Origin of the sequence: Serratia grimesii NBRC 13537, from assembly GCF_001590905.1 — a bacterium.
In the GTDB taxonomy this organism is placed as follows: Bacteria; Pseudomonadota; Gammaproteobacteria; order Enterobacterales; family Enterobacteriaceae; genus Serratia; species Serratia grimesii.
Genome location: NZ_BCTT01000019.1, coordinates 1 through 115343, shown reverse-complemented (window position 1 = coordinate 115343; position 115343 = coordinate 1). Strand labels below are relative to the sequence as shown.

Here is a 115343-nt window from a genome sequence, read left to right as displayed (position 1 = left end):
CTTCAACACCGCAGCGCGAGTATTCGGGTGCGACAGGTGAGTGCCGGTAATAGCCAGAGCACGTGATGATGCGATGTAGGATTCGTCGATATCGTCCGGTGTCAGTGCCATATCGGCACAGTTTTCACGGTAGAAAATCAGCGGAAAGGTTTCCTGATCCTTGATGCCGAGGATCACCAAGCCGGTCAGGCGCTGTGGGTCAGTGATCAGGCTTTGGGTATCGGCACCGACGCGTTGCAGTTCTTCGCGCAGGAAACGGCCCATATGCTCGTCGCCGACGCGGGCCAGCATGCTGGACTTCAGACCCTGGATGGCGGTGCCATAGGCCACGTTGCCGGAAGATCCGCCGAGATATTTGGAGAATGTGCTGGCATCTTCCAGGCGTGCGCCGATCTGTTGTGCATAGAAATCGACGGCGATACGCCCGAGACAAATGACATCAAGCTGTTTTTCTTGTGTAGCCATACCCGTTTCCTTCTGTATTAAGCCAAACCCCGACTACGAAGCATATTTTGAAGTATGAGGAATAAAAGTTTCAATTTCAAGAATGAATGAAATTTACACCCCGAAAATGTGATGCATTTAAAACACCTTAAAGATCGAGGTTAAAGGGGCGGGAAACTGCGTCCTGCTTGCCGGGAAAGCGCCAGCCAACGGCAGAGATATATCTTGTGTGACAGCCAGACAGTATCAAGGGTTGCGGTGAGTTCAGCCACGATGGAGCGGTAGTTGCAATGCAGGAAAGGATGGCTAAGTCAGTGAATTCTAAAGGCATGGATGAAACGGGGTTTTCATCATAATGCGATCTTTATCGCAAAATGAAATGTTTCTTCTGTAATGTGATTTTATGAAAAATATATTTGTTTATAATCGCTTCACGTTTCACATAGTCGGTTTAAGTTGAGCAACACGCTTGAAGACGACAGGCATTACACACTTTCTATGGTTCGGCATGCGGGTGGTGTCGGAGCGGGCGTGACTAATCTAAAAGGGTGAGTAAATGGGCAAGATTCGGTTAACCATGGCACAGGCACTCGTCAGGTTCCTCGACAACCAGTATCTGCTGGTCGATGGCGTGGAAACCAAATTCGTTAAAGGTATCTTTGCGATTTTTGGCCACGGCAACGTACTCGGTCTTGGGCAAGCGCTGGAACAAGACAGCGGTGACTTGATCGTGCACCAGGGGCGAAACGAGCAGGGCATGGCTCACGCAGCGACTGGGTTCGCCAAGCAGAAACTGCGTCAGCAGATCTACGCCTGTACCTCTTCTGTCGGTCCGGGCGCTGCCAATATGATCACCGCCGCTGCAACGGCTACCGCCAACCGTATTCCCTTATTACTGCTACCAGGTGATGTTTACGCTTCGCGACAGCCAGACCCGGTGTTGCAGCAGATTGAACAAACCTACGATCTCAGCATTAGCACCAACGATGCTTTCCGTGCGGTGAGCAAATACTGGGATCGCATTGTACGGCCAGAACAACTTATGAGCGCCTGTATCAATGCAATGCGCGTGCTGACCGATCCGGCAGAAACCGGTGCGGTGACGCTGAGTTTGCCGCAAGACGTGCAGGGCGAAGCCTACGACTACCCTGACTATTTCTTCCAGAAGCGAGTGCACAGGCTTGATCGCCGACCGGCAACGGAAGGTATGCTGGCGGATGCCCTGGCGTTGCTAACGACCAAACGCCAACCGCTACTGGTGTGCGGCGGTGGGGTGAAATACTCACAGGCTGGTCAGGCGCTACGCGAGTTTGCCGAACGCTTCCAGATTCCGTTTGTGGAGACTCAGGCCGGTAAGGGGACTGTACCGTCTAATCATCCATTTAACCTGGGCGGCATTGGCGAAACCGGCTGCCTGGCTGCCAATACCCTTGCCCGACAGGCCGATCTGGTGATTGGCGTGGGCACCCGTTATACCGACTTCACCACCTCGTCAAAATGGCTGTTCCAAAATGCCGACGTCGACTTTCTCAATATTAATGTCAGTGCCTTTGATGCTGGCAAGCTCGACGGTGTGCAGGTTCTTGCCGATGCCCGCGAAGCGCTGTCCGCGTTGGGCACGCTGTTGGCACAATCTGATTACCGTGCTGGTTGGGGCGAGGCGATTAGCGAAGCGCGCAGCGCGCAGCAACAAGAAACAGCCCGCGTTTATGCGGTGGAATATACCGGCGAAGGTTTTGTGCCGGAAATTGACGACCACCTCGATCGCGAGAGCGTGTTTGCCGAGTTCATCGAAAAGACCGACTCGCTACTGACTCAAAGCCGGGTTCTGGGTGTACTGAATCAGCACTTGCCGCAGGACAGCGTGATCGTGGCCGCCGCCGGCAGCTTGCCGGGCGATTTACAACGCGTGTGGCAGAACCATGGTGAACATGGCTACCACGTGGAGTATGGCTATTCGTGCATGGGTTACGAGGTTAATGCCGCACTGGGGGTCAAACTGGCCGAGCCGCAGCGTGAGGTGTACGCCATGGTGGGCGATGGCGCCTTCATGATGCTGCATTCCGAGCTGGTTACGTCGATTCAGGAAGGATGCAAAATCAACGTAGTGCTGTTCGACAACATGACCAACGGGTGCATTAACAATCTGCAGATGGAACATGGCATGGATAGCTATACCACCGAGTTCCGCTTCCGTAACCCGCAGGGTGGCAAACTTGACGGCAAGTTGGTACCGGTCAACTTCGCGATGCTGGCTGCAGCTTACGGTTGTAAAACCTACAGCGTAACGACCGAGCAACAATTGATCGAGGCATTAGCCGATGCCCGTCGGCAAACCGTTTCTACCCTGCTGGATATTAAAGTGCTGCCAAAAACCATGGTGCACAAGTATCTCAGCTGGTGGCGCGTGGGCGGAGCCCAGGTTGCCGACAATGAAAAAATTGTCGCTGTGGCTCGCAAGCTGCAAGAGAACATCGACAAGGCCCGCGACTACTGATTAACGCATTGCTTGATTACCCAGACCTTGCGTCTGCCGCAACTATTTGAAGAGGATAACGAAAATGACACTGAACATTGGGGTTATTGGTACCGGTGCAATCGGTCGGGATCACATTCGTCGCTGCAGCAAGGTGTTGCAGGGCAGCCGCATCGTGGCGGTCAACGATATTAACCGTGACAACGCCGCCAAGGTCGTGAGCGACCTGAAACTGGACGCCAAGGTGTATGACAATGGCCATGACTTGGTCAAAGCGTCGGACGTGCAGGCGGTGCTGGTCACTTCCTGGGGCCCGAGCCACGAAGAGTTTGTGCTGGCAGCGATTGCTGCTGGAAAGCCAGTGTTCTGTGAGAAGCCGTTAGCAGTCACGGCTCAAGGATGTAAAAACATCGTTGAGGCTGAAGCAAAGCACGGCAAACGTCTGGTGCAAGTGGGCTTTATGCGCCCTTACGATCAAGGCTACCGAGCGCTGAAGCAAGTGCTGACCAGTGGGCAAATTGGTGAACCACTGATGCTGCATTGTGCACACCGCAACCCGACTGTCGGTGAAGCTTACACCACAGATATGGCGATCACTGACACCTTGATCCACGAGATTGACGTATTGCGTTGGCTGCTGGATGACGACTATGTGTCGGTACAGGTGATATTCCCACGTAAAAGCGCCAAGGCGTTCCCGCATCTGAAAGATCCGCAAATTGTGCTGTTTGAAACCGCGAAGGGTACACGTATTGATGTCGAAATCTTCGTTAACTGCCAATACGGGTATGACATCCAGTGTGAAGTCGTAGGTGAAAGTGGTATCGCCAAACTGCCAGAACCGTCATCAGTGCAGATGCGCAGCGGTGCCAAGCTGTCTACCGAGATTCTAACTGACTGGAAAGACCGCTTCATTGATGCTTACGACGTTGAGTTACAAGGCTTTATCAACGACGTACTGGCAGGTTCGCTGACAGGTCCTTCCGCTTGGGATGGTTATGCTGCGGCGGTGACGGCTGATGCCTGTGTGGCTGCGCAGCTCAGCGGTGAGATTGTCCCTGTGACCTTGCCACCACGTCCGTCGTTCTACAACAAATAGTGTTCTGACCACCCGTATCCACGTTTAACGAGGAATGACCATGAAGATCGCTTTTGATGTTGATGTCATCAGAGACCTGGGCATCACGAAAATGGTTCAGCAGGTGGCGGACTGGGGCTATCAGTATATTGAGCAGTCACCTCACCCGCAGATCAATCCGTTCTATAAGCATCCGAAAGCTGGGCGTGAGGTCATGACGGAATACAAAAACGTCCTGAAGGCCACCGGCGTGGAGATTTCCTCGTTTATTGTCGTTTATCGCTGGTCTGGCCCAGGTGAGGATCGTCGTCAGGCGGCAGTCAAAAATTGGCGCCGGATGATCGAAATCGCGGTAGAAATGGGCGTGCAGGTAATCAATACCGAACTGGCGGGCAATCCTAATGAGCCGGAAATCTGTGAAGAGTTGTGGTATCGCTCAATGGAAGAGCTGTTGCCGATTATCGAGCGGGAAGGTATTCGCATGGAGATCCAGTCACATCCATGGGACTTCTGCGAACTGAGCAACGAAACCGCGGATATCGTCAAGTCGCTGCGTAGCGATCACGTTAAATATCTCTACAGCGTGCCTCATACCTTTTACTACGACAAAGGTCAGGGTGACGTGGCTGGCATGCTGCAATATGCCGGTGACGATCTCTCGCATGTGCTTATCGCCGACACCATGAACCATACCAAACACTGTCGCTATATCGTCAATCCGCCTGGTGTTGATGCTGCGGTGCATCAGCATATGGGTATCGGCGAAGGAGAAGTGGACTTCGAGACTTTGTTCCAGACCTTGCGTGATATGGAGTTTGCTAATCGCAACTTTAAGGTCGGCGGCGAGTCGATTATCTGCACCTCACTGTTTGGTTACCCGGAAAGAATGAAAACCCAGGCTGTAGCGACCCGAGAGCGCATCGAAAAAGAGCTGTTGGGTAAATAATTTCCCGGCTGCGCGGGTGAAAATCGCCTACAGACCGGCTCTATACCCTGCGGCTTGAAAGACGACGGTATATTACTGAGGCTGAAAATGAATAAAGACAACGTAAAACTGGCCATCGCCCCGATCGGCTGGACCAATGACGACATGCCAGAGTTAGGCAAAGAAAACACTTTCCAGCAGTGCGTCAGTGAAATGGCACTGGCCGGGTTCACCGGCAGCGAGGTCGGCAGCAAGTACCCACGAGATCCGGCAGTGCTGAAGCCGATGTTGGACATTCGCGGCATTCAAATCTGCAATGCCTGGTTTAGCACATTTTTTGCCGATGGCCTGAAAGAAAAAACCATCGATGAATTTATTAACCATATGAATTTCCTGCATGCGATGGGAGCAAAAGTGATTGGCTGCTCCGAGCAGAGCAAGAGTATTCAGGGCACCACCAAAGGGGTGTTTGAAGAGAAGCCATATTTCAACGATGAAGAGTGGCAGCGGGTGGCCGATGGTTACAATGAGTTGGCAAAAATTGCTGCCGATAAAGGTATGCAGGTCTGCCTGCACCACCATATGGGTACCGGCATTCAGACTACCGCAGAGATCGATCGCTACATGAGTATGGTGAACGACGACGTCTACCTGCTGTTTGATACCGGGCATGCTTACTATTCGGAAGGCAGCCAGCAGGCGATGATGGCAATACTGGAAAAATACCTGCCGCGTATTAACCACGTACATCTGAAGGACGTGCGTGATGAGATTGTTGCAGAAGTGAAGGCCAATAAACTGAGCTTCCTTGACGGTGTGAAGAAAGGCACCTTCACCGTGCCGGGTGATGGGGTAATCGACTTCCTACCGGTATTTAAATTACTGGATGAGCGGGGCTACAAAGGCTGGATGGTGGTCGAGGCTGAGCAAGATCCGGCCCTGGCTAACCCGTTTGAATATGCGGTGAAAGCACGTCGTTATATCAAAGAGACCGCCGGTATTTAACCTGACTGAGAACGTCAAGGGGCGCTTGAGCAATCAAGGCGCCCTTTTTTATTGGTATCAGGTCAGTGTTTTCCAGGTGGTAACTTGTCCATCAGGCCAAGGAGTGGCGGCGTAAACGCCACGGGCGATCGCTCGCGCCAACGTGTCCGCTGCCAGTGCGCCAATTTGCAGCACCGCCAGCTCTCGGCTCCCTTCGACTTTGCGCTGCCCGGTGGATAAGGCAAACACTACGTCGCCGTCGAACGGGCTATGCAGTGGGCGGATGGCGCGCGCCATGCCGTCCTGTGCCATGATCGCCACGCGTTTCAGTTCTACCCGAGTTAAGGCCAGATCGGTGGCGATACAGGCCAGGGTGGTGTTCTTCCTGCCGCCCGTCGGCTCTTCGGGCATCCAGTCTTCGCCCTGGCCGTGCAGTTGTGCCAGTGCCGCGGCTCCGCCGTTGCCAAATTCGCCGTTGATTTCATAAGGTGTGGCCCAGAAGGCGTGGGTGCCGGGGGCCACCACAGAACCCAGACTGTTGACCGCCACTAGTGCACCGACGGTAGCGCCATTCGTTGCCAGGATTGACGCTGAACCCAGGCCGCCTTTTAGCTTGCCCATACCGGTCATTGCGCCATAGCCTGCACCCACCGTGCCGAGCGGGAAGTCGAGGCCTGCTTTGCTTGCGGCCTCTATCCCCAGTTGACGATAAGGTGGATTAAGCTGCCAGTTTTTATCACCTGCGTTGCTTAAATCATATAGGCAGGCCGTGGGCACTATCGGAGACACCGGCACACCGGGCGCCGGGCGAAGGGCATAACCTCTGCCTTGTTGCCCCAGCCAGGCTGCCACACCATCCGCCGCCGCCAAACCATATACGGAACCGCCGCTAAGTACTAAAGCATCAATGGTCTGCACCAGGTTATCTTCCCCAAGCGCATCGGTTTCCCGGGTTGCAGGGCCACCACCGCGCACGTCAACCGCGGCGATCGTGGGGTGATCGGGCAGGATCACTGTGGTGCCGGTGCGTACACGGCTGTCTTGGGCGATGCCGACCCGTAAGCCAGGCACGTCGGTAATCAGGTTACGGGTGCCGGTGCGTACGGCAGGAGAGGTTGGCATTGCAGCCCCCAAGAGTGCGGTAGGAGAAAGGATGCCAATAGCACCCGTTACGCAGGCCAGCGTTTGTACAAAGGTGCGGCGGCTGACGGTTAAGGGGCGGTTAACCGCCCCTGATCTACTTTTGGCATCACTCATGATGATGTGTTTTTCCGCTGTTCACTGCGAAAGCGCGCCATATGATAGGAATCGACCAGCTCGCCGTCGCGTATAGCATAGGCGCGGCTGGTGCCCTCAATTTCAAAACCGAATTTGCGGTAGAGCGCAATGGCAGCCTGATTGTCGGTAAACACCGTCAGTTCGATGCGTTCGATGGCCGCCCAATTGTCGCAAAGGTCGATCATCGCCTTCATCAGGCTGCTGCCGACACCCTTGCCGTGGTGGTGGTCATCAACGCCAATGCCAAAGGTTGCCACGTGACGGCGCCGTACGCGCTGGTTCAGCAGTAGGCCCAACTGACCGACGACCTGCCCGTCGATACAGGCCACCAAATTGTGAGTGCCCGGTTCGAGGTTGGCGAGGCGCTTGTGCCACTGCTCAATTGACGGTAGCGGAAGTTGTAGTGTGTCACGGTAAGCCTTCGGCTGAGAGTAAAGCTGATACAGGGCCTGTGCATCTGTTGTTTCCACGTGACGAACTACGATTTCACTCATTACGCTGCTCCTTTGGCTTACCGGTTGAATAACCTCTGAATTTATCCGTTTATTGTGTCGAGTCAATATTATTACGTGTTGGTTAAAAAAACGCTTTACAGGTGCGAATGATAATGATTATTATTGCGATGCGTTCCGGGGAGAGTATCAACCTTTGATATCCTCACTGCGAAGGCACGACATTGCTCACATTGCTTCCAAGTATTACTTAGCCAGCTCGGGTGCTGGCTTTTTTTTTGCCTGTTTTCAGCCCTGCATGCCTTCAACAAATCCATTGCCAATTGCTTCACTACTCCATCTAATTTTTTGAACAGAGGGATGAGTTTTTTACGCTTTCTTATTCTGCTGCCAGGACTAGACTGTAAAAAACATTGAGGAGAGTTGAATATGATTTATTTACGTAAGGCAGAAGATCGTGGTCATGCCAATCATGGTTGGCTGGATAGCTGGCACACCTTCTCATTTGCTAACTATTATGATGCTGACTTTATGGGGTTCTCGGCGCTGCGGGTGATCAACGAAGACATGATCGATGCAGGGCAGGGTTTTGGTACTCACCCGCATAAAGACATGGAAATCCTGACCTACGTGCTGAGCGGCACAGTAGAGCATCAGGACAGCATGGGTAATAAAGAGCAGATCCAGGCTGGTGAATTCCAGATCATGAGTGCGGGTACCGGGGTGCGTCACTCTGAGTACAACGGTAACAACGATCGTCCGTTGCACCTGTACCAGATCTGGATCATCCCTGATCAGGTCGGGCTGGAACCACGCTATGAACAACGCATGTTTGATGCGCCGCAGGGCCGTCAGCTGGTGTTGTCACCGGATGCGCGTGAAGGTTCGCTGAAGGTGTTCCAGGATATGACACTGTCCCGCTGGGCGTTGAATAAAGACGAACAGGCGGAATGCCCAATTGAAGCAGGGCGTCGTGTCTGGATCCAGGTGGTACGTGGCAAGGTTGTGGTTAATGGTCAGCAGGCTGGTACCAGCGATGCTTTCGCGGTGTGGGACGAAACGGCACTGTCGATTCATGCCGATGAAGACAGCGAAATCCTGTTGTTCGATCTGCCACCAGTCTGATTAAGTGGTAAATATCAAGGGCTCACAAGGTGAGCCCTTTTTGCGTTCGGCTTCCCAGTAACCAACAATATCGGCCCCGGTTTTTTTTTGCTAAAATGAGCGCCCATTCACGGTTAGCCAGTTCATTGATAATGAAGAAAAAACGGCCGGTACTTCAAGATGTCGCGGACAAGGTTGGCGTTACCAAGATGACGGTGAGCCGTTATCTGCGTAATCCCGATCAGGTTTCTGTCGCCTTGCAGCAAAAAATTGCCGTCGCGCTTGATGAGCTGGGCTACATCCCCAACCGTGCGCCGGATATCCTTTCCAACTCAACCAGCCGTGCTATTGGCGTATTGTTGCCGTCGTTGACCAACCAGGTGTTCGCCGAAGTGCTCCGCGGCATTGAGAGCGTGACTGATGCGCACAATTATCAAACCATGCTGGCGCACTACGGCTATTTGCCGGAACGTGAAGAACAGCGTCTGACCTCGTTGCTGTCTTACAATATTGACGGGTTGATTCTGTCTGAGCGGCACCATACACCACGTACCATGAAAATGATTGAGGTCGCAGGGATCCCGGTCGTCGAACTGATGGACTGCGTTTCACCTTGCATCGATCTGGCCGTAGGCTTCAATAACTTTGAAGCGGCACGCCAGATGACCCAGCAAATCATCGCACACGGCCATCGTCACGTGGTGTATTTCGGCGCACGTCAGGATGAACGTACCATTATCAAACAGCAGGGCTATGAGCAGGCAATGCGCGAATCCGGTCTGGAGCCATACAGCGTCATGACTGCGCGTTCGTCGTCTTATTCTGCCGGTGGTGAGCTATTGCGCCAGGCGCAGCGCGATTATCCGCAGATAGACAGTATCTTCTGCACCAACGATGACCTGGCGATTGGTGCGACCTTTGAGTGCCAGCGGCAAGGGCTGTCGATCCCCAATGATATGGCAATTGCCGGTTTCCACGGCCACGATATCGGCCAGGTTATGGTGCCGAAGTTGGCGAGCGTATTGACGCCGCGTGAACGTATGGGGCAAATCGGCGCTGAGCGTCTGTTGGCTCGTTTGCGTGGCGAAACGGTCAGTCCACGCATGGTGGACGTCGGTTTCACCGTGATCCCCGGCGGCAGTATCTGAGCGGTTTTAACCCGCTGATTGAACGATTTTAATGATGAAAGCGCGTCGTTTGGCGCGTTTTCACACCCGTCTGTAAGTTTGCCGCCTGTTACCCTCATAAGTTTGATCTCTATCCCAGAACGCGAATTTTAGCCCGTACCCCGGTTCCGGCAATCATGCTGTTACCGGTATCATGATACCGGTAACAATGAGTATGCGGTTGTATTGCTCAAGATAGAACCTTTGACTCAACACCACCTACAGCTCGTCTTCTAACACCGGGAAGAGCCTAAAAATACAACAAACGCGCGCTTTACGACCTATTGTAAAGAGGGTCTGCGATAAAAAGGTTGGAGAAAAATTATGCCATTAGTGATTGTTGCAGGCGGCGTTGCGCTGCTGTTGCTGCTGATGATCCGCTTTAAGCTGAACGGCTTTATCTCTCTGGTACTGGTTGCTTTGGCGGTGGGTATCGCTCAGGGCATGCCGGTCGATAAAGTGATCGGCTCCATCAAGGCCGGCGTTGGCGGCACGTTAGGCAGCCTGGCGCTGATCATGGGCTTCGGCGCCATGCTCGGCAAGCTGCTGGCGGACTGTGGGGGTGCCCAGCGCATTGCCACCACGCTGATCGAGAAGTTTGGTCAAAAATATATTCAATGGGCGGTGGTGCTGACCGGGTTTACCGTCGGTTTTGCTCTGTTCTATGAAGTCGGTTTCGTGTTGCTGTTACCGCTGGTCTTCAGCATTGCGGCTTCGGCACGTGTGCCACTGCTGTATGTCGGCGTGCCGATGGCGGCTGCGTTGTCGGTGACCCACGGTTTCCTGCCGCCGCACCCAGGTCCAACGGCGATCGCCACCATCTTCCATGCGGATATGGGCAAAACGCTGTTGTACGGCACGCTGTTGGCTATTCCAACGGTGATCCTGGCCGGTCCGGTCTATGCCCGCTTCTTGAAAGGCATCGACAAGCCGGTTCCTGAAGGTTTGTATAACCCAAAAATCTTCACCGAAGCAGAAATGCCAAGCTTTGGCATCAGCGTTGCTACCTCTTTGGTACCCGTGATCCTGATGGCGCTGCGTGCGGTAGCCGAAATGGTGCTGCCGAAGGGCCATAGCCTGCTGCGTTTTGCCGAATTCTTCGGCGACCCGGTAATGGCAACACTGATTGCGGTACTGATCGCCATCTTCACCTTTGGTCTGAATCGTGGGCGCACTATGGATGAGGTGATGGGGACCATCACTGACTCCATCAAAATTATCGCCATGATGTTGTTGATCATCGGTGGTGGCGGTGCCTTCAAGCAGGTGCTGGTCGACAGCGGCGTGGAGAAGTACATTGCCGCGCTGATGGAAGGCAGTAATGTATCACCGATTCTGATGGCGTGGTCCATTGCCGCGGCTCTGCGTCTGGCGTTGGGGTCTGCTACCGTGGCAGCAATAACCGCTGGTGGTATTGTCGCACCGCTGATTGCCACCACCGGGGTCAGCCCGGAACTGATGGTGATTGCTGTTGGGTCTGGCAGCGTGATTTTCTCTCACGTCAACGATCCCGGTTTCTGGCTGTTCAAGGAATACTTCAACTTGAGCATCATGGAAACCATCAAATCTTGGTCGGTATTGGAAACCATCATCTCAGTCTGCGGCCTGGTAGGTTGTCTGCTGCTGGCGACGGTCGTCTAACATCTCCGTCGCCTTTAAAGCGGTGACGTTCAAATCTCAATGATGGCAGGGGCGCAGCATGCAGCGCCCCTGCAACCCCAGGGGATTGGTGAGTTGGCCACCTGGCTGTAACGTGAAATTCGTTGGTATTTAGTGAGGTTTTCGGTGCCAGGGTGGTGTCGGAAACTATTTTGAGTTTGGGGCGTATTTGATGACGCTGGTGGCATGAACTGCCGCCATAACGTGTATCTGACTCCATAAGGGCATGACATATGAGTAATCCACAGCACCACGTATTTATTCTGATGGGCGTTTCAGGCAGCGGCAAATCCGCCGTGGCCAGCGCCGTCGCTCATGAAGCCAATGCCGCAATGCTGGACGGCGACTACCTGCACCCGCGTGCCAACATCAACAAAATGGCTGCCGGGCATGCGCTGGACGATAACGATCGCGCCCCATGGCTGGCGGCATTAAATGACGCGATCTTTGCCATGGAGCGTACCAACGACGTTTCCCTGTTGGTGTGTTCCGCGCTGAAAAAAAGCTATCGTGACCGCCTGCGTGAAGGCAACCGCAACCTGCATTTTATCTATCTGAAGGGTGACAAGGCGGTGATTGAGGAGCGTTTGAAGCAGCGTAAGGGCCATTTCTTCAAGCCGCAGATGTTGGTTTCCCAGTTTGCTACGTTAGAAGAGCCTAACGAGCAAGAACAAGACGTGCAGGCGATCGAGATAAACCAACCGCTGGACGGTGTGGTCGCGGATACTCTCGCCTATATTCGGCGTGTTGCAGCCCAGTAAGCCGGGCTGCCATTCTGTACCGGCGCCGAGCAGGCGCCAGTACCCTCACTACAACTTCATATAAGCCCGCACGCCGTCCAGGAACATCTGGGTCGACAACATCACCAAAATCAGCCCCATCAGCCTTTCCAGCGCGCTGACCCCTTTGCTGCCCAACAGGCGTAGGAACAGGTTTGACATCAGCAAGATAGCGGCGGAAATACCCCAGGCAATCAGCAGTGCTACCACCAGATACGAAATATGGTTTGGATACTGGTGCGAAAGCAGCATCAATGACGCCAAAATCGAAGGCCCTGCAACCAGTGGGATTGCCAGCGGCACCAGGAAGGGTTCCTCACCGGCGGAAAGCCCGCTGCTATCGCCCTCTTGTGAGGGAAAAATCATCTTGATGGCGATCAGAAACAAGATGATCCCACCGGAAATGGACACAGTCTCGGTACGCAGGTTGAGGAACGCCAAGATTTTCTCGCCGGCAAACAGGAAAATCAGCATCAGCAGCAGGGCGATCAGCAACTCGCGGATCAGCACCATTCGCCGACGGCGCGGTTCCAGGTGTTTGAGTACCGACATGAAAATGGGCAAATTGCCCAGTGGGTCCATGATTAAAAACAGCAATACCGTGACTGAAATCATCTCTGTCATTACTACCTCTGGATCTGAAAAACGCGTCGGCCATCCCGACCGCTTAATAACCTATACCCTATGGCTTTCAAGTTACAGCCAGGCGACCAGCTTGCGTACCCTCAGTATTGCAGGGGCGCGGCATGCTGAGCCCGTATTATGCGGTGCGGGTATATTCGCACCCTACCGTAACCAAGGTAGATAACAACGCTTTGGCTTGAAAGACGACGGGTATAGACGGGTATATAAGAAGGATTGCTGAGAATCGCTCACCTATCGAATAAATTCACTTTGCGCCTGCGCCGACATTTTGTAAGGTGGAGAGATATTGCACACAACTTATAGCAGTCATCCTCCAAGGCAGGACAGTCATTATGAAAAACGTTGGTTTCATCGGTTGGCGCGGAATGGTCGGCTCCGTACTCATGCAACGCATGACACAAGAGCGCGATTTTGACGCCATTCGCCCGGTCTTTTTCTCTACCTCGCAACACGGTTCAGCGGCGCCGGTATTTGGCGGCCAGCAGGGCACGCTGCAGGATGCTTACGATGTTGATGCGCTGAGTGCGCTCGACATTATTATTACCTGCCAGGGCGGCGATTATACCAACGACATTTACCCGAAGCTGCGTGCAACCGGCTGGCAAGGGTATTGGATCGATGCGGCATCTTCTCTGCGTATGCAAGATGACGCGATTATCATTCTGGATCCGGTCAACCGTGCGCTGATTCAGCAGGGGCTGGATAAAGGCATCAAGACCTTTGTTGGCGGTAACTGCACCGTTAGCCTGATGCTGATGTCTCTGGGCGGCCTGTTTGCCAATGATTTGGTTGAGTGGGCGTCAGTGGCGACTTACCAGGCGGCTTCCGGCGGCGGCGCGCGCCACATGCGTGAACTGTTGACCCAAATGGGTATGCTGCACGCCGACGTGGCGAAGGAGCTACAGGACCCGGCTTCGGCCATTTTGGATATCGAACGTAAAGTCACCGCAGCTACCCGCAGCGGTAAATTGCCAACCGATAATTTCGGTGTGCCGCTGGCCGGTAGCCTGATTCCGTGGATCGACAAGCAACTCGATAATGGCCAGAGCCGCGAAGAGTGGAAAGGTCAGGCGGAAACCAACAAAATCCTGAACAGCGGTAGCGTGATCCCTGTCGACGGTCTGTGTGTGCGTGTTGGTGCGCTGCGCTGCCATAGCCAGGCGTTCACCCTGAAGCTGAAAAAAGACGTTTCACTGCCGGAAATCGAACAGATGCTGGCGACGCACAATGATTGGGTACGCGTGATCCCGAATGACCGTGAACTGACCATGCGTGAACTGACGCCAGCAGCGGTAACCGGGACGTTGAATACGCCAGTCGGTCGTCTGCGCAAGCTGAATATGGGGCCGGAATACCTGTCTGCGTTCACCGTGGGTGACCAGTTGTTGTGGGGCGCGGCTGAACCGCTACGCCGCATGCTGCGCATCCTGCTGTAACCTGAACTGTACTTCCCGGGGGCTGACCTCTTTCAGCCCCCAAAAGCCTTATTTTCTTCCTTTTTCTCTGTTTCGGCGTGCCATGAACTCAGTCGCTGTAAAGGGGAGAAAGCGCACAAGTCATCATCACATCTCCATGCAGGCAGCAGCGCAAAGACGTTGTCAGGCTGGCAGTTTTCTTAATGAAGCGTTTTCCTTGGTAATGGGCAATGTTTTTAACCGACATTAGCTATGCTTAAAGAGCTGGAGGATAAATTTCCACCAGCGCTAAAAATAAGCATAAAAAGCGGAATTCGGACCGGGAAGGTGAGAATTGATCAATAACCGACCGCAATCACGCTTTAGATACCGAATGAATTGCATGATAACCAAAACGGCTATGGATTAAGCGTTATGCCCTGTGGATCTCAAGGTACAGCCTCTTCGCTGTAACCTGAAAGGCGATGGGATGACGCGGCCTCTTATAAATCATGCTCTTAATCTTAGGAAGAAGACTATGCCTGTACTTCCCGATCGTGACGTGATTGATCAGCTTTTCTCCGGCAACTTTGCCGATCCCTTTTCCCTGCTGGGCATGCATGCGGCTGACAACGGCTTGCAAGTACGCGCACTGTTGCCTGATGCCAGTGAAGTCTGGTTGCTGGAACAGCAAACAGGCCGCCGATTGGTACAGCTCAACTGTGACGATGATCGCGGCTTTTTCAGCGCCACGGTCCCACGCCGTAAAACACCGTTTCGCTATCAATTCGAGGTCCGCTGGCACGATCACCAGCAGATCGTCGACGATCCCTACCGTTTTGGCACGCTGTTACAAGATATCGACAGTTGGCTGCTGGCGGAAGGCACCCATTTACGCCCTTATGAACGCTTAGGTGCGCATCTCGCTACGCTTGATGATGTTGAAGGTGTCAGCTTTGCCGTTTGGGCACCGAACGCCCAGCGTGTTTCGGTAGTTGGTGAGTTCAACTTCTGGGATGGCCGTCGCCACCCCATGCGGCTGCGTCGTGAAAACGGCATTTGGGAGCTGTTCCTACCGGGAGTGAGCGCCGGGCAGTTGTACAAGTACGAAATTATTGACTGCTATGGCAATACCCAATTGAAGGCTGACCCTTACGCTTTTGAAGCGCAGATGCGGCCGGATACTGCGTCGCTGGTGACGCCGTTGCCGGAGGTGGTAGAAAATACTCCCGAACGTCGGCGAGCCAATGATTTTGACCGACCGATTTCGATTTATGAGGTGCATCTTGGCTCATGGCGCCGTCACACTGATGATAATTTCTGGCTCAGCTACGGTGAACTGGCAGAACAGTTAATTGGCTATGTTAAAGACATGGGGTTCACCCATATCGAACTGCTGCCGATTAATGAGCACCCGTTTGATGGGAGCTGGGGTTATCAACCGTTAGGCTTGTATGCCCCGACACGGCGCTTTGGCACTCCGGCCGATTTTAAAGATTTTGTTGCGGCGGCACATCGGGCGGGTATCAACGTGATCTTGGATTGGGTACCAGGGCATTTCCCCAGCGATGCCTATGGCCTGGCAAATTTCGACGGTACCGCGTTGTATGAATACGCCGACCCGCGCGAAGGTTTCCATCAGGACTGGAATACCCTGATCTACAACTATGGCCGCAATGAGGTACGTAACTATTTGGCGGGTAATGCACTTTACTGGCTAGAGCGCTATGGTATCGACGCGCTGCGTGTGGATGCGGTGGCTTCAATGATTTACCGCGACTACAGCCGTGCCGAAGGCGAGTGGGTGCCAAATTATTACGGTGGCAACGAGAATCTGGAAGCCATCGCCTTCTTGCGTTATACCAACCACACCGTTGGCAAGGAGCGTCCCGGTGCCGTGACGTTGGCGGAGGAATCCACTGACTATCCAGGTGTGACACTGCCGCCAGAATCTAACGGGTTGGGGTTCCACTACAAATGGAACCTGGGTTGGATGCATGACACGCTTAATTACATGCAATGTGACCCGGTGCACCGTAAGTATCATCACAATCAGATGACCTTTGGCATGTTGTATGCCTATACCGAAAACTTTGTGCTGCCGATTTCTCATGACGAAGTGGTACACGGCAAAAAATCCATTCTCGATCGCATGCCCGGCGATGCCTGGCAAAAGTTTGCTAACCTGCGTGCCTACTATGGTTTTATGTGGGCGCACCCGGGCAAAAAACTCCTGTTTATGGGCTGTGAGTTTGCTCAAGGGCGCGAGTGGAATTTTGATAGCAGTCTCGACTGGCATCTGCTGGAAGGGTTGGATAACTGGCATCATGGTGTGCAGCGGCTGGTACGTGATCTTAACCATTGCTACCAACAACAAGCCCCGTTGTATGAGCGGGATTACCGCCCAGACGGCTTTGAGTGGCTGGTTGTGGATGACCACGATAACTCGGTCTTTGCCTTTGCCCGCTATGACGCACAGGGCAATGAGCTGATCGCCGTCAGCAACTTTACCCCAGTGCCGCGCCATCATTATCGCATCGGTATTTCACGCGCCGGTGAATACCGAGAAATTCTCAATACCGATTCACACCATTATCACGGCAGCAATACCGGCAACCAAGGCCGCGTAGTGTCCGAGCAAACAGGCCATCATGGTCGCGAGCATTCGATTAGCGTGACCGTACCTCCACTGGCGACCATCTACCTGTTGCGGGAGGCGCCATGACTGAACTGACGCCGGGTATCGCCGCGCCTCTCGGGGCGCATTATGACGGTAATGGCATCAACTTTAGCCTGTATTCCTCCCATGCTACGGGAGTTGAACTGTGTCTGTTTGATGAACAGCAACGCGAAATACGTCTGCCGCTGACGACGCGTAGCGGTGATATCTGGCACGGTTATCTGCCGGGAGGCAAACCGGGCCAGCGTTACGGTTACCGGGTACATGGCCCGTTCGATCCTGCACAAGGGTTGCGTTTTAATCCCAATAAACTGCTGTTGGATCCCGCAGCCCGTGCGGTAGAGGGACCCGTGGCGGACGATCCCTATCTGCATGGTGGCTATGACCGACCAGACCAGCATGACAGCGCCGGGTTGATGCCGAAATGCGTGGTGATCGACGAGGTTTACGATTGGCAAGATGATCGTCCTCCAGCCACGCCGTGGGGTAAAACGGTGATCTACGAAGCGCACGTGCGTGGTTTGACCCTACAACACCCAGATATCCCGCAGGTGCTGCGCGGCAGTTTCGCTGCGCTCGGTCATCCGGTGATGATCGCGTATTTCAAGCGCCTTGGTATTACGGCGCTGGAATTGCTGCCGGTGCAGCAGCACAGCTCTGAGCCACGCTTGCAGCGCCTCGGGTTGATTAATTACTGGGGTTATAACGTGTTGGCGCCTTTTGCGCCGGATAACCGGTATGCCAGCCTGCGGGCCGGCATGACACCGCTGCGTGAGTTTCGCGATGCGGTTAAAGCGCTGCATAAGGCCGGTATTGAAGTGATTCTCGATGTGGTGTTCAACCATAGCGCCGAGCTTGATATGGACGGGCCAACGCTGTCGTTACGCGGCATTGATAACCCGGGCTACTACTGGCTGACACCGGATGGCGACTACGTGAACGATACTGGTTGTGGTAACACCCTGCGATTGGATCAGCCGCAGGGTGTGGCTTGGGTGATGGACTGCCTGCGTTTCTGGGTAGGTGAATGCCATGTTGATGGTTTCCGCTTCGATTTGGGTAGCGTACTCGGCCGCACGCCAGCGTTTGATCGCGATGCACCGCTGTTCCAGGCGATGCTGGCGGACGATCTATTGTCGCGCTGCAAACTGATTGCCGAGCCGTGGGATATCGGCCCTGGGGGTTATCAGGTCGGCGAATTTCCCGGGCGCTTCGCCGAGTGGAACGACCATTACCGGGATGATATGCGCCGTTTCTGGTTACAGGGTGATGTTTCGCTGGGTCAGTTTGGCCAACGTTTTGCCGCCTCCAGTGACCTGTTCAACCGACGCGGGCGTGCACCCTACGCCAGCATCAATATGCTGACCGCGCATGACGGATTTACTTTGCAGGATCTGGTCAGTTTTAACCGCAAACACAACCAACTGAACGGTGAAGGTAACCGTGACGGCAGTGATCGTAACTTTAGCAACAACCACGGTGTTGAAGGCCCCATTGCCGACGACACTATTGTGCAACACCGCAGGGCTAGCCAGCGGGCACTCCTTGCCACGCTGTTACTGTCCCAGGGTACGCCGATGCTGCTGGCCGGCGATGAGCATGGACACAGCCAGCAGGGCAACAACAATGCCTATTGTCAGGACAACGCTATCACCTGGCTCGACTGGGCCACGGCGGATGACTCACTCACCGCTTACACCGCCGCATTGATCCACCTGCGCCAACAAATTCCCGCCCTGCAGCATGACCGCTGGTGGCAGGAGGGCGACGGTAACGTGCAGTGGCTGAACGCGCAGGGGCAGTCGCTCGGCGCACAGCAGTGGGAGCAGGGAGATCTGCAGTTGCAAATCTGTCTGTCACAACGCTGGCTGGTGGTGGTGAACGCCACGCCGCAGGCGGTGGAGATGACGTTGCCCGCTGGCGATTGGCAGCTTGTCGCCCCCTTTACTCAGGAAGATTCGCGGGCGGTCTTACCCGCCTGGAACCAGGCTGCGCACTCGATTTGCGTGCTGGTCAAGAAAAAATAAAAGGAGTCAGCTATGGTTAGGTTTGAAAATAAAGACCCCCTGATGTTGGCACGCCAACTGCCGATTAAGTCTGTCGCCCTGATTTTGGCCGGTGGCCGCGGTTCGCGTTTGAAAGATTTAACCTCAACCCGTGCCAAGCCGGCCGTCCACTTTGGCGGTAAATTCCGCATCATTGATTTTGCCCTGTCGAACTGCCTGAACTCGGGGATCCGTCGCATCGGTGTGATCACCCAATACCAGTCCCATACTCTGGTGCAGCATATTCAGCGCGGCTGGTCGTTCCTCAACGAAGAGATGAATGAGTTTGTCGATCTGCTGCCGGCCCAACAACGCCTCAGTACCGAGCATTGGTATAAGGGTACGGCAGACGCGGTGTACCAGAACCTGGATATCATTCGTCGTTACGATGCCGAGTATGTGGTGATCCTGGCGGGCGATCACATCTACAAGATGGATTACTCGCGCATGCTGATCGACCATGTGGAAAAGGGCGCACAATGTACCGTGGCCTGCTTGCCGGTGCCGCGCGATGAGGCCAGCGAGTTTGGTGTGATGGAAGTGGACGAAAACGACCTGATCCTCAAGTTCCTGGAAAAACCGAGCAATCCACCGCCGATGCCGGGTAACCCAGATATGTCGCTGGCCAGTATGGGGATCTACATCTTTAATGCTGACTATCTGTTCCAATTACTGGAGGAGGACATGTCTACGCCGGGCTCCACCCATGACTTCGGCAAAGATTTGATCCCGAAAATCACTGCCCAGAAAGCGGCATGGGCACACCCGTTCACGTTGTCCTGTGTCACCTCCAACCCCGATCTGCCGCCGTACTGGCGCGACGTGGGCACATTGGAAGCTTACTGGCGTGCCAACCTCGATCTGGCTTCCGTGACGCCGGAATTGGATATGTACGATCGCGCCTGGCCAATCCGCACCCATATGGAACCGCTACCGCCAGCCAAGTTCGTACAAGATCGTTCCGGTAGCCACGGTATGACCATGAACTCGCTGGTGTCCGGCGGGTGCATTGTCTCGGGATCTGTGGTGGTGCATTCGGTGCTGTTCCCGCGAGTGCGGGTGAACTCGTTCTGTACCATCGACTCTACCGTATTACTGCCTGACGTGAATGTCGGCCGATCCTGCCGTTTACGGCGTTGCATTATCGATCGCGCTTGCCACATTCCCGAGGGCATGGTGATTGGCGAAAATGCCGATGAGGACAGTAAGCGTTTTTATCGTTCAGAAGGCGGCATTGTGTTGGTCACGCGCGAAATGTTGTCAAAGTTGTGAGTTAAGGTAGTCGGCAGAACGATAGCCTGCCGCCATATAAACGGACTGATGGCTTGCACAACGCGGGATTAACAACAGCGGCAAGCCTGCTTTTCCAGAGTAATTTAGCCGATTCTCAGGAGTGATAATGCAGGTTTTACACGTATGTTCTGAAATGTTCCCTCTGTTGAAAACCGGGGGGCTCGCAGACGTGGTTGGCGCATTACCGACAGCTCAGATCGCCGAAGGTGGCGATGTTCGGGTGTTATTGCCCGCTTTTCCTGACGTGCGCAACGGCATACCGGATTCGGTGCTGGTGGCGGAAATCGATTCTTTCGCCGGCCGGGTTGGCCTGCGTTACGGTACCTACCACGGCGTGGGTATCTATCTGATCGACGCTCCTTGGTTGTACGAGCGGCCAGGCAGCCCGTATCACGACCAATCCATGAATGCCTATTCCGATAACCATCGGCGCTTTGCCCTGTTGGGCTGGATAGCTTGTGAACTGGCCAAAGGGCTGGATCGCTACTGGCGACCGCAAGTGGTGCATGCTCATGATTGGCATGCCGGGTTGGCTTGTGCCTATCTGGCGGCCAACGGCCACCCTGCGCGTTCTATTTTTACCGTGCATAATCTGGCCTATCAGGGGCTGTTTTCCGCCCACCACGTACCGGAAGTGTGGTTGCCACCTTCGTTCTACAATGTTTACGGTCTGGAGTTTTACGGCCAGATGTCATTCTTGAAAGCAGGCTTGTATTACGCCGATCACATCACTGCCGTTAGCCCGACGTACGCGCGTGAAATTACCCGACCGGAGTTCGGCTACGGTATGGAAGGGTTGTTACAAGAACGCCACCGGCAGGGGCGGCTGAGCGGCATTCTCAATGGTGTGGATGACAAGATTTGGGACCCTTCCCACGATCCGCGCCTGACCGCGCGCTATGACGCCGACAATTTGAAAAACAAAGCCAAGAATAAACTTCATCTGCAGAAAGCCATGGGGCTGAAGGTCGATGAGTCGCTGCCAGTGTTTGCGGTTGTGAGCCGCCTCACCAGCCAAAAAGGGCTGGATCTGGTATTGGAAGCGCTGCCCGCGTTGTTGGAGCAAGGTGGCCAATTGGCCCTGTTAGGGGCCGGTGATGCGGTGTTGCAGCAGGCGTTTCTGGCTGCTGCTGCTGACTACCCGGAACAGGTTGGTGTACAGATTGGTTACCATGAGGCCTTTTCACATCGCATTATCGGCGGGGCGGATGTGATCATGGTACCAAGTCGGTTCGAACCCTGCGGGCTAACCCAACTTTATGGCCTGAAATACGGCACGCTTCCACTGGTGCGTCGCACCGGTGGGCTGGCGGACACGGTGGTAGATTGCGCGCTGGAGAATCTGGCCGACGGCAGCGCCAGCGGATTTGTCTTTGATGATTGTGATGCCGCCGCACTGGGCAACGCCATTCGGCGCGCCATGGTGCTGTGGAGTAGGCCTAAGCATTGGCGTCACGTCCAGCGCCACGCAATGAGCGTGGATTTTGGCTGGCAGGTTGCGGCAAAGGAATACCTCTCGCTTTATCAACGCTTGTTGTAAGCGTTATGACATACAGAGACACCCACGATTGCAGGTTGTAGGGGCGTAGCATGCTGCGCCCATGTTTAGTGGGACGCATGTATTCCGGGGCGAATATATGCGCCCCCTTCAGGGGATCGAAAAGCTATGACTTCACCGATTAGTTACACCTCACCCACGGTCAGTGTTGAAGCGCTGAAACACTCTATTGCCTATAAGTTAATGTTTATTGTTGGCAAGGACCCCGCTATCGCTAATCAGCATGATTGGCTGAACGCCGTGCTGTTTGCGGTGCGCGACCGCATGGTGGAACGCTGGCTGCGCTCTAATCGTGCACAACTTTCACAGGATGTGCGTCAGGTGTATTACCTGTCGATGGAGTTCCTGATTGGCCGGACGCTGTCCAATGCCTTGCTGTCGATGGGAATTTATCAGGATATCGACGATGCGCTAAATGAGATGGGGCTGAGCCTCAGTGACCTGTTGGAGGAAGAGAACGATCCAGGTCTGGGTAACGGTGGCTTAGGGCGTCTGGCTGCCTGTTTCCTTGATTCGTTGGCAACGTTAGCGCTGCCGGGGCGTGGCTACGGCATTCGCTATGAATACGGCATGTTCAAACAAAATATCGTCAATGGTCAGCAAATGGAGTCGCCAGACTATTGGTTGGAATACGGTGATCCGTGGGAATTCCCACGCCATAATACCCGCTATAAGGTGCGTTTTGGCGGTCGGATCCAACAAGAGGGTGCCAAGGCGCGGTGGGTGGAAACCGAAGAGGTGGTCGCTACCGCTTATGATCAAGTGATCCCGGGTTTTGATACCGATGCGACCAACACGCTACGGTTGTGGGGCGCCCAAGCCAGTAACGAAATCAATTTGGGTAAATTCAATCAGGGTGATTATTTTGCGGCGGTTGAGGATAAAAACCATTCGGAAAACGTATCACGCGTGCTGTACCCAGATGACTCCACGTATTCGGGGCGTGAACTCCGCCTACGGCAGGAATATTTCCTGGTGTCGGCCACGGTGCAGGATATCCTCAACCGTCACTGGATGATGCATAAGACCTTCGACAATCTGGCGGACAAGATTGCCATTCACCTGAATGACACTCACCCGGTATTGTCGATTCCGGAGCTGATGCACCGGTTGATCGATGAACATAAATTTAGCTGGCTTGACGCTTGGGCGGTGGTGGAGCAGGTGTTCTCCTATACCAACCACACCCTGATGAGCGAAGCATTGGAAACCTGGCCGTTGGATATGATCGGTAGGATCTTACCGCGCCACTTGCAGCTGATTTTCGAGATCAACGATCACTTCCTCAAGCATGTGCAAGAGGTAGCGCCGGGCGACAACGAGTTGCTGGCACGCGTGTCGATCATTGATGAAACCAACGGTCGCCGGGTGCGTATGGCCTGGTTGGCGGTAGTCGCGAGTCACAAGGTTAACGGTGTTTCAGCGCTGCACTCCGAGCTTATGGTGCAATCGCTGTTTGCCGATTTCGCGCATATCTTTCCAGATCGTTTCTGCAATAAAACCAACGGTGTTACGCCACGCCGTTGGTTGGGTCTGGCTAACCTGCCGCTTTCCTCGGTACTCGATGACAGCATTGGCCAGACCTGGCGCACCGATCTCAGCCAGCTGAGCGAGATCAAGGCGAATGTTGATTACCCGAGCTTCCTACAAGCGGTGCAGGCTGCCAAGCGACAGAACAAGGAGCGGCTGGCTGCTTACATTGCGAAAACGCTGAATGTGGTGGTCAATCCGGATGCGTTATTCGATGTACAGATTAAACGTATTCACGAATACAAACGGCAACTGCTTAACGTACTGCACGTGATCACACTGTATAACCGTCTATTGCAAGATCCGGAAACTGAACGGGTGTCGAGGGTTGTGATCTTTGCCGGTAAGGCAGCTTCAGCCTATTACGCAGCCAAGCAGATCATCCGCCTGATCAACGACGCGGCTAAAGTGATCAACAATGATCCGCGAGTGCATACTCAATTGAAAGTGGTGTTTATCCCGAACTACGGCGTCAGTTTGGCGCAGATGATCATCCCGGCGGCGGATCTGTCTGAGCAGATCTCATTGGCGGGCACCGAGGCGTCGGGTACCAGTAACATGAAGTTTGCTCTCAACGGTGCGCTGACTATCGGCACGTTGGATGGTGCCAACGTAGAGATGCTGGAGCACGTGGGTGAAGAGAATATCTTTATCTTCGGTAATACCGCAGAACAGGTAGAGGAACTGCGGCGCAATGGGTATAACCCGCATCAGTACTATGAGCAGGATCCCGAGCTGCATCTGGCGCTGACCCAGGTCGCGACTGGTACGTTCAGCCCTGAGGAGCCAAAGCGTTACAGCAATCTGTTTGATTCACTGGTTAATCTGGGGGATCACTACCAGCTGTTGGCCGATTACCGCAGCTATGTGGATACGCAGGACAAAGTGGATGAGGTGTACCGTAATCAGGATGACTGGACACGGCGAGCGATATTGAATATTGCCAATATGGGGTACTTCTCGTCTGATCGTACCATCCAGGAATACGCAGATGAAATCTGGCACATCAAGCCGATTAAACTGTAATAAAAAAAGGGCCGGATAACCGGCCCTTTTTACGCGTTATCTCAGGACGCCAGAGACAGCGTTTTCGCTTTCGCGTGTTCTGCCAGCCAGGTTTTGACCCGTGCTTGCTGTGCTTCATCCAGCCACATACCCAATTTGGTACGACGCCAGATAGCATCTTCCAATTCCACTACCCACTCTTTGTCGATCAGGTAGCGCAGTTCAGCTTCGTACAAGCCGTGGCCGAACTCTTCACCCAGATCGTTGAGGCTCTTGGCATCGGCCAGAATCAGTTCGCTGTGGCTACCGTAGGTGCGTGCATAGCGGCGTGCCAATGATTCAGGCAACCAGCTGTGTTCACGGCGCAGTTTCGCAGCATAACTGTCGCGATCGCCACCGATATCGCCGCCTGGCAGTGAACCGTTTTTGGTCCATGCCGGACCGCAGCCAGGGTAGTAGTGTGCCAGTTTTTCCATCGCATGCTCTGCCAGCTTGCGATAGGTGGTCAGCTTGCCACCGAACACGGACAGCAATGGTGCTTTACCTTGTTCGTCATGCACGTCCAGGGTGTAATCACGGGTAACTGCCTGTGGTGAGTCTGATTCATCATCGCACAGCGGACGGACACCGGAGTAAGTCCAAACAATATCGTCACGGCCCAACTGCTTCTTAAAGTGGTCGTTGTACACTTTCAGCAGGTAGTTGATTTCGTTATCGTCGATCTTCACGTCTTTCGGATCGCCGTGATACTCCACGTCGGTGGTACCGATGATGGAGAACTCATCGTTCCATGGGATCACAAAGACGATACGGTGGTCTTCATTTTGCAGAATATAGGACTGCGGTTGGTCATGCACACGCGGTACCACAATGTGGCTGCCTTTGATCAGACGGATACCGTAAGGGGATTTCAGCTTCAGGCCATCATCGAAGAAGTGTTTCACCCATGGGCCAGTGGCATTCACCAGGCCTTTGGCACGCCAGGTAAAGGTTTTGCCGCTGTCGACATCAACCGCTTCCACCATCCACAGGCCGTTTTCACGCCATGCGCGGGTCACTTTGGTACGGGTACGGACTTCACCGCCACGTTTTTCGACTTCCTGGGCGTTTAATACCACCAGGCGAGCATCGTCGACCCAGCAGTCGGAATATTCGAAACCGCGCTTCAATTCTGGCTTCAGCACCGATTCTGGTCCAAAGCGCAAACCCTTGCTGCCTGGCAGGCTGGTGCGTTTGCCCAGGTGATCGTACAGGAACAGGCCGATTCGGATCATCCAGGCTGGACGCAGATGAGGCTGGTGCGGCAGGCGGAAGCGCATTGGGAAGGCAATATGCGGTGCCAGTTTCAACAGTACTTCACGTTCGGCCAGCGCTTCGCTTACCAGACGGAATTCGTAATGTTCCAGGTAGCGCAGGCCACCGTGGATCAGTTTGGAACTGGCGGAAGACGTAGCACAGGCCAAGTCTTGCGCTTCCAGTAGCAGAACGGACAGCCCGCGCCCGGCAGCATCCGCCGCGATGCCGGCACCGTTGATGCCGCCACCGATAACGATCAAGTCTTTGGTTTCCACGTCAACTTCCTCCAGATGTTCGAAATAGCTCTTTCATGTTCGTTTTCGCTCATGATTGTAATCAAAAACCAACAAACAAGCCAAGACTTAACCAAACAAAAACATTTAGGCGTGATAGAGGTAACAGTTTGATGATAGTAGTTATACAAAGTGAAGGGGTATGGCAGTCAGGCATTGCAGGGTTCAGCAGGCTGAACCCAGTCTAAAACGGCAGGTCTGGCGGGGATAGCGTAGGGTTAAATGAACGGTAAAAGACTCAGCACAACTCCAGCTGGACATCGTACTGTTCGATGATTTTCATTACGCTTGGCGGCGGCAGTTGATCGGTAAACAGGTAGTCGATCAGGTTCATATTGCCGAGGTTAACCATGGCATTGCGGCCGAATTTGGAGTGGTCGGTAACCAGCATGACGCAGCGTGAGTTTTCGATAATTGCGCGTTTGGTGCGCACTTCGTGATAGTCGAATTCAAGCAGTGAGCCATCCATATCGATGCCGCTGATGCCCAGAATGCCGTAATCGAGACGGAACTGAGAGATAAAATCCAGCGTGGCCTCGCCCATGATGCCACCATCACGGGTGCGTACTTCACCGCCAGCCAAGATCAGACGAAAATCCTCCTTGGCGGTCAGCAGGGTAGCGACGTTCAGATTATTGGTTACTACGCGCAAGTTTTTGTGGTTCATCAGCGCGTGGGCGACCGCTTCTGGCGTAGTGCCAATGTCGATAAACAGCGTAGCGCCGTCAGGGATCTGGCTGGCGACACGCTGGGCGATACGCGCTTTTTGTTCCGACCACATCACCTTGCGATCGTTATAGGCGGCGTTGACTGAACTGGAAGGCAACGCTGCACCACCATGGTGGCGTTGGATTTTGTTTTGATCGGCCAGGTCATTCAAATCACGGCGAATCGTTTGCGGGCTGACGTCAAAATGTTCGACCAGTTCTTCCGTGCTGACATAACCTTGCAGACGTACCAGCTCGATAATTGCGTCATGACGCTGTGTTTGCTTCACGATAATCCCCTATACCCTAAATAATTCGAGCCGTATCGCGGCGGTAAGTCCGTGAATCCCCAGGAGCATAGCGAACTATGTGACTGGGGTGAATGGACGCAACCAACAAAGATGCAGCGTGAAGTATGACGGTTATAAAACGCCTGGCTTGTACCTGGCTGTTATTGTTCGTTGTGCGCCCGATGACGCGTGTCCCAAAATGCCATCAATAACCCTAACACTAAACCGGCCACGTGTGCCGCGTTAGCGATCGACATTCCTAAAATATCGAAATACCCGGCAACCAGCCACAGAACGGAAAACACCATCAGACCGCGCGGTAGCATCAGGCCACGTTCAGGTGCCCGCTCGCCGCTGAGCCAACAATACCCCATCAATGCGTAGACTACGCCGGACAGACCGCCGAACAGGGCTCCACTGAACAGAGATTGTGCCCAACCGCTGAAGAAGGCCGAAACGACGGCGAGTACGAACAGTTTGCCGGCACCGAGGCGTTTTTCCATCGGGCCACCGAGATACCACCACCACATCAGGTTAAAGGTAATATGCAGCAGTGAGAAATGCAGGAAGGCGTGGCTGACCCAGCGCCACAGTTGCAGGTATTGGCTGCTGTCTTGTGGCCAGGAAAGCCAGTACATCACGGTGTCGTCGCCCAGGACTTGCATCAGGATATACACCGCAATGCACAACACCATCACACTCAACGTCAGTGGTCCGGCCTTGCTGTACAGAGTTTGCAGATAGGAATAGCCCTGATAGTGCAGTTCGGTGTTGGTATTCCCAGCCTGCCAACTGGCGGCGCGATAGCGACTATTGAGCGGATCGACCAGGAACTGCTGGAGTTCGTGCTGTACTTGCTCCAGATGGCTGTCGTCAGCCAGCCAGATTTCCGCAGCTTCGCCCGTATTGTGCACCCTAAGCTCAATGTTTTGTGTCGCCATGTAATCGACAAAGGCCTGCGCCAGGCGGGGATTGGATACGGCGATGACTCGAACCATAGGTATTCCGTTTAATGAGATGATTTAGCCGTCGGTTACCCTGGCGGCGTTGACGGCTGATTATACCGTCGAAATCCTGAGCGCAGGCAACGGATCTGCGAAAAACCAGCAAAAACACGCACTAACGACGCGAGAAAGAACCCCGCCGATGGTGGCGGGGAGAATTATGCGGAGGTTTCAACGTCCTGCGGATACTGGCGAGCCCAGGCTTCAAAGCCACCGTCGATGCTGTACACCGCATCAAACCCTTGATGCAGCAGGTATTGTGCTGCACTGCGGCTGCTGTTGCCGTGGTAGCACATCACCATCACCGGCCGATCAAAATCGTTTTGCTGCATAAATGTCTGCAGGCTCGCGTTAGTGAGGTGAAAGGCGCCTGGCGTGTGCCCAGCTTCAAAACTTTGTGGATCGCGGATATCGACCAAGGCGGCGCTATCATCTTTCCAACGGCTGTGCGCCTGCTCAACGTTGATCGCTTCAAACTGTTCCATACTGCTGACTGCCTCGTAATATGAATATGCCGCCATTGTAGTCAATTTCGCGGTAATTAAGACCAGATGAAGATTAGGGTTTATTACACCTGGCGTACTTCAACGTGGTTTCTGACGAACGACGCCTCGGTATGAATCGTCATCTTTTCGTAGTGGTCATTGAGGAGTTCAATTTGCGCCGTCACATTGAATCCTAACTTACGGTACAGTGCTTTGAGATGCGGTTTTTTTGTATCTGCCAGTAGGCCGACTTTATTGAGTCCTTGTAACCTGGATTCTTCAACGACACGGCTAATCAGCGACTTTGCTATCCCACGTCCTCGGCACTCCGGCAGGACAGCCAGGGAATCTATATATATTTCATCGTGCTCTGATTCATTGTCCATTTCAGCTCGCTGTTCTGTTATGGCTGTGAATCGCGACTCATCTTCTCCTTTGAAATACAGGATGCAGCCCAGAATTTTTTCCTTGTCCCGAGCGACGAAGACATTTTTGTAGCCAAAATACACATCATTGCGGCCGAAGTTCATTTCATACTGAAACAGGGCTTCGTTGATATCGTCTTTACCAGACAGGGCCAGTACAGCATCTTTATCCGCCAGTGCGATAAGCCTTACGACTTCTGCTGCATCTGATTTTTTAGCGTTATCTATAACCACATCTTTCACTATCCATTGTTCCTTTCGGTATTCGTCAGGCACCGTAGCCCATCATCTTCAGGAGTTGCTGCGCCTGTTGTACCGCTTCCTGGCGATGGGCCACGCCCAGCTTCTGATACAGATTACGGATATGGGTTTTTATGGTGGTGGCGGCCACGTCCAATTCCCCGGCGATCTGATCGTTGCTGTAGCCAGAATAAATCAGCCCCAAAACCTGCCATTCGCGCTGTGTCAGCGGACTGGTGCGGATGAGTTCCGGCACCTGTGGGTGAGTTAGCAGCTTATCGACGAAGTTCTCGTCAAAGTGTGCGAACTTATGCCGATGATGCTGATTGATGTCACGCAGAATACGTTGGGCGCGATGGTTTTCCAACTCCGGCAGTGTATTGAGCTGAATCAGTTGGCGTAACTGCTGCGCCATCGCTTCTCCCTCAATGACAAAGTGGCTGATAAAGCCGGTGCGACTGGCCAATGACAGAGCTTCCATCAGGACCTTTTGCGCGTCGCTTTTGCGATCCATCTGCCAATAAAGCTGGTTGCTAAGCAGCAGGTTACGGTTCAAATCACTGACCAGTCGCAGGCGGCGGGCATTTTCGTTGAGTTCATCCAGAACCACTTCGGCTTCTTCATACTGACCCAGCATGATTTGGACCCGCGCGATGTTGCGCCACTGGCCCTGCATAAAGTGGTTATCCGCCATACCGGGTTTTTCCGTCTGGCGCAGCCATTGAGCCGCAGCGGTGGTATCGCCGGTCATCTGCCAGTGGATCACGCGTGGTTTGTCCGCGTTGGTGAGCCAGTCACGGTGGTATTGGGTACCGTGCAACAGCACTTCGCAACGTTGCATATGCGCATTGGCGTTATCCAGATCGCCACGCGCCAGTGAACACTTGGCCAGCATAGCGATGCACTGCAACTGTTGCTGCGGCTGATAGTTAGCCAGGATTTTTAGGCCTTCGCGAGCGGCATCCTCCGCTTCATCCAGGCGCGCCCATGACCACAGTATCTGCGAACGAATGCGCAACAGGAACTCATGCATCGGTAACTGTTCCAGATGCTGTTCGCGCACCAATTCAAACGCTTTGTCCTGTGTTTCGTAAGCAGCTTGCAGGAAACCCTGAGCAATCAGGATCTCGCTTTGCTGCAACAACGCCCACAGTGCGTAGTGGTAAGCCTGATGACGCCGAGCCATTTGCTCCGTTTGTTGCATCATCGGCAGCGCACGGGCTAACTCGCCCTTGCAATGATGCACTTCGCCGGTCACCGAGGTCGCAACGATACGGCTGTAATAGCTGGAAAGCGGTAAAAACTTCAGCGCTTCAGTGGCCAAACGTTCGGCCTCTTCCGGCTTACCTGCGTTGATGGCGACCTGTGCACGCAAGGCATCAAATTCAGCATGCAGGGTGCGGTCGACGTCAATTTTTTGTTCGCGCATTGCTTGCTCTGCGCGTTCCAGTAGCGTGTTCACTTCGATGTAGCGGTGCTGGCTTTGCGCTAACCAGGCCTGTAGCAGCGCCAGTTTGGGATTTTGGATCAGACGTTCATAGGGCAGTGCATTCAAACACTCTTCCAGCAGGGCCAATTCACTGTGGTGAAACAGTGACCATGCGTGTTGCAGCAGGATATCGCGCAGCATACTGACATCACTGGCTGCCAGTGCGTGATGAATGGCCTCCGCCGGGTAACCTAACGCCAGCCAACCCTCGGCGGCGGCGCGGTGTAAGCCCGGTAACTCCAACGCCAGCTCCCATTGGCAGCGTTGACGCAGGAAGGTGGCGAACAAAGGATGGAAGCAGAACCATTCACCGCTATCGTCCATGCGATGGATAAACAGCCCTTGGCGTTCAAGCTCTTCTAACCGTTGCTGACCGTTGTCTTCACCGGTCAGACGCACAATCAGCGCATCATTCATTGAGCGCAGTACCGAACAACGCAGCAAGAAGGCACGCGCATCGGCATCGACGTGATCCAGTACTTCGTCCACAAGATAATCTGACAGATGGCTGGCGTTCAGCCCAGCCAGGCGTTTGGCCGATTGCTGTGCGGAAGAGGTGGATTGTCGTGCGGACAGCGCAATCAACTGTAGCGCAGTGGCCCAACCTTCGACTTCATCGCACAGGCGGCTACTGTCTTGCTGTTCCATAGGCGCAACCAGACGGCAGTCGAAGAACTGCTTGGCTTCATGATGGGTGAATGCCAGTTGTTGCGTACCCATTTCCAATAATTGATCGCGCACGCGCAAATTGGCGATGCCGAGAGGTGGCAGAGTGCGGGAAAGCAGGATCAGCGTCAGGTTTTCTGGTTGGTGACGCAGGAAGAAGCGCATGGCTTCATGGATAACGTCATTGGTGATCAGGTGGTAGTCGTCAATCACCAGGTATAAGGGCTGGTGCCAATCGGAAAGTTCGATAAACACTTGGGCGAACAGCGCTGACAAGCTGGCGTACTGATGCTTTTGACTTAGCGCCTCGCTCTTCACACAGTGGCCACCGCTGGCGTGTTGCAAAGCGGCAATCAGATAACTGGCGAAGCGTTCGGGTTGATTATCGCTTTCATCCAGCGAATACCAGCCTAAATCTGACTTACCGGCCGCCCATTGTGCGACCAGCGTCGTTTTCCCGTATCCCGCAGGGCAATTGACCAATGTCAGGCGATAGTTGGCCGTGCTGGCTAATTTAGCCAACAGGCGATCGCGGATCACGGTATTTTGCAGCCGTACCGGACGGCTCAGTTTTGATGGGATCAGCATAGTATTCCAGAGTGAAAATCGCGGTGCCCGCCGCCGAAGGTCTGCCCGATGGCATTCATTTCTTCGCGACGCCTGCCGGGATCAGAGTGGGGTTAATTATTTTATGGCTCGTAATTAATCCCCCTCCTAAGTTCTGACAACGTTAAACGTATTGCAACAAGGTTCAGCATTGGCTTGGAGTTATATTGCTATTGATCACACTTTTTTACGTTTGCAGGCAATTCCCTGTGGAATAGCAGGGTTGTGGCGCGGTTTGGTGATGCAGGTGCAGGAAAGCATTTCCGGGTGTGTGCGACACTACAGACACTGCAATAACTATGCTAACGTTATTGAACAAGTTTTCACCGTATTCTCAGTGCTCGTCGCGTTCGTCGGTGGGCTTTTTTGCATGATGCAAGGGAGTCAAAAAGTGCCTGAGATCACAATTTTAGCTACGCCCCAATCCTCCTCCCCAGCTAATCCCCAGGCGGGATGATGCCTTCACTGTTTCTCCCCGGCACGATAACGGTAATTTGACCCACTTACTGGATAGAGAGTTTTCCTTATGTCACAGCCTACGCTTAAAAAGGATGCTTTTCTGGCGGCACTGACCCGTCAGTGGCAACAGTTTGGCCTCAGTTCTGCACAACAGATGACCCAACACCAATGGTGGGAAGCGGTAAGCCGCGCACTGGCCGAACAGTTGGCGGCACAACCGGCACCGCGGAAAAGCAGTAAGCCACTACGCCATGTGAACTACATTTCGATGGAGTTTCTGATTGGTCGTCTGACGGCCAACAACCTGATTAACCTGGGCTGGTATGACACCGTCGAGCAGGCATTGGCGGAGCAGGATATCAAGCTGGCAGATTTACTGGAGCAGGAAACCGACCCGGCGTTGGGCAATGGTGGGCTGGGGCGTTTAGCGGCCTGTTTCCTGGATTCGATGGCAACGGTGGAACAACCGGCCACCGGTTATGGGCTGAATTACCAATATGGCTTGTTCCGCCAGTCGTTCAGTGGTGGACAGCAACAAGAAGCGCCGGATAACTGGCAACGAGAAAGTTATCCGTGGTTCCGCCACAATGCCGCGTTATCCGTAGATGTAGGCATTGGCGGCAAACTGGAAAAACTGGCCGATGGCCGCGAACTTTGGCGCCCGGCGTTTACCCTGCGCGGTGAGGCCTGGGATCTGCCGGTATTGGGCTTCCGGAATGGCGTGACTCAGCCGCTACGTCTGTGGCAAGCAACCCATCAGCATCCCTTTGATCTAAGTGATTTCAACGACGGCAAATTCCTGCAGGCGGAGAAACAGGGTGTAGATGCGGCCAAACTGACTAAAGTGCTGTACCCGAATGATAATCATCAGGCGGGCAAGCGTCTGCGCCTGATGCAGCAATACTTCCAGTGCGCCTGTTCGGTGGCAGATATTCTGCGTAAGCACCATCTGGCGGGCCGCAAGATTGAAGACCTGCCAAAATTCGAAGTGATCCAGCTTAACGATACCCACCCAACCATCGCCATTCCGGAAATGCTGCGCATTCTACTGGATGAGCACCAATTGGACTGGGATGCGGCCTGGGCGATCACCAGCAAAACGTTCGCCTACACCAACCACACTCTGATGCCTGAAGCGCTGGAATGTTGGGATGAGAAGTTGGTACGCAGCTTGTTGCCACGCCATTTCTCCATCATCAAACAGATCAACGCCAACTTCAAAAAGCTGGTGGAAAAACACTGGCCGGGTGACGACGCGGTATGGGCTAAGCTGGCTGTACACCATAACAAGCAAGTGCGTATGGCGAACCTGTGTGTCGTCAGCGGCTTTGCGGTAAATGGGGTGGCACAGCTGCACTCTGATCTGGTCGTGAAAGATCTGTTCCCGGAATATCACCAACTCTGGCCAAACAAATTCCATAACGTCACCAACGGCATTACGCCACGCCGCTGGCTCAAGCAGTGTAACCCGGCGCTATCAGGGCTGATTGATGAAACGCTGAAGGTGGAATGGGCGAACGATCTTGATGCGCTTAAAGGGTTGGAGAAATACGCTGATGATGCAGCGTTCCGTCAGCGTTATCAGCAAATCAAACGCGATAATAAAGTCGTATTGGCAAATTACGTGCATGACGTAATGGGGTTAACGCTGAACCCTGACGCGATTTTCGACGTGCAGATTAAACGCCTGCATGAATATAAACGCCAGCATCTGAACCTGCTGCACATTCTGTCGCTGTATCGTCAACTGCGTGATAACCCACAGTTGGATATTGTCCCGCGTGTGTTCCTGTTCGGTGCCAAAGCGGCACCAGGGTACTACCTGGCGAAGAACATCATTTACGCGATCAACCAGGCAGCGGAAAAGATCAACAACGATCCGCTGGTGAAAGATCGACTGAAAGTGGCCTTTATTCCTGACTACCGGGTGTCTGTCGCTGAATTGATGATCCCGGCGGCGGATATCTCTGAGCAAATTTCCACCGCTGGCAAAGAAGCCTCGGGTACCGGCAATATGAAGCTGGCGTTGAACGGTGCGCTGACGGTTGGCACGCTGGATGGTGCTAATGTGGAAATCGCCGAGCAAGTAGGTGAAGACAATATCTTTATCTTCGGCAATACCGTGGATCAGGTGAAGGCGTTGCTGGCGAAAGGCTATGATCCGCTCAGCTACCGTAAGAAAGATAAGCATTTAAAAGCGATCCTGGACGAACTGGCGAGTGGTGCATTCAGTCATGGTGACAAGCATGCATTCGACATGATGCTGCACAGCCTGCTGGAAGGTGGTGACCCTTATCTGGTGCTGGCGGACTTTGCTTCTTACTGCAAAGCTCAACAGCAGGTTGATGAACTTTATCGTGACCGTGATGAATGGACGCGACGAACTATTCTTAACACCGCGCGTGTCGGTATGTTCAGTTCGGATCGTTCGATCCGCGACTACCAGCAGCGTATCTGGCAAGCCAAGCGTTAGGGAGAGTGAATGGATCGCAAGGTCATCGATCAGGCGGCTGCTCAGGCGGGTATCGCTGCTGATTATATTAATGCTCATGGTAAACAACAGGCGATTGCCGAGGATACCAAGCGCAGACTGCTGGACGCGATGGGGCGGGATACGGTCCCATTGGAAGCGGTAATGACGCCGCTTCCGACGGTGAAGGTGTTCTATGAAGGGGCGCCAGTGGCCTTACCGCTTGCGGGTAGTGGTGAGTATCTCTGGACGTTACAGCGTGAGGACGGCCGCCAACAACAGGGGCGAGCCAGCGCACGTAAAACATTTACCCTGCCAGGTGAATTACCACCGGGTTATCACCAACTGACGTTGACACAGGACGAACAGCATTGGCAGTGCAGGTTGATTGTGGCGCCTAAACGCTGCTTTGAGCCCGATGCCTTACTGACTGGAAAAAAACTCTGGGGGGCCTGTGTCCAGCTTTATACCTTGCGATCCGATCGTAACTGGGGCATCGGCGACTTCGGCGATTTACGGCAGATGGTTGAGCAAGTGGGGGAACGGGGCGGCGCTTTTGTCGGGTTGAATCCGATCCACGCGTTATATCCCGCTAATCCGGACAGTGCCAGCCCGTACAGCCCGTCATCGCGCCGCTGGCTGAACGTTGTCTATATCGACGTGAACGCGGTGGAGGATTTTCAGCGCAACGACGCCGCACAGAAATGGTGGCTGAAGCCGGCAACGCAAAAAAAGCTGGCCCAAGCGCGTAACAGCAAGCTGGTGGATTACAGCACGGTAACGCAGTTGAAGCTGGCGGCGCTGAAGTTGGCGTTCCCGCTCTTCCAGGCTCGTAAAGCCGGTGACGGACAGCGTCAGGCGTTTGAACAGTTTGTTATTGAGGGCGGTGAAAGCCTGTATCAGCAGGCTGCGTTTGATGCGTTGCATGCCCATCTTGCCGCAGAAGACAGTAGTCTGTGGGGGTGGCCGGCCTGGCCGGAACAATACCAGCAGGGTGATAGCGCGGCAATTAAGCAGTTCTGCCAGCAACAGCAGGATCAGGTAACTTTCTACCTGTGGTTGCAGTGGCTGGCTGCCAGCCAGTTTGCGGAGTGTTTCCGCCAAAGCCAGCAACAGCAAATGCCGATTGGCCTGTACCGCGATTTGGCGGTCGGTGTTGCAGAAGGTGGTGCGGAAACCTGGTGTGAGCGTGAGCTTTACTGCCTGAAGGCCTCGGTCGGGGCGCCACCGGACATTCTGGGGCCACTGGGGCAAAACTGGGGCCTGCCACCGATGGACCCGCACGTAATGGCTGCACGTGGTTACCAACCGTTTATCGATCTGTTGCGCGCCAATATGACCAGTTGCGGCGCGTTGCGTATCGACCACGTGATGGCGCTACTGCGTTTGTGGTGGATTCCTTATGGTGAAACCGCCGTTCACGGTGCCTATGTAAAATATCCGGTGGATGATTTACTGGCGGTATTGGCGCTGGAAAGCCAACGTCATCGCTGCATGGTGATTGGTGAGGACCTCGGCACTGTTCCGGTGGAGATTGTCGGCAAGTTACGCGACAGCGGCGTCTATTCCTATAAAGTGCTGTATTTCGAACGTGACGGTGAGAACCACTTCCGCGCACCGCAGGCTTATCCCGTACAAGCCATGGCGACCATCACCACGCACGATCTGCCAACGTTGCGCGGCTACTGGCAAAGTGATGATCTGCAGCTTGGTAACTCGTTGGGATTGTATCCAGATGCAGAGGTCCTGAAAGCGCTATTTGCCGATCGCGAACGTGCCAAGCAGGGATTGTTGGACGGGCTGCATCACTATGGCTGTGTGCCGCTGAAGGTAGGTAAAAAGGCTGCGTTGTTGAATATGAGCCCATTACTTAATCGGGGCTTACAGCGCTATGTTGCCGACAGCGCCAGTGCATTATTGGGGCTTCAGCCGGAAGATTGGTTGGACATGGCTGACCCGGTTAATATTCCCGGTACCAGCGATCAATACCCTAACTGGCGACGCAAACTGACTCACACCTTGGAGGAGATGTTTGCCGATCAGCAGGTTAACCGACTGCTTAAGGACTTGGACAAGCGGCGGCGTAAGGTATCGGTAGGATAATTGACGTAAAAATGCCGGATTTGGTGAACCGAATCCGGCATTTTTTTATCCACTGTAGGGCATCTTGCCCTGGAACAGGGGATTAATAGTAAGAGTGCTCGCCGCGCTGATGCTCGGTCAAATCGCGCACGCCTTTCAGTTCAGGGAACTTCTGCAGCAGCTCTTTCTCGATGCCTTCCTTCAGGGTCACATCGACCATGGAACAGCCGTTACAACCGCCGCCGAATTGCAGGATAGCCAGGCTGTCGTCGGTGATTTCCATCAGCGTCACGCGGCCGCCATGGCCCGCCAACTGTGGGTTGATCTGTGACTGAAGCACGTATTCAACACGTTCCATCAGCGGTGCATTGTCATCAACCTTGCGCATTTTGGCGTTTGGCGCTTTCAGTGTTAACTGAGAGCCCAATTGGTCGGTGACGAAGTCGATTTCGGCATCGTCCAGATACGGTTTGCTCAGCTCGTCGATATAGGCGGACAGTTTTTCGAACTTCAGCTCGGTGTCTGTCGCTTCAACGGCGTCCGGCGGGCAATAAGAGACACCGCATTCGGCCGTAGGCGTACCCGGATTGATCACGAATACGCGGATTTGGGTGCCTTCCTCTTGGTTTGCCAATAGTTTGGCAAAGTGTTCCTGTGCAGTATCTGTTATACGAATCATGGCATTAGCTCGTTAGTTCAAATAGTTGACTTCTATACTAGGTTATAATACGCCCATTGCCGTGGCACTACAACGTGCGGCAAACGCACCAGATTTGTATTGATGCAACGCCTTGCCGCTGTAATAGCTTAGCAATTTCCGCCACCGTGCTACCCGTCGTGACCACATCATCCAACAAGGCAACATGCCGACCCATTAAAGGTTCATGGCAGCGAAATGCACCGCGTAAATTGCGCCGCCGCACACTGGCGGTTAGATGTTGCTGTGGTGCGGTTTTACGTACCCGGCTCAGGGCTGCGGGGCGATAGTCGCACCCTAACCAGTAGGCCAAAGGCCGTGCCAGCAGATCGCTCTGGTTATAGCCGCGCTGCCAGCAACGTTTTGCCTGTAAGGGTACAGCTAAAATGACATCGGGTCTGTTCAGATATTGCTCTCGATGTGCCTGTTGCCAGTTTAATAATATTAGCCGTGCCAACAGCGGGGCCAGTTCCGGTGTGTGTTGAAACTTGAATTTTCTGATCAGCTGGCGCAACGGGGCTTGATAATCGGTGACGAACACCAGTGCCTGCCAGGGGGGAGGTTGTTGCAGGCAGCGACCACAGGGCAGCGTGGCGTCTCCCGCGGGCAGACCGCAACGTGGGCAGCAAAGCGGTTTTGCGGGTAAATGATGCAGGCAGTAGCTGCAGATGCCGTGGCGATGAAGACGTAATGGTTGTCGGCATAGCCAACAACGGCTTTGGATTGATAGCATAGCCGTCCTCCCTGACGGATGAGAATGAAGGACAATAACTGATGACAGCGTTGTACTGGCAAACTATAGGTGAAGGCGATCGCGATCTTGTGCTGTTGCACGGCTGGGGACTGAATGCACAGGTGTGGAGTTGCATGTTAGAGCGACTGACGCCGCATTTCCGGCTACATCTGGTTGATCTGCCAGGGTATGGCCGTAGCCAAGGTTTTGGGGCTATGTCACTTGAACAGATGGCAGAGACAGTATTAGCAGCTGCACCGGAAAACGCCTGGTGGTTAGGCTGGTCGCTTGGCGGGCTAGTGGCCAGCCAGATTGCGCTCATGCAGCCGCAACGGGTACGTGGGTTGATTACCGTGGCTTCTTCGCCATGCTTTGCGGCTAAGGATGATTGGCCAGGGATTCGTCCTGAAGTGTTAAGTGGTTTTCAACATCAGTTGGGGCAAGATTTTCAGCGTACCGTAGAGCGTTTTTTGGCATTACAAACGTTAGGTACGGAAAGCGCACGGCAGGACGCCCGTCAACTGAAGTCTGTGGTGCTTAACCAGCCGATGCCCAGCGTTGAAGTTCTAAATGGTGGGCTGGAGATGCTGCGTACGACCGATTTCCGCGAGCCACTGGCAGTGCTGACGCTTCCATTGTTGCGAATTTACGGCTATTTGGACGGATTAGTGCCACGTAAGGTCGCTGGTTTGCTTGATGCCATGTGGCCGCACTCACCATCGGCCATTATTGCGAAAGCTGCCCATGCGCCATTTATTTCTCATCCTGATGAGTTCGCAGAAATTATCTGTACCTTTGTGGCTGAAAATGGGATCCGGCCCCAAAACGCACAATAAAGCGCTAAAAAAAGAGCCGCTTAGTGGATAAAAAATAAACCTGTTCAATACTTAGGGGGGTAACTGCGTTGGCTGGAAAATGAAAAAAACGCTCGCGGTTTTTTCACTTTGGCGTTTCGTCTCTGGGAAAACGGCTCTCGTCAGGGAAAGCAACGAGGTCTGAAGATGTCACGGCAGCCGGTGTTATTACGCATTTACTCTGGACGGCTTTCATAATAAATAAATTATCCATTGAGAGGTATTGTAATGAAATCTTTGAAAATGATTATTGCCGCGTTGGTTGTGGGTTCAGTGTCTTTCAGCACCATGGCAGCAACCATGCTGACCAAGGAAGATCTGGACAAGAACCCGGGTAAATACGAGAAAGTGGGTACCGTAACCACCACCGCACAAACCACGTCGCCGATGGATGCGAAAGATGAATTGTCCAAACTGGCTGATGAAAAAGGCGGGCAATATTACGTTATTCTGGCAGGTCGTGAGCACGGCAAGTTCAGCGCTATTGCTGACGTGTACAAAGACAAGAAATAACGATTGATTAAGAAGGGGGCGCCTTTGTGCCGCGCCCCAATCTTCACTTCTTCAGACGATATACTACCGTACTGCACCCCTGGCCCTCTGGGCAGCTTTTGCAACTGCCGCTTAGACAGGCGCTGTTGTCCTGCTCGATACGCTCCACCTTACCCATCGCAATTAAACGTTCCAGCATGGCCTGTACCAGCGGCAATGGGGCCGCCAACTGGCGGCTGAGCTGAAGCGCCTGCACGCTGCCATGCAGTGCCAAGGCATCGCGGATCTGCAGCAGGCCAGCCATCAGTGGCAGTTACCTTTGCTGCTTTGGCAACAGGCTACTGGGGTTGCGTTGCCCAGACGCACGGTTACCCGGCTGCGTGCTCGCCGCAGGCCAAACAAGATCAACAGATTGAACAGCACCACAATGGTGATTGCTGTCAGGCTGTATTGCGGGTGTTGGGCGAAAGTGGCTGTTTGATAAAATAGCGTGGCCAACGAGTAGGCAATATTCAGCCCCCAGAGAATGGAGAAGGTCATCCAACCGCGGCTGGACTCACGGGCGATGGCTCCCATAACCGAGACGCAAGGTACGTACAGCAGCACAAAAATCAGGTAGCTGTAGGCGGAAATCCCGGAACCGAATTTGCTGCTCATTACCCCCATTGAGCCAACGTCCATTTCCCCGTCGCCCTTACTGGCCTCAATCGGGTTGGACAGTACGCTCAGGCTGAACGTGTCTTTCAGACCCTGCCAGGTGGTATCCAGCGCGCCACCCAGTTCGTCTAACAGATTAAAGTTGGCGGCATCAAACTCGGTGTTATTGATACGCTCGGCGGTGTACAGGGTGTTCAATGTGCCAACTACAACTTCTTTTGCCATAGCACCGGTCACCAGACCGACGGTGGCCTGCCAGTTGTCGTTATGGACGCCCATTGGTTGCAGCAGCGGTGTCAGCACTTTGGACACCGACGCCAAAGCGGAATCATTAATGTCATCTACCGGCTTGCCGCTGAACGAAAAGCTATTCAAACCGCCAATGAAGATACTGGCAATCACGATCACTTTACCTGCGCGCAGGACGAAGCCTTTCAGGCGTTGCCAGGTCTGCAATAGCAGGCTCTTCAAGTGCGGGACATGGTAAACCGGCAGCTCCATGACGAAGGGAGAGGCTTCACCGCGCATGATGGTGTATTTGAGCACTAACCCGGTAAGGATCGCGACCACAATGCCGAGCATGTACAGTGAGAACACCACCCCTGCACCGTCCTGACCAAAGAAGGCGGCAGCAAACACTGCGAAGATCGCCAACCGGGCACCGCAGGACATGAAAGGGGCCATCATGATGGTAATCAAACGCTCACGCTGCGCATCCAATGTGCGGGCACCCATGATGGATGGCACGTTGCAGCCGAAGCCGACAATCAGAGGCACGAAAGATTTACCCGGTAGCCCGAGCGCTTGCATCAAGCGATCCATGACAAACGCCGCCCGCGCCATATAGCCGGAGTCTTCAAGGAAAGACAGGAACAGGTACATCATGCCGATTTGCGGCACCAACGGTAGCACCGTGTTGATGCCGCCTCCGACGCCCTGAGCCAGGAAAATGGTTAGCCATTCAGGGAAATGCAGTGTGTAGCCCAACCATTGAATGCCCTGGATAAAGATCGCTGCCGAGCCGATATCGAAAATCGGCTGCAGAGCGCCGCCGAGGTTGATCGCCAGCAGGAACATCAAATACATCACCAGCAGGAATATAGGGACGCCCAGCCAGCGATTAAGGATCACCTTGTCCAATGCCTCGGTCAGGCGGTTCGGCATGGCTTGTTGCGAGTTGCTAACAGCGTCGCACAGGGTGGCAATCGACTGATAACGTGCATCGGCGATCACCAGTGCAGGGTCTTCCTGATGTTGTTGTTGGAGTGCCTGTCGGGCTGCCGGCAGCAGGGCAGCCGCAGGACCGGCTAACGTATGACTGTAGATATCGCCTTCCAGCATTTGCAGGGCCAGCCAACGGCGTTGCTCGCTTGGAAGGGTTTGCGGCATGGCATCGCTCAGTGTTGCCACTTCTTTGAGCAGCAGCGGTGGGTAGTTCACCAGCGCTTTTAATTCGTTGAACTGATGATTGTCGATCATCTGCTTGAGCACACCAATACCGTCGGCTTTGGTGGACACCAGTGGTACGACTGGACAGCCAAGGCGGGCAGACAGTGCGGCGATATCAATCTCAATCTTTTGGCTTCGGGCGATATCCAACATGTTCAGCGCGACAATGCAGGGAATGCCCAGTTCCAACAGCTGCAGTGTCAGGTACAGGTTGCGTTCCAGGTTGGAAGCATCGACCACGTTGATCAGCAGATCGGCATCGCCGCTCAGGATGTAGTGGCAGGCGATCTGCTCATCGAGCGAGGTTTGTTCCGAAATGGTGGTCAGAGAGTAGGTGCCGGGGAGATCGACCAGTTTGACCTGTGACTGTGGTGTAGTGAATAGGCCTTCTTTACGTTCTACCGTCACGCCAGCCCAGTTACCGACCCGCTGGCGCGCCCCGGTAAGCTGGTTGAACAGCGTTGTCTTACCGGAGTTGGGGTTGCCTATTAAGCCAATAGTGAGTTTTTTCATAATTTAGCGTGATATCAGTCAATGGAAATTGGGCCAGGCGATGTGCGTGGCCAAGGCAAGATGGCTCAGGATTGGCCGTCGAGCAGAATCAAGGCCAGGTCTTTTCTACGAAGAACCAGGCTGACGCGGCGAGTTTTGATTTCTATTGGGTCTCCCAGTGGCGCGACACGGACGACCTCAAATGACGACCCCGGCAGCATGCCGAGTGAGAGAAGTTTCTGGCGGTAAGCTGGGCCGATTTCATTAGCGAAACCGGCAATCTTATACGACCGTTTAGGCAGAAGATGCATATAACCTTCTCTGAGCCCGGGTTATTGGGCTGGTGATGATAAAAGAGCGTTCCAAAGAAAATGCCGCAGTAACAACACTAGGCTACCGACGTCTTCAATCCATGAGGTTATGCAGTGAACACGCAAAATAATAATAGTGAGAATAATTATCGTATTCAATACAAAAAATAGGGGTATTGGTAACCAAAGGTTGTGGCGATCACATTTAACGATCGGGATTGCCTGACAGAACTCTTTTTATCACCCGGCTTCGTCGCGTGCAAATGCGAATGGCGAGTTAAATCAGTTACGTAATTGCAGCGTTTTTTTCCACTTTGAAAAAATTAGCGACAGATTCGGTAGCTTTGATCCGACAGCGTCAATATCGGCATTTATTTGGCAACATTTCTCTGGCTGAATACGAGCAGTAACCATTTGTGTTTCGCAGGGAAATGCTGAAATGAGAACATGGTGTTAATAACGGTGTTAACAAATGGCTATTCATTTCTATTTTATGGCGTAACACACCCGAAAACTCTTCCTGCCGGGAAGAACGAAAAAACTGCAGCTTTATTGAGGCGAGTCAAAAAAGGGTGGGGATATTTTAGCGAGAAAGGGCGGAGTTAACTCCGCCCTTGGTACCTTTGGCTGTTCAAGTTTGCTGCATTGCCCTGCGATACCCCGGGGCGAATTTATTCGCCTCGGTTAAGGCGGGTGCAGCATGTAACGTCTTTAGCCTTTTTTGCCGAATGCTGCCGCCAATGCATCACCCATTGCGCTGTTGCCCGCCGGTGTGTTGCCGCCACGCGGTTTGGCTTTATTAGCCGGTGCCCGGGTTGCATTGTCTTTGGTCGGGGTTGTATTGCCGCCACGGCGTGGTGAACCTTCGCCCGGTTGCTCATCCAGACGCATGCTCAGCGCGATACGCTTGCGCTGCAGGTCAACTTCCATCACCTTCACTTTAACAATATCGCCTGCTTTCACCACGGTATGTGGATCTTCGACAAACTTGTCCGCCAGCGAGGAGATATGCACCAGGCCGTCCTGATGAACGCCGATATCCACAAAGGCACCGAAGTTAGTGACGTTAGTGACCGAACCTTCCAGAATCATCCCTGGCTGTAGGTCGTTGAGGGTTTCAACGCCTTCGGCAAAGGTTGCTGTTTTGAATTCAGGACGTGGATCGCGGCCCGGCTTCTCCAGCTCTTTCAGGATGTCGGTGACTGTCGGCACACCGAACTTCTCGTCGGTGAAGTCGCTGGCTTTCAGGCTGCGTACGGCAGCCGGGTTGCCCATCAGATCTTGAAGCGCTTGCTGGGTGGCCGCCAGAATGCGTTCGACCACTGGGTAGGTTTCCGGGTGAACAGTTGAGGCATCCAGCGGGTTATCGCCGTGGTTGATGCGCAGGAAGCCAGCGCACTGCTCAAATGCTTTTGGCCCCAGACGGCTGACCTTCAACAGTTGTTCACGGTTACTGAAGCGGCCATTCTCATCACGCCAGGTGACGATGTTTTGCGCCATCATACGTGTCAGGCCCGCCACTCGGGTCAGCAGTGGCACGGAGGCGGTGTTCAGATCGACACCGACGGCGTTTACACAGTCTTCGACGACCGAATCCAGCTTTTTCGCCAATTGGCTTTGGCTGACATCGTGTTGATACTGGCCGACACCGATGGATTTCGGATCGATTTTTACCAGTTCGGCGAGTGGATCTTGCAGACGTCGGGCGATGGAGACTGCACCACGCAACGAGACGTCAAGGTTAGGGAATTCCAGAGCTGCCAGTTCGGAAGCGGAATATACCGAAGCGCCAGCTTCACTGACGATCACCTTTTGTGCTTTGACCTCACTGAACTGCTGTTGCAATTCGAGGTAGAAACGCTCGGTCTCTCGCGATGCGGTGCCGTTACCGATGGCAACCAGCTCCACTTTATGTTTGATACACAATGCAGCGACGATGGCGGCCGCTTTAGCCGCCTGGCCGGTGTGCGGATAGACGGTGTCGGTAGCGACCAGCTTGCCGGTCGCATCCACAACGGCCACTTTTACTCCGGTACGCAGGCCCGGATCCAGCCCCATAGTTGCGCGCATACCTGCCGGCGCAGCCATCAGCAGATCGTGCATGTTACGGGCGAAGACGTTTATTGCCTCGTCTTCTGCACGTTCGCGCACCGTGCTCATCAGCTCGGTTTCCAGATGCAGCAGTACCTTGATGCGCCAGGTCCAGTTGATCACGGCTTTACGCCAGGCATCCGCCGGTGCGTTATTCAGGCGCAGATCGAGGTGGCTAATGATTATTTGCTCCGCCTGGCTTTCGCGCGGGGCTTCTTCAAACTGTGGGTCGGCATTCAATGCCAGTTGCAGTACACCTTCGTTGCGACCGCGGAACATCGCTAGCGCCCGGTGTGACGGCACCTGAGAAATAGGTTCGTGGTGATCGAAGTAGTCGCGGAACTTGGCGCCAGCCTCTTCCTTGCCTTCCACCACTTTGGAGACCAGATGGGCGTGTTTCCACAGGTAGTTACGTACCTTGGCCAACAAGGCTGCGTCTTCGGCAAAGCGTTCCATCAGGATGTAACGCGCACCGTCGAGGGCGGCTTTCACGTCCGCAACGCCTTTGTCTGCGTCAACGTAACGTTCGCCCAGCTGTTCTGGTTGTTGTTGAGGATCCTGCCACAATGTGTCCGCCAATGGCTCCAGACCGGCTTCTATCGCGATCTGACCACGGGTGCGGCGCTTGGGTTTGTACGGCAGGTAAAGGTCTTCCAGTTCGGTTTTGCTTTGCGTGGCGGTGATCGCCCCCGCCAGCTGTTCGGTCAGTTTGCCCTGCTCGTCGATCGATTTAAGGATGGTCTGACGGCGGTCTTCCAGTTCACGCAGATAACCCAGGCGGGTTTCCAGCTGGCGCAGTTGGGTATCGTCCAAACCCCCGGTGACTTCCTTACGATAGCGTGCAATAAAGGGCACGGTATTACCTTCATCCAGCAGACGGATGGCGGAGTCAACTTGCTCCGGCCGGGCCTGCAGTTCTGTTGCAATAATGCGGCTCAGTGGGTCATTCATAAGTCTGGTATCTGTTGAGAACGGTTAGTAAACAGGGGGACAGTTATACGGATTGATCGGGGAAAATGCCAGTGAAGCGGGCCGTCTCTCGGCAGTCATGACGCGCAAAGCGGCCTGTGCTGCGGCGGTGGACGGCCGCTCGGAAAAAACTGAAATCTTATTTAACGTACTCAATCTCATTCACATACCACAATGCATCACCCACAGGGGTGTTGACGGTGGTGGCGTCACCCACTTCTTTTTTCAATAAGGCACGGGCCATCGGTGAGTCGATGGAGATGTAGTCGCGGCGGCCAAAAATCTCGTCATAGCCAACGATGCGAAAGCGTTTAATTTCACCGCCCTCGTTTTCCACCTCAACCCAAGCGCCAAAGAACACTTTACCTTCTTGCTGCGGCGAGTAATCGACAATTTTCAATTGCTCGAGGCATTTGGTCAGGTAGCGCACCCGGCGATCGATTTCCCGCAGCCGTTTCTTGTTGTACTGATAATCGGCGTTTTCACTTCTGTCGCCGAGGCTGGCCGCCCAGGTCACTTTTTTGGTGACTTCGGGCCGCTCTTCACGCCAGAGAAAGTCCAGTTCCTGTTTTAGCTTGTCATAACCTTCACGGGTTATCAGCTGCGTTCTCATCGTTTTTCCGCCTTCATGAGCATATCAAAGGGAAGAGAGTCATTGCGTTAGCAGAGTGTCGCACAAACTCACGCTGGGCTGTAGGTTGCCGTTGCATAAAGAAATGTGAGTTCAATAATTAGCAGTGTGCAAAATTGCTGGCGCTCGCGTTTCTTATCGCGCTGGCTGAGTTACACTGCGAATCAGACACCGGGCGTGTCCGTTGGGCGAAGATACAGTGATCCTAAATTTAACCAATGAGCATCGGGATTTTGGCGAACCTTCGCGGGCATTTTGATGAAAATTGTTGATAAATGGGCAAAAGAATAAGCTTTGTAACAATTTCGTCTAGAATATATACCATTAAATGCTGTCCGAAATGACAGGGTTTTTTAACAATATTCACGTCAGGCAATAAAGCCTTTGGGAGTAATACAATGCAAGAGAATCATAAGATTCTGGTCGTCGATGATGACATGCGCCTGCGTGCGCTTTTAGAGCGTTATTTAACCGAGCAGGGTTTTCAGGTTCGCAGCGTCGCCAACGCTGAGCAAATGGATCGCTTGCTGACACGTGAATCCTTCCACCTGATGGTGTTGGACCTTATGCTGCCTGGCGAAGATGGTCTTTCCATCTGCCGTCGTCTGCGCAGCCAAAGCAACCCTATGCCGATCATTATGGTGACCGCCAAAGGTGAAGAAGTCGACCGTATCGTCGGTCTGGAAATTGGTGCCGACGATTACATCCCAAAACCGTTCAACCCGCGTGAACTGCTGGCCCGTATCCGTGCGGTTTTACGCCGTCAGGCCAATGAACTGCCGGGCGCCCCTTCACAAGAAGAGGCGGTGATTGCCTTTGGTAAATTCAAACTGAACCTGGGTACCCGCGAAATGTTCCGCGAAGACGAGCCTATGCCGTTGACCAGCGGTGAATTCGCCGTGTTAAAAGCGCTGGTAAGCCACCCGCGCGAACCGCTTTCACGCGACAAGCTGATGAACCTGGCTCGTGGTCGTGAATACAGTGCAATGGAACGCTCCATCGACGTGCAGATTTCTCGTCTGCGCCGCATGGTTGAGGAAGATCCTGCGCATCCACGTTATATCCAGACCGTTTGGGGTCTTGGCTACGTCTTCGTCCCGGACGGCAGCAAGGCATGAGGCGATTGCGCTTTTCACCGCGTAGCTCGTTTGCCCGAACCCTGCTATTGATCGTCACCTTGCTGTTCGTCAGCTTGGTGACGACCTATCTGGTGGTGCTGAACTTTGCCATCCTGCCCAGTCTGCAGCAGTTCAACAAGGTATTGGCGTACGAAGTTCGTATGCTGATGACCGATAAGCTGCAACTGGAGGATGGGACCTTGCTGGAGGTGCCACCGGCCTTCCGTCGTGAAATTTATCGCGAACTGGGAATTTCGCTCTACACCAACTCGGCGGCGGAGGAGAGCGGTCTGCGCTGGGCGCAGCACTATCAATTCCTCAGCCAGCAAATGGCACAGCAACTGGGTGGACCGACCGACGTTCGTGTGGAAGTGAACAAGAACTCGCCGGTAGTGTGGCTGAAGACTTGGTTGCAGCCGGATATTTGGGTGCGTGTCCCGCTGACTGAAATTCACCAGGGCGATTTCTCGCCGCTGTTCCGTTATACCCTGGCAATTATGCTGTTGGCGATAGGTGGCGCTTGGCTGTTTATACGCATTCAGAACCGCCCTCTGGTCGAACTTGAGCATGCCGCTTTGCAAGTCGGCAAGGGGATTATCCCACCCCCGTTACGCGAGTATGGCGCTTCAGAAGTACGCTCGGTCACGCGAGCCTTTAATCAGATGGCATCGGGCGTTAAGCAACTGGCGGATGACCGCACGCTACTGATGGCCGGCGTCAGCCACGATTTGCGTACGCCGCTGACGCGCATTCGTCTGGCTACCGAGATGATGAGCGCCGAAGATGGTTACCTGGCGGAGTCGATCAATAAAGACATTGAAGAGTGCAACGCCATCATTGAGCAGTTTATTGATTATCTGCGCACCGGCCAGGAGATGCAGACCGAGTTAAGCGATCTGAATGGCATTTTGGGTGAAGTGGTCGCGGCCGAGAGTGGCTATGAGCGGGTTATCGAAACCGCCATGGCACCGGGTGAACTGATGATGAATGTGCATCCTCTGTCGATCAAGCGTGCAGCGGCGAACATGGTGGTGAATGCGGCGCGTTACGGCAATGGCTGGATCAAAGTCAGTAGTGGCCGTGAGCTGCAGCGCGGTTGGTTCCAGGTGGAAGACGATGGCCCTGGGATTAAACCGGAAGAGTTGAAACATCTGCTGCAGCCCTTTGTCCGGGGTGACAGCGCACGCAGTACTAGTGGCACGGGCTTGGGCTTGGCTATCGTTCAGCGCATTATAGATGGCCACCATGGTGCGTTGGAAATTGGTACCAGCGAACGTGGCGGGCTGTTGATCAGGGCGTATATTCCGTTACCGATGGAGAAAAAAGAGTCGTCCAACGGGCATCAAACAGCAAAAGACAACGCCTAATCCCTGACAGTGAAGCTGCCCTGTCAGGGTTTTCTGCTCATGACGTAATATTCCGCCGCTTCTTCATGCAAACGCCGACCGGTGCTGGCTTGCCAAGGGTCGATTAGTTCAATCCCGCAATGGATAAAGGCTTGAGTATTACGTGTGGCCAGGGCTGCACCGTAATGCAGGCAGGTGGCGGCGATCTGGGTATCTGGGAAACTGACGCCGAGGTTGGCACCCATTAACTCCGCATGCTGCAGAGCGCAGCCAGTGTCAAAGGGTAAAACCCTGTCCAGAAACTCCTCCTGCAGCATTACGCTGAGATTGGACTGTAACTCAAACCGCTTTTTGCCATGGGGCATGCAGGTTATGCCAGTATATAGCTCCGCTACCACGACAGTGCTCAGATAGAATTGATACGTATCTTGTTGATCCAGCCACCTTAAAACATGGTAATGCGGTGTCGGGCGCAGTAACTCTGAAACTACATTGGTATCGAGAATAATCATGCCTGGTCGTCATCAAAGGTGACAATGCGCGCTGGTGTTTTATCTCTCGGTGGGATGTCCAGTTCAACGCCGCCCAACTCGGCAAAGTGTTGATGTATGCGAGTACCTAAACCATAGCGTGGCGTTTTTTTCACTAAGGCTTGTTTCAAAATCATACGAGCTTCCTCCTCCATGGAATGGCCATTTCTTGCCGCCGAGACGCGCAGCAACTCTTTTACTTCGTCGTCCAGATTCCTGACGGTTATGGTAGCCATTGAAACCTCCTTTGCTATCAATGATTGCAATGCTTATTATCCCTTTGCGTTGATTGAATAACAACCAATAAAAACAAAAAAAGGCGTGGAATCCACGCCTTAGCAGAAGCTGTAAAAAGGGGGATTACAGTTTTGGACCAGCGCTGACCAACGCGGCACCTGCCGGGGTATCGGTGTATTTGTCAAAGTTGGTGACAAAACGCTCGGCCAGATCCTGTGCCTTCTCTTGCCATTGCTCAAGGCTGGCATAAGTGGCGCGTGGATCCAGGATATCCGGGTTAACACCCGGCAGTGAGGTTGGCATCGCCAGATCGAAGATAGGCAGAGTAATGGTTTCCGCCTTATCGATTTCACCGCTGAGGATCGCGTCGATAATGCCGCGGGTATCCTTGATCGAGATGCGTTTGCCGGTGCCGTTCCAGCCGGTGTTCACCAGATAGGCCTGTGCGCCGGCAGCTTGCATGCGTTTCACCAGCACTTCAGCGTACTGCGTTGGGTGCAGTGACAGGAAGGCTGCGCCGAAGCAGGCGGAGAAGGTTGGGGTAGGCTCTGTCACGCCGCGCTCGGTACCGGCCAGTTTGGCGGTAAAGCCAGACAGGAAGTGGTACTGGGTCTGGTTAGCGGTCAGGCGAGATACCGGCGGCAGTACACCGAAAGCGTCTGCGGTCAGGAAGATCACCTTGGTGGCGTGACCCGCTTTGGAAACCGGTTTTACGATATTCTGGATGTGATAGATCGGGTAGGAAACACGGGTGTTCTCGGTTTTCGAACCATCATTGAAATCTATTGTGCCGTCAGCCAGAACAACAACGTTTTCCAGTAGCGCATCGCGTTTGATGGCGTGATAGATATCCGGTTCGGCTTCTTCAGACAGCTTGATGGTTTTCGCGTAGCAGCCGCCTTCGAAGTTAAACACACCGTCGTCATCCCAGCCGTGTTCGTCATCGCCAATCAGTTGGCGTTTCGGATCGGTGGACAGGGTGGTTTTGCCGGTGCCGGACAGGCCGAAGAATACCGCCACGTCGCCTTTCTCGCCCACGTTGGCCGAGCAGTGCATGGAGGCAATGCCTTTCAGCGGCAACAGGTAGTTCATGATGGAGAACATACCCTTTTTCATTTCGCCGCCGTACCAGGTACCGCCAATCAGTTGCATGCGTTCGGTCAGGTTGAAGGCGACAAAGTTTTCCGAGTTCAGGCCCTGTTGCTGCCAGTTCGGGTTAGTGCATTTGGCGCCGTTCATGACAACGAAGTCTGGCTCGAAATCCTGCAGTTCTTCGTCGGTCGGACGGATGAACATGTTTTTAACGAAGTGTGCCTGCCAGGCGACCTCGGTAATAAAGCGGACTTTCAGACGGGAGTCAGCATTGGCACCGCAGAAGGTATCCATCACAAACAGGCGTTTGCCGGAGAGTTGCGTGGTGACCAGTTGTTTCAGGTCTGCCCAAATTTCCGGGCTAAGGGGTTTATTATCGTTTTTACCTTTACCCTGATCGGCCCACCAGACGGTGTCGCGGGTGATGTCGTCACGGACGATGTACTTATCTTTCGGGGAACGGCCGGTAAAAATACCGGTGTCGACGGATACAGCACCCAGCTTGGTTACGACCCCACGCTCAAAACCTTCCAGAGATGGGTCTGTTTCTTCCTTAAACAGCAAGTCATAACTTGGGTTGTGAACGATTTCGCCAACGTTATGAATCCCATAAGCGGCCAGATCTTGAGGGGTTATACCTTTAACACGCATGTCACTACTCCTTGGTCACAGAATTTCTGGCGCCAATTGTAGGGATTCAGCAGCGAGTAACCGCGATAGGTATCAAATATTTAACGTTTTAGTCGGTTTTTCGTTACGTTCTGAGAGATAGCACACGGAAAAAAGCAAACGTGCAAACGAAGTAAGCAGGCAGGCGCTGGGTGCGCCTGCCGACACAAGGTGCTACTTAGTGCAACTTGTCGCTTTCACCGGTGTTACCGGTGTACAGAGCTGCCACGTCCATGGCGTCGAAGACATAGTGATTGCCGCAATAATCGCAGTGCATATCAATATTGCCATCTTGCTCCAGCATTTGAGCGACTTCTTCCGCCGGCAGCGTAATCAGTGCATCAGCACAACGCTGGCGTGAACAGGTGCAACGGAAGACAACGTCTTGCGGTTCATACAGGGTGACTTCTTCCTGATGGTACAGGCGATACAGCACTTCGTTGGCTGGCAGGCCGAACAGCTCTTCGCTTTTAACCGTGTTGGTCAGTTGCACCAGATGATCGAAATCATCGGCATTGCCGTCCTGCGCTGGCAACACTTGCAACAACATGCCGGCAGCGGCCGGTTGGCCTTCGGACTCACCAGTACGGATGAACAGGCGGGTTGGCAGCTGTTCTGACTGACGGAAGTAAGCTTCAAGGCATTCAGCCAGTGTTTCACCTTCCAGTGCCACTACGCCCTGATAGCGTTCACCTTCGGTGGGTGCGATGGTGATCACCATAACGCCATTGCCGATCATCTGATGCAATGTGCTGTCATCAGCGATGTTGCTTTGTACACGTGCTACACCGCGCATTTCCTGACGGTTATTGCCGTTAATCACCGCCAGTTTCAGCGGACCATCACCCTGCAATTGCACAGTGATGTCGCCGTCAAACTTCAAGGTGGCGGTCAACAGGCTGGTAGCGACCAGCAGTTCACCCAGCAGTTTTTTTACCGGTGCCGGGTAGTCATGGTTATTCAGGACCTGCTGATAGGTTTCGCTGACGGTAACCAGCTCACCGCGCACCGCGTAGTTTTCAAACAGGTAACGGTGCAATTGGTCATGGTTAGACATAGTTTTCTCTCATTGCGGTGAGGGTTTATTCCTGCTCACCAAATTTAAATTTAATCAGGTCACGCCGCTCTTTCTTGTCTGGACGTCGGTCCGGATGCGGCATGGTCAACGCATTCATCTTGCGTGCGAGCGCCACTTTTTCTCGGTTGGCGATGCTGGTCTCAGTTTCCTGATACATTTGCTGCGCCTCGTCGGCGCCACGCCGCTGGCTGGTCAACGCCAGTACAATCACCGTGCGTTCTTCGTTACCTTGGCGCAACTTAATCTCGGCGTTGAGCTCAACAATCTTGCTCGGCTTCCCGCGCTGTCCGTTATAGTGCACCTTGCCGCCATCGATCATGTCCCGTGCCAGCGCGCGGGTCTTATAGAAACGTGCCGCCCAAAGCCATTTGTCCAGCCGGACGGCGTCGTCACGTGTTTCTTTACCTTTCATTCACTCCCCCTTGGCCAGCGCCGGAATCAACAGGCGGTAATCGCGCATTGACGGGTAGTGCTGGAAGGTTTTCTCCGCCATGCTGGAGTCCGGGTTTTGTACGCCCAGGCAGTAGCGAATACCGAAGGTACGGGCGGCATCCAAGATAGGTTCACCGTCGTCGACAAACAGCGTACGCTGCGGATCAAAACCGATGTGTTGCTGTACTGCCTGCCACAAACGCTGATCTTCTTTCGGATAACCAAATGTGTGGGTAGAAAGTAATAAATCAAGGTGTCGATCTAAACCGGTATGCTCAATTTTTACCGCCAGGCTATGTGGATGGGCGTTAGTCAGCAAAATTGTCTGATGACCCGCCGCACGTAATGCCTGTAAAAACGGCTCGGTATCTTCACGCAGACGAGCACGATTGCCTACCTCGCTGGTCATACGGTAAATATCCATGTCCAGCCGTTCGCTCCAGTAATCGAAGCAGTACCAGTTCATGGTGTGCTGTACAGCCAGATATTCCTGATGAATAATTTTACGCGCTTCATCGAAGGGAATAGCCCGCTGCTCGCTCAGTGCTTTTGGCACCAGACTAAGCCAAAAGTGGCTGTCGAACTCCAAATCGAGCAGGGTACCGTCCATATCCAGCAGTACGGTATCAATCTCACGCCAGTCAAACTCGGGAACCATGAAAACTCCATAGGCGGACCGTCGGCGGTCCGCAGGATCAGGATAATAGCGTTAGCGTAGCATAAGCAGATGACAGGGCGCAGGCCGGCAAATGTGGCTTAGGGCATTGGCCGCAATGACATCGGGGAGAGTTGCGGGTTAAAGCAACTTTCGTAGTAGCGCTGGATATCGGCGATTCTGTGTTGATTGATGCGACGACGCTGTATGAGCCGCCAGGTGTTGTAACCCAGAATGACGGCGACCGCGAGCAGTAGCAGACTGGTGCCGAGATAACGCCAGAGAGTGATGATATCCGGCTCGCTGTGTAACGCAATGTGGCGAGTGCCGTTGGCATCAACGCTGATATTGGTAATGATACCCTGAGCTTCAAATGGCGTGTGCAGCAGCATACTGGACAGGCGTTGCAACTCATTCCATTGGTCAAGTGCATTGTATTCGTTTAGCGGCACAGCCGGCTGCGGGTGATTCACCAACTGTTTACCTTCATCGCTGCTGATCAAGAAACCGCCGGGTGGTGGGCTGTTGAGTGCAGCAGCGGCTTGTCGTGTTTCGTTGTACACAAACGACGATGCGGCAACCTTGGTCAGGCTTTCCAATGACTCGGCACTTACTGGACGCAGCAGTACGTTCACGCCTTGCAGAGCACCAGATTTGGCGCGTTTTACCAGAGTGGCCCAGTTTTTAACGTTGCCCAGATTCACCAGTGCGTTCTTCAGCCGGATACAGTCATTGTCCGTTTGGCACAGGTCTTGCGTTTTCAACACGATATCGGAAAAGTCATCCAGCAGGATCATGCCGGATTTTTCAATGGCGCTGGCCAACTGTGGGTTAAGCTTTTGTTCTGTACCGTCAGGGTGTAACTGGGTATTGACCGTTGCCAGTAATGCCGAGGCCTTATCGATGACTTCCGACTCAGGCTGTGGCAATGGCGCGGCATTGTTCCAGTAAATACCTGAACAGTCGAAAGGCATAAAGTTGGTGGCACGAGTGCCACTGACCAACGGCGGCACATAACACATGCCGTTGCCCTGAGCTTTCAAGGTGTCACCGATCCGCAATGTTGCACCTTCCAGTGCTTGTACGGTAGTCACTTCAATTTTTTGTGCACCCTGTAACCAGGCCATACTTAGTTTGAGCGGCAGGCTGAGCGGGATATAGGTCAGCAGTAGCAGCAGTACCAAGAGCGAACTGGCCATCAGCACAGCGTTTCTTCCCCATTGCTGTAGCGGGAAGTTTTTGACCTCATCATGCAGCGAAAGGAACCGCCCCTGGCGCAATACCTGGCGGTTAAGATAGATATCCACGTCGGTCGTTTTACCCAAGTCCTGGGTAATGTAAGGCTGCCAGTGCGGCGGATAAATCAGATCGATAATACCGAGCGAGATGTTGCTGATCTGCCCCTGATTGGACTCGCCAAATAATCCCCAGCGTTTGGGCGTGCCCCGCAGGCAGTGTACTTCTTTCAACTCGCGCGCAGATGGCCGGCGGAACAGGTTCCAGCAGCTCCAGGCAATCATCAGTACGGCGACGATAATCATCCAGGGAATGACCACAACCGGGCTAATCAGGCTGAAGAAGAGCAACAACAGGGCCGCTGAAATGATGGCGGCTTCTTTGATGCCATTTGGGCGATTCAGCGCATGTTCTTCCTGGGTTTCCTTGCGGATATTTACCAGCTCGACATGCTCGCTTTCTTCCTTGCGGATCGACGCGTTTTGACTTGGTATTGCCTTCACCACCGGCGGCTGCGGCCGATCGTGAATATGATCTTTTAGTGAATGCCCATTGAGAGAGATCACCAGCGGCAGTGTCTGGGTTTTAATCACTTCGACATGGTTATCGGCGCTGATGTACTGTTCCCAAAACGGGGGGAGATGCACCTCTTCGGCGTCCAGATAATAGCGCCATTTATTGGGTTCATCGCTGGCCAAGCCGTAGCGGGTAATCGCGTGGGTAATCGGGTAGACGTTGTCGCTTTGCGGCGTTAAGGCCAGTTTGGCGGAAGGCAATGTGGTGCTGCCGGGCAACAGCTTGTTGCTCAACTTATTTTGCTGGCTGAGATAGTGCTCAACAGCGGCGCGTTCTTCACCGGTCAGCTTACGGTGTGTGGGTTTGATAAAAGGCAGGGCACGCGTCAGCAGCGGCTGATTGCGAGCCTTAAACCAAAGATACAGGCCGGCAGCAATCAGGCAGGCAAGCACTAAGGCCAATATCAACGCTATTGTGCTCATGCTATCCCCATTCTGTACCCGTGAACCTCACCAACCTGATGAATCGTGGCGCATTATACGCAGTCAAATGACCAAGAGACACCCAGAACAGTAACGGGAGAACGGATTCTCCACCGGGATCTCATTTCTTCATAAAACTCTTCGTTTTAACGTTGTGTCTTACCTGCGTGATGATAGCAACCCGGTTTCTCTATCGATATCGGCATTATCTTATTTTAATGCGCTCTTTTTACTTAAAAGGGATAGAAAGTCGGTGGGTGCTGGCTACGCTTGTTAAAAAAAAGTAAATTACTGCTTGTGCTCGTTGCAGCAAAGGTTCTCATTAACGCACAATGTGATCAAGATCGGATTTGGTCAGCGTTTAAGCGTATGTGAACTGCGCGTCACGCCAATCATTATTCTGGTTATCCGTATCACCACGCCCGGTACTGTGGCGTACAGCCGGATAACTCATTTGAGGCAATCATGGATAAACACCTGCAAAAACCTAAAATTCTGAAAGTGGAAACGGTCGCGCGTTCGCGTTTATTTAACGTTGAGTCGGTCGATCTGGAATTCAGTAACGGTGTGCGGCGGGTGTACGAGCGGATGCGGCCTTCAGAACGTGAGGCCGTGATGATTGTGCCGGTGATTGGTGACGATTTATTGCTGATCCGTGAATATGCAGTGGGCACCGAGTCTTACGAACTGGGTTTCCCCAAAGGGTTGATTGATCCCGGTGAAGGTGTACTGGAAGCGGCCAACCGTGAGCTGATGGAAGAAGTGGGTTTTGGTGCAAAAAACTTTGATTTTCTAAGTAAATTGACCATGGCGCCGTCGTACTTTTCCAGCAAAATGAACATTGTTTTGGCACACGATCTCTATCCGCAGAGCCTGGAAGGGGATGAGCCTGAGCCACTACCGCAGGTGCGTTGGCCAATAGCCGACATGATGGCGCTGTTGGCGGAGCCTGATTTCCGTGAGGCACGCAACGTTTGCGCGCTGTTCCTTACCGAGGCATTCCTACGCGGTTCACGCTAGATGCCAATCGCCAAATAAAAAAAGGGCCAGATTTCTCTGGCCCTTTTTGTTAGAACAACTCGTGACTCTCGCCACCCGGATCCGTCAGCGTTGTGCCGGTATCCCGCGATGGGTAGTCCGTCGGCTGAGTTCCTTCAATAAAGTACTCGGAACGGCTGCCGCCGCCACCGCCTGAAAGCTTACCGCTGCTCTTGTCGATGGTGACGCTGATAATGCCCGGTGGTGGTGTGACCTTCTGCTCTGGGATACCTTCCAGCGCTGTTTTCATAAAGTCATCCCATGCCGGTTGTGCACTCTTCGCACCGCCTTCACCGCCGGATATTTGATCCGGGATCGCGCCGGAAGCTGTTGAACGGCCCAGATCACGCCGATGGTCATCGAAGCCAATCCAGACTGACGTAACGGTGTCTGGACCATAGCCGGAGAACCAGGCATCTTTTGAACTGTTGGTCGTACCGGTTTTACCGCCGATATCATGGCGTTTCAGGTCACGACCTGCACGCCAGGCGGTGCCCATCCAGCCGGGTTCGCCGAAGATGTTGCTGTTCAGCGCATCATGCATCAGGAACGCCAGCGGGGTGCTGATAACGTGCGGCGCATACTGCTGATCGCCGTCTTGCTGCACTTGAGCCGGAGTGACTTGCTCCAGTTGTGGCATTGGCACGTTGCCATTGTTACCTGCCTGCGACGTCGCGACATTTTCAATGTTGTCTTCGGAAAGCACGGCTGAACGATGAGTATCGCCATAAATTACCGGCAAATTGCAGCTGCTGCAGACAATTCGTGGTTTGGTTTCGAACACGGTGTTGCCGTTATCATCTTCAATTTTGGTGATGAAGTACGGATCCACCAGATAACCGCCGTTCGCCAATACTGCGTAACCGCGCACCAACTGCATTGGGGTGAATGAAGCAGAGCCCAGAGCCAGCGATTCGGTATGCACGATGTTCTGTGCCGGGAACCCGAAGCGCTGCAGGTATTCTGCTGCATAGTCGACACCCATCGCACGCATCGCACGTACCATGACCACGTTCTTCGACTGTCCCAACCCCTGACGCAGGCGAATTGGGCCATCGTAGGTTGGTGGGGAGTTCTTCGGACGCCAGTCGGTACCCGCACCTGGATCCCAACGGGTGATCGGCAGGTCATTCAGGATAGTTGCCAGGGTCAGGCCCTTATCCATTGCGGCGGTGTACAGGAACGGTTTGATATTAGAACCGACCTGGCGCAGCGCTTGGGTCACACGGTTAAATTTGCTCTGGTTGAAGTCAAACCCGCCGACCAGCGCTTTTACTGCGCCGTCATTCGGGTTGATTGAAATCAGCGCTGAGTTCACGTCTGGCACTTGTGACAGCCACCAGTTTTCGCCAACCTTCCGTACCCAAACCTGTTGACCGGCTTGCACTACATCGGTGACGCGTTTCGGCGTTGGGCCTTGTTGAGTATCGGACTTGTACGGTCTGGCCCAGCGCATGGTAGACATCGGCAAGGCGATATTACTGCCGTCTGCCATCATTGCCGTCGCTTCTTCGGCGCTGGTTGCTGTGATCACGGCAGGTGATAACGGGCCGTAGTTAGGCAGATTTTTCAGCGAATCGACGATCTGCTTTTGATCCCAGGCTGCTTCACCGACTTTCCACAGCACGTTGGACGGGCCGCGGTAGCCGTGGCGCATGTCATACGCCAGCACGTTATTACGTACGGACTCTTGCGCTGCCAGCTGTAATTTCTTGGTGATGGTGGTGTAGACCTTGTAGCCGTCGGTATAGGCGTTGTCGCCATAACGCTTGATCATCTCCTGGCGTACCATCTCGGAGAGATAGGGGGCAGAGAAGCTGATTTCCGGCGCATGGTAATTGGCCACTAATTCTTCACTGCGTGCCTGATCGAACTGCGCCTGGGTGATGTAGTGCTCATCCAGCATGCGCGACAGCACCACGTTGCGGCGCGCGACGGCGCGATCGTGGGAATAAAGCGGGTTGAAGGTTGACGGTGCTTTTGGCAGGCCGGCGATAGTCGCCATTTCGCTTAAGCTGAGCTGACTGACGTCTTTACCGAAGTAAACCTGAGCCGCAGCACCTACGCCATAGGCGCGATACCCCAGATAGATTTTGTTCAGATACAGCTCAAGAATTTCGTCTTTGCTCAGCATTTGTTCAATGCGAATGGCCAGGAAGGCTTCCTTGATTTTGCGCATCAGGGTGCGTTCCGGGCTTAAGAAGAAGTTTCTCGCCAACTGTTGGGTGATGGTACTCGCCCCCTGTGACGCATGGCCAGAGACCAGCGCAATAGAGGCTGCACGGAAGATACCGACAGGATCGACGCCGTGATGCTCATAGAAACGGCTGTCTTCGGTGGCGATAAACGCATGCACCATGACCGGCGGAATTTGGTTTAGCTTCAGCGGAATACGGCGTTTCTCACCGTATTGGGCGATCAGTTCGCCATCGGCGCTGTAAACCTGCATCGGTATTTGCAGCCGCACATCTTTCAGCGTTGCAACGTCAGGCAACTGTGGCTCGACATATTTGTACAAGCCAAAGATCGAGGCTGCCCCCAACACGATGCAACACACTGCAAGGATTAGTAAATACTTTACGAACTTCACCTGAGATTTCCCATTTTCATGTCATTTGGGCAGTTTATAAACAACCGCGCGGTAGTATAAAGGCAAGCCTGCAACATGGATATGTTCTTTTATCATCTGACGATATGGAGGTCGGGCGAAATATGTTCACTCAAGCATGGCAGGTGGGGCTGGATATACAAAGCAACTGCGTTCGCGCGCTGGCGGCTCAGCGACGTCGTCATGGCTGGCAACTGCGTCACTGGTGGCAACAAACGCTGCCGCAACCGGTGCTGCGTGAAGGTTGTCTGGTAGAGACCGAGGCATTGATTCATGTACTGCGACAATGGCGAATTCAGTTACCAAGACATATTTCCTTACGCATTGCTCTGCCCGCACAACGGGTTTTACAACACCTCTTACCGTTGCCGGATGCCAGGTTAAAAGAGCCTGCGCGCGGCGACTACATCACCAGTCAGGGGCTCAAACAGTTCCCGCTGGACAGCCAAACCCTGGCGCTGGACTACCGCTGTTCACCATCAGACCCTACCGCGTTGCTGCTCACTGCTGCACGTCAGCAAGAATTGCAGCAGTGGCTGCATTGCCTGCAACAGGCCAATCTGCAGCCACAGGTGGTTGATATCACTCCTTGTGCACTGCGCACGATGGCGGCAGCGGCAGGGCTACCGGCCAATGCCGGTCTGCTGCATCGCCTCGACCAAGAATTGCTGTGGTCGGCCCCACGCCGTGCGGCCTATGGCCTTGTGCCGATAGGGTCAGCGGACGGTGTGAGCCTGGCTCTGGCGGCAATGCGTGCGGCCTGCCCATCGCACGATGAACATCAGATTTACTATAGCAGCGTAACAGATGAGCAAACGCCATCGGGGTGCTTGCCTTGGTCGCCGTTCAGTGCCTTCAGCCAACTACGTCCCCCCTTACCCGCATTGCCAGCGGCATTCGTCTTGGCGGGTGGCCTGGCGCTGCGTGGAGAGGACTGCTGATGTATCAGGTGAATCTTATGCCCTGGCGCGTTCAGGTTCAGCGTCGGCGTGGTGCCTTTTGGTTGCGAATGTTGGTGCTGCAATTGGTGCTCATGCTGGCTGTGTTGATGGTGGTTTTTGGTCTGCTAAGTCAGCAACAGGCGCAGCGGCACGAGGCACTGTTGGTGTTGGTCCGCCAGCAAGCGGAACTGACCGACCGTCATCAGCAATTACAACAGGCGATGGCGCGTCTGGCCCGTTTAACCGCGCTGGCGGAACAGTACGATAAGAACCAGGTATATAACCGACGTTATCTGCAGTTATTACAGCAATTCTCAACGCTATTACCCCCGCCATTGTGGCTTATTGCGCTTGAAGCTAATGCGCAAAGCGTCAGTCTGCGGGGGCTTAGCCGCCGTTATGAAGCGGTGGTTCAGTTTGAGCAGCAATTGGCGACAGTGTCATTATTGCAGAGCTACCGTCTGGCCGAAGTGGTGCGGCGGCAGGATGGCCTATTTTCATTTGCGTTGGTCGCGCAATGGAACCGAGATGAATAAGCCGCTGCCACGTTGGATGGCGAGATGGTTAGGCTTGCCGGGGCGTGCGCTGCTGGGGATACAGGGTCTCATGTTTAGTGGACTGGCTCTGCTGTTTGGCCTGTTACTGCAAGGGAAATGGCAGCAGTTGGAACAGACCGTGGCGGAGCATCAATTGCTCACACAACGTATTGAACTGTTATCAGAACAAGTGGCGCGTATGCCAACGCTTAAAGCGGTGAACCAAAATCTACAACAGATCGCACAGCGACCCGCCACCAAGGGGGATTTGATGACGGTATTGCAACGCGTCGGCGCGGGGCTGCAACGCTGGCAGCAACATGAAGGCTCATCGCAGCAAATGCTGAGGCTGCATCTCAATTACGGCAGGTTATTAATACTGCTGGAGAATTTACCTGCCCAATTACGCCTTGCTCAAATGTCCGTCGAAGCGCAGGCGGGAGGTCTCACTACGGATTTTACTTTCCAGGATGCGGTGTTGGCAGAGGCTACGGCGGTAAATATCAATGAATAAACGCAGTGGTTACTGGCTGTTATTACTGCCGTTGGGGTTGATGGCACAGCCGCGAGATCCCTTTAGCCCCTTGCCAATACCTGGTTGTGTGTCAGCGACCGAATCATTGGTGGGTTGGAAATTGAAGGGGACCCTCGGACAAGGAGCGTTACGGCATGCCTGGGTTATCACCCCCACTGGGCAGTGGCTGCGGCTGGCTCCTCACCAAACCTTGCTTGCTGGGCGTTGGCAGGTAGAGCAGGTACAGGCAAAACGATTGACGCTGAAACGGGAAGAGGGTGACGGGGATACAGAGTGCCCTGCTGCTGAGAATACGGCGGTGTTGGTGCTGGGAACCCCTCATAAGGAAGAAAAAGAATGAAAGGATGCCGCTGGTTGGGGATGTTGCTATGGGGCGTAGCCATTACTGGTTCAGCACAGGACCAAGACCCTATTTCATTGGAGTTTCAGGATGCGCCGGTTACCGTCGTGTTGCAGGCGTTGGCAGATTATCGGCAATTGAATGTGGTGACTGCTGTGGGTGTAGAGGGCAATCTGACGCTGAGGCTGGATAACGTACCCTGGCAGCAGGCATTGGCCGTGATCCTGCGTATGGGGAAGTTGTCGATGACTCTAGAGGGCAATGTCATGATGGTGCACCCTGAACTGAATGAACAGGAAAAACAGAGGCAACAACAAGCCTTGGCACAAAAACAGCCACTGCATAGCGTGACTCTGCCGTTGAGCCATGCTGATGCCACCGAGGTTGCCGCAAGCCTGAATGCCCAGGGCCGTATGTTACTGAGTGAGCGCGGTAGCGTGGTGGCGGACAAGCGCACCAATGCGGTATTGGTTCGCGATACTGCATCGGTCGTGGCGTTGTTAACGCAGCGGATTGCGGAAATGGATGCGCCGTTGGCACAGGTCCAACTAGCGGCGCATGTTGTCACCATCAATAGCGAGAGTTTGCGTGAGCTTGGTGTGCGTTGGGGACTGGCACCGGATGAAAGGCCAGCGAAATCGTGGCAGATGAATGGCTTTAATGTAAGTTTGCCGCTGGAACGTAGTGCACTCAGTGCCGGTTTTCACTTGGCTCGGATCGGTGGGCGCCTGCTGGATTTGGAGCTGATGGCGCTGGAACAGGAAAACCGGGTGGAAATCATCGCCAGTCCACGCTTACTGACGGCGAACTTGCAAACGGCCAGCATCAAACAAGGGACGGAAATTCCTTACGAGGTGAGCAGTGGCTCCACCGGCTCGACGTCTATGGAGTTCAAAGAGGCGGTTTTGGGCATGGAAGTCACGCCGAAAATTTTACCCAATGGGCGAATCACCTTGGCATTGCATATCAGTCAGAACATGCCTGGACGCTCGATCAGTCGTGCAGCAGGCGAGACACTGGCAATAGATAAACAGGAGATTAAAACCCAAGTGACGCTAAAGGACGGGGAAACCGTGGTTTTAGGCGGTATTTTTCAACGTCATAGTGCTCAAGGTGCGGACAAAGTGCCGGGGATGGGTGATGTGCCACTACTGGGATCCTTGTTTAAACAAAGCAGCAAACAGCATAAAAGGCGCGAGCTGGTGATATTTATTACTCCGACATTGATTAAGGCCTGAGCGGCAAGGTCCCAGGTTTGGTAGAAATCGCCTAAAGTTGATGAGCAGATGCACTTTTTTATCACCTTGGGGGCATCTGCGTTTGACGCTGCGACCGATTTAGCTTACAAGGGTTACCGAATTGAGCACCGAGGTTTTTTGTTAGCGCCAAGACGCCGTTAAAAACGTATGGTTTCCCTCCTGCGGCGTGGATTGCGATTTATTCGGTTGCCAAACTACCAAGAGTGTTGAGATAATTTTCCGTCTGATCTCGCACTATCGTTCATGAGGTTTCAGTTTAGGTCCCGCCGCTGATTTGATTGGCGGGGCGGGTTAACATTAACGAATTGTCTTAGTAATACCGAAAAACATGGCAGAGAAACGCAATATCTTTCTGGTTGGGCCTATGGGTGCCGGCAAAAGCACTATTGGCCGTCAGTTAGCTCAGCAACTCAATATGGAGTTTTTCGACTCCGATCAAGAAATTGAGCGACGTACCGGAGCTGACGTGGGCTGGGTATTCGACGTGGAAGGTGAAGAAGGTTTCCGCGATCGTGAAGAAAAAGTCATTAATGAACTGACGGAAAAGCAAGGCATCGTGCTGGCTACCGGCGGTGGTTCGGTTAAATCGCGTGAAACGCGTAACCGTCTGTCGGCGCGTGGCGTGGTGGTGTACCTGGAAACCACTATCGAGAAGCAGTTAGCCCGTACTCAGCGCGACAAAAAGCGTCCGCTGTTGCAGGTTGATTCTCCTCCGCGTGAAGTGCTTGAAGCGCTGGCGAAAGAGCGCAATCCGTTATACGAAGAAATTGCAGATGTCACCATCCGCACCGACGATCAAAGCGCCAAAGTGGTTGCCAACCAGATTATCAACATGCTGGAAAGTAACTGATTGCGGTTTCCGTGTTAGCCACGGCAAATGCGGAAAGACTGATTGTGTTCCCCGCGGTAGCGGGGATAAACCACATTGAGAACTGAGCGCGACATGGAGAGAATTACCGTAACGCTTGGGGAGCGCAGCTACCCGATTACCATAGCCGCCGGATTGTTTAACGATCCGGCTTCTTTTATGCCGCTGAAGTCAGGTGAACAGGTCATGCTGGTCACCAACCAAACCCTGGCACCACTCTATCTGGACCACGTCCGGAAGGTGCTGGAGCAGGCTGGCGTCATGGTGGATCAGGTGATTTTACCTGATGGCGAACAGTATAAATCCCTTGCCGTGCTTGAGCAGGTGTTCTCGGCACTGTTGGAAAAGCCGCACGGTCGTGATACCACGCTAATCGCCCTCGGGGGCGGCGTGGTTGGCGATCTTACCGGCTTTGCCGCCGCTTGTTATCAGCGCGGTGTCCGCTTTATCCAGGTTCCTACCACGCTGCTGTCGCAGGTGGACTCTTCTGTTGGCGGCAAAACCGCCGTCAATCATCCGCTCGGTAAAAACATGATCGGCGCGTTCTATCAACCGGCTTCTGTGGTGGTTGATTTGGATTGCCTGAAAACCTTACCGGCGCGTGAACTCTCCTCTGGTCTGGCTGAAGTGATCAAGTACGGGATTATTCTCGATCGCGATTTCTTTGTCTGGCTGGAAAACAATATCGATGCATTGATGGCGTTGGATATGCAGGCGCTCGCCTATTGTATCCGCCGTTGTTGCGAGCTGAAGGCCGAGGTGGTTGCCGCTGATGAACGCGAAAGCGGTCTGCGCGCGTTGCTGAATCTGGGCCATACTTACGGCCATGCGATCGAAGCCGAAATGGGCTATGGTGTATGGTTGCACGGGGAAGCTGTTGCTGCCGGTATGGTGATGGCAGCGGAAACTGCGCACCGTCTCGGTCAGTTCACTACCGACGATATTGAACGTATTAAAGCACTGTTGTTGCGCGCTGGTTTGCCGGTGTGTGGCCCGCAGGAAATGGCGCCGGAATCTTATCTGCCGCATATGATGCGTGATAAGAAGGTACTGGCCGGTGAATTGCGCCTGGTACTGCCGACGGCTATTGGCCAGGCGGAGGTCCGTGGCGGAGTGGGGCATGAAATGGTGCTTGCTTCGATCGCAGCTTGCCTTCCTGAACGGAATGCCTAAGTAAATCGGACGAAGTAACAGTGGCTTAGCCGCCGTTTACATCTATATTAATTAATGTGCAAAGCATGACTGGCGTCACTTTGCCATCATCGGGTTAATCTGCCCGTGCCACAGTAGGTCTACAGTGGTGGGCTTTTGCCTCTAGTTGGAGGGTTTCAGATGGATGAGTTTAAACCGGAAGACGATCTCAGACCTGATAGCAGCGATCGTCGTCCTGCACGTTCGCGTAAACCGGCTCCGGGACCACGTTTTGCTGTTTCGCGTCAGCATTTAATGATTGGTATCGGTATTCTGGTGTTGCTGTTGCTGATTATCGGTATTGGTTCAGCGCTAAAGGCGCCAACCAAGCATGAGGCGGCACAGGAAGGAGCGCAGAATGGCGCAGCCAAGGACATTAACCTGTCTGGTTCGTCGTCACTGACTGCCGGTAATACCGGTGTGCCAGGCGGCACCACTGACACCAATGACAATAACGGCGTGAGCAGCACTTCTCAGCCGCAGACGGTCAACGTTCCACCCATTTCCAGTACGCCGACGGAAGCGCAACCGCAGCCACAGCAGGGCGGCGCGCAACAGCGTGTTGATCTGCCAGGCAATATGTCGGATGCACTGTCAGCGCAGCAGGGCCAGGTTGATGCGGCGACGCAGGGCATGAGCGGCCCGGTGTCCACGCTGCCTACAGCACCAGCTACCCTGATGAACGGGGCTGCGGCGAAAGAAGCCACGCGTCCAGTGCAGGGCACCGCACCACAACAACATAAAGTACCGGCGAAAAACGTCAGTAAGCCAGCGGCTACGGCTACGCAGCATAAAACACCAACCACGGTGTATACGCCAGCGCCAGCATCTTCCAGCAAAGCGGGTGCAGCGAGTGCGAAAGCGGGAACAGTAAGCGGCAATGGCGGCTCACTTCAGTCTGCACCGGCAAGCCATTACACTCTACAACTGAGCAGCGCCTCGCGTTCCGATACGCTTAACGCGTACGCCAAGCAGCAGAAGTTGCAGCATTACCTGGTGTATTCAACCCAGCGTAATGGCAAACCTTGGTATGTACTGGTAAGCGGTAACTACGCCTCTTCAGCAGAAGCGAAGCGCGCAATCGCGACGTTGCCTGCGGATGTTCAGGCGAAAAAACCTTGGGTTCGGCCTGTAGGTCAGGTTCAACAGGATCTGAAAAAGTAACCCGATAGATTTCAAGCTGCAGCCAGGCGGTAAGAGCAGAAATTTCAGGCATTATAAGGGCGCAGCATGCTGCGCCCGTGTTAATCGGCGCGTACATATTCGCCCGTAACAGATGACTGAAGTGGCCTGCGGACAGGTCGAATAACTGTGCGTGGCCAATGATGCTGCGGCTTGAAGGATGAAGGGTATCAATCACTTAAATTTGTGCGCTGATGTGCTGTCTGAAACAGAGTACAATCCGCCGCTCTGAATTGTATAATAAGTAGCTAATTGACGGCATGAAGAAAAACCGCGCTTTTTTAAAATGGGCTGGTGGAAAATACCCGCTGGTGGACGAGATTCGTCGTCATCTACCAGCAGGCGACTGCTTAATCGAGCCCTTCGTGGGTGCGGGTTCAGTCTTCCTGAACACAGAATACGACGCCTATATTCTCGCCGACATCAACAGCGATCTTATTAATCTGTATAACATCGTTAAGCTACGTACGGATGACTTCGTGCGTGATGCCCGCCTTCTTTTCACCGATGAATTCAATAAGTCGGATCAGTTTTACCTGCTGCGCGCAGAGTTTAATACTAGTAGCGATCCTTATCGCCGCGCACTGCTGTTTCTTTATCTGAATCGCCACTGTTACAACGGTTTGTGCCGATATAACCTGCGTGGGGAGTTCAACGTTCCATTCGGACGTTACAAGAAACCGTACTTCCCTGAGGAAGAGTTATATTGGTTCGCTGAAAAATCCCGCAACGCCACTTTTGTCTGTGAGCATTACCGCGATACCATGGCAAAAGCTGAGCGCGGTACAGTGGTGTACTGCGATCCGCCTTATGCGCCATTATCGGCGACGGCGAATTTTACCGCTTACCACACTAACAGCTTCAGCATGGCGGATCAGCAGAGCCTGGCGTTGATGGCGCATCAGCTTTCGGTAGAAAGCCAAGTGCCTGTATTGATTTCCAATCATGATACCGAGTTGACGCGTGACTGGTACCAGCATGCTTCGTTGTTCGTGGTGAAAGCACGCCGTACCATCAGCAGAAATATTCTTGGTCGCAGCAAAGTGAATGAGCTTTTGGCGCTGTATCGCTAAGCCGGGAACTCCCCGGCGTATTTACCCTATGGATTTCGAGTTGCAGCCAACAGTGTTGTAGCTTGAAAAGCGAGGGGTATAACGATTCGAACCCTACGTTTGGAGAGAGCGGATGAAAAAATTTTTGATTGCCCCGTCCATCTTGTCAGCAGACTTCGCCCGCTTGGGTGAAGATACTGCTAATGTGCTGGCCGCAGGCGGTGATGTAGTGCACTTTGACGTGATGGATAACCATTACGTTCCCAATCTAACGATTGGGCCGATGGTTTGTCAGGCGCTGCGTAACTACGGCATTACCGCACCTATTGACGTGCATTTGATGGTGAAACCGGTCGATCGCATTGTGCCGGACTTTGCCGCAGCGGGTGCCACTTACATCTCTTTCCATCCGGAAGCCTCCGAACACGTCGATCGTACGATCCAACTGATTAAAGAGCACGGCTGTAAAGCCGGTCTGGTCTTTAACCCAGCAACGCCGCTGAGTTACCTTGATTACGTGATGGACAAAGTCGACGTGATTCTGCTGATGTCGGTCAACCCTGGTTTTGGCGGTCAGTCGTTTATTCACGGCACACTGGATAAACTGCGTCAGGTGCGCAAATTGATTGACGAAAGCGGCCGAGATATCCGACTGGAAGTGGATGGTGGCGTTAAAGTCGATAATATTGCCGAGATTGCTGCGGCAGGCGCAGACATGTTTGTCGCCGGCTCCGCTATCTTTGGTAAGCCGGACTACCGCCGGGTAATTGATGAAATGCGCAGTGAATTGGCAAAGGTGACGCATGGCTGATTTCGGCGCGATCCGTGCTCTCGCCTTTGATCTCGATGGCACGCTGGTTGACAGCGCGCCAGGGCTTGCAGCCGCTATCGATTTGGCGTTAGCAGAAATGGGTCTGCCGCAGGCTGGTGAAGCACGAGTTGGCACCTGGATTGGTAATGGCGCCGACGTGCTGGTGCAACGTGCACTGCGTTGGGCTGAAGTTGACGCAACACCCGAACATTGCCTGCAACTGCGCGAACGTTTTGATCATTTCTATGCACAAACGGTCGACAGCGGTAGCCGCCTGTTTCCACAGGTAAAGGAAACGCTGGCACGCTTAGCCACACAAGGCTATCCAATGGCATTAGTGACGAATAAACCGACGCCGTTTGTTGCGCCGTTATTGACCTCATTGGGCATTATCGATTATTTCTCGCTGATTATCGGCGGTGACGATGTGGTAGAGAAAAAGCCACACCCTGCACCGCTGTATCTGGTACTCGGCAAGCTTGGCGTCCGCGCCAACGAGCTGCTTTTTGTCGGCGATTCCCGTAACGATATTCAGGCTGCACAGGGTGCAGGCTGTCCAAGTGCTGCGTTGACTTACGGTTATAACTACGGCGAAGAGATTGCCCTGAGCCATCCCGACCGTGTGTTGGAGCGCTTTGCCGACTTGTTGCCCGCTCTTGGGCTGTCATCTTTAGAGAATCAGGAAATTTAAACATGAGTAAGCCCATCGTATTTAGCGGCGCGCAACCGTCCGGTGAACTGACCATTGGCAACTACATGGGTGCGCTGCGTCAGTGGGAGAAAATGCAGGACGATTACGACTGCATCTACTGCATCGTCGATCTGCACGCCATCACCGTACGTCAGGACGCAGACAAGCTGCGCAAGGCTACGCTGGATACGCTGGCGCTGTATCTGGCTTGCGGTATTGATCCGCAAAAGAGCACTATCTTCGTGCAGTCGCATGTACCGGAACACACCCAACTGAGCTGGGTGTTGAATTGCTACACCTATTTCGGCGAACTGAGCCGTATGACCCAGTTCAAGGACAAATCCACCCGTTATGCGGAGAACATCAACGCCGGCCTGTTCAGCTACCCGGTGCTGATGGCTGCGGATATCTTGCTGTATCAAACTAACCAGGTGCCGGTCGGTGAAGACCAAAAGCAACACCTGGAGTTGAGCCGTGATATCGGTCAGCGTTTCAATGCGTTATACGGTGACGTGTTCAAAGTGCCTGAACCCTTCATTCCGAAGTCTGGCGCCCGCGTGATGTCGCTGCAAGAGCCGACCAAGAAGATGTCCAAGTCGGACGATAACCGCAATAACGTTATCGGCCTGTTGGAAGACCCGAAAGCGGTGATGAAGAAGATCAAACGTGCGATGACCGATTCCGAAGAGCCACCGGTAGTCCGTTATGACGTGGCGAACAAGGCAGGGGTATCTAACCTGTTGGATATCCTTTCCGGCGTGACCGGCAAAAGCATCGCTCAGTTGGAAGCCGAGTTTGAAGGCCAGATGTATGGCCACTTGAAAGGCGCTGTCGCTGAAGCGGTATCCGGCATGTTGGGTGAACTGCAGGAGCGTTATCACCGTTTCCGCAACGACGAAGCTTTGTTGCAGCAGGTCATGCGTGACGGTGCGGCTAAAGCGCGTGCACGTGCGCAGGAAACACTGGCGAAGGTTTATCAGGCCGTCGGGTTTGTATCACCGCAGTAACACGTCGATTTATAAAAAAGCGGCCATCGGCCGCTTTTTTTACGTCTGTATCAGGCCATTTGGGCCAGTTGCTGTGGAGCCTCCTGACTGGAGAACCAGTTCAGCTTACTGCGCAGGCTTACCACGCTGCCGACAATGATTAAACTTGGGCTGGCAGCTTGTAAGGCCAGCGTCCCCAGTTGGCTCAATTCCCCTTCGATCACCCGTTGGCGACAGGAAGTTCCGTTCTCAACCAGCGCTACTGGGGTTGTGGCAGGCATGCCATGTTCGATCAGTTGCTGTTGAATGTCTGCCGCCTGAGTCAGACCCATATAAAACACGAGCGTCTGTTGTCCGGCAGCCAGTGTTGACCAGTCCAGTCCGCCGTCACGTTTGGCGTGGCCTGTCACCAACCGTACGCTTTGCGCATGGTCGCGATGAGTAAGAGGGATACCACTGTAAGCCGAGCAGCCAGAGGCAGCAGTAATACCCGGTACCACCGAGAACGGAATATTCGCTTCGGCCAGCGTTTCCAGTTCTTCACCACCACGTCCAAAGATAAACGGGTCACCGCCTTTCAGCCGTACAACACGTTTACCAAGCTGTGCTTGCTCCAGCAGGATCTGATTGATTTGTTCCTGCGGTACGCAGTGGTGACCCGCACGCTTACCAACAAAAATACGTTCGGCATCGCGGCGTACCAGCGTCATGACATCATCAGAGACCAGTCGATCATAAACCACCACGTCAGCCTGCTGGATTTGCTGCAGGCCTTTCAGCGTCAGCAAACCGGCATCGCCAGGGCCGGCCCCCACCAGTACTACTTCGCCGCATTCTTGCGGTTGATGGCTAAACAACTGCTCAATCTGCCTCTCTGCCAGTGCTACGTCATTATTGGCCAGTGATTGTGCGAGTCGATCATGGGCAAACAGCTTTTCCCAAAAACGACGGCGTGAACCGATGTCGCTGAAGTGCTTTTTCACACGCTGACGCAATGAACCGCCCAGTTGCGCCAGTTTACCCAGATGCTGAGGCAGGACCGCTTCCAGTTTTTCACGCAGCAGACGCGCCAGTACTGGCGCTTTGCCGCCGGAGGACACGGCGACCATAATCGGTGAACGATCGATAATCGACGGCATGATAAAACTGGCGCGTTTAGGATCATCCACAACATTGCAGAACACCCGCTGTTGGTTGGCGCATTGGTACACTAATGCGTTAACCTCGACCCGATCGGTCGCGGCGATCACCAGCCATTTCTCTGCCAGCAGCGCTGCACTGAACTCACCTTCTGACAGCGTAATCCGTCCTTGCGCGGCCCATTCGTGGAACTGCGGAGTGAAGGTATAAGCGTTGACGGTCAGTGCTGCTCCGGCATCCAGCAGCAGGCGAGCTTTGCGTTCGGCAACTTCACCACCACCGACCAGCAGGCAGGCTTTGTGTTGCAGTTGGCAGAAAATTGGCAGGTAGTCCATCGGCAATCCTCGGGGCAATCAGCAGAGGGGCGCAAGGCGCCCCAAAAATATTACGCGGTCTGGCGTGTTGCGGTTTTTTCGGCTTGAGGCCGTTCGGCACGCGGTGTGGCATACCAGTAACCCAGGCCCATCAGTACAGAGCCGGACACAATATTACCCAGTGTTACCCACAGCAGATTATGGCCGATTCCGCTCAGGGTATAGGCTTCACTGTGATGGCCGAACCAGGACAGGGCAAACAGTGTCATATTGGCGACGGAGTGCTCATAACCGGACGCGATAAAGGCCAGCAGGCACCACCAAATGGCGATGAATTTGGCGGCGCCTTCAACACGGATCGCCATCCAAATCGCGAGACAGACCAGCCAGTTACACAGCACACCCTTAAAGAATAATACCTCTGCAGGCGCGGTGGTTTTTGCCAACGCAGCGGTATGCACCAGACTGGTGTCTACTGGCAGCAGGCTGCCACCGCCGTAGTAGTACATCAGAGCGACCAGCACCGATCCCAACAGATTACCCAGCCAGGTTTGTGGCAATACTGCCCACATCTGACTTTGGCGTATGGTGCCGGCCTTGACGCCGAGCGTCAGGAACATGGTATGACCGGTGAACAACTCCGATCCGGCAATGATCACCAGCGTCAGTGCGATGCCGAAGGTGGCCCCCATCACCAGTGGTCGCAGTGACGGATCGACCAGATTACCGAGAGTGAAGATCAAAATGATGCCGAGGCCGACATAGGCCCCGGCCATCGCTGAGCTAATCCAAAAGCCCAGCGGGCTGTGCTTTGCCAGCCTGACGATGCGCGCTGCGTTGGCGGCGCATTTGTTGATGGTATCGGTGAACATGCTGCTTCCCCTGAGGTTAAAGTGAAAATATCAGGCCGCGACCTGTACCATGCCATCCAGAACCCGACTGGTGAAATGCGCGACGGAGCGGCTTTCATCTTCCAGACAGTAACCGTCGTGCAGGCGGAAATGTTGTTTTTTTAGTGGGCTGGCGACCCACAGTTCACCTTGATGCTCGGCGATCAGGCCACGTGATAACACGCTGGCCTGGGCGAAGGGATCAATATTGCTGATCGCAAAGACCTGTTCGTCATCGTAAGGACGGAATACCGCCACCTGCTGGTTACCGATCAGGGCACATACACCGGTACCGGGTAAGATATCGGTAAGGGCGCAAAGGGTTGTCCACTGGCTCATGCGTTGTTCTCCTCAGCTTCCAGCAAAGTGACAGGAATACGCTCATCCGGACGCGCTGGCCGATGCTGTTCACGCTCGGCAACCACTTGCACATTCGGATCGCGCAGGTTGCTGTTGATGAAGTGGGCGAAGCGGACTTGGGATTCCGGATGCTCAACGGTTTCTTTCCACTCGCAGACCACTGCATCACGCAGGCGGGCGATCTCGGCTTCCAGTTGGTCGTTGATGCCCAGTTTGTCGTCAATAATCACCTTCCGCAGATAGTCGATACCGCCTTCCAGGCTTTCCAGCCATACCGAGGTGCGTTGCAGCTTATCGGCGGTGCGGATATAGAACATCATGAAGCGATCGAGGTAGTGCTCTAGCGTTTCGCTGTCGAGATCTGCGGCCAGCAGGTCGGCGTGGCGTGGTTTCATCCCGCCGTTACCGCACACGTACAGGTTCCAGCCGTTTTCGGTCGCGATAATGCCGACGTCTTTACCCTGAGCCTCGGAGCATTCACGGGTGCAGCCGGAAACACCAAACTTCATTTTGTGCGGGGTACGGATGCCTTTGTAGCGGTGTTCCAGCTTGACGCCAAAACCGACGCTGTCACCGACGCCAAAGCGGCACCAGGTACTGCCGACGCAGGTTTTGGACATGCGCAGCGCCTTGGCGTAGGCGTGGCCGGTTTCAAAACCGGCGGCAATCAGTTTGCTCCAGATGGCCGGCAGGTCATCTTTCTGGGCGCCGAACATGCCGATGCGTTGGGAGCCGGTCAGCTTGGTGTACAGATTATATTCCTTGGCGATCTGGCCAACGACCATCAACCCTTCCGGTGTAATTTCGCCGCCGGGGGAGCGTGGGATCACCGAGTAGGTGCCGTCTTTCTGGATATTGCCGAGGAAGTTGTCGTTGGTGTCCTGCAACGGTGTGTGTTGTGGTTTGAGTATGTATTCATTCCAACAGGAAGCCAGCAGGGAGCCGACGGTCGGTTTACAGACTTCACACCCGTAACCCTTGCCATATTTGGTGAGCAGTTCATCGAAGGACTTGATGCCTTCGACGCGGATCAGGTGGTACAGCTCCTGGCGTGAATAGGCGAAGTGTTCGCACAGGTGGTGATTAACCTCGATGCCCTGTTTGCTCAGTTCTGCGTTCAGCACTTGGGTGATCAGTGGAATACAGCCGCCACATCCAGTACCGGCTTTGGTCTCTGACTTGATTGCTGCAACGGTATGGCAACCCATGCCGACGGCTTTAATGATATCGCCTTTGCTGACGTCGAAGCAGGAACAGATTTGTGCCGTTTCCGGCAGTGAGTCGACACCGATAGCCGGTTTGCTGCCCGCATGCGCTGGCAGGATCAGACCGTCTGGATTTTCCGGCAGTTCGATGGCGTTAAGCGTTAACTGGAGCAAATTACCATAATCGCTGGTGTCGCCGACCAGGACGGCACCAAGCAGGGTTTTGTTGTCGGCACTGACCACAATGCGTTTATAAACTTCTTTGCTTTCATCCAGATAAACATAGCTGCGGGCGCCTTCGGTACGGCCGTGGGCATCACCGATACCGCCAACGTCGACACCCAGCAGTTTCAGCTTGGCGCTCATGTCGGCACCCAGGAAGGTGTTTTCACGGCCCAGTAAATGGTCGGCCACGACCTGCGCCATTTTATAGCCCGGCGCTACCAGACCGAAGGTGCGCTCACGCCATGAGGCGCATTCGCCGATGGCGTAAACGTCCGGATCTGAGGTCTGGCAACTGTCGTTAATCACGATGCCGCCACGGCGGGCGGTAGCCAGACCGCACTGGTGGGCCAGCTTGTCCTGGGCGCGGATGCCGGTGGAGAAGACGATAAAGTCCACTTCCAGCGCAGTGCCGTCGGCGAACTGCATGGTTTTACGTGCGTGTTCACCGCCGTTGACGATTTCCTGGGTGTTTTTACCGGTATGGACTTTGACGCCCATGCGTTCGATCTTGCGGCGTAGCTGATCGCCGCCCATTGGATCGAGCTGTTCAGCCATCAGCACGGGGGCGAATTCAATGACGTGAGTTTCAACCCCCAGACTTTTCAGCGCACCAGCGGCCTCCAGCCCCAACAGGCCACCACCGACCACCGCGCCGCGTTTGCTGCGACGTGCGCAAGCTTCGATGGCGTTCAAATCTTCAATGGTACGGTAAACGAAGCAGTCCTGACTTTCCGAGCCTTTAATCGGCGGGATCCAGGGGTATGAACCGGTCGCCATGATCAGTTTGTCGTAGTACACCGTGCGGCCGGTATTGGAGTGAATGACTTTCTCGCTGCGGTTGATGGTGATAGCGCGTTCACCGACCAGTACTTTCACGCCCTGTTTCTCATAAAAGCCTTCGCGCACCAGTGAAAGCTCTTCGGCAGTATGGTGGGAGAAATAAGAAGACAAGTGCACGCGATCGTAGGCGATGCGGGGTTCTTCGCAAAATACAGTGATGTCGAACTGGTCTTTGTCTGCTTTTTCCAACAGATCTTCGATAAATCGGTGGCCGACCATGCCGTTACCGATGACAGCAAGTTTGACTCTGCTCATTATTGCCTCAAAATTCTGGTTTCCTAGCGTTACCTTATTCCTCCCTACGGGCGATTTATTGATGCAAATCAAGCGTCCCTCCATATACCTCTAATGTGGTATATGGATGATTTTTATCGATATTTCATAAGTTGCGGTTTTTATTCACCTTTAGCTGAAACGAGCCAGTCAACGCGATAAATACGCATTCGGGAGTAACAGACAGCGTAATAAACGCCCGGTAGCTTTGTCTGTATGATTCGCTGCCAGTATGATGAGTAAAACGGGTTGAAACAGCAGAGGTGAAGGGTGTCCAAGAATCCATTGAAGTTTATCGACAACCTGCGTCTGAGTGGGCATGAAGGGTTGTGGCAGTTGGCTATCGAGCATGGGCGCATCGCGCATCTCGTTCCCCAGCCGGAAGGGCTGGAGTGGCGAAACGATGTGCTGGATGCGCAGGGTGGGTTAGCGATGCCGGCATTTGTTGAGCCGCACATTCACTTGGATACCACCCAAACTGCCGGACAGCCAACCTGGAACCAGTCTGGCACCCTGTTTGAAGGCATTGAGCGTTGGGCAGAGCGCAAGGCGCTGCTAACCCATGAAGATGTTAAGCAACGCGCCTGGCAGACACTCAAATGGCAGATCGCCAATGGTGTGCAATATGTACGTACTCACGTAGACGTCTCTGATCCAACCCTGACCGCGTTACGTGCGATGCTGGAAGTGAAACAAGAGGTTGCGCCTTGGGTGACGCTGCAAATCGTCGCCTTCCCTCAAGAGGGCATTATGTCCTACCCCAACGGTGAGGCACTGTTGGAAGAAGCACTGCGGCTGGGAGCCGACGTGGTAGGCGCTATTCCACACTTTGAGTTCACCCGTGAATACGGGGTGGAGTCCTTGCACAAGGCGTTTGCCCTGGCGCAAAAGTACGATCGGCTGGTAGACGTACATTGTGACGAGATTGATGATGAGCAGTCGCGTTTTGTTGAAACCGTCGCCGCACTGGCGCTGAAGTTGGGGATGGGGAGTAGGGTGACGGCCAGTCACACCACGGCGATGCACTCTTACAATGGTGCTTACACGTCGCGGTTATTCCGTCTGTTGAAAATGTCCGGCATTAACTTTGTTGCGAATCCGCTGGTGAATATCCACCTGCAAGGACGCTTCGACAGCTACCCTAAACGGCGTGGCATTACCCGGGTTAAGGAGATGCTGGAAGCGGAGATCAACGTCTGCTTTGGTCATGACGATGTGTTCGATCCTTGGTATCCGCTGGGTACCGCCAATATGCTGCAGGTGCTGCATATGGGGTTGCATGTGTGTCAACTGATGGGGTATGGCCAGATCGACGACGGGTTGAAATTGATAACCAGCCACAGTGCACGGACTTTACATCTGACGGATTACGGCTTGGCGGCAGGCAACAGCGCCAATCTGGTAATTTTGCCTGCAGAAAGCGGTTTTGATGCCGTGCGTAGGCAGACGCCAGTACGCTATTCGATACGCGAAGGGGCGGTGATTGCCGAAACCCGGCCCGCGGAAACGACGTTGTATCTGACGCAGGATGAGAAGGTGGATTTCCGGCGCTAAGGTGCAGCAGGTCGTATAAAAAAGGGCGCCGAGGCGCCCTTTTCACATCACGATAGCAGATTAGTGCGTCACGTGGCCGTGGCTGCGGTGCTTGGTCACGAAACCGAGCAGCAGACACATCACGAATACCGCCAGGTACAGGCCGTTAGCGGTAGTCAGCGCTGCGTGTGCACCACCTTTCGCTACAATCGGGCCAGTGACCACGAAGGTCAGCATGGTACCGATGGTACCGCAGGTCAGGATGAAGTTAACCAGTTTCGGTGAGGAAACCTTGGTCTGCAACGAGCCCAGAGTGATCAACGTGGTATAGATCGCACTTGAAACGAAGCCCAGAGCCATAATGTAGTAGCCCAGGTGTTCCGGGTTGTCGGTGCTGACGAACAGATACATCGCACCGGTCGCCAACGCAGCCAGAATGGTGACGATGCGCTGCAAATCAAAGAAGCGCAGGATAAAGCTGAACACCCACATACCAACCATGTACGACGTCCAGAAATCACTCACCAGTTTACCGGCCTGGCTGATATCCATCCCGAAGGACTTGGTGGCGTATTCCGGTACCCACTGAATGAAACCGAGCTGACCGAGGATGTAGCACAGTGCGGCGATCGACAGGAACAACACGCCGATACCCCATTTCTCTTTCGCTACCGGCTGACCCGCGTCGGCGCCTTTATTGCCCAGAACCGGGAACTCGGAGAACAGGGTTAGCACAAAGATACCCACGTACAGCAGGCCGATACACGCGTACACCCAGTACCAACCGATCTGACGCGCCAACAGCATTGCGGCGACAATCGGGAAGATCATCCCAGCCATACTGAAGAAGGAGTCAGTGAACAGCAGACGTGAACCGCGTTGACGGCCCGCGTACATATGGGTGATCAAGAAGGTGCCTATCGACATGGTGATACCGCTGACCACACCAAGGATAAACATGCATAACGAGAACATGGTTAAGCTTTTGCTCACCATCAGTCCTGCGACAGCCAATACCATCAGGATAAAGCCAAACATCAGTTGGCGTTTCAGCGGGATAATTTCCATCAGCCAGGCATTGAGGAAGATCGAAATCAAAATACCGGCGTTAAGAAAGGTAAACGTATTACTCATGCTGGAAACCGGCAGATTAAAGTACTCTGCAATGTTTCCCATCACCATCCCTGTGACGATAACTAAAGCACCGGTCAGCGCGTAAGAAAAATAGCTGATCCAGGTAAGCCGTAGACGGTTGCTGTCATTCATTATATAGGCCTGATTATGTCTGTTAGGATTACTCCCGCCGCCTTTCAAATCGCAGTGTTGTTACCTACATTAACTCCCCCAGTCACTTACCTAAGTAAGCTTCGATGAGTGAGCTAGGCACTTTGCTGCAATTTGAAATTCATAGGGTATAACACTGGGTAAAGGCCGCTGGTTTTTCCTGGCAAAAGCAGAGAAAAGTCCCGATCAGGCCACCAGGGAGCGGATCCTAGCACAGACAACGGGAGTTTTTGTGATGGCTGTCGATTTTTTGATGCAATCAATGAAAGCTACTGAGGTTTTTTTGTGATCTATTTGCTTGCCGTCACGATCGAGTCACGGCTGATGACGATCGGCGAGAAGCTGATGCTGGTTGTGGTCGGGTCAATCAACAGACGCGCGGCGTACTGTGCCATTTCGGTAATTGGAAAATGCACGCTGGTCAGCGCAGGCCGTACGAAGGGGGCGCGTTCACCGCTGTCGTAACAAATTAACGAAATATCTTGCGGGACTCGCAGGCGGTGCTCGTTGATCGCCAGCAGCGCACCGATGGCCATCTCTTCGTTGCAGCAATAGATTGCGGTAGGCGTCGTTTTCATTTGCAGCAGTTGGTCGGCGCAACGATACCCGCTTTCAAGATCGTATAGCCCTTCGACGCAGGCGACGGGTTTGATATGTGCAGACTGCATCGCTTGTTCAAAACCATCGAGTCGCAGTCGGCTGGAAGGGCGGTCGCGCGGGCCGCTGATGCAGGCGATGTGCCGGTGACCGGCATCGATCAACTGCTGTGTTGCCATTCGGCTGGCGCGTGGATGATCGAAGGTGACGCAACGCTCTTCCAGGCCGGGAACCAGACGATCGAGTAGCACAAAGCGGCGTTGTTCCGTCGCTAATTGACGCAGTTGGTCATCACTGAGGAAACGGACATGAAGGATCACGCCATCACAGCGTAGGCTGAACAGTCGCTGAATTGCCTGCCATTCGTTTTCTGCACTGCTACGACCCTGGGTCACAAGCAGTTGCTTGCCGTGAGATTCGGCTTCGGTTTGGACACAGTCCATGAGTGCGCCGAAGAAACCACCGCGATACGAGGTGGTGACAAGTCCCAGAGTATTACTGTGGCTGGAAGCCAATGCACGGGCGGCAGGATTGGGGGTATAGCCGAGTTGAGCTACAGCACGCTCAACCTTCTCGCGGGTTTGCCCTTTAACGTTGGTATCGCCATTCACTACGCGTGACACCGTGGCGCGTGACACGCCTGCCAAGGCTGCGACATCTTCCAGTGTCACCATCATCTGACTCCTGATTACAGCAAAAAACGGGTTCGGCGAACCGAACCCCGACATACTAGTTATAGCAATGTATCAGTAACCGTGGTTTGCCCGACGGTTATTTGAATTGCGGCAGATAAGGTGCATTCACCGCCAACACTTCATCCAGCAGGGGTTGTGCCACGTTAGCATTGCCTACCAGTGGATTGGTGACCAGCGCCAACAGACCGCTACGTCGATCGCCATGTACGGCAGCTTCGATGGTCAGACGTTCGTAGGCTTTGACCTGTTGGGTCAGCGCATGCATGGCGTCTGGCAACGTGCCAAACGTCAGCGGATGTGCACCCTGTGCATCGACGATACAGTTAGTTTCTATCACAGCGTCGTCTGGCAAACCGCGAATAGCGCCACGGTTTGCTGTATTGACGACTAATTGCGTACCGAGATTATTATGGATCGCACGGATAAGCTCCAGCGCGACTTCTGAATAGTATGATCCGCCGCGGAAACTGAGTTGTTCTGGTTTGCTGTCGAGATGTGGGTCGGCATACAGTTCAAACAACTCTTTCTCTACTTTCATCACTTGTTCGGCGCGAGTACCGCGTTCGGCCGCTGCGGCAATTTCTTCGGCCAGCATCTCTTTAGTCTGATAGAAATAGCGGTGATATGGGCATGGGATCGCACCGACAGCACGCAGGAAATCAGGCTGCCACGGTTCTTCTTTGATGTTGTTCATAGTCAGAGCGGCACCGTCGCACAGCATATCGATGACCTTGTCGGTCACGTCGAGGCCATTTTGCATTACCTGATGTACCCACACCATGTGGTTCAGACCGGCAAACTGCAGTTGTACTTCGCTATAAGGCGCTTTCAGCATGTTGGCGATCATATGGTGCATGCTGATCGGCACATTGCACAGGCCGATAATTTTCGCGTTGGTGTAACGAGAGACCGCTTCAGTGACGATACCGGCTGGGTTGGTGAAGTTGATGATCCAGGCATCAGGTGCCAATTTTTCTACTCTGCGTGCAATATCCAGCATGACTGGAATTGTGCGCAGTGCTTTGGCAAAGCCACCAACGCCAGTGGTTTCCTGGCCGATCAAATCGTATTTCAACCCTAAACGCTCGTCGGCGGCACGTGCAGGCAACTGCCCGACGCGAAACTGCGTCAGTACGAAGCTGGCACCGCGAATCGCGTCATCCAGCTCGAAATGCACGCTAACCTTCACTTGCTCCAGCCCGTGGCGTGCCAGCATACGTTGGGTCAGTGCGGCAATGATTTCTACTTTCTCGCGGCCAGGCTCAACGTCTACCAGTGCCAATTCAGTGACCGGCAACTCTTCAATACGTTGGATCAGCCCATCGACCAATTCTGGCGTGTAGCTGCTGCCGCCGCCGATAACAGCGATTTTTAACGATTTCATGCATGAATCCCCATTTGGGCCTGACGGCGATAAAGTTCAATCATGTCGTCCGCCAGATCCTGGATCACCATAGCGTTCATCAGATGGTCCTGAGCATGAACGGTAATCAGGTTGATGGTCAGTTTGCCGCAGCCTTCGTCCAGGCCGATCAGTTGGGTCTGGATCAGGTGAGCCTTTTTTACCGACTGTTTGGATTCGGCCATATGTTTGGCTGAAGCGGTAAAGTCGCCGGCACGGGCTTGCTGTAGCGCCATCAGCGCACTGCTGCGGGCGCCACCGGAGAACACCAGCAGTTCCATGATGGTGCTTTCAAAATCGGGGCTGATTTCAGTTTCAGTCATCAATTCACTCACATTATTTCTCCTGTTATTGCGCGACAGTCATGCCGGCGGATATTCATTATTTTCAGTGTCGCTCCAAAATGAGAGCGCTCTCATTTGTTTAGATTAACCAGAATGAGAAACGAAACCGGGAGTTGTGTCGCAAAAAGCGACGAAGGTGTAAAAAGGGCAAAAAATGCGTGATGCGGTTGGCAAAAAGGTCTAAGGCGATCATACTTTTGGCAGTAAATTTCGGGGTTGGCTGAGATATATCCCACAATTACGTAAATATAGGTAAATGGCTGGCACTCGCAGGTACAGCTCTTTAGAATCAAGGCGCTTTTCCGTTGTTTGTCTCCCAGAGAAAGGACCCGTTAATGTTCAAACGTACTTTAGTGACCTTCGTTGCGCTGTGTTCCCTGACAGCAATGGCGCCCGCTGCTTTCGCCGCCGGTGAAACTCATGTCATGCTGACCACTTCAGCAGGGAATATCGAATTAGCGCTCGACAGTCAGAAGGCTCCGGTTTCCACCAAGAACTTCGTTGACTACGTGAACAGCGGCTATTACAACAACACTGTTTTCCACCGTGTGATCCCGGGCTTTATGGTTCAGGGCGGTGGTTTTACTGCGGATATGCAGCAAAAATCAACGCAGGCGCCAATCAAGAACGAAGCGGATAACGGTCTGCGTAACATGCGCGGCACCATTTCGATGGCGCGTACTGCCGACAAGGACAGCGCTACCAGCCAGTTCTTCCTGAATGTGGCGGATAATGCCTTCCTGGATCACGGTCAGCGTGACTTCGGTTATGCGGTGTTCGGTAAAGTGATCAAAGGTATGGATGTAGTGGATAAAATCTCCCAGGCACCAACCGGTAACGTTGGTCCGTACCAGAATGTCCCGAGCAAGCCTATCGTCATTTTGTCAGCAAAAGTGCTGCCATAATGATTTTGCGCCGGCCCCAGCGGGCCGGCTGCGTTGCTTTCCCCTGGAAGCCTTACCTGCATCACTGTTTTTTCCCCCGCCACATGCTTTAATCGCCAGCTCATAATCAGACCGGAAACCCGGCGTTATGCCCTCTTGTTTGAAGCCGCAGCGTACAAATCTGCTCCCGGCAGATGTGTCATCCCAGCCACTTACCTGAATAAGTGCCTGAGGATTTTCGCGCCTACCACCGAACTGCAACTTCAACCACGTTGGGTACGCATCTGTTTTATTAAGGGATGAACTGCTGCCATGTTTGAATTTAGCCAGGTTCTGCTGCTATTGCAGCAGATGTGTGTTTACCTTGTCATTGCTTATTTACTGAGCAAAACCCCGCTATTCATACCGCTGACGCAGGTGACTATTCGTCTGCCACATAAGCTTTTGTGTTACGTCATTTTCTCGGTGTTCTGCATCATGGGCACCTATTTCGGTCTGCATGTCGAAGGTTCAATCGCCAACACCCGTGCGATCGGCGCCGTGTTGGGAGGCTTATTGGGCGGGCCTTCGGTGGGTTTCCTGGTCGGGCTGACGGGGGGGCTGCACCGCTACACCCTCGGCGGCATGACCGATGTTGCCTGTGCGGTATCAACCGTGGCGGAAGGGTTGGTGGGCGGAGTCGTGCACAGTATCGCTATGCGCCATCGTCGCATTGATTTGCTGTTTAACCCGTTGTTTGTCGCAGGAGTAGCGCTTGTTACAGAAGTTCTCCAGATGGCGATTATCCTGGCGATTGCCCGTCCGTTCGACGAAGCGCTGCGACTGGTGGAGCACATTGCGTTGCCAATGCTGATCGCCAATACCGTGGGTGCCGCAATGTTTATGCAGATCCTGCTCGATAGACGGGCGATGTTCGAGAAATACACCGGGGCGTTTTCGGCCAAGGCGTTGAAGATAGCGGAGCGTACCGAAGGTATCTTGCGACAGGGGTTTGATCAGGAAAATAGCATGAAAGTGGCGCGAGTTATCTATCAGGAACTGGGGATTGGCGCCGTGGCCATTACCGACCGCGAGAAGCTGCTGGCGTTTATTGGTATCGGTGACGACCACCACCTGCCAGGCACGCCGATTTCATCAGGGCACTCGCACCGAGCGATCGACAATAACGAAGTGGTTTACGCTGACGGTAATGAGCTTTCCTACTGCTGCTCGATCAATCCTGCTTGCAAACTGGGTTCAACGCTGGTGATCCCACTACGCGGTGAAAACCAACGGGTGATTGGTACTATCAAACTCTATGAACCCAAGAGTCGGTTATTCAGCACCATCAATCGGACGTTGGGTGAGGGGATTGCCAGCCTGTTATCCGCGCAGATTATGGCTGGGCAGTATGAGCGCCATAAACAGTTGTTGGCACAGTCGGAAATCAAATTGCTGCATGCGCAGGTCAACCCACACTTCCTGTTTAACACCCTGAATACGCTGGTGGCGGTTATCCGTCGTGACGGTAACCGAGCTTGCGAGTTGGTGCAGTACCTTTCTACCTTTTTCCGCAAGAACCTGAAACGCTCGGATGACGAGGTTAGCCTGGCGGATGAGCTTGAACACGTGAACGCCTATCTGCAGATCGAACTGGCGCGTTTTGCCGATCGGCTGGAGATCTCCATGTCATTACCGCAAGAGTTGCTGGCGGTGCGGTTACCGGCATTCTCACTGCAACCGATTGTGGAGAATGCCATTAAGCATGGTACGTCGCAGTTGTTGGGCGTGGGGCGAATTGATATTGGCGCACGGCTTGAGGACGGATGTTTACTATTGCAAGTGACCGACAATGCGGGTCTATTCCAACCGAAGGCAAATAACAGTGGGTTGGGAATGAACCTGGTGGATAAGCGTATTCGTGTACGCTACGGCGATGGCTATGGCGTGCAGGTGGCCTGCGAGCCGCAATTATTCACCCGTATTACGCTCAATGTACCGCTGGCGAGGGCTGCCTGATGTTAAACGTACTGATTGTTGATGATGAACCTTCTGCTCGCGATAACCTGCGGCATTTACTGGAGGCAGAAGAGGGAATCAGCATTGTTGGTGAATGCGCTAACGCAATAGAGGCCATCAGTGGTATCCATCGGTTGCAGCCAGACGTGGTGTTTCTGGATATACAGATGCCGCGCATCACCGGGTTGGAGATGGTGGGCATGCTCGATCCCAATCGTATGCCGCATATCGTGTTTCTGACCGCTTACGATGAATACGCGGTGCAGGCTTTCGAAGAACACGCCTTTGATTACCTGTTGAAACCGGCGGAACCTAAGCGCTTGAGTAAAACGTTGCAGCGCTTGCAGCAGCATCGCGGACAACAAAATATGGCTGTGCTGGACGAAAGTGCCGGTTACCTGAAATACATTCCCTGCACGGGCCACAGCCGTATTTATCTACTGCGCTTTGATGAGGTTGTGGCTATTCGTTCGCGATTGAGTGGGGTGTTCGTGGTCCGCAATGACGGCATGGAGTGCTTCACCGAGCTGACGCTGCGCACGCTGGAAATGCGAACGCCGCTGGTGCGCTGTCACCGCCAGTATCTGGTTAATCTGGAGCAGGTGCGTGAAATTCGCTTTGATGACAACGGTGCGGCGGAAATGATCATGCCGGTCGGCGAGCCGGTACCGGTCAGCCGTCGTTACCTGAAGGCGCTGAAAGAAGAGCTGGGGCTACGAGGTTGATTTTCTTGTAGCCATTGTTCGTATTCTTTTTGTTGAGATTGGCGACTAACAAAATCCCGCATGAAATCATGTCGAAGTAGAGATGCAGTACGATCTGCTGTTTTATTGTTCAAGTTGTTCGTGGTCAATCTAACCCAGTCTTAAGCGGAATCCTAAATTCATTCTCCCGCGAGCCGGTTGGTAGCTCCGTTTTTGTTTGTCCTTGACGGGGTTACGCCGCGCTTATAGCTTTATTGACATCAACAGGCGCTTTTTGCGCCGTGTCAGAGCGTCCAAGGAAAAGAAAATGAGTGAAGCACGGATTATTGCCAAAGCGATGAAAGACGGTAAGCCGGTACAGGATTTGGTTATTTTGCCCGCGTTGGCGAACCGCCATGGTCTGATCACCGGAGCAACCGGGACGGGTAAAACCGTGACGCTGCAAAAAATGGCTGAACAGTTTTCGCGCATTGGCGTGCCGGTATTTTTGTCGGACGTGAAGGGCGATCTCTCAGGGATTGGCACTGAAGCCGTGCCCTCGGAGAAATTGCAGGCGCGTTTGGCGGCCATCGGTGTCACTGACTGGCAGCCGCAAGCTTGCACCATCATTCCATGGGACATCTATGGCGAGAAGGGCCACCCAATCCGCGCGACCGTTTCAGACTTGGGGCCATTGCTGCTGGGCCGTTTGTTAGATTTGAATGACGTACAAAGCGGTGTTTTGCAGTTGGTGTTCAAAATTGCCGATGATAATGCGTTGTTGTTGCTGGATATGAAAGATCTGCGCGCCATGGTGCAGTACGTGGGTGACAACGCCAAACAGTTCCAGACCCAATACGGCAATATTTCTTCGGCTTCGGTGGGCGCTATCCAGCGCGGTTTGCTGACGCTGGAGGAACAGGGCGCCAATATGTTCTTCGGCGAGCCGATGCTGGATATCAATGACCTGATGAAAACCGACGCCAATGGGCATGGTGTTATCAATCTGCTGGCGGCCGATAAGCTGATTAATCAGCCGAAACTGTATTCGGTTTTCCTGCTGTGGCTCCTGGCTGAGCTATTCGAACACCTGCCGGAGGTGGGCGACCCGGAACAGCCGAAGCTGGTGTTCTTCTTCGATGAAGCGCATCTGTTGTTCAACGATGCGCCGGCGGCATTGCTGACCAAAATCGAGCAGGTGGTGCGCCTGATCCGCTCCAAAGGCGTCGGCATCTACTTTGTGACCCAGAACCCACTGGATATCCCGGACAGCGTGCTGGGGCAGTTAGGTAATCGCGTACAGCATGCGTTACGTGCTTTTACGCCGCGTGACCAGAAGGCGGTGAAGGCTGCGGCACAAACCATGCGTGCCAATCCGGCCTTCGATGCCGAAACGGCGATCACCGAACTGGGCGTGGGCGAGGCGTTGGTCTCTTTCCTCGATGAAAAAGGGCGTCCTAATGTGGTGGAACGGGCGATGGTGATCGCGCCGGAATCCAAGATGGGCATGCTGGGGGCTGAAGGGCTGAACAGTGCGATCAATAAGTCGCCGCTGTATGGGCGTTACGAAGATATGGTTGACCGTGAGTCTGCCTATGAAAAACTGTCAGCTCAGGGTTTTTCTACCGTTGGCACGCCGCAAGCAGGCCAGCCAGCACCACAACCTCAGGCACAACAGCAGGCGGGCGGTGGCTTGATGGGCGGATTGAACGAAATTCTGTTTGGTTCTACCGGCCCGCGTGGCGGTAAGCGTGACGGTGTCGTCCAAACCGCCGCCAAGAGCATGGCACGTGACCTTGGCCGCCAGATCCTGCGTGGCGTGCTGGGCTCGATTATGGGTGGTCGCAAAAAGTAAGCTGAAATTATCGGTAGCGGCGGTATTGTAGGGGCGTTGTATACTGCGCCCGTGTAAATCGGGGCAAGATATTCGCCCCCTACGATGATGTCCGTTGGAAACACTATGCTGCTGTTGATCGATAACTACGACTCTTTTACCTATAACCTTTACCAGTACTTCTGCGAATTGGGCGCCGAGGTGTTGGTAAAGCGCAATGATGAGCTGCAACTGACCGATATCGAACGGCTGGCGCCGCAGCGTTTAGTGATCTCCCCCGGTCCTTGTACCCCGAATGAAGCCGGCATCTCGCTGGCGGCTATCCGGCATTTTGCCGGTAAATTGCCGATCCTTGGCGTTTGCCTGGGGCACCAGGCACTGGGGCAGGCCTTTGGTGCCAAGGTAGTGCGTGCCCGTGAGGTAATGCACGGTAAAACCTCGGCGATCCGCCATTTCGACAGCGGTGTTTTTCACGGGCTGAACAATCCTTTGACCGTGACGCGCTACCACTCGTTGGTGCTTGAGGCTGCTACTTTGCCGGACTGTTTTGAAGTGACGGCCTGGAGCGAGCGCGACGGCGTACGCGATGAAATTATGGGGATCCGCCACCGCCAACTGGCGCTGGAAGGGGTGCAGTTCCACCCGGAGAGTATCCTTAGCGAGCAGGGCCACCAGCTGTTGGATAATTTCCTTAAAAGTTAATCGGTTAGGTTTTTTTTAACCGCGAAGACGATTTGCGTTTGCCCTTTATTGGTTTTTTATGCATATTTTGTGATTATATTTTCACTCAATCGCAACCAAAAGACTGAGTCACATTTAGGGTGGGCCCCATAATGACCGAAAAATCCGCAGTTAACCGCAGTACCTTTGACCAGGTTATCCTGCCTGTTTATGCACCCGCGCAGTTTGTTCCGGTCAGGGGCAAAGGCAGCCGCATGTGGGATCAACAAGGGAAAGAATACATCGATTTTTCCGGTGGCATTGCGGTGACGGCGTTGGGGCATTGCCATCCGGCGCTGGTGGCGGCGCTGAAACAGCAGGGCGAGACCCTTTGGCATACCAGCAACGTGTTCACCAACGAACCGGCGCTGCGCTTGGCTACCAAATTGATCAAGGCCACCTTTGCCGATCGGGTGTTTTTCGCTAACTCCGGTGCGGAAGCCAACGAAGCGGCCTTCAAGCTGGCGCGCCATTATGCTATTACCCGCCACAGTCCGTATAAAACCAAAATAATCGCGTTTTATAACGCTTTCCACGGTCGTACGCTCTTCACTGTCTCCGTGGGTGGGCAGGCCAAGTATTCTGACGGCTTTGGGCCGAAACCTGCGGATATCGTGCACGTGCCGTTCAACGATCTGGCCGCAGTAAAAGCCGTAATGGATGATCACACCTGTGCGGTAGTGATGGAGCCGATTCAGGGTGAGGGCGGTATTACCCCGGTAAATGCCGAATTCCTCAAAGGTGTGCGTGAACTCTGCGATAAGCACCAGGCGCTACTGGTATTCGATGAAGTACAAAGTGGTATGGGGCGTAGCGGTAAGCTGTTCGCTTACATGCATTATGGTGTAACGCCGGACATTCTTACCACAGCCAAAGCACTCGGTGGTGGTTTCCCTGTCAGCGCCATGTTGACCACCGAAGACATTGCTTCGGTAATGCAGGTGGGTACTCATGGCACCACCTACGGTGGCAACCCGCTAGCCTGTGCTGTGGCAGAAGCAGCGCTGGACGTGATCAATACGCCAGAAGTACTGAGTGGCATTGAACTGCGCCATGGTTTGTACGTGCAGGCATTAAAGAAGATTGGCGAGAAGTACGGTATCTTCAGTGACATCCGTGGCATGGGCTTGCTGATTGGCGCTGAGCTGACTCCGCAATACCACGGCAAGGCGCGCGACTTCCTGACTGCTGCTGCCGCTCGTGGGCTGATGATTCTTAACGCAGGGCCAAATGTCATTCGTTTTGCCCCTTCACTGGTTGTGGAAACTCAGGACATCGATGACGGTATGGCATTGTTTGAGTTGGCCGTGCAGGATGTGATTAACGCTTAATGCGTTGTCTTGATAACGGGGGCGCCATACGGCGCCCTTATTGATCGCGGAGTTTACGCTTCAGCCAAATGCCATGATGTGGGCGTTGGCTCCAGGCCAATGACGAGATGGTATGCATGACGCTCAGGTGCGACAAAATACGCCGCAGGTGGCGTTCCATTTCGGTCACCGGCATATCAGGGTGCAAGTCCGGCGGCTGCATAATGCTGTTGCCACTGCTTGGCCCGTCGTACTCCAGCCGTTGCTGACAGCTTTGCAGCGCAATCTCACAAGATTGCAGATATTCCTCCGCCAGTTTTGGCGTCAGCATATAGTGCTCGCGCGCCAGAATAGTCATCGCATTAAGGTGTTCGACAATAAACTGGCTGTGTGTCACCCACAGGCGCATATCCGCCAGATAGCTCGATTCAAATCCCGGTTCCTGCATCGCCTGATTCAACGAGGTGAAAAGCGCATTGTGCGCCTGATTGACCTGCATACGGGCATAGGCCAGTGCACTGGGGTCGGGTTCTTGCTCTTCCAGCAGCAAACGCAATGCCTGTTGATCGTTCTCCAGCGCCTGGTGGGCGTTTTTACGCAGCAAGCCGCTTTGCCACTGCGGCCACAACCAGATGGTGCTACCGAACACCAGCACACACCCAATCAAGGTATCGATCAGGCGCGGTACCAAGAAATGGGTGCCGTTTAGCGCCAGTAATTGCAAGGTGTAGACCGCTGTCACCGTAAAGCCAATCACCGCCAGCCCGTAGTTTTTACGCGAGACCAAGTAGGCGAGCAGAGTGATCACCAGCATCACGCTGAGCGTTTCTGCTTCAGGCAGCTGCAATTGCAGCAGGCCAGCAGCGATCACCAGCCCGACCAAAGTACCGAGTGCACGGTGCTGGATACGTACCCGGGTGGCGTTATAGCCGTTCTGGCTCACCAGCATGATGGTCAACAGGATCCAGTAAGGTTTAGGCAGGTTGAAAACCATCCCGAGGCTACTGCCCGCAGCAAGTGTGACACCCAATCGCGCCGCATTGCGCAGGGCGTTGGATTTGAATGACAGATAGCTGACCAAGGCGGGCCAGAAAGGCAGGCGGTTTTGATTGGCCATCAAATCGCGACGGTAAAGCGGGTGCTGAGTGCGCAGCAGACGGGCGATGCGACTGAAATGGTAGTAACAGAACTGCCCAACCGGGTTGTCTGGGTGCTGCGTCGCCACTTTTTCTAGTGCCGCCAGTTCATTGTCCATATTGAAGCGCTGAGAATGCTGGTGATAAAGAATATCGTGCGCCACCGTGCGCAGGCGGCCGGCAATCACCTGTGCATTACGGCGGATGATCGCTTCGGCTTGGCTCTGTTCCACCAGTTTTTGCACTTCTTCCGGTAGATGCAGGCTGACGGTAATGTGTTCCTGCAAATCCAGTGCGACCTGAAAAGTACGCTGCAGGCGTTTTTGCTCGAGGTTACTGGCGTGCGGTAGAAAGTTAAGCTGCTGATACAGCAGGGTGATTAGATCCATCACTTTTTGCTGGCGCACCAACAGGGGCGGTAACGCGGTCTGTGGATCGGTATGTTGGGTCAGCAGCGAATATTTGGCTTCAAAGTAATCTGCCAGTTCCAGATAGAGCTGATTGAGCGACTCGCGCATTGGTTGCTCTTTCCACAGCGTGAACCAGAACCAGGTAAACAGGCCGTACCAGGCTGTGCCCACGACGTATAGCAACGGCGCGTGCCAAAGCGGAACCGTACCGGCCATGCTGAGAGAAAAGATGGCCGCAACCAACGAGGCGGGTAGCAGGCGGGCATGTAACGGGCTGATTTCACCGCTTACGCCGAGGAGCAGCGCCAGGCCGAGCATCAGTACCGGCAACGGCAGGTGCCACAGCAATGCTTGCTGTAATAGCAGGCTGCTGAGTGCAAATAGCGAACCACCGACGATCAGGCGTTTGAAGAAGCGTTTGTGAGGGGTATCCAGCCCGGCAATATTACAGCAGGCAGGAACCAGGGAAAATAACAGTCCGTATTGCAGTTGGCCGATCAACAGGCCGAGTAGCACTGGCAGGCACAGCACCAGCGTTTGCCGCAGTGCGTAATTGACTTCCGGGTGGTAAATCAGTCGGCGCCACATGATGACTTGGGGCATAAAAAAACGGCGCGAAACATCGCGCCGTTTTTTCAGTGATTAACGCGTGCCGTAAACGACAATAGTTTTGCCGTGGGCGGAGATCAGGTTTTGATCTTCCAGCATTTTCAGAATACGGCCAACGGTTTCACGTGAACAACCGACGATCTGGCCAATTTCCTGGCGAGTAATTTTAATCTGCATACCATCAGGATGGGTCATGGCATCAGGTTGTTTTGCCAGGTTCAGCAGTGTTTGCGCGATACGGCCTGTAACGTCGAGGAAGGCGAGGTTACCCACTTTCTCAGACGTTATCTGCAGACGGTTTGCCATCTGGGCTGACAGGCGCATCAGGATGTCTGGGTTGACCTGAATTAGCTGGCGGAATTTCTTGTAGGAAATTTCAGCCACTTCACAGGCGGTTTTCGCCCTAACCCAGGCGCTACGCTCCTGACCTTCTTCAAATAATCCAAGCTCGCCGATGAAATCCCCCTGGTTAAGGTAGGACAAAATCATCTCTTTACCTTCTTCATCCTTAATCAGCACCGCGACGGAGCCTTTAACGATGTAGTAAAGCGTTTCGGCCTTTTCACCTTGGTGAATCAGCGTACTTTTGGATGGATATTTGTGGATATGGCAATGAGACAGGAACCATTCGAGAGTAGGGTCTGTTTGCGGTTTGCCGAGAACCATTCGCTGTTATCCTCTGTTGTTATCGCTGCCTTGTGTCACAGGGGTCAGAGTTCCCTGTAAAACCTGTTGTCGCCGTTGTTTTAATGGTGGCTATCAGCAGATTTTGAGGCGTGTCATAAATATACGCTGTCGCTCTAGCATATTAACTTGCCGGGAGAGCTGCAAGCTACATTCTGTTAACATACCGGTAAAGGAGCCTTTCCCTGGGAGTTTCCCTGAAATCAGTGTCCCGGAAAGATTTATTGCGGCTCTGTTTGTAGCACAGAGTGAGGCGGGTGTCTTGTGTTGTCTCGCTTCAGCATGATTAGCATCAGGTTCCGTTGCCAGTTTCTATGCGAAAGCGTACCCTGATTTTAAGAAATTAACCGGAGTGACCAGCATGCAGGCAAGAGTTAAGTGGGTGGAAGGGTTAACGTTTCTGGGTGAATCCGCGTCTGGCCATCAGGTATTGATGGACGGCAATGCGGGCGATAAAGCGCCTAGCCCGATGGAAATGGTGCTGATGTCGGTGGGGGGGTGCAGTGCTATCGATGTGGTGTCGATCTTGCAAAAAGGGCGTAATGATGTGCGCGACTGCGAGGTCAAGCTGACTTCTGAACGACGTGAAGAAGCACCGCGTTTGTTCACCCATATCAACCTGCATTTTATCGTGACCGGTAAGGATCTGAGCGACAAAGTCGTTGAGCGGGCAGTGAACCTCTCGGCAGAGAAATACTGCTCGGTGTCATTGATGCTGAGTAAGGCCGCCAGTGTGACTCACAGCTTCGAGATCCGCGACGTAGCCTGACCCTACCAGCTGTAGCGTTGGCAATGGGTACGTAATAAATCGAGAAATCGCCGCGCCGTCACTGTCAGCGGCGATTTTTGCGAATACAGCACGCCATATTGCGCCTGTGGCAAAGTGTCGATAGGCAGGATTGCCAATTTTCCCCGCAAAGAGAACGGGTTGCTCATCGCCCGCGCCACGATAGTCAAACAGTCCGTTTCCAACACCATGTTCAGTCCACAGACTACAGAATCCGAACGAATCGGCGCATGGGTCAACTGTTGATAAAAGTTTCCGAGTACTGACTGTAATTGATGATAATACCCCATGTCGGTTTCCGGCAGCAGCCACTTGGCTTGCCGCAAATCATCCAGCGACGTTGCCTGCGCCAGCGGGTGCCCATCACGTGCGATAATGCAAAATGGCGCGTTGAATAACGGCTCATGACACATTTCTTCCAGCGGAAGTCCAGGGCTAACAGTGCCGACGACGAAATCCAGTCTCCCCTCACGCAAGGCCGGCAACAGAGTAGATAGCTGCGCTTCGCGGATTATCAGGTTGGCTTGCGGGAACTGACATTTGAATGCATCTACCAGCCCCGGCAGTACCGTAAGTGCCAGTAACGAAGAGCAGCCGATGGCGACGCTACCCTGTGAATGTTGATTGAGTTGCTGGATCTCATCGGAAGCGCGCTGCAATTCCTCCAGGATAAGCTGCATCCGCAGCGAAAAAGCACGACCGGTTGCGGTCAACGTCATCCCTTGGCTACTGCGCAGAATTAACTGGGTTTCCAACGTTTGCTCCAGTTCGCGGATGCTACGGCTCACTGCAGGTTGGGATTGCCCCAGGGCGCGAGCCGCACCACGGATGCTGCCGCTGCGGATGACCTGTTGGAATACCTTTAACTGCTGCAACTTAGGTAAATAGCGCACTCATCCCCCCCTATCAGTAAAAAGCATCACCGCTTAAAAGATTGCATCTTACGCCGCCTGCGTAAAGCCTATAATTTCGCCATGTATGACTTAATTGGTTGTTATTAAAACTATAAAGTGACGAAGCGCACACTATTACCGCGTGCCCATTCTGTCGGGCATACACTGGGGCGATAACTTAAAGGAATATCAGCTATGAAAAATCGTTCGCTAATGATTTTTTTGCTGTTTGTGGGTTATGTAGTGGTTTACATCGACAAGAGTGTTATGGGTTTTGCGCTGTTGCCTATTGAACGAGAGTTTAATTTGCAGGCAGAGCAACTGGGCTATATCACAGGGATGTTCTTCCTGGCGTATTCATTGTTCCAGATACCGGCGGGTTGGCTCTGCGATCGTTTTGGCTTTAAGAAAGTGCTGTGCAGTTCTCTGTTTTTACTGGGGGGCTTTGCACTATGTTTCGGCCTGCTGGGGTTCGGTCTGGGCCTGCTGGTGGCCTTCCGTTTCCTGTCTGGTATTGGTCATTCCGGATATCCAAGTTCATGCGCCAAAGCGGTCGTGGCCAATTTCCCTCTTGAGCAGCGCACGTTCGCGCAGTCTATTTTGTTGTCTTCCGCAGGGTTGGCAATGACTGCCGGGCCTCTTGTGGCCGTTTATTGTCTCGAACATATCGGCTGGCGCGGTTCGTTTTCTATGCTTGGCATGCTGGCCTTTATGATCGCTGCCTGTATTTTGTGGCTGGTACCAAATCCGCCTCAGGCAGAGCCAAAACAGCCCGGGTCGACGGGGAGTAATTACCGCACGTTACTGAAAAGTCCCATCGTGTTACTGCTGTTTTTGGCGATTTTCTGCATCAATATTCCCTCCTACGGGCTAATGGCGTGGTTGCCAAAATTCCTGGTGCAACAGCGCGGTATGTCGCTTGGCCTTTCCAGCATGGTGGTGGCTGCGGGCGGGCTGGGGATCTGGATCTCCTCTCTGGCAACCGGTTGGCTGGTGGGGCGTTATTTGGAAGGACGTGAGCCGCTGGTTATTTGCATTTGTTCACTGCTCAGTGCGCTGTGTATCTGGCTGGTATTTACCAGCGGGTCAGCGCTGGCCGCCAGCCTGTTCCTGTTCCTCGGTTATGTCTTCCTGATGGCGTCGTTTGTCACGGTGTTCACGTTGCCGATGAAACGGCTGCCAGTGGATGTGATAGGCGCCGCCATGGGGTTAATCAACACAGGGGGCACATTGGGTGGTTTTGTCGCTCCTGTTGTCATGGGATATCTGATCACCATCAGCAATGGCTATATGAGCACATTTATATTTTTGGCTGTGGCGATGGTGGTTTCCGGATTGGTGATCTTGCCGCTGGCGGGTAAAGCACGCCAGTCGGCACTGAATTAAGGAGAATGAACATGAATATTGAAACGCTGTTGGCCGAGGTTGAACGAGATGTCGTACGCTGGCGTCGACACTTACATGCTTATCCCGAGTTGTCTTTTCAGGAAACGAACACCGCAGAGTATATCGCCGGTGAGCTGGCGACCTTTGGTCCATTGACAATTACCAGACCGACACCGAACAGTGTGGTCGCTGAGCTGCAAGGTGCTGCGCCGGGGCCGTGTTACGCGTTGCGTGCGGACATTGATGCGCTGCCTATTCAGGAGGTGAGTGATGAAGCCTTCTGTTCGACCCGACCTGGGGTAATGCATGCATGTGGCCACGATGCGCACAGTGCAATGCTGCTGGGGGCCGCCAGCGTGCTGTGCCGTTTACAGGCTCAGATCAAGGGGTCGGTACGGTTTATCTTCCAGCACGCCGAGGAGGTGCCACCGGGTGGCGCGCAACAGCTGGTTGAACTCGGCGTGTTGGACGGCGTGGAGATGATTTTTGGCCTGCATGTCATGCCAAACTTCCCGACCGGCGAAGTGGCAATCAAACAGGGCGTGTTCAGTGCCTCGAGCGACAACTTTGACATTGTGCTGCAGGGCAAGGGCGGGCATGGGTCGATGCCGCACTTATGCATCGATCCCGTGACTATTGGGGCCGAGGTGGTTACTGCCTTACAGCAGATAGTCGCGCGTAAACTGGATCCGCTGAATGCGCCAGTATTGACAGTGGCTACCTTCCAGGCGGGCGACAGCTACAACGTTATCCCCGACAGTGCGCGATTGGCGGGAACCTTACGGACGCACAGCCGCGACGTAAGAGCCAGGGTACCAAAGCTGATGGAGCAAACATTGGCAGGCGTCTGTCAGGCACATGGTGCGGAATATAAGCTGGAGTGGACGAAGGGCTACACCATTGGCAATAACCACCCAGATGCCTGTAGTATCGCCCGTGATGTGATTGCTGCCGTTGTGGGCACGCAGGCGTTGAGGGAAATGGGGTCAGCGATGTTCGGTAGCGAGGATTTCTCGTCTTACCAAGAGAAAGTGCCGGGATGCTTCTTGTTTATCGGCAGTGGTAACGAAACGATCGGCGCAACCTACAGTGTCCATAACCCTCGTTTCAAACTGGACGAAGCAGCATTGCAGATTGGGGTGAAACTGCATGTCGGCTTTATTCGCCACCTGTTAATGCAATAAGACGATGGGCGCGGTGTTTCGCCGCGCCCATCTGTTGTTATTCGATTTTTTTGCCTTCCAGCAGTTGCTGCACCAATGGCGCCATGATCAGCTCCATCGCCAGCCCCATCTTACCGCCCGGTACAACAAGCGTATTGATGTGTGAGATAAAAGATCCCTGCAGCATCGCTAACAGATAAGGGAAATCGATTTGATCCAGGCCGCGGAAGTGGATCACCACAAAACTCTCATCCAGCGAAGGGATCGCCTTGGCGGCAAACGGATTGGACGTGTCGACCGTGGGTACCCGCTGGAAGTTGATATGGGTACGTGAGAACTGCGGCGTGATGTAGTTGATGTAGTCCTCCATCGAACGCACCACCGAGTCCATCACCGCTTCACGGGAGTGGCCTCGTTCACCGGTATCGCGGATCAGCTTTTGGATCCACTCTAGATTAACAATAGGTACTACACCAACCAGCAAATCGACATGTTTTGCCACGTCGTTGTGTTCGGTCACTACGCCGCCGTGCAACCCTTCATAAAACAACACGTCGGTCGGTGCTGGTAATGGCTCCCAAGGGGTAAAGGTACCGGGAACCTGGTTATAGGGTACAGCTTCATCGTAGGTATGCAGATACTTGCGTGAGCGGCCGGTGCCGTTGGTACCGTACTCGCTAAAGCTTTGTTGCAGCAGGCCAAAGTCATTGGCCTCGGGGCCGAAATAGCTGATGTGACGGCCAAGATCGCGTGCTTTACGGATTGCAGCGTCCATTTCCGGTCGGGTATAGCGATGGAAACTGTCACCTTCCAGCTCAGCGGCGCGGATATTGAGCTGCTGAAAGATCTTACGGAACGCCACGCTGGTCGTGGTGGTGCCGGCGCCACTAGAACCGGTCACTGCGATAACGGGATGTTTGGCGGACATAATGCTGGTCACTCCGTGTTGAATGCGCTGGTGTCAGATATCATTATTGGTCTGTTTGACACCCTTTCGCCAAGGGCAAAATACTGCGCGTTGGTTTGCAATCCCTCATTGTTACCTGATTTTTTCCGCCAGTCATAGAACCGATAAGCACTAAATTTCTTCTTGTCCGGCGCGGAACTGGCCGCGCGGCATGATGTTGATGGTTTCATGCAGTTCTGACCACACCAGCAACACCTCACCATTTTTCAGCTGACGGCGGACATCTTCCACTTTTTGTTCCAGCGAGCGCTCGTGCTCACCATAGTCAGTCCCTTCTCGCAGCACAAAGGACTCGATCAGGCTGTTAAGGGTCTCAGTTTCCAGTTCTTTCCAGGGGATAATCACGTGGTTGTTTCCAAATAAGGGGCAAGCCAGGATGGAATACGGTATTCCAGCCACATATGGGGTTTGTTCAACGTGCCGCCGACAAAGCCGACGTGGCCGCCAAACTCGGTCAACTGGTATTCAATATTGTGTGGCAGGCTGGCGACGTCGGGGATCACTTCGGCGGTCATAAAGGGGTCGTCTTTGGCATGGATGATCAGCAACGGTGTTTGGATCGCCGGCAACAGCGGCAAGGCACTGCAACGACGGTAATAATCAGTGGCGTCGCTGAAACCGTGGATGCGTGCTGTAATGGCATCGTCAAAGTCACGGATCCGACGCAATGCATTAAGCTGCGTCAGTTTGAGCGGTAGAGTGTCAGGGTAGTGCAATAATTTGCGGGTGGCATTTTGTTTCAATTGCCCTAGCAGGTATCGCTGATAAACCCGTGAAAATCCTTGATCCATCCGCCATGAGCAAGGTTCCAACATCAACGGTGCAGATACCACTACGGCGGCATGCAGCAGACTATTTTCCCCTTGCTGGGCCAGATAGCAGGCCAACATATTGCCGCCGAGCGAGACGCCCACTGCGGCGGTTGGCACTTCTCCGTAGGTGGTACGTAACCACTGCAGGAAGAAGCGTGCATCCTCCGTTTCGCCGGAATGATAAATACGCGACTTACGGTTTGGGACACCGCTGCAGCCGCGAAAATGCATCACCACGCCGAGCCACCCTTTTTCACGCCAGGCACTGAGCTGACCGTGGGCATAGGGGCTGTAGAAGTTACCTTCCAGCCCGTGAAACAGTACCACGCGTGGCTTACCGGTCGCCTGGGCTGGATCTTCGCTCCAGGCGAGGTCGATAAAGTCACCGTCGGGCAATTCCAGCCGTTGCCAGTGTGGTTTTAGCTGCACACGGCGGCGTACCAAGCGTGGCAGTAGCGTCTGTAAATGTGGATTACTGGCCCCGGTCAAAGGGCGAAAGGATTCATGCATAACCTGAGTAAAAATCTTATTGGCGGCTATTGTGAGATTAATAGTGCGCTGTTAGCTTCACTACTACGTATTTACAATCAAATACCCGGGATAAATCGAGTGGCATCGCGACGGCAATAGAATGAATCCCCCGAAAACTGACTAAAGCCAGTGACTGGGTGAATGAATACCGCTCACAAAGATGCAACTGAAGTATGACGGGTATATTGCAAAAAATCACCCGGGTGAGGAGCACCCGCCTCATGGAACCGAGTTTATTTCTTTCGATGTTAGGCTTCTTGTGGGTTGCTGCGATCACACCTGGCCCAAACAATATGTTACTGACGACTTCCGGCGCCAACTTTGGTTTTATGCGTTCATTGCTGCTGATGATTGGCATCATGCTCGGCATGCAAAGCATTTTGCTGCTGGTGGCGTTCGGCGTCGGCAGCCTGATTCTGGTTTATCCGGCGCTCCATCTGGTGCTGAAAATTCTCGGTAGCCTGTACCTGCTTTGGCTGGCATGGAAAGTGGCTACCGCCGCTTATGAAAAGCTGGAAACCGACGTGGCGCCGCCCAAACCAATACGGTTGTATCAAGGTTGGCTGCTACAGTTCCTTAACCCTAAGGCTTGGTTAATGGCACTGGGGGCGGTGGCAAGCTTCAGCCTGGCGGGCGATAAGTACAATACGTCGATTCTGGCAATCTCACTGGGCATTTTCGTGGTGAACATCGTCGCTGGTGTGATTTGGCTGGGATTTGGCACGGTGATTGGCCGTCTGTTGCGCAGCAAAAAGGCCTGGATCATCTTTAATGTTTCTATGGGGCTGTTGACCGCGGCCTGTGTGTTACTCATCTGGCATTAAGGAATTGCAGATGGCAGAAAATTACTTTCACGTTGCAGCCTTCACCGGCGAAGGGTTCCGTGGCAATCCAGCCGGTGTTTGCCTGCTGAAGCATCCGTTGTCGACCGCTGAGATGCAGGCTATCGCCAATGAGCTGAGCCTGCCGGAAACCAGCTTTGTTTGGGACGATGGCGATATGTCGGCTATCCGCTGGTTCACGCCTCAACGTGAGGTCGATCTCTGTGGCCATGGCACGTTAGCTGCGGCGCACGTCATGTTCAGTGCGGTGAACCCGGCATTGCAGGACATTCGGTTCCGCTCGGCGAGTGGCGACTTGTACGTTAAACGCGACGTCGAGGATGGGGAGCGTTTGGTTCTGGACTTCCCGTCTCGGCCACCGCAGAAGATCGAAGAACCTGCTGGGCTGGCAGCTCTGTTGGGAATCCATCCGCAAGAAGTGTGGCAGGCCAATGCGCTGTTGGTCGTGCTGGAAAATGAAACGCAAGTACGGGCAATACAGCCAGATATCCCGGCATTAATTGCGCTGACAGGCCGCGCGGTGATCGTGAGTGCACCAGGAGAAACGGTGGACTTTGTCTCCCGCTACTTCACCCTCGACGGCGGTGAAGACCCGGTAACCGGCTCTGCTCACTGCACGTTGATGCCGTACTGGACCGCCCGTCTGGGGCGCCATCAATTGCGGGCACGGCAAATTTCAGTGCGTGGTGGGGAGTTATTCTGTGAGTTGAAGGGGGACCGCACCCTGATTGGTGGTTATGCTCATGTTTTCCTGCGTGGGGAGTTGTTGGCGTGATGGGCATTTTCTGACATTCATATTCCCCAGGGTAATAACGAAGTTTTTTTTATTCTTTTATAGCTCGTCACCGCTCAGATAAAACTGTCAGCAACGGAACAGACTTTTATCATCGGAGCGGACCATGGCGAGCAAATTCTTTTCATTACGCAGCGCGGCACTTTTGGTGTTGTCACTCAGCGCAGCCAGCGCCTATGCGGTGGACGTGACCGTGGCTTATCAGACGTCGGCGGAACCAGCCAAGGTGGCGCAGGCGGAAAACAGCTTCGCCAAACAGTCCGGTGCTACCGTTGACTGGCGTAAATTCGACAGCGGATCCAGCGTGCTGCGTGCGTTGGCCTCCGGCGACGTGCAGATCGGTAATATTGGCTCCAGTCCACTGGCGGTAGCCGCCAGCCAAAAACTCCCTATCGAAGTGTTCCTGATCGCCTCACAACTTGGCAGTTCCGAAGCCCTGGTGGTGAAGAAAGAAATCAAAAACCCGCAGGATTTGATCGGTAAGCGTATCGCCGTGCCCTTTATCTCAACCACTCACTACAGCCTGCTGGCCTCGCTGAAGCATTGGGGTATCAAGCCTGAACAGGTCAAAATTCTTAATCTGCAACCGCCAGCCATTGCCGCCGCCTGGCAGCGTGGTGATATCGACGGGGCCTACGTCTGGGCACCGGTGGTTAATGAATTAGCCAAGCAGGGCAAGGTACTGACCGATTCCGCCCAGGTCGGACAATGGGGCGCCCCGACGCTCGACGTTTGGGTAGTGCGTAAAGACTTTGCCGAAAAACACCCGGAAGTGGTGACCGCCTTTGCCGCCAGCGCGCTGAATGCGCAAAAAGCGTATCTGGCACAGCCGGATCAGTGGCTGAAGGACAAAGGGAATCTCAGCACGCTGTCCCGCTTGAGTGGTGTGCCGGAAGAACAGATACCGATACTGGTGAAGGGGAATACCTATCTGCCGGTAGCGGAGCAGATCACCCAGTTGGGTCAGCCGGTAGACAAGGCCATCCGCGATACTGCGGAATTCCTTAAACAACAAGGCAAAATTCCGCAGGTCGACAGCGATTACAGTGCCTACGTCACCGATCGTTTTGTGAAACAGGTGCAGGCTGCGCCGCAGTCGTAAGGGAGCAGAATGCTAAACGTTAATCACCTTTCAGCAGAGTATCAGGGGCGCCCTGCGCTGCGCGATGTCTCTTTCCAGATTGCAGCCGGGCAACTGGTGGTAGTGCTCGGGCCTTCGGGCTGTGGCAAAACCACTCTGCTGAATTTGATCGCCGGGTTTATTGAGCCTTCAGCTGGCAGCATCACGCTTGATGGAACGACCGTTAGCGGCCCCGGAGCCGAGCGGGGCGTGGTGTTCCAGCATGAGGGTTTACTGCCGTGGCGCAACGTGGTGGATAACGTGGAGTTTGGCCTGCAACTGGCCGGTGTCGGCAAACAGCAGCGACGTCAGGTGGCGCAAGAGATGTTGCAACGTGTCGGATTGGCGGGTTACGAACAGCACTTTATCTGGCAGCTTTCCGGTGGTATGCGTCAGCGGGTAGGGATTGCCCGCGCACTGGCTGCCGATCCGCGCCTGTTGTTGCTGGATGAGCCGTTTGGTGCGCTGGATGCCTTTACCCGCGAGCAAATGCAGGAACTGCTGTTGACCATTTGGCGTGATACCGGCAAGCAGGTGCTGCTGATCACCCACGACATTGAAGAAGCGGTGTTTCTGGCCAGTGAACTGCTGTTGCTGTCACCGGGACCGGGGCAGGTGGTGGAACGCCTGACGCTTAACTTTGGCCAACGTTATGCCGACGGAGAGCCCTGCCGTTCGATTAAGTCCGACCCTGAATTTATCGCGCAGCGCGAATATGTACTGGGCAAAGTCTTTCAACAGCGCGAGGCCTTGCTATGAGTCTGCATTCCACTCTCAAAGAGGTTGCTCAGCCGCAGGTTGTTGTGCCGCGTCGATTTAGCGTACCGCGTAATGTCTGGCTAAGCAGTGCCACCTTGTTGGTGGTCCTGGCAGTCTGGTGGGGCGTCACGGCACTTAACCTGATCAGCCCGTTATTCCTGCCGGCACCGCAGCAGGTGCTGCATCAACTGATTACCATCGCCAGCCCGCAAGGCTTTATGGATGCCACGCTGTGGCAACACTTGGCCGCCAGCCTGGGACGTATTTTGGTGGCGCTGTTGGCGGCAGTGATTATCGGTGTCCCGGTGGGGATCGCGATGGGATTGAATGACACGGTGCGTGGCATTCTCGATCCGCTGATTGAAATTTATCGCCCGGTGCCGCCATTGGCCTATTTACCGCTGATGGTGATTTGGTTCGGCATCGGCGAGACCTCAAAAATACTGCTGATTTACCTGGCAATTTTTGCTCCGGTGACACTGGCGGCCGTAGCCGGTGTGCGCAGTGTGGCTCAGGTCCGTGTACGAGCTGCCCGGGCCTTGGGCGCCAATCGCTGGCAGGTGCTGCGTTTTGTTGTGCTGCCGAGTGCGTTACCTGAGATTTTGACTGGCATCCGTATTGGGTTGGGAGTCGGTTGGTCGACCCTGGTGGCCGCGGAGCTGATTGCCGCCACCCGCGGCCTCGGATTTATGGTGCAATCCGCCGGTGAGTTTCTGGCTACCGATGTGGTGCTGGCTGGCATTGGCGTAATTGCGGTTATTGCATTCGGATTGGAGCTGGGGCTGCGAGCCTTACAGCGCCGATTGACCCCGTGGCATGGAGTACAACAATGAACGAACGTTTGAATATCGTCCCATTGGGGCCCTATATCGGTGCGCTGGTGGAAAACGTTGAGCTGGCAAGACCGCTCGGTGACGGCCAATTCGAGCAGCTTTACCATGCGCTGCTAAAACACCAAGTGCTGTTCTTACGTAATCAGCCAATTACACCGTTACAGCAGCGTAATTTAGCGGGTCGCTTCGGTGATCTGCACATCCACCCGGTCTATCCGCAGGCCGCCGATGTGAAAGAGATTATCGTGCTGGATACCCATGACAATAATCCGCCGGACAACGATAACTGGCATACCGACGTGACCTTTATCGAAAACCCGCCGCTGGGGGCGATTCTGGCGGCGAAAACACTGCCTTCTACCGGTGGTGATACGTTGTGGGCCAGCGGCATTGCGGCTTATGAAGCGCTGTCTGAGCCCTTCAAACAGCTGTTGGCTGGGTTGAAGGCGGAGCATGATTTCACTAAGTCATTCCCGGAACATAAGCATCGCGGCAGTCAGGAAGAACATCAGCGCTGGCAGTTGGCGGTACAGAAAAATCCGCCATTGTTGCATCCTGTGGTGCGTACGCATCCGGTCAGCGGCCGGCAGGCACTGTTCGTCAATGAGGGGTTTACTACACGGATTGTCGATCTGGCACCGAAGGAAAGTGATGCACTGTTGAATTTCCTGTTTGCTCATATTACCAAGCCGGAATTTCAGGTGCGCTGGCGCTGGCAGGAGAATGACATCGCCATCTGGGATAACCGCGTGACGCAGCATTACGCCAACGCGGATTATCTGCCGCAGCGGCGCATTATGCACCGCGCGACTATTCTGGGGGATAAACCTTTCTACAAGGCGTAAGGACAGAGGCCTTACAGGTCAAACTCGTTGGTGAACTGTTCTAACTGCTCCTGTGCATCCAGCCAGGTCATTTCCGTTTCTTCCAGTGCGGATTTGGTCTGGCTTTGTTTTTGCAGGCATTCAGTCAGCTCAGCTTTACGGCTGATGTCGTACAGTGCGGAGTCCGCCAGCTTTTCTTCCACCGCCGCCAGTTCGACGCCCAGTTTCTCCATCTGCTGTTCCAGCTTGGTGATCTGCTTGCGCAGTGGCTGAGTCTGGCTACGGAACTCGGCTTCCCGGCGTTTCTGATCTTTACGGGCCTGCGCGCTGTTGGTGTTGTTTTCTTTGTCCGGTGCGTCCTGTTGGTTTTCCTGGCGTTGCAGGTCAGCCAGCCATTGCTGATAGTCGTCTAAGTCGCCGTCGAATACTTCCACCTGACCATCGTGCACCAGATAGAGATCGTCAGTGGTGGAGCGCAGCAAATGACGATCGTGGGAGACCACCACCAAGGCGCCCTCAAAGTCGATCAGCGCTTCGGTCAGTGCCTGGCGCATGTCCAGATCCAGGTGGTTGGTCGGTTCGTCGAGCAGCAGCAGGTTAGGGCGCTGCCAGACAATCAATGCCAGTACCAGTCGCGCCTTCTCACCACCGGAGAAACGCTCAGTGGCTTCGGTGACCTTATCGCCCTGGAAGCCGAAGCCGCCCAGATAGTCACGTAACTGCTGTTCCAGTACCCGCGGGGCGATGCGACTCAGATGCTGCAGCGGGGATTCGTCGGCGCGCAAGAACTCCAACTGATGCTGCGCGAAGTAACCCAGCTTGATGCCTTTAGCCAAACCAATCTCACCGCTCAGCGGCTCCAGCGAACCGGCGAGCATTTTGATCAGGGTGGATTTACCGGCGCCATTACGGCCCAGCAGACCGATACGTGAGCCGGGCACCAGGTTCAGCTTGATCGAGTTCAGGATCACCTTGTCGCCATAACCAGCGCTGACCTTCTCCATGCGCAGCAGTGGGTTCGGCAGGCTTTCCGGCTGACGGAAGCTGAAGCTAAAGGGGTTATCGACGTGGGCCGGTGCGATCAGCTCCATGCGCTCAAGCATTTTGATACGGCTTTGCGCCTGCTTGGCCTTGGTAGCCTGTGCGCGGAAGCGATCAATGTAGCTTTGCAGGTGCGCCACTTTCTCCTGTTGGTTCTGGTACAGCGCCTGCTGCTGTGCCAGTTTGGTTGAACGTTGACGTTCGAACGAGGAGTAGTTACCGGTATATTCGTTAATGGTTTCTTGTTCGATATGCAGAATTTTATCGACGATCGGATCGAGGAAGTCGCGGTCATGCGAAATCAGCACCAGCGTGCCTGGGTAGCTTTTCAACCAGCGTTCCAGCCAGATCACTGCGTCCAAATCCAGATGGTTGGTGGGTTCGTCAAGTAGCAGTAGGTCTGAGCGACAGACCAACGCTTGTGCCAGGTTCAGACGCATACGCCAGCCACCCGAGAAGGCGCGTACCGGATTGAGCAACTGTTCGTTGGAGAAGCCCAGGCCGTGCAGCAGGCTGGCGGCGCGTGAACGGATCGTCCAGGCGTCGAGAGCGTCCAGTTTACCATGCAGTGTGGCGATGGCGTGGCCGTCGTTTTTATCGTTTGCCACCTGCAATTCGGCTTCAAGCTGGCGGAATTCGCGGTCGCCGTCGATCACATACTCAAGTGCTGGCACATCCAGCGCCGGTGTTTCCTGATTCACCCAGGCTAAAGCCCAGTTGCTTGGGAAAGTGTAGCTGCCGCCGTCTGCGGCCATTTCGCCTTTGAGCAATGACAGCAGCGTTGATTTTCCGCAGCCGTTTTTTCCCACCAGACCGACCTTCTGACCTGGATTAACCGTCGCCGTGGCGTTGTCCAACAGGACGCGGGTGCCGCGTCGGATTTGTAGCGAGGAGAATACAATCATAAAGCGCCGTATGTTCAGAGTATGTTAAATTGAGTTGATTCTAAGTTAACAGGACACAGACTGTCCTATTATTAGTCTTTGCGGAGCATGGTAACGGAAAACCGCTACTCTGACGACGCTTTGGAGGGGAATGATGTCACAGCCGCCGAAGGTCTTGCTGCTGTATGCCCATCCGGAATCCCAGGACTCGGTTGCGAATCGGGTTTTGCTTCGACCGGCACAGCAGTTAGAACATGTCACCGTGCACGATTTATACGCGCACTATCCTGATTTTTTTATTGATATTCACCACGAGCAACAATTGTTGCGTGAACATCAGGTCATTGTTTTTCAACATCCTCTCTATACCTACAGTTGCCCGGCGCTGTTGAAAGAATGGTTGGATCGCGTACTGTCGCGCGGCTTTGCCAGCGGCCTCGGTGGCAACGCGCTGGCGGGAAAGTACTGGCGTTCGGTGATCACCACCGGTGAGCCTGAGGGTGCCTACCGTACCGGCGGTTATAACCGTTACCCGATGGAAGATATCCTGCGTCCTTTCGAACTGACTGCTGCGATGTGTCATATGCACTGGCTGATGCCGATGTTGGTGTACTGGGCGCGCAGGCAGAAGCCTGAAGTGCTGGAAAGCCATGCCTTGGCATATGGCGACTGGCTGCGCAATCCGCTGCCACACGGAGGGAGGTGAACATGGAAGGCTCCGCCTTATTAACCGCGATCTTACTGTTTCTGTTCGCTGCGGTGGTTACGGTACCGATCGCTCGCCGATTGGGAATTGGTGCGGTCTTGGGCTATCTGATCGCCGGTATTGCCATCGGCCCCTGGGGGCTGGGCTTTATCCGTGATGTTGACGAGATCCTGCACTTTTCCGAGTTAGGTGTGGTGTTTCTGATGTTTATCATCGGGCTGGAACTAAATCCGAGCAAGTTGTGGGAGCTGCGGCGTTCCATTTTTGGTGTCGGTGCCGGGCAGGTGCTGATTACCGCCGCGGTGCTGGGGGCTCTGCTTTATCTGACTCATTTTGCCTGGCAGGCCGCTGTGATAGGCGGTATCGGGCTGGCGATGTCGTCAACCGCCATGGCGTTGCAGCTAATGCGCGAGAAGGGCATGAACCGTAATGAGGGCGGCCAGTTGGGGTTCTCGGTGCTGTTGTTCCAGGACATGGCGGTGATCCCGGCGCTGGCCCTGATCCCGATCTTGGCAGGTGCTGGTGGTAGCAGTGATGACTGGGCACAAATTGCACTCAAGGTGGCGGCATTCGGCGGCATGCTGATCGGTGGACGTTTCCTGTTGCGGCCACTGTTCCGCTACATCGCTTCTTCTGGAGTCCGTGAGATTTTTACTGCCGCCGCATTGCTGGTGGTGCTTGGGGCGGCATTGTTTATGGACGCGCTAGGCCTGTCGATGGCGCTTGGTACGTTTATCGCGGGTGTGTTGCTGGCAGAGAGTGAATACCGCCATGAGTTGGAAATCGCCATCGAGCCGTTTAAAGGGTTGTTACTGGGGCTGTTTTTTATCTCGGTGGGCATGGCGTTAAATATCGGCGTACTCTATACCCATCTGCTCGAAGTGTTACTCGGTGTTGTCGTGCTGGTGACGATAAAGTCAGGCGTGCTTTATACACTGTCGCGTATTTTCGGCCTGCGCAGTTCCGTGCGTTTGCAGTTTGCCGGCGTGCTTAGCCAAGGCGGAGAATTTGCCTTCGTACTGTTTTCGGCGGCTGGTGCGCAGAAGGTCTTGCAGTCAGATCAGCTTGCTTTGCTATTGGTGGTGGTAACGTTGTCGATGATGACCACACCACTGTTGATGCAGATTATCGATCGCATTTTAGTGCGCCGTTATAACGCCAAAGACGAAGACGAAGAGACACCGTACGTGGAAGATGACGATCCGCAGGTGATCATCGTCGGTTTCGGGCGTTTTGGTCAGGTGATTGGCCGACTGCTGATGGCCAATAAGATGCGCATTACCGTCTTGGAACGTGACGTCAGTGCCGTCGGTGTACTGCGTCGCTACGGTTATAAGGTGTATTACGGTGACGCCACTGAACTGGAATTACTGCGTGCAGCTGGTGCAGCGAAGGCCAAGTCGATTGTGATCACCTGTAATGAGCCGGAAGACACCATGGAGATTGTGCGCCTGTGCCAGCAGCATTTTCCCGAGCTGAGTATTTTGGCGCGTGCACGTGGTCGTGTGGAGGCGCACGAGCTGTTGCAGGCAGGGGTTAAGCAGTTTAGTCGTGAAACCTTCTCCAGTGCGCTGGAGTTAGGACGCAAAGCACTCACCGAGTTAGGCATGCATCCACATCAGGCTTACCGTGCGCAACAGCATTTTCGCCGGCTGGACATGCGCATGTTGCGTGAGTTGATGCCACCGCATCATGGCGATGTGGCGCAGATTTCCCGCGTGAAAGAAGCGCGGCGTGAGTTGGAAGAACTTTTCCACCGAGAAATGCAAAAAGAGAGTCGCCAGTTCGACGGCTGGGATGAATACGAATAATTTGGAGCACTGAGATGTCTGCAACACGTAAAAGATTTATCGCCGGGGCGGTCTGTCCGAGCTGTAAGGCTATGGATACGCTGGCAGTTTGGCGTGAAGACCAGGTCGAAGTGGTGGAGTGCGTTAAGTGCGGCCATCATCAGCGGCAGACCGAAGAACAGGTGGAAAAGCACGTCCGGCCACAGGAGCAGGTGATCGGTATTTTCCATCCGGAGTAGCGTTATCGAGCGCGTTTTTTTATGCTGGAGGGTACAGCGGGGCAGATTTCCGATACAATCTGTCCGGTAAAGGCGCAGCCCCCATGACGGTTGTGTCCAAGTATCCAACGGTAGGAGATATCATGAAAGTAGCAAAAGACTTGGTGGTCAGCCTGGCTTATCAAGTACGTACAGAAGACGGTGTTTTGGTTGATGAGTCTCCGGTGAGTGCGCCGCTGGACTATCTGCATGGGCATGGTTCTCTGATTGCAGGTCTGGAAAAAGCACTCGAAGGCCACGAAGCGGGCGATCGTTTTGACGTGAATGTTGGCGCTAACGATGCGTACGGCAACTACGACGAAAACCTGGTTCAGCGCGTGCCTAAAGACGTCTTCATGGGCGTTGACGAGTTGGAAGTGGGTATGCGTTTCCTGGCTGATACCGATCAGGGTCCAGTTCCAGTTGAAATCACCGAAGTGGACGGCGATCACGTGGTGGTTGACGGTAACCACATGCTGGCAGGTCAGAACCTGAACTTCAACGTGGAAGTTGTCGCGATTCGTGAAGCTACCGCTGAAGAACTGGCGCACGGTCACGTACACGGCGAGCACGACCATCACCACGAACACGGTGACGGCTGCTGCGGTGGTCATGGCCATGATCACGATCATGACCATGCACATGACCAAGCTAAGAAAGGCGGTTGTGGTAACGGCGGTTGCGGCTGCCACTAATCGCAGCGCAGTAGCAGCAAAAAAGGGCGGCCCTGGGGCGGCCCTTTTTTATTGTTGATCAATAATGCGGCGGCGGAGTTTCTTCAGACTGCGAGGCGATCATCGACGTTTGAGTCGAGCGCAGTTTATCGGTCAGCACGCGCAGGTGTTCTTGCAATTTTAGCATTTCAAGCTGGTGCTGGACCACGGTCTGGTTGAGCTCTTCAATGGTGACTTCCTGGAAGGCCTGACGGGTCTCCAGCTCTTCTAGCCTCAGTAACAGGCTTTGGTTCTCGGCGTTGTGCATAATGCTACCTCTGACGCGGTTTAATGCTGAATCTGGCACTATGGTAACAGCTGCCGCTGGCTTTGCGCTGTGCTATTTCATTCACTCGGTGAGGCAGCTTTGTGAAAGCGCGAGGGTCCTGTGTAAAGTGCTGAAAAATAGAGCGCTTGCCCTGACGGTATTTGTTACTGTTGAGATGCAGGATGAAGGAAAAATCTGATTTATCATATGGGTAGCACATAAAAGGAAACTTCTGTTTAAAGCTGGAGTCACACTTTGACTCGATTGGTTACCTGTGTGACTGTTTTGTTTTCTTTCGGACAGCTATAGTAGCCCGGTTATCTTACTTAATGATTGTTTGGGGCACCGCTTCAGACACTGGAGAAATGGATGAAATCTTTGTTTAAAGTCACGCTTCTGGCAACCACCATGGCTTTTGCTCTGAATGCGACCCACGTCATGGCTGCTGATGCAGCTAAACCAGCAGAAGCGGCTAAAGCTGCTGACGCGGCGCCAAGCACTGGCAAGTTCAAGAGCGATGACGAACAAGCGGCTTACGCACTGGGTGCGTCACTGGGTCGTTACATGGATAACTCGCTGAAAGAGCAAGAAAAGCTGGGCATTAAACTGGACAAAGACCAGTTAATCTCAGGCGTTCAAGACGCTTTTGCTAACAAGAGCAAACTGAACGACGCAGATATCGAAAAAACACTGCAGAGCTTTGAAGCTCGCGTGAAGGCATCCGCTCAGGCGAAGATGGAGCAGGACGCGAAAGATAACGAAGCAAAAGGCACCAAGTACCGTGACACCTTCGCTAAAGAAAAAGGCGTGAAGAAAACCGAGTCTGGCCTGCTGTATCAGGTAGAGAAACCAGGTACTGGTGCTGCGCCTAAAGACAGCGATACCGTTGTGGTGAACTACAAGGGTACCCTGACCGACGGCACCGAGTTCGATAACTCATACACCCGTGGCGAACCACTGTCATTCCGTTTGGACGGTGTGATTCCAGGTTGGACTGAAGGCCTGAAACACATCAAGAAAGGCGGCAAAATCAAGCTGGTTATCCCACCGGCACTGGCCTACGGTAAAACTGGCGTTCCGGGCATTCCGGCTAACTCCACTCTGGTATTCGACGTTGAGCTGCTGGACGTGAAAGCAGCACCAAAAGCAGACGCCAAGGCTGAGAAGCCAGCTGACGCAGCGGCTGATGCTAAAGCGCAATAAGCCAGTCTGAGTACCTCACTGCCGCAAATATTCTTCGCGGCAGTGTTCATTTAAGCATACCCAATCACGTACCACTTTCACTTCCTTACCCACTGATCGCTTGACGCCTGCCGGGCATCGGGCTTAACGTCAATACCACGCGCAAACGCAAGGACTTTACTCTGGCTGTTTTGCTAGACTAATAATCCGGGCTTATAAGTCATGCGCCTGCCCCTTAGGGCGTGTACCTAAAACTGTTCCTGGTCGTTTTGGCCTGCGGACGTTCGTCGTGCTGTTTCAGACTGATATCAGCCAGCCCACCCCGTTTCATCCCAAGGGTGCGCCGCCTGTGGAAGGTAGCCTGCACGAGCAGTTTTAGCTGCGCCCCCTGGCACAGGCGATCTTTGAGGGTGGTATTTTCGATGTCTAATTCGCTTTTATCCAGCGAAGCCAGCGAACTTGATTTGCTGAACGAACGTCCGTTTACTCAAACGGATCATGAAATTCTAAAGTCTTACGAAGCCGTTGTTGATGGCCTGGCGATGCTAATCGGTGGGCATTGTGAAATTGTGCTGCACGCACTGGAAGATTTGAAATGCTCAGCGGTGCGTATCGCTAACGGTGAGCATACCGGTCGGCAAATCGGTTCGCCGATCACTGATCTGGCGCTGCGTATGCTGCACGACATGGCTGGCGACGATAGCAGCGTGTCGAAAGCCTATTTTACCCGTGCCAAGAGCGGTGTGCTGATGAAGTCGGTAACTATCGCCATTCGCAATCGTGAGCAGCGAGTGATTGGCTTGTTGTGTATTAACATGAACCTCGATGTTCCCTTCTCCCAAGTCATGCAGACCTTCATGCCGCCGGAAACTCAAGATGTCGCCCCGTCGGTCAACTTTGCGTCTTCTGTCGACGATTTGGTGGCGCAAACGCTGGAGTTCACCATTGAAGAAGTGAATGCCGATCGTAATGTCTCCAACAATGCGAAAAATCGCCAAGTGGTACTGAACCTCTACGAGAAGGGTATTTTTGATATCAAGGACGCGATTAACCAAGTGGCGGATCGGCTGAATATCTCCAAACACACCGTGTACCTGTACATTCGCCAGTTCAAAAGCGGCGATCTGTTGGGAACCGAACGCTGATGCTGGATTACTGTCTTTTGGTCACGGGCCCGGCGTATGGTACCCAGCAGGCTAGCAGTGCCTATCAATTTGCACTTGCTCTTTTAGCGAAAGGGCACCGCCTTTCCAGCGTGTTTTTTTACCGTGAAGGCGTGTTGAACGCTAATCAACTGACAGCTCCCGCCGGTGATGAGTTCGATTTGGTCCGGGGCTGGGCGCAGTTGGCACAACAGCACGGTATTGCACTCAATGTTTGTGTGGCAGCTGCTCTGAGGCGTGGTGTGACCGACGAACAAGAGGCTGCGCAGCAAGGGCTGGCTACTGCTAATCTACAGCCGGGTTTCATCCTCAGCGGGTTGGGCTCATTGGCGGAGGCTTCGCTGAGCTGTGACCGTTTGGTCCAGTTCTGAGAGAATTTATGAAACGAGTCGCTTTTGTTTTTACCCAGAGTCCTCATGGCAATGCCGGTGGCAGGGAAGGGCTGGATGCATTGCTGGCTACTTCCGCGTTGAGCGAAGAAGTGGGTGTGTTTTTTATTGGTGACGGCGTATTACAGCTTTTGCCGGGGCAGCAGCCGGAAAAGATTCTGGCTCGCAATTACATTGCGACCTTTGGTGTGTTGCCACTGTACGACGTTGAGCAGTGCTATCTGTGTCAGGCATCTTTGCAGGAACGCGGTTTGGGCCAGGTGACCGGCTGGGTATTGGATGCGGAAGTACTGGCACCGGATGCGTTGCGCCAGCAGTTGGCCAGTTATGATGTGGTGATGACTTTTTAGGAAATCCTGATGCTGTTTACCCTTAGCCGTTCCCCCACACAATGTGATTTACCTGCATTGTTGCGCCTAGCCGCCCCAGGTGATGACTTGCTGTTATTACAGGATGGTGTGCTGGCTGGCTTGGCCGGCAGCGCGCACCTTGAATTGCTACTCAACGCCCCCATATCCCTTTATGCGCTGCAGAACGACCTGGAAGCCAGAGGTTTGGTTGGTCATTTTTCGCACAGCATTACTGTTGTCGGCTATAATCATTTCGTTGAATTAACCGAAAAACATCGCAGCCAAATGGCTTGGTGATGAGAGTAATGTTGTATATTTCTTGACACCTCTACTGCTCAGCCATAAAATTCTGCGTCCCGTACTTTGCCAGTAGTGCATACGGGGGGATTTATCACATGTTTACGAAGCAACAAACGAAGCAAAAACCAGGAGCTTTTTAATGGCAACAATTAATCAGCTGGTACGCAAACCACGCTCTGTGAAGGCTGCTAAAAGCAACGTTCCAGCGCTGGAAGCCTGCCCGCAGAAACGTGGCGTATGTACTCGCGTATATACCACCACTCCTAAGAAACCAAACTCCGCACTGCGTAAAGTATGCCGTGTGCGTTTGACTAACGGTTTTGAAGTTACCTCCTACATCGGCGGTGAAGGTCATAACCTGCAGGAACACTCCGTGATCCTGATCCGTGGCGGTCGTGTAAAAGACTTGCCAGGTGTGCGTTACCACACCGTTCGTGGTGCACTTGACTGCTCCGGTGTTAAAGACCGTAAGCAAGCTCGTTCCAAGTACGGCGTGAAGAAGCCAAAGGCTTAATGGTTCTCCGTTAAGTAAGGCCAAACATTTTCACTTTAATGTCAAAATAAACTCGTAGAGTTTTGGACAATCCTGAATTAACAACGGAGTATTTCCATGCCACGTCGTCGCGTAATCGGCCAACGTAAAATCCTTCCAGATCCTAAGTTCGGATCCGAACTGTTGGCCAAATTTGTAAATATCCTGATGGTAGATGGTAAAAAATCTACTGCAGAAGCAATCGTCTATACCGCGCTGGAGACCCTGGCTCAGCGTTCTGGTAAAGATCACCTGGAAGCTTTCGAAGTAGCTCTCGACAACGTGCGCCCGACTGTAGAAGTTAAGTCTCGCCGCGTTGGTGGTTCTACTTATCAGGTACCAGTTGAAGTTCGCCCGGTCCGTCGTAATGCTCTGGCAATGCGCTGGATCGTTGATGCTGCTCGTAAACGCGGTGATAAATCCATGGCTTTGCGCTTGGCGAACGAGCTTTCTGACGCAGTTGAGAACAAAGGTTCTGCTGTTAAGAAACGTGAAGACGTTCACCGTATGGCCGAAGCTAACAAGGCGTTCGCCCACTACCGCTGGTAATTGCCACGCAGTAGTTATGCTAACCAAGCGGGCGCTTCAAGAAGCCAACCCGCTTGGGTTAACTGAACTTGAACGCCTAAGGCAATAGAGGAATCAAATGGCTCGTACAACACCCATTGAGCGCTATCGTAACATCGGTATCAGCGCCCACATCGACGCCGGTAAAACGACCACTACCGAACGTATTCTGTTCTACACCGGTGTAAACCACAAAATCGGTGAAGTTCATGATGGCGCAGCCACCATGGACTGGATGGAACAGGAGCAGGAGCGTGGTATTACCATCACTTCTGCAGCGACTACTGCTTTCTGGTCTGGTATGGCCAAGCAGTTCGAGCCGCACCGCGTAAACATCATCGACACCCCAGGGCACGTTGACTTCACCATCGAAGTAGAACGTTCCATGCGTGTTCTTGATGGTGCGGTAATGGTTTACTGTGCTGTTGGTGGTGTTCAGCCGCAGTCTGAAACCGTATGGCGTCAGGCTAACAAATACAAAGTTCCACGCATCGCGTTCGTTAACAAAATGGACCGCATGGGTGCTAACTTCCTGAAAGTTGTTGGTCAGATCAAATCTCGTCTGGGCGCGAATCCAGTTCCATTGCAACTGGCAATCGGCGCGGAAGAGAAATTCACCGGTGTTGTTGACCTGGTGAAAATGAAAGCTATCAACTGGAACGAAGCTGATGCTGGCGTGACCTTCGAATACGAAGAGATCCCTGCAGACATGCAAGAACTGGCTGCTGAATGGCACCAGAACCTGGTTGAATCTGCAGCTGAAGCTTCAGATGAGCTGATGGACAAATACCTGGGCGGCGAAGAGCTGACCGAGGAAGAAATCAAGAAAGCTCTGCGTCAGCGCGTGCTGAACAACGAAATCATCTTGGTTACTTGTGGTTCCGCCTTTAAAAACAAAGGCGTGCAGGCAATGCTGGATGCGGTAATTGATTACCTGCCATCTCCAACTGACGTTCCTGCAATCAACGGTATCCTGGACGACGGCAAAGATACTCCAGCTGAGCGTCACGCTACTGATGAAGAACCGTTTGCTGCGTTGGCATTTAAAATTGCTACCGACCCATTCGTGGGTAACCTGACGTTCTTCCGCGTGTACTCCGGTATCGTTAACTCCGGTGACACCGTTCTGAACTCCGTGAAGGCTGCGCGTGAGCGTCTGGGCCGTATCGTTCAGATGCACGCTAACAAGCGTGAAGAGATCAAAGAAGTTCGTGCAGGCGACATCGCTGCAGCTATCGGTCTGAAAGACGTAACTACCGGTGACACTCTGTGTGATCCAAACCACGTGATCATTCTGGAGCGTATGGAGTTCCCTGAGCCGGTAATCTCCGTTGCAGTTGAACCAAAAACCAAAGCTGACCAAGAAAAAATGGGTCTGGCTCTGGGTCGTTTGGCGAAGGAAGACCCATCATTCCGCGTATGGACTGACGAAGAATCTGGTCAGACTATCATCGCAGGTATGGGTGAACTTCACCTGGACATCCTGGTTGACCGTATGCGTCGCGAATTTAACGTTGAAGCAAACGTGGGTAAACCACAGGTTGCTTACCGTGAAGCGATTCGTTCGAAAGTTACCGACATCGAAGGTAAACACGCCAAGCAGTCTGGTGGTCGTGGTCAGTATGGTCATGTTGTTATCGACATGTACCCACTGGAGCCGGGCTCAAATCCGAAAGGTTACGAGTTCATCAATGACATTAAAGGTGGTGTGATCCCAACGGAATACATCCCTGCCATTGATAAAGGCCTTCAGGAGCAGCTTAAGTCTGGTCCTCTGGCTGGTTACCCAGTAGTTGATCTCGGTGTGCGTCTGCATTTCGGTTCTTTCCACGATGTTGACTCCTCCGAATTGGCGTTTAAACTGGCCGCTTCTATTGCCTTTAAAGATGGCTTTAAAAAAGCGAAACCTGTTTTGCTTGAGCCAATCATGAAGGTTGAAGTTGAAACGCCGGAAGAGAACACTGGTGACGTTATCGGTGACCTTAGCCGTCGTCGTGGTCAACTGAAAGGTCAGGAATCTAACGCTACTGGCGTTCAGATTCACGCTGAAGTTCCGTTGTCCGAGATGTTCGGTTACGCGACACAACTGCGTTCTCTGACCAAAGGCCGTGCTTCTTACTCCATGGAGTTCCTGAAGTACGATGATGCGCCGAACAACGTCGCTCAGGCCGTTATTGAAGCCCGTGGTAAATAAGCTTTCGGGTTTAACACATTGATCAGTGCTCTCTCCATGAGGGGAGAGCATAAGAGTAAGGAATATAGCCGTGTCTAAAGAAAAATTTGAACGTTCCAAACCGCACGTTAACGTT

At 53.7% G+C, this 115343-nt stretch carries 102 protein-coding genes (1 of these 102 running past the window's edge); 61 read left to right on the top strand and 41 right to left on the bottom strand.

Translation table 11 applies throughout. From position 1 onward, the window contains the following. On the bottom strand, nucleotides 1-465 hold the 5' portion of the coding sequence (locus SGR01S_RS21430; RefSeq protein WP_061808533.1) for a bifunctional 5-dehydro-2-deoxygluconokinase/5-dehydro-2-deoxyphosphogluconate aldolase. It extends 1464 nt beyond the left edge of the window; the window shows 465 of its 1929 coding nt (coding positions 1-465); the start codon lies at nucleotides 463-465; its stop codon lies beyond the left edge, outside the window. Between the two features lie 535 nt (nucleotides 466-1000). Between SGR01S_RS21430 and iolD the strand changes: the two genes are divergently transcribed. The 4 genes from iolD (at nucleotide 1001) to iolE (ending at nucleotide 5928) form a co-directional block, all read left to right on the top strand. Continuing rightward, nucleotides 1001-2941 carry a 3D-(3,5/4)-trihydroxycyclohexane-1,2-dione acylhydrolase (decyclizing) gene (gene iolD, locus SGR01S_RS21425; RefSeq protein WP_061808532.1) on the top strand — a complete coding sequence of 647 codons (1941 nt, stop codon included), beginning with the start codon at nucleotides 1001-1003 and terminating at the stop codon, nucleotides 2939-2941. Nucleotides 2942-3005: 64 nt separating this feature from the next. Then, nucleotides 3006-4019: a bifunctional inositol 2-dehydrogenase/D-chiro-inositol 1-dehydrogenase gene (gene iolG / locus SGR01S_RS21420; protein ID WP_061808531.1), complete on the top strand. Its 1014-nt coding sequence runs from the start codon at nucleotides 3006-3008 to the stop codon at nucleotides 4017-4019. A 40-nt stretch (nucleotides 4020-4059) separates the two neighbouring features. Next, nucleotides 4060-4944 (top strand): sugar phosphate isomerase/epimerase family protein, encoded by an 885-nt coding sequence (locus SGR01S_RS21415; protein WP_037425050.1) that lies wholly within the window; start codon nucleotides 4060-4062, stop codon nucleotides 4942-4944. Nucleotides 4945-5031: 87 nt separating this feature from the next. After that, nucleotides 5032-5928, top strand: a complete 897-nt coding sequence (gene iolE, locus SGR01S_RS21410) for a myo-inosose-2 dehydratase (protein WP_061808530.1) — start codon at nucleotides 5032-5034, stop codon at nucleotides 5926-5928. Nucleotides 5929-5985: 57 nt separating this feature from the next. Here iolE and SGR01S_RS21405 read toward each other — a convergent pair whose 3' ends face one another. Together SGR01S_RS21405 and SGR01S_RS21400 are read right to left on the bottom strand one after the other, a co-directional pair. Further along, nucleotides 5986-7164: a P1 family peptidase gene (locus SGR01S_RS21405; protein ID WP_061808529.1), complete on the bottom strand. Its 1179-nt coding sequence runs from the start codon at nucleotides 7162-7164 to the stop codon at nucleotides 5986-5988. Beyond that, the gene (locus tag SGR01S_RS21400; protein WP_037425043.1) at nucleotides 7161-7679 is read right to left on the bottom strand and encodes a GNAT family N-acetyltransferase; all 519 of its coding nucleotides are present in this window, start codon (nucleotides 7677-7679) and stop codon (nucleotides 7161-7163) included. The genes SGR01S_RS21405 and SGR01S_RS21400 overlap by 4 nt, the downstream gene beginning before the upstream one ends. Before the next feature lie 387 nt (nucleotides 7680-8066). Between SGR01S_RS21400 and SGR01S_RS21395 the strand changes: the two genes are divergently transcribed. The 4 genes from SGR01S_RS21395 to gntK all read left to right on the top strand — a co-directional run bounded on the left by SGR01S_RS21395 (nucleotide 8067) and on the right by gntK (nucleotide 12327). After that, nucleotides 8067-8762: a pirin family protein gene (locus SGR01S_RS21395; protein WP_037425040.1), complete on the top strand. Its 696-nt coding sequence runs from the start codon at nucleotides 8067-8069 to the stop codon at nucleotides 8760-8762. A 131-nt stretch (nucleotides 8763-8893) separates the two neighbouring features. Continuing rightward, the gene (gene gntR, locus SGR01S_RS21390) at nucleotides 8894-9889 is read left to right on the top strand and encodes a gluconate operon transcriptional repressor GntR (RefSeq protein WP_061808528.1); all 996 of its coding nucleotides are present in this window, start codon (nucleotides 8894-8896) and stop codon (nucleotides 9887-9889) included. 342 nt (nucleotides 9890-10231) lie between these two features. Further along, a complete protein-coding gene (gene gntT / locus SGR01S_RS21385) occupies nucleotides 10232-11548 on the top strand; it encodes a gluconate transporter (RefSeq protein ID WP_037425035.1) in 1317 nt (438 codons plus the stop codon). A 251-nt stretch (nucleotides 11549-11799) separates the two neighbouring features. Next, nucleotides 11800-12327 carry a gluconokinase gene (gntK, locus tag SGR01S_RS21380; protein ID WP_037425031.1) on the top strand — a complete coding sequence of 176 codons (528 nt, stop codon included), beginning with the start codon at nucleotides 11800-11802 and terminating at the stop codon, nucleotides 12325-12327. 48 nt (nucleotides 12328-12375) lie between these two features. Here the strand turns inward: gntK and SGR01S_RS21375 are convergent, their stop codons facing one another. Further along, nucleotides 12376-12969: a YhgN family NAAT transporter gene (locus tag SGR01S_RS21375; protein ID WP_061808527.1), complete on the bottom strand. Its 594-nt coding sequence runs from the start codon at nucleotides 12967-12969 to the stop codon at nucleotides 12376-12378. A gap of 353 nt (nucleotides 12970-13322) precedes the next feature. Here SGR01S_RS21375 and asd point away from each other — a divergent pair, with 353 nt between their 5' ends. The 6 genes from asd to glgP all read left to right on the top strand — a co-directional run bounded on the left by asd (nucleotide 13323) and on the right by glgP (nucleotide 24516). Further along, nucleotides 13323-14426 carry an aspartate-semialdehyde dehydrogenase gene (gene asd, locus SGR01S_RS21370; RefSeq protein WP_061808526.1) on the top strand — a complete coding sequence of 368 codons (1104 nt, stop codon included), beginning with the start codon at nucleotides 13323-13325 and terminating at the stop codon, nucleotides 14424-14426. 496 nt (nucleotides 14427-14922) lie between these two features. After that, on the top strand, nucleotides 14923-17109 hold the full coding sequence (gene glgB, locus SGR01S_RS21365) for a 1,4-alpha-glucan branching enzyme (RefSeq protein ID WP_061808525.1): 2187 nt from the start codon (nucleotides 14923-14925) through the stop codon (nucleotides 17107-17109). Further along, nucleotides 17106-19091: a glycogen debranching protein GlgX gene (gene glgX / locus SGR01S_RS21360; protein ID WP_061808524.1), complete on the top strand. Its 1986-nt coding sequence runs from the start codon at nucleotides 17106-17108 to the stop codon at nucleotides 19089-19091. Before glgB ends, glgX begins: the two co-directional genes overlap by 4 nt. Nucleotides 19092-19103: 12 nt before the next feature. After that, complete coding sequence (glgC, locus tag SGR01S_RS21355) at nucleotides 19104-20381, top strand: glucose-1-phosphate adenylyltransferase (RefSeq protein ID WP_037425021.1); 1278 nt, start codon at nucleotides 19104-19106, stop codon at nucleotides 20379-20381. Between the two features lie 127 nt (nucleotides 20382-20508). Next, a complete protein-coding gene (glgA, locus tag SGR01S_RS21350; protein ID WP_061808523.1) occupies nucleotides 20509-21942 on the top strand; it encodes a glycogen synthase GlgA in 1434 nt (477 codons plus the stop codon). A gap of 126 nt (nucleotides 21943-22068) precedes the next feature. Then, nucleotides 22069-24516, top strand: a complete 2448-nt coding sequence (glgP, locus tag SGR01S_RS21345; RefSeq protein ID WP_061808522.1) for a glycogen phosphorylase — start codon at nucleotides 22069-22071, stop codon at nucleotides 24514-24516. A gap of 41 nt (nucleotides 24517-24557) precedes the next feature. On the opposite strand, the gene glpD is transcribed toward glgP, so the two are convergent. The 6 genes from glpD to malT all read right to left on the bottom strand — a co-directional run bounded on the left by glpD (nucleotide 24558) and on the right by malT (nucleotide 31978). Then, nucleotides 24558-26066 carry a glycerol-3-phosphate dehydrogenase gene (glpD, locus tag SGR01S_RS21340; protein ID WP_061808521.1) on the bottom strand — a complete coding sequence of 503 codons (1509 nt, stop codon included), beginning with the start codon at nucleotides 26064-26066 and terminating at the stop codon, nucleotides 24558-24560. A gap of 256 nt (nucleotides 26067-26322) precedes the next feature. Next, nucleotides 26323-27081 (bottom strand): DeoR/GlpR family transcriptional regulator, encoded by a 759-nt coding sequence (locus tag SGR01S_RS21335; protein ID WP_020837378.1) that lies wholly within the window; start codon nucleotides 27079-27081, stop codon nucleotides 26323-26325. Nucleotides 27082-27242: 161 nt separating this feature from the next. Beyond that, a complete protein-coding gene (gene glpG, locus SGR01S_RS21330; protein WP_037426557.1) occupies nucleotides 27243-28079 on the bottom strand; it encodes a rhomboid family intramembrane serine protease GlpG in 837 nt (278 codons plus the stop codon). Nucleotides 28080-28243: 164 nt separating this feature from the next. Beyond that, nucleotides 28244-28570, bottom strand: a complete 327-nt coding sequence (glpE, locus tag SGR01S_RS21325) for a thiosulfate sulfurtransferase GlpE (protein ID WP_020837374.1) — start codon at nucleotides 28568-28570, stop codon at nucleotides 28244-28246. Nucleotides 28571-28653: 83 nt separating this feature from the next. Beyond that, nucleotides 28654-29238 (bottom strand): GNAT family N-acetyltransferase, encoded by a 585-nt coding sequence (locus tag SGR01S_RS21320; protein WP_037426555.1) that lies wholly within the window; start codon nucleotides 29236-29238, stop codon nucleotides 28654-28656. Between the two features lie 25 nt (nucleotides 29239-29263). Continuing rightward, nucleotides 29264-31978: an HTH-type transcriptional regulator MalT gene (gene malT / locus SGR01S_RS21315; protein WP_061808520.1), complete on the bottom strand. Its 2715-nt coding sequence runs from the start codon at nucleotides 31976-31978 to the stop codon at nucleotides 29264-29266. Between the two features lie 544 nt (nucleotides 31979-32522). Between malT and malP the strand changes: the two genes are divergently transcribed. Then, the gene (malP, locus tag SGR01S_RS21310) at nucleotides 32523-34928 is read left to right on the top strand and encodes a maltodextrin phosphorylase (protein WP_037426553.1); all 2406 of its coding nucleotides are present in this window, start codon (nucleotides 32523-32525) and stop codon (nucleotides 34926-34928) included. Between the two features lie 9 nt (nucleotides 34929-34937). Further along, complete coding sequence (malQ, locus tag SGR01S_RS21305; protein ID WP_061808519.1) at nucleotides 34938-37028, top strand: 4-alpha-glucanotransferase; 2091 nt, start codon at nucleotides 34938-34940, stop codon at nucleotides 37026-37028. A gap of 82 nt (nucleotides 37029-37110) precedes the next feature. Here the strand turns inward: malQ and nfuA are convergent, their stop codons facing one another. Further along, nucleotides 37111-37686, bottom strand: a complete 576-nt coding sequence (nfuA, locus tag SGR01S_RS21300; protein ID WP_012147309.1) for a Fe-S biogenesis protein NfuA — start codon at nucleotides 37684-37686, stop codon at nucleotides 37111-37113. A 67-nt stretch (nucleotides 37687-37753) separates the two neighbouring features. Next, nucleotides 37754-38437: a DNA utilization protein GntX gene (gene gntX / locus SGR01S_RS21295; RefSeq protein ID WP_061808518.1), complete on the bottom strand. Its 684-nt coding sequence runs from the start codon at nucleotides 38435-38437 to the stop codon at nucleotides 37754-37756. 41 nt (nucleotides 38438-38478) lie between these two features. Here gntX and bioH point away from each other — a divergent pair, with 41 nt between their 5' ends. Next, a complete protein-coding gene (bioH, locus tag SGR01S_RS21290; RefSeq protein WP_061808517.1) occupies nucleotides 38479-39273 on the top strand; it encodes a pimeloyl-ACP methyl ester esterase BioH in 795 nt (264 codons plus the stop codon). 246 nt (nucleotides 39274-39519) lie between these two features. Then, on the top strand, nucleotides 39520-39804 hold the full coding sequence (locus SGR01S_RS21285; protein ID WP_037426542.1) for a YdgH/BhsA/McbA-like domain containing protein: 285 nt from the start codon (nucleotides 39520-39522) through the stop codon (nucleotides 39802-39804). Nucleotides 39805-39847: 43 nt separating this feature from the next. Here SGR01S_RS21285 and SGR01S_RS21280 read toward each other — a convergent pair whose 3' ends face one another. From SGR01S_RS21280 to greB, 5 genes are all read right to left on the bottom strand, one after another. Continuing rightward, nucleotides 39848-40087 (bottom strand): FeoC-like transcriptional regulator, encoded by a 240-nt coding sequence (locus tag SGR01S_RS21280; RefSeq protein ID WP_061808516.1) that lies wholly within the window; start codon nucleotides 40085-40087, stop codon nucleotides 39848-39850. Then, nucleotides 40087-42402, bottom strand: coding sequence for a Fe(2+) transporter permease subunit FeoB (feoB, locus tag SGR01S_RS21275; RefSeq protein ID WP_061808515.1), 2316 nt, complete (start codon nucleotides 42400-42402; stop codon nucleotides 40087-40089). The genes SGR01S_RS21280 and feoB overlap by 1 nt, the downstream gene beginning before the upstream one ends. Before the next feature lie 65 nt (nucleotides 42403-42467). Then, on the bottom strand, nucleotides 42468-42692 hold the full coding sequence (feoA, locus tag SGR01S_RS21270; protein WP_037426593.1) for a ferrous iron transporter A: 225 nt from the start codon (nucleotides 42690-42692) through the stop codon (nucleotides 42468-42470). 711 nt (nucleotides 42693-43403) lie between these two features. After that, nucleotides 43404-45734, bottom strand: coding sequence for a Tex family protein (locus SGR01S_RS21265; protein ID WP_061808514.1), 2331 nt, complete (start codon nucleotides 45732-45734; stop codon nucleotides 43404-43406). Between the two features lie 157 nt (nucleotides 45735-45891). Beyond that, the gene (gene greB, locus SGR01S_RS21260; RefSeq protein WP_037426596.1) at nucleotides 45892-46365 is read right to left on the bottom strand and encodes a transcription elongation factor GreB; all 474 of its coding nucleotides are present in this window, start codon (nucleotides 46363-46365) and stop codon (nucleotides 45892-45894) included. Between the two features lie 416 nt (nucleotides 46366-46781). Between greB and ompR the strand changes: the two genes are divergently transcribed. Together ompR and envZ are read left to right on the top strand one after the other, a co-directional pair. After that, entirely contained in the window at nucleotides 46782-47501 is a 720-nt protein-coding gene (gene ompR / locus SGR01S_RS21255; protein WP_004709363.1) for an osmolarity response regulator transcription factor OmpR, read from the top strand. Then, nucleotides 47498-48868, top strand: a complete 1371-nt coding sequence (gene envZ, locus SGR01S_RS21250; protein WP_037426599.1) for a two-component system sensor histidine kinase EnvZ — start codon at nucleotides 47498-47500, stop codon at nucleotides 48866-48868. Before ompR ends, envZ begins: the two co-directional genes overlap by 4 nt. Before the next feature lie 23 nt (nucleotides 48869-48891). Here the strand turns inward: envZ and SGR01S_RS21245 are convergent, their stop codons facing one another. The 7 genes from SGR01S_RS21245 to SGR01S_RS21215 form a co-directional block, all read right to left on the bottom strand. Then, nucleotides 48892-49359, bottom strand: coding sequence for a type II toxin-antitoxin system VapC family toxin (locus SGR01S_RS21245; RefSeq protein WP_037426602.1), 468 nt, complete (start codon nucleotides 49357-49359; stop codon nucleotides 48892-48894). Then, nucleotides 49356-49613, bottom strand: a complete 258-nt coding sequence (locus SGR01S_RS21240) for a FitA-like ribbon-helix-helix domain-containing protein (protein WP_061808513.1) — start codon at nucleotides 49611-49613, stop codon at nucleotides 49356-49358. The genes SGR01S_RS21245 and SGR01S_RS21240 overlap by 4 nt, the downstream gene beginning before the upstream one ends. A gap of 124 nt (nucleotides 49614-49737) precedes the next feature. Further along, nucleotides 49738-51357, bottom strand: coding sequence for a phosphoenolpyruvate carboxykinase (ATP) (gene pckA, locus SGR01S_RS21235; protein ID WP_037426608.1), 1620 nt, complete (start codon nucleotides 51355-51357; stop codon nucleotides 49738-49740). 196 nt (nucleotides 51358-51553) lie between these two features. Continuing rightward, nucleotides 51554-52432 (bottom strand): Hsp33 family molecular chaperone HslO, encoded by an 879-nt coding sequence (gene hslO, locus SGR01S_RS21230; RefSeq protein ID WP_061808512.1) that lies wholly within the window; start codon nucleotides 52430-52432, stop codon nucleotides 51554-51556. Between the two features lie 25 nt (nucleotides 52433-52457). Beyond that, a complete protein-coding gene (hslR, locus tag SGR01S_RS21225) occupies nucleotides 52458-52865 on the bottom strand; it encodes a ribosome-associated heat shock protein Hsp15 (protein WP_037426613.1) in 408 nt (135 codons plus the stop codon). After that, the gene (yrfG, locus tag SGR01S_RS21220) at nucleotides 52866-53543 is read right to left on the bottom strand and encodes a GMP/IMP nucleotidase (protein ID WP_061808511.1); all 678 of its coding nucleotides are present in this window, start codon (nucleotides 53541-53543) and stop codon (nucleotides 52866-52868) included. A gap of 98 nt (nucleotides 53544-53641) precedes the next feature. Then, nucleotides 53642-55774, bottom strand: a complete 2133-nt coding sequence (locus SGR01S_RS21215) for an intracellular growth attenuator family protein (RefSeq protein WP_061808510.1) — start codon at nucleotides 55772-55774, stop codon at nucleotides 53642-53644. A gap of 465 nt (nucleotides 55775-56239) precedes the next feature. On the opposite strand from SGR01S_RS21215, the gene nudE reads away from it, so the two are divergent. Continuing rightward, complete coding sequence (gene nudE, locus SGR01S_RS21210) at nucleotides 56240-56794, top strand: ADP compounds hydrolase NudE (RefSeq protein ID WP_037426147.1); 555 nt, start codon at nucleotides 56240-56242, stop codon at nucleotides 56792-56794. A 49-nt stretch (nucleotides 56795-56843) separates the two neighbouring features. Here nudE and mrcA read toward each other — a convergent pair whose 3' ends face one another. Next, complete coding sequence (mrcA, locus tag SGR01S_RS21205) at nucleotides 56844-59402, bottom strand: peptidoglycan glycosyltransferase/peptidoglycan DD-transpeptidase MrcA (protein WP_061808509.1); 2559 nt, start codon at nucleotides 59400-59402, stop codon at nucleotides 56844-56846. A gap of 122 nt (nucleotides 59403-59524) precedes the next feature. Here mrcA and pilM point away from each other — a divergent pair, with 122 nt between their 5' ends. The 12 genes from pilM (at nucleotide 59525) to trpS (ending at nucleotide 69833) form a co-directional block, all read left to right on the top strand. After that, the gene (pilM, locus tag SGR01S_RS21200) at nucleotides 59525-60361 is read left to right on the top strand and encodes a type IV pilus biogenesis protein PilM (protein ID WP_061808508.1); all 837 of its coding nucleotides are present in this window, start codon (nucleotides 59525-59527) and stop codon (nucleotides 60359-60361) included. Beyond that, nucleotides 60361-60897, top strand: a complete 537-nt coding sequence (locus SGR01S_RS21195) for a PilN domain-containing protein (protein WP_061808507.1) — start codon at nucleotides 60361-60363, stop codon at nucleotides 60895-60897. Before pilM ends, SGR01S_RS21195 begins: the two co-directional genes overlap by 1 nt. Then, entirely contained in the window at nucleotides 60890-61411 is a 522-nt protein-coding gene (locus tag SGR01S_RS21190) for a hypothetical protein (protein WP_061808506.1), read from the top strand. Before SGR01S_RS21195 ends, SGR01S_RS21190 begins: the two co-directional genes overlap by 8 nt. Then, the gene (locus SGR01S_RS21185; protein WP_061808505.1) at nucleotides 61404-61772 is read left to right on the top strand and encodes a DNA utilization family protein; all 369 of its coding nucleotides are present in this window, start codon (nucleotides 61404-61406) and stop codon (nucleotides 61770-61772) included. The genes SGR01S_RS21190 and SGR01S_RS21185 overlap by 8 nt, the downstream gene beginning before the upstream one ends. After that, nucleotides 61769-63010: a DNA uptake porin HofQ gene (hofQ, locus tag SGR01S_RS21180; protein WP_073963491.1), complete on the top strand. Its 1242-nt coding sequence runs from the start codon at nucleotides 61769-61771 to the stop codon at nucleotides 63008-63010. Before SGR01S_RS21185 ends, hofQ begins: the two co-directional genes overlap by 4 nt. Before the next feature lie 349 nt (nucleotides 63011-63359). Then, nucleotides 63360-63881, top strand: a complete 522-nt coding sequence (gene aroK, locus SGR01S_RS21175) for a shikimate kinase AroK (RefSeq protein ID WP_004391482.1) — start codon at nucleotides 63360-63362, stop codon at nucleotides 63879-63881. A gap of 93 nt (nucleotides 63882-63974) precedes the next feature. Continuing rightward, a complete protein-coding gene (gene aroB / locus SGR01S_RS21170; protein ID WP_061808504.1) occupies nucleotides 63975-65072 on the top strand; it encodes a 3-dehydroquinate synthase in 1098 nt (365 codons plus the stop codon). A 159-nt stretch (nucleotides 65073-65231) separates the two neighbouring features. After that, nucleotides 65232-66254 carry an SPOR domain-containing protein gene (locus SGR01S_RS21165; protein WP_037426166.1) on the top strand — a complete coding sequence of 341 codons (1023 nt, stop codon included), beginning with the start codon at nucleotides 65232-65234 and terminating at the stop codon, nucleotides 66252-66254. A 278-nt stretch (nucleotides 66255-66532) separates the two neighbouring features. Beyond that, entirely contained in the window at nucleotides 66533-67345 is an 813-nt protein-coding gene (dam, locus tag SGR01S_RS21160; RefSeq protein WP_037426176.1) for an adenine-specific DNA-methyltransferase, read from the top strand. A 112-nt stretch (nucleotides 67346-67457) separates the two neighbouring features. Further along, nucleotides 67458-68135, top strand: a complete 678-nt coding sequence (gene rpe, locus SGR01S_RS21155) for a ribulose-phosphate 3-epimerase (RefSeq protein WP_037426178.1) — start codon at nucleotides 67458-67460, stop codon at nucleotides 68133-68135. Next, on the top strand, nucleotides 68128-68826 hold the full coding sequence (locus SGR01S_RS21150; RefSeq protein WP_037426180.1) for a phosphoglycolate phosphatase: 699 nt from the start codon (nucleotides 68128-68130) through the stop codon (nucleotides 68824-68826). The genes rpe and SGR01S_RS21150 overlap by 8 nt, the downstream gene beginning before the upstream one ends. Nucleotides 68827-68828: 2 nt before the next feature. Next, nucleotides 68829-69833 (top strand): tryptophan--tRNA ligase, encoded by a 1005-nt coding sequence (gene trpS, locus SGR01S_RS21145; RefSeq protein WP_037426182.1) that lies wholly within the window; start codon nucleotides 68829-68831, stop codon nucleotides 69831-69833. A gap of 50 nt (nucleotides 69834-69883) precedes the next feature. Here the strand turns inward: trpS and cysG are convergent, their stop codons facing one another. Genes cysG through nirB form a run of 4 tightly spaced genes read right to left on the bottom strand, consistent with a single transcriptional unit; the run spans nucleotide 69884 to nucleotide 75041 of the window. Then, entirely contained in the window at nucleotides 69884-71287 is a 1404-nt protein-coding gene (cysG, locus tag SGR01S_RS21140) for a siroheme synthase CysG (RefSeq protein ID WP_061808503.1), read from the bottom strand. A 50-nt stretch (nucleotides 71288-71337) separates the two neighbouring features. After that, a complete protein-coding gene (gene nirC / locus SGR01S_RS21135; protein WP_037426187.1) occupies nucleotides 71338-72138 on the bottom strand; it encodes a nitrite transporter NirC in 801 nt (266 codons plus the stop codon). Between the two features lie 30 nt (nucleotides 72139-72168). Continuing rightward, nucleotides 72169-72495 carry a nitrite reductase small subunit NirD gene (gene nirD / locus SGR01S_RS21130; protein ID WP_061808502.1) on the bottom strand — a complete coding sequence of 109 codons (327 nt, stop codon included), beginning with the start codon at nucleotides 72493-72495 and terminating at the stop codon, nucleotides 72169-72171. Next, nucleotides 72492-75041, bottom strand: coding sequence for a nitrite reductase large subunit NirB (gene nirB, locus SGR01S_RS21125; protein ID WP_061808501.1), 2550 nt, complete (start codon nucleotides 75039-75041; stop codon nucleotides 72492-72494). Before nirB ends, nirD begins: the two co-directional genes overlap by 4 nt. Before the next feature lie 303 nt (nucleotides 75042-75344). Here nirB and SGR01S_RS21120 point away from each other — a divergent pair, with 303 nt between their 5' ends. Further along, nucleotides 75345-76613: a cytosine deaminase gene (locus tag SGR01S_RS21120; RefSeq protein ID WP_370452819.1), complete on the top strand. Its 1269-nt coding sequence runs from the start codon at nucleotides 75345-75347 to the stop codon at nucleotides 76611-76613. 60 nt (nucleotides 76614-76673) lie between these two features. On the opposite strand, the gene tsgA is transcribed toward SGR01S_RS21120, so the two are convergent. The 4 genes from tsgA to SGR01S_RS21100 all read right to left on the bottom strand — a co-directional run bounded on the left by tsgA (nucleotide 76674) and on the right by SGR01S_RS21100 (nucleotide 80893). Further along, nucleotides 76674-77858 (bottom strand): MFS transporter TsgA, encoded by a 1185-nt coding sequence (gene tsgA, locus SGR01S_RS21115; protein ID WP_037424992.1) that lies wholly within the window; start codon nucleotides 77856-77858, stop codon nucleotides 76674-76676. Between the two features lie 308 nt (nucleotides 77859-78166). Then, a complete protein-coding gene (locus SGR01S_RS21110) occupies nucleotides 78167-79147 on the bottom strand; it encodes a LacI family DNA-binding transcriptional regulator (RefSeq protein ID WP_061808567.1) in 981 nt (326 codons plus the stop codon). A gap of 97 nt (nucleotides 79148-79244) precedes the next feature. Then, on the bottom strand, nucleotides 79245-80552 hold the full coding sequence (locus tag SGR01S_RS21105; protein WP_061808499.1) for a 6-phospho-beta-glucosidase: 1308 nt from the start codon (nucleotides 80550-80552) through the stop codon (nucleotides 79245-79247). Further along, nucleotides 80549-80893, bottom strand: coding sequence for a PTS lactose/cellobiose transporter subunit IIA (locus SGR01S_RS21100; RefSeq protein WP_037425003.1), 345 nt, complete (start codon nucleotides 80891-80893; stop codon nucleotides 80549-80551). Before SGR01S_RS21100 ends, SGR01S_RS21105 begins: the two co-directional genes overlap by 4 nt. A 356-nt stretch (nucleotides 80894-81249) precedes the next feature. Here SGR01S_RS21100 and ppiA point away from each other — a divergent pair, with 356 nt between their 5' ends. The 6 genes from ppiA to argD all read left to right on the top strand — a co-directional run bounded on the left by ppiA (nucleotide 81250) and on the right by argD (nucleotide 88364). Beyond that, on the top strand, nucleotides 81250-81819 hold the full coding sequence (ppiA, locus tag SGR01S_RS21095) for a peptidylprolyl isomerase A (protein WP_061808498.1): 570 nt from the start codon (nucleotides 81250-81252) through the stop codon (nucleotides 81817-81819). Nucleotides 81820-82110: 291 nt separating this feature from the next. Continuing rightward, entirely contained in the window at nucleotides 82111-83796 is a 1686-nt protein-coding gene (locus SGR01S_RS21090) for a sensor histidine kinase (protein ID WP_037424979.1), read from the top strand. Beyond that, nucleotides 83796-84521 carry a two-component system response regulator BtsR gene (gene btsR, locus SGR01S_RS21085; protein ID WP_037424977.1) on the top strand — a complete coding sequence of 242 codons (726 nt, stop codon included), beginning with the start codon at nucleotides 83796-83798 and terminating at the stop codon, nucleotides 84519-84521. Before SGR01S_RS21090 ends, btsR begins: the two co-directional genes overlap by 1 nt. Before the next feature lie 286 nt (nucleotides 84522-84807). Beyond that, complete coding sequence (locus tag SGR01S_RS21080) at nucleotides 84808-86334, top strand: helicase HerA-like domain-containing protein (RefSeq protein WP_037424974.1); 1527 nt, start codon at nucleotides 84808-84810, stop codon at nucleotides 86332-86334. Nucleotides 86335-86439: 105 nt separating this feature from the next. Next, complete coding sequence (locus tag SGR01S_RS21075; protein ID WP_061808497.1) at nucleotides 86440-87015, top strand: aminodeoxychorismate synthase component II; 576 nt, start codon at nucleotides 86440-86442, stop codon at nucleotides 87013-87015. A gap of 131 nt (nucleotides 87016-87146) precedes the next feature. Further along, the gene (argD, locus tag SGR01S_RS21070) at nucleotides 87147-88364 is read left to right on the top strand and encodes a bifunctional acetylornithine/succinyldiaminopimelate transaminase (RefSeq protein WP_061808496.1); all 1218 of its coding nucleotides are present in this window, start codon (nucleotides 87147-87149) and stop codon (nucleotides 88362-88364) included. Nucleotides 88365-88401: 37 nt separating this feature from the next. On the opposite strand, the gene SGR01S_RS21065 is transcribed toward argD, so the two are convergent. Next, entirely contained in the window at nucleotides 88402-90477 is a 2076-nt protein-coding gene (locus SGR01S_RS21065; protein ID WP_037425001.1) for a YccS/YhfK family putative transporter, read from the bottom strand. Nucleotides 90478-90531: 54 nt separating this feature from the next. After that, on the bottom strand, nucleotides 90532-91164 hold the full coding sequence (crp, locus tag SGR01S_RS21060; RefSeq protein WP_004718520.1) for a cAMP-activated global transcriptional regulator CRP: 633 nt from the start codon (nucleotides 91162-91164) through the stop codon (nucleotides 90532-90534). 379 nt (nucleotides 91165-91543) lie between these two features. On the opposite strand from crp, the gene SGR01S_RS21055 reads away from it, so the two are divergent. Continuing rightward, a complete protein-coding gene (locus SGR01S_RS21055) occupies nucleotides 91544-91951 on the top strand; it encodes an OsmC family protein (protein ID WP_037424968.1) in 408 nt (135 codons plus the stop codon). Between the two features lie 2 nt (nucleotides 91952-91953). Here the strand turns inward: SGR01S_RS21055 and SGR01S_RS21050 are convergent, their stop codons facing one another. After that, nucleotides 91954-92862, bottom strand: coding sequence for a LysR substrate-binding domain-containing protein (locus SGR01S_RS21050; RefSeq protein ID WP_061808495.1), 909 nt, complete (start codon nucleotides 92860-92862; stop codon nucleotides 91954-91956). 195 nt (nucleotides 92863-93057) lie between these two features. On the opposite strand from SGR01S_RS21050, the gene SGR01S_RS21045 reads away from it, so the two are divergent. Both SGR01S_RS21045 and SGR01S_RS21040 read left to right on the top strand, forming a co-directional pair. Beyond that, nucleotides 93058-94248, top strand: coding sequence for an MFS transporter (locus SGR01S_RS21045; protein WP_061808494.1), 1191 nt, complete (start codon nucleotides 93058-93060; stop codon nucleotides 94246-94248). Between the two features lie 5 nt (nucleotides 94249-94253). After that, complete coding sequence (locus SGR01S_RS21040) at nucleotides 94254-95432, top strand: amidohydrolase (protein WP_061808493.1); 1179 nt, start codon at nucleotides 94254-94256, stop codon at nucleotides 95430-95432. Between the two features lie 37 nt (nucleotides 95433-95469). On the opposite strand, the gene SGR01S_RS21035 is transcribed toward SGR01S_RS21040, so the two are convergent. The 3 genes from SGR01S_RS21035 to SGR01S_RS21025 all read right to left on the bottom strand — a co-directional run bounded on the left by SGR01S_RS21035 (nucleotide 95470) and on the right by SGR01S_RS21025 (nucleotide 97700). Beyond that, nucleotides 95470-96339, bottom strand: coding sequence for a phosphoribulokinase (locus SGR01S_RS21035; RefSeq protein ID WP_037424960.1), 870 nt, complete (start codon nucleotides 96337-96339; stop codon nucleotides 95470-95472). A gap of 150 nt (nucleotides 96340-96489) precedes the next feature. Further along, a complete protein-coding gene (locus tag SGR01S_RS21030; protein WP_012147255.1) occupies nucleotides 96490-96723 on the bottom strand; it encodes a YheU family protein in 234 nt (77 codons plus the stop codon). Further along, nucleotides 96720-97700 (bottom strand): hydrolase, encoded by a 981-nt coding sequence (locus SGR01S_RS21025; protein ID WP_061808492.1) that lies wholly within the window; start codon nucleotides 97698-97700, stop codon nucleotides 96720-96722. Before SGR01S_RS21025 ends, SGR01S_RS21030 begins: the two co-directional genes overlap by 4 nt. Nucleotides 97701-97942: 242 nt before the next feature. Here SGR01S_RS21025 and SGR01S_RS21020 point away from each other — a divergent pair, with 242 nt between their 5' ends. The 6 genes from SGR01S_RS21020 to tauD all read left to right on the top strand — a co-directional run bounded on the left by SGR01S_RS21020 (nucleotide 97943) and on the right by tauD (nucleotide 102913). Further along, nucleotides 97943-98545, top strand: coding sequence for a LysE family translocator (locus tag SGR01S_RS21020; protein ID WP_061808491.1), 603 nt, complete (start codon nucleotides 97943-97945; stop codon nucleotides 98543-98545). Between the two features lie 10 nt (nucleotides 98546-98555). Then, a complete protein-coding gene (locus SGR01S_RS21015; RefSeq protein WP_037424957.1) occupies nucleotides 98556-99338 on the top strand; it encodes a PhzF family phenazine biosynthesis protein in 783 nt (260 codons plus the stop codon). Between the two features lie 124 nt (nucleotides 99339-99462). After that, on the top strand, nucleotides 99463-100458 hold the full coding sequence (gene tauA, locus SGR01S_RS21010) for a taurine ABC transporter substrate-binding protein (RefSeq protein ID WP_061808490.1): 996 nt from the start codon (nucleotides 99463-99465) through the stop codon (nucleotides 100456-100458). Nucleotides 100459-100467: 9 nt separating this feature from the next. Beyond that, the gene (gene tauB / locus SGR01S_RS21005; RefSeq protein WP_061808489.1) at nucleotides 100468-101235 is read left to right on the top strand and encodes a taurine ABC transporter ATP-binding subunit; all 768 of its coding nucleotides are present in this window, start codon (nucleotides 100468-100470) and stop codon (nucleotides 101233-101235) included. Next, the gene (gene tauC / locus SGR01S_RS21000; protein WP_061808488.1) at nucleotides 101232-102068 is read left to right on the top strand and encodes a taurine ABC transporter permease TauC; all 837 of its coding nucleotides are present in this window, start codon (nucleotides 101232-101234) and stop codon (nucleotides 102066-102068) included. Before tauB ends, tauC begins: the two co-directional genes overlap by 4 nt. Continuing rightward, the gene (gene tauD / locus SGR01S_RS20995; RefSeq protein WP_061808487.1) at nucleotides 102065-102913 is read left to right on the top strand and encodes a taurine dioxygenase; all 849 of its coding nucleotides are present in this window, start codon (nucleotides 102065-102067) and stop codon (nucleotides 102911-102913) included. The genes tauC and tauD overlap by 4 nt, the downstream gene beginning before the upstream one ends. 11 nt (nucleotides 102914-102924) lie before the next feature. Here the strand turns inward: tauD and SGR01S_RS20990 are convergent, their stop codons facing one another. After that, nucleotides 102925-104838, bottom strand: coding sequence for an ABC transporter ATP-binding protein (locus SGR01S_RS20990; RefSeq protein WP_061808486.1), 1914 nt, complete (start codon nucleotides 104836-104838; stop codon nucleotides 102925-102927). Between the two features lie 133 nt (nucleotides 104839-104971). Here SGR01S_RS20990 and kefG point away from each other — a divergent pair, with 133 nt between their 5' ends. The 4 genes from kefG to slyD all read left to right on the top strand — a co-directional run bounded on the left by kefG (nucleotide 104972) and on the right by slyD (nucleotide 108265). Then, nucleotides 104972-105523, top strand: coding sequence for a glutathione-regulated potassium-efflux system ancillary protein KefG (gene kefG, locus SGR01S_RS20985; RefSeq protein WP_037424948.1), 552 nt, complete (start codon nucleotides 104972-104974; stop codon nucleotides 105521-105523). A gap of 2 nt (nucleotides 105524-105525) precedes the next feature. Continuing rightward, nucleotides 105526-107334 (top strand): glutathione-regulated potassium-efflux system protein KefB, encoded by a 1809-nt coding sequence (gene kefB, locus SGR01S_RS20980; RefSeq protein WP_037424946.1) that lies wholly within the window; start codon nucleotides 105526-105528, stop codon nucleotides 107332-107334. Between the two features lie 14 nt (nucleotides 107335-107348). Beyond that, nucleotides 107349-107552 carry a YheV family putative zinc ribbon protein gene (locus SGR01S_RS20975; RefSeq protein WP_012147237.1) on the top strand — a complete coding sequence of 68 codons (204 nt, stop codon included), beginning with the start codon at nucleotides 107349-107351 and terminating at the stop codon, nucleotides 107550-107552. Between the two features lie 122 nt (nucleotides 107553-107674). Continuing rightward, nucleotides 107675-108265, top strand: coding sequence for a peptidylprolyl isomerase (gene slyD, locus SGR01S_RS20970; protein ID WP_037424943.1), 591 nt, complete (start codon nucleotides 107675-107677; stop codon nucleotides 108263-108265). A gap of 58 nt (nucleotides 108266-108323) precedes the next feature. Here slyD and SGR01S_RS20965 read toward each other — a convergent pair whose 3' ends face one another. After that, nucleotides 108324-108551 (bottom strand): SlyX family protein, encoded by a 228-nt coding sequence (locus SGR01S_RS20965; protein ID WP_037424940.1) that lies wholly within the window; start codon nucleotides 108549-108551, stop codon nucleotides 108324-108326. Nucleotides 108552-108920: 369 nt separating this feature from the next. On the opposite strand from SGR01S_RS20965, the gene fkpA reads away from it, so the two are divergent. The 8 genes from fkpA (at nucleotide 108921) to fusA (ending at nucleotide 115228) form a co-directional block, all read left to right on the top strand. Continuing rightward, nucleotides 108921-109754 (top strand): FKBP-type peptidyl-prolyl cis-trans isomerase, encoded by an 834-nt coding sequence (gene fkpA, locus SGR01S_RS20955; RefSeq protein ID WP_037424935.1) that lies wholly within the window; start codon nucleotides 108921-108923, stop codon nucleotides 109752-109754. A 401-nt stretch (nucleotides 109755-110155) separates the two neighbouring features. Next, the gene (locus SGR01S_RS20950) at nucleotides 110156-110878 is read left to right on the top strand and encodes a helix-turn-helix transcriptional regulator (RefSeq protein ID WP_037424932.1); all 723 of its coding nucleotides are present in this window, start codon (nucleotides 110156-110158) and stop codon (nucleotides 110876-110878) included. Further along, nucleotides 110878-111267, top strand: coding sequence for a sulfurtransferase complex subunit TusD (gene tusD / locus SGR01S_RS20945; protein WP_061808484.1), 390 nt, complete (start codon nucleotides 110878-110880; stop codon nucleotides 111265-111267). Before SGR01S_RS20950 ends, tusD begins: the two co-directional genes overlap by 1 nt. An 8-nt stretch (nucleotides 111268-111275) precedes the next feature. Next, nucleotides 111276-111635, top strand: coding sequence for a sulfurtransferase complex subunit TusC (tusC, locus tag SGR01S_RS20940; RefSeq protein ID WP_061808483.1), 360 nt, complete (start codon nucleotides 111276-111278; stop codon nucleotides 111633-111635). 9 nt (nucleotides 111636-111644) lie between these two features. Next, a complete protein-coding gene (gene tusB / locus SGR01S_RS20935; protein WP_037424926.1) occupies nucleotides 111645-111932 on the top strand; it encodes a sulfurtransferase complex subunit TusB in 288 nt (95 codons plus the stop codon). A gap of 142 nt (nucleotides 111933-112074) precedes the next feature. Then, nucleotides 112075-112449 (top strand): 30S ribosomal protein S12, encoded by a 375-nt coding sequence (rpsL, locus tag SGR01S_RS20930; protein ID WP_004930426.1) that lies wholly within the window; start codon nucleotides 112075-112077, stop codon nucleotides 112447-112449. A 96-nt stretch (nucleotides 112450-112545) separates the two neighbouring features. Beyond that, on the top strand, nucleotides 112546-113016 hold the full coding sequence (rpsG, locus tag SGR01S_RS20925; RefSeq protein ID WP_012147229.1) for a 30S ribosomal protein S7: 471 nt from the start codon (nucleotides 112546-112548) through the stop codon (nucleotides 113014-113016). Between the two features lie 97 nt (nucleotides 113017-113113). Continuing rightward, nucleotides 113114-115228 (top strand): elongation factor G, encoded by a 2115-nt coding sequence (gene fusA / locus SGR01S_RS20920; protein ID WP_037424923.1) that lies wholly within the window; start codon nucleotides 113114-113116, stop codon nucleotides 115226-115228. Nucleotides 115229-115343 lie beyond the last annotated feature (115 nt).

Bases quoted from the DNA above. Each gene is read 5' to 3' on its own strand.
- SGR01S_RS21020 (WP_061808491.1), top strand. From the start codon at position 97,943: ATGGAACCGAGTTTATTTCTTTCGATGTTAGGCTTCTTGTGGGTTGCT.
- rpsG (WP_012147229.1), top strand. From the start codon at position 112,546: ATGCCACGTCGTCGCGTAATCGGCCAACGTAAAATCCTTCCAGATCCT.
- kefB (WP_037424946.1), top strand. From the start codon at position 105,526: ATGGAAGGCTCCGCCTTATTAACCGCGATCTTACTGTTTCTGTTCGCT.
- tusD (WP_061808484.1), top strand. From the start codon at position 110,878: ATGCTGGATTACTGTCTTTTGGTCACGGGCCCGGCGTATGGTACCCAG.
- SGR01S_RS21395 (WP_037425040.1), top strand. From the start codon at position 8,067: ATGATTTATTTACGTAAGGCAGAAGATCGTGGTCATGCCAATCATGGT.
- fusA (WP_037424923.1), top strand. From the start codon at position 113,114: ATGGCTCGTACAACACCCATTGAGCGCTATCGTAACATCGGTATCAGC.
- aroK (WP_004391482.1), top strand. From the start codon at position 63,360: ATGGCAGAGAAACGCAATATCTTTCTGGTTGGGCCTATGGGTGCCGGC.
- nudE (WP_037426147.1), top strand. From the start codon at position 56,240: ATGGATAAACACCTGCAAAAACCTAAAATTCTGAAAGTGGAAACGGTC.
- tauA (WP_061808490.1), top strand. From the start codon at position 99,463: ATGGCGAGCAAATTCTTTTCATTACGCAGCGCGGCACTTTTGGTGTTG.
- btsR (WP_037424977.1), top strand. From the start codon at position 83,796: ATGTTAAACGTACTGATTGTTGATGATGAACCTTCTGCTCGCGATAAC.
- glgP (WP_061808522.1), top strand. From the start codon at position 22,069: ATGACTTCACCGATTAGTTACACCTCACCCACGGTCAGTGTTGAAGCG.
- malP (WP_037426553.1), top strand. From the start codon at position 32,523: ATGTCACAGCCTACGCTTAAAAAGGATGCTTTTCTGGCGGCACTGACC.
- pilM (WP_061808508.1), top strand. From the start codon at position 59,525: ATGTTCACTCAAGCATGGCAGGTGGGGCTGGATATACAAAGCAACTGC.
- SGR01S_RS21285 (WP_037426542.1), top strand. From the start codon at position 39,520: ATGAAATCTTTGAAAATGATTATTGCCGCGTTGGTTGTGGGTTCAGTG.
- SGR01S_RS21040 (WP_061808493.1), top strand. From the start codon at position 94,254: ATGAACATGAATATTGAAACGCTGTTGGCCGAGGTTGAACGAGATGTC.
- glgC (WP_037425021.1), top strand. From the start codon at position 19,104: ATGGTTAGGTTTGAAAATAAAGACCCCCTGATGTTGGCACGCCAACTG.
- SGR01S_RS21265 (WP_061808514.1), bottom strand. From the start codon at position 45,734: ATGAATGACCCACTGAGCCGCATTATTGCAACAGAACTGCAGGCCCGG.
- tusC (WP_061808483.1), top strand. From the start codon at position 111,276: ATGAAACGAGTCGCTTTTGTTTTTACCCAGAGTCCTCATGGCAATGCC.
- SGR01S_RS21240 (WP_061808513.1), bottom strand. From the start codon at position 49,613: ATGGCTACCATAACCGTCAGGAATCTGGACGACGAAGTAAAAGAGTTG.
- nfuA (WP_012147309.1), bottom strand. From the start codon at position 37,686: ATGATTCGTATAACAGATACTGCACAGGAACACTTTGCCAAACTATTG.
- SGR01S_RS21280 (WP_061808516.1), bottom strand. From the start codon at position 40,087: ATGGCTGGCCTGCTGCAGATCCGCGATGCCTTGGCACTGCATGGCAGC.
- iolG (WP_061808531.1), top strand. From the start codon at position 3,006: ATGACACTGAACATTGGGGTTATTGGTACCGGTGCAATCGGTCGGGAT.
- gntK (WP_037425031.1), top strand. From the start codon at position 11,800: ATGAGTAATCCACAGCACCACGTATTTATTCTGATGGGCGTTTCAGGC.
- SGR01S_RS21105 (WP_061808499.1), bottom strand. From the start codon at position 80,552: ATGAAATCGTTAAAAATCGCTGTTATCGGCGGCGGCAGCAGCTACACG.
- kefG (WP_037424948.1), top strand. From the start codon at position 104,972: ATGTCACAGCCGCCGAAGGTCTTGCTGCTGTATGCCCATCCGGAATCC.
- tusB (WP_037424926.1), top strand. From the start codon at position 111,645: ATGCTGTTTACCCTTAGCCGTTCCCCCACACAATGTGATTTACCTGCA.
- SGR01S_RS21090 (WP_037424979.1), top strand. From the start codon at position 82,111: ATGTTTGAATTTAGCCAGGTTCTGCTGCTATTGCAGCAGATGTGTGTT.
- rpsL (WP_004930426.1), top strand. From the start codon at position 112,075: ATGGCAACAATTAATCAGCTGGTACGCAAACCACGCTCTGTGAAGGCT.
- gntT (WP_037425035.1), top strand. From the start codon at position 10,232: ATGCCATTAGTGATTGTTGCAGGCGGCGTTGCGCTGCTGTTGCTGCTG.
- gntR (WP_061808528.1), top strand. From the start codon at position 8,894: ATGAAGAAAAAACGGCCGGTACTTCAAGATGTCGCGGACAAGGTTGGC.
- glpE (WP_020837374.1), bottom strand. From the start codon at position 28,570: ATGGAACAGTTTGAAGCGATCAACGTTGAGCAGGCGCACAGCCGTTGG.
- SGR01S_RS21035 (WP_037424960.1), bottom strand. From the start codon at position 96,339: ATGTCCGCCAAACATCCCGTTATCGCAGTGACCGGTTCTAGTGGCGCC.
- asd (WP_061808526.1), top strand. From the start codon at position 13,323: ATGAAAAACGTTGGTTTCATCGGTTGGCGCGGAATGGTCGGCTCCGTA.
- ppiA (WP_061808498.1), top strand. From the start codon at position 81,250: ATGTTCAAACGTACTTTAGTGACCTTCGTTGCGCTGTGTTCCCTGACA.
- tsgA (WP_037424992.1), bottom strand. From the start codon at position 77,858: ATGAATGACAGCAACCGTCTACGGCTTACCTGGATCAGCTATTTTTCT.
- greB (WP_037426596.1), bottom strand. From the start codon at position 46,365: ATGAGAACGCAGCTGATAACCCGTGAAGGTTATGACAAGCTAAAACAG.
- nirB (WP_061808501.1), bottom strand. From the start codon at position 75,041: ATGAGCAGAGTCAAACTTGCTGTCATCGGTAACGGCATGGTCGGCCAC.
- feoA (WP_037426593.1), bottom strand. From the start codon at position 42,692: ATGCATCTTCTGCCTAAACGGTCGTATAAGATTGCCGGTTTCGCTAAT.
- dam (WP_037426176.1), top strand. From the start codon at position 66,533: ATGAAGAAAAACCGCGCTTTTTTAAAATGGGCTGGTGGAAAATACCCG.
- SGR01S_RS20990 (WP_061808486.1), bottom strand. From the start codon at position 104,838: ATGATTGTATTCTCCTCGCTACAAATCCGACGCGGCACCCGCGTCCTG.
- SGR01S_RS21190 (WP_061808506.1), top strand. From the start codon at position 60,890: ATGAATAAGCCGCTGCCACGTTGGATGGCGAGATGGTTAGGCTTGCCG.
- SGR01S_RS21055 (WP_037424968.1), top strand. From the start codon at position 91,544: ATGCAGGCAAGAGTTAAGTGGGTGGAAGGGTTAACGTTTCTGGGTGAA.
- glpG (WP_037426557.1), bottom strand. From the start codon at position 28,079: ATGGTTCGAGTCATCGCCGTATCCAATCCCCGCCTGGCGCAGGCCTTT.
- SGR01S_RS21400 (WP_037425043.1), bottom strand. From the start codon at position 7,679: ATGAGTGAAATCGTAGTTCGTCACGTGGAAACAACAGATGCACAGGCC.
- aroB (WP_061808504.1), top strand. From the start codon at position 63,975: ATGGAGAGAATTACCGTAACGCTTGGGGAGCGCAGCTACCCGATTACC.
- malT (WP_061808520.1), bottom strand. From the start codon at position 31,978: ATGCTGATCCCATCAAAACTGAGCCGTCCGGTACGGCTGCAAAATACC.
- SGR01S_RS21110 (WP_061808567.1), bottom strand. From the start codon at position 79,147: ATGGTGACACTGGAAGATGTCGCAGCCTTGGCAGGCGTGTCACGCGCC.
- glgA (WP_061808523.1), top strand. From the start codon at position 20,509: ATGCAGGTTTTACACGTATGTTCTGAAATGTTCCCTCTGTTGAAAACC.
- crp (WP_004718520.1), bottom strand. From the start codon at position 91,164: ATGGTTCTCGGCAAACCGCAAACAGACCCTACTCTCGAATGGTTCCTG.
- hslO (WP_061808512.1), bottom strand. From the start codon at position 52,432: ATGTCTAACCATGACCAATTGCACCGTTACCTGTTTGAAAACTACGCG.
- yrfG (WP_061808511.1), bottom strand. From the start codon at position 53,543: ATGGTTCCCGAGTTTGACTGGCGTGAGATTGATACCGTACTGCTGGAT.
- cysG (WP_061808503.1), bottom strand. From the start codon at position 71,287: ATGGACTACCTGCCAATTTTCTGCCAACTGCAACACAAAGCCTGCCTG.
- SGR01S_RS21080 (WP_037424974.1), top strand. From the start codon at position 84,808: ATGAGTGAAGCACGGATTATTGCCAAAGCGATGAAAGACGGTAAGCCG.
- SGR01S_RS21165 (WP_037426166.1), top strand. From the start codon at position 65,232: ATGGATGAGTTTAAACCGGAAGACGATCTCAGACCTGATAGCAGCGAT.
- slyD (WP_037424943.1), top strand. From the start codon at position 107,675: ATGAAAGTAGCAAAAGACTTGGTGGTCAGCCTGGCTTATCAAGTACGT.
- pckA (WP_037426608.1), bottom strand. From the start codon at position 51,357: ATGCGTGTTAAAGGTATAACCCCTCAAGATCTGGCCGCTTATGGGATT.
- SGR01S_RS20975 (WP_012147237.1), top strand. From the start codon at position 107,349: ATGTCTGCAACACGTAAAAGATTTATCGCCGGGGCGGTCTGTCCGAGC.
- SGR01S_RS21215 (WP_061808510.1), bottom strand. From the start codon at position 55,774: ATGAGCACAATAGCGTTGATATTGGCCTTAGTGCTTGCCTGCCTGATT.
- feoB (WP_061808515.1), bottom strand. From the start codon at position 42,402: ATGAAAAAACTCACTATTGGCTTAATAGGCAACCCCAACTCCGGTAAG.
- SGR01S_RS21075 (WP_061808497.1), top strand. From the start codon at position 86,440: ATGCTGCTGTTGATCGATAACTACGACTCTTTTACCTATAACCTTTAC.
- SGR01S_RS20950 (WP_037424932.1), top strand. From the start codon at position 110,156: ATGTCTAATTCGCTTTTATCCAGCGAAGCCAGCGAACTTGATTTGCTG.
- argD (WP_061808496.1), top strand. From the start codon at position 87,147: ATGACCGAAAAATCCGCAGTTAACCGCAGTACCTTTGACCAGGTTATC.
- gntX (WP_061808518.1), bottom strand. From the start codon at position 38,437: ATGCTATCAATCCAAAGCCGTTGTTGGCTATGCCGACAACCATTACGT.
- nirD (WP_061808502.1), bottom strand. From the start codon at position 72,495: ATGAGCCAGTGGACAACCCTTTGCGCCCTTACCGATATCTTACCCGGT.
- SGR01S_RS21195 (WP_061808507.1), top strand. From the start codon at position 60,361: ATGTATCAGGTGAATCTTATGCCCTGGCGCGTTCAGGTTCAGCGTCGG.
- trpS (WP_037426182.1), top strand. From the start codon at position 68,829: ATGAGTAAGCCCATCGTATTTAGCGGCGCGCAACCGTCCGGTGAACTG.
- SGR01S_RS21245 (WP_037426602.1), bottom strand. From the start codon at position 49,359: ATGATTATTCTCGATACCAATGTAGTTTCAGAGTTACTGCGCCCGACA.
- SGR01S_RS21100 (WP_037425003.1), bottom strand. From the start codon at position 80,893: ATGACTGAAACTGAAATCAGCCCCGATTTTGAAAGCACCATCATGGAA.
- tauD (WP_061808487.1), top strand. From the start codon at position 102,065: ATGAACGAACGTTTGAATATCGTCCCATTGGGGCCCTATATCGGTGCG.
- glgX (WP_061808524.1), top strand. From the start codon at position 17,106: ATGACTGAACTGACGCCGGGTATCGCCGCGCCTCTCGGGGCGCATTAT.
- malQ (WP_061808519.1), top strand. From the start codon at position 34,938: ATGGATCGCAAGGTCATCGATCAGGCGGCTGCTCAGGCGGGTATCGCT.
- tauB (WP_061808489.1), top strand. From the start codon at position 100,468: ATGCTAAACGTTAATCACCTTTCAGCAGAGTATCAGGGGCGCCCTGCG.
- SGR01S_RS21025 (WP_061808492.1), bottom strand. From the start codon at position 97,700: ATGCATGAATCCTTTCGCCCTTTGACCGGGGCCAGTAATCCACATTTA.
- SGR01S_RS21185 (WP_061808505.1), top strand. From the start codon at position 61,404: ATGAATAAACGCAGTGGTTACTGGCTGTTATTACTGCCGTTGGGGTTG.
- ompR (WP_004709363.1), top strand. From the start codon at position 46,782: ATGCAAGAGAATCATAAGATTCTGGTCGTCGATGATGACATGCGCCTG.
- SGR01S_RS21065 (WP_037425001.1), bottom strand. From the start codon at position 90,477: ATGTGGCGCCGACTGATTTACCACCCGGAAGTCAATTACGCACTGCGG.
- nirC (WP_037426187.1), bottom strand. From the start codon at position 72,138: ATGTTCACCGATACCATCAACAAATGCGCCGCCAACGCAGCGCGCATC.
- hslR (WP_037426613.1), bottom strand. From the start codon at position 52,865: ATGAAAGGTAAAGAAACACGTGACGACGCCGTCCGGCTGGACAAATGG.
- iolE (WP_061808530.1), top strand. From the start codon at position 5,032: ATGAATAAAGACAACGTAAAACTGGCCATCGCCCCGATCGGCTGGACC.
- hofQ (WP_073963491.1), top strand. From the start codon at position 61,769: ATGAAAGGATGCCGCTGGTTGGGGATGTTGCTATGGGGCGTAGCCATT.
- SGR01S_RS21150 (WP_037426180.1), top strand. From the start codon at position 68,128: ATGGCTGATTTCGGCGCGATCCGTGCTCTCGCCTTTGATCTCGATGGC.
- rpe (WP_037426178.1), top strand. From the start codon at position 67,458: ATGAAAAAATTTTTGATTGCCCCGTCCATCTTGTCAGCAGACTTCGCC.
- SGR01S_RS21015 (WP_037424957.1), top strand. From the start codon at position 98,556: ATGGCAGAAAATTACTTTCACGTTGCAGCCTTCACCGGCGAAGGGTTC.
- fkpA (WP_037424935.1), top strand. From the start codon at position 108,921: ATGAAATCTTTGTTTAAAGTCACGCTTCTGGCAACCACCATGGCTTTT.
- SGR01S_RS21375 (WP_061808527.1), bottom strand. From the start codon at position 12,969: ATGACAGAGATGATTTCAGTCACGGTATTGCTGTTTTTAATCATGGAC.
- SGR01S_RS21405 (WP_061808529.1), bottom strand. From the start codon at position 7,164: ATGAGTGATGCCAAAAGTAGATCAGGGGCGGTTAACCGCCCCTTAACC.
- glgB (WP_061808525.1), top strand. From the start codon at position 14,923: ATGCCTGTACTTCCCGATCGTGACGTGATTGATCAGCTTTTCTCCGGC.
- iolD (WP_061808532.1), top strand. From the start codon at position 1,001: ATGGGCAAGATTCGGTTAACCATGGCACAGGCACTCGTCAGGTTCCTC.
- tauC (WP_061808488.1), top strand. From the start codon at position 101,232: ATGAGTCTGCATTCCACTCTCAAAGAGGTTGCTCAGCCGCAGGTTGTT.
- bioH (WP_061808517.1), top strand. From the start codon at position 38,479: ATGACAGCGTTGTACTGGCAAACTATAGGTGAAGGCGATCGCGATCTT.
- SGR01S_RS21045 (WP_061808494.1), top strand. From the start codon at position 93,058: ATGAAAAATCGTTCGCTAATGATTTTTTTGCTGTTTGTGGGTTATGTA.
- envZ (WP_037426599.1), top strand. From the start codon at position 47,498: ATGAGGCGATTGCGCTTTTCACCGCGTAGCTCGTTTGCCCGAACCCTG.
- SGR01S_RS20965 (WP_037424940.1), bottom strand. From the start codon at position 108,551: ATGCACAACGCCGAGAACCAAAGCCTGTTACTGAGGCTAGAAGAGCTG.
- SGR01S_RS21415 (WP_037425050.1), top strand. From the start codon at position 4,060: ATGAAGATCGCTTTTGATGTTGATGTCATCAGAGACCTGGGCATCACG.